The sequence below is a fragment of the Paenibacillus sp. fava2 genome (assembly GCF_058313675.1).
In genome coordinates this window covers 920,001-1,035,343 of record NZ_CM177755.1, presented here as the reverse complement: position 1 = coordinate 1,035,343, position 115,343 = coordinate 920,001, and the positions used below count along the sequence as shown (strand labels likewise).

Here is a 115,343-nt window from a genome sequence, read left to right as displayed (position 1 = left end):
CCGTTCATCCTCTGCCCATACCGGGGCATCCCACTGCTCGGGATTATAATCACCGCCGTACCAGATTTTCGGTAATTTATTGTTGATCACGTATCGCACTTCCTTTATAGTATAAGTATATACTTAGTTTAACCTTTAAACTTACCGCTATAAATATAAAATTCGCGCCATTAGATATAATAATATGGCATAACACAGAGGTGACTTCTATTGTTATCTTCACCCCCGCGCAGAATTGTATTCGCCCGTGAAGGCGGGGAGCATCTGCCCATTACACTGGACAGCATGGGCTATAATCCTGACCAGGAAAACGTTTCGCGGCCGGACGGCTATTACGTCTATCACTGGCTGCAGACGGCTTCCGGCGAAGGGATCATCCATTTCGAGGACAAGAAGCTTACGCTGTCCGAAGGCAGCGGCATACTGCTGCTGCCAGGTACCCCGCACAGGTATGAGGCGCTATCGTCACAGAACTGGTGCACCTACTATCTCACCTTCGGCGGCAGCTCATCCCGGCACATACTTGAATCTGCAGGCATGCACAGGAATTCCTTTTACCGCTGGGAGAATGAATCGCCGCTGGCCGGGATGCTGCAGGATATCCTGGACCGGCATGATGCCGCTGCAGACATGTTCAGCCTGGGCGTATCCACCGACGCCTACCGCTTCCTGCTGACGCTTAACAAGTACGGGCACCTGCATAACAATACCTCCATCTCGCGGAATGTCGATAAGCTACAGCCGCTCCTGAAGTGGATGGACAGCCATTACGGCGATCCGTCTATCGGCCTGTACGACCTTGCTTCACAGCTTGATGTGTCCGGCCGCCATCTGAACAGCCTGTTTCTTCAGACCTTCGGTCTATCTCCTTACGCTTATTTTGTACGCCTGCGGATCCGCAAGAGTAAGGAATTACTGGTCAGCAAACCGGCTATGACTGTCAAAACCATCTCCCAGCTGGTCGGCTTCCGCGATGTCAGCCACTTCGTAGCCACCTTCCGCAAGCAGTCCGGCACAACCCCGGATCAGTTCCGGCGGCTGCACTGACCGGCACTGTGGCAGATTGAAGACTGTTAATAGTAGCGTGTTCTGTGGAACCCGCGCGGCTGGTGGTATTGTGCCACAGCTGGCGTTTGGCGGATCCGGGAAATTCGGGAAATTCGGCAAATTCAAAGGCAAAAGTGCCTTTCATTTGCGCTGATCCGGGAGATTCGGCAAATTCAAAGGCAAAAGTGCCTCTCATTTGCGCTGATCCGGGGGATTCGGCGAATTCAAAGGCAAAAATGCCTTTCATTTGCGCTGATCCGGGGGATTCGGCAAATTCAAAGGCAAAAATGCCTTTCATTTGCGCTGATCCGGGGGATTCGGCGAATTCAAAGGCAAAAATGCCTTTCATTTGCGCTGATCCGGGGGATTCGGCGAATTCAAAGGCAAAAATGCCTTTCATTTGCGCTGATCCGGGGGATTCGGCGAATTCAAAGGCAAAAGTGCCTTTCATTTGCGCTGATCCGGGGGATTCGGCGAATTCAAAGGCAAAAGTGCCTTTCATTTGCGCTGATCCGGGGGATTCGGCGTATTCAAAGGCAAAAATGCCTTTCATTTGCGCTGATCCGGGGGATTCGGCGTATTCAAAGGCAAAAATGCCTTTCATTTGCGCTGATCCGGGAGATTCGCCAAATTCAAAGGCAAAAGTGCCTTTCATTTGCGCTGATCCGGGGGATTCGCCAAATTCAAAGGCAAAAGTGCCTTTCATTTGCGCTGATCCGGGAGATTCGGCAAATTCAAAGGCAAAAGTGCCTTTCATTTGCGCTGATCCGGGGGATTCGGCGTATTCAAAGGCAAAAATGCCTTTCATTTGCGCTGATCCGGGGGATTCGGCGAATTCAAAGGCAAAAATGCCTTTCATTTGCGCTGAAATAAACATCGAGCCTTGTACAAGAGTGATGAGCATTAAAATAGGCGTAACAAACACAACAAAACAGGGCACCGCCTTCCCGGATACTCCGGGGGCTGGTGCCCTGTTCCTTTATCTCCGGCTTTCACGGTTTCCGTGAAGCGGAAGCCTGCTTACTTTAGCAGCATCTGCCGGCAGGCCTCAGGTAGCATCTATCTCAGGCATCCACCCGCCTGCCCCCGGCAGCAGGGAGCCCGTTGCTGAAGACCGCCTCCGGCAGATGCACCTTCAGCACTTCGATGAACTCGCGGAAGGCGCTTGTCATATACAGGTCACGCCGCCGGATGAATACGGTCGGCACCTCTGCATAGCGTTCCGGGAACGGGTAGCAGGAAATCCCCTGCGTAATGTTCATCCGTCTGAAATAGGAGACCGGCAGCACTGCAAAGCCGATTCCCGCCCTGACGCAGGCCATTAGGCCCTCCATCGTCCCGAACTCCATCACCTTGCCGAGCCGGAAGCCCTCCTCCCTGAGCCAGGCATCCAGCCTCATCCGGTACAGGCACTCCGCATTCAGCATGAGCAGGGTCTGCCCGTGAATGGATTGCAAGCCCTCGTAGTCCATGCTGTCCGGAATGATCAGCCCCAGCTGCTCATTGATGACCAGCTCCTGCACAATCTCCGGATGCTCGACCGGTCCGTCCAGAAAAGCGCCCTGGACAGTATGCTGCAGAACAGCGTCGATCAGTTCAGAGGGCCGGCAGATCTGCAGCTGGACCTCAACGTCCGGATAACAGCTCCGGTAGGCGGAGAGTATAACAGGCAGCCGGACAGCAGCGGTTGTATCGGAGCCGACCATAATGGAGCCCTTGGGAACCGGCGAATCCAGAACCGCCTGCTGCGCTTCATCCAGCAGCTTGAAGATCCGGACTGTATATTCAAGCAGGGTCTGTCCGGCTGAAGTCAGCGTGATCCCCCGGCTGTGCCGGTAGAACAGCGGCGTCTTCAGCTCCTGCTCCAGCTGTTGAATCCGTGCCGTCACATTCGATTGAACATAGCTCAGACTTTGCGCCGCTTTGGAGATGCTTCCTTCCTCGGCCACTGCCTGAAATACCCTGAGAAGCCCTATATCCATAATCCGTACTCCCCCTCCAAAAGCAGCCATCACTTGCAGTGATGCCATCCATCATTTCCCTTCATTATACAAGAAAAGCCGCAGGGAATATGATGGAAATATAAAAGATGACTGCGTTATCAGACCCAAGCGATCCTACAAAACTTTTAAGGAGTGAACAAACATGGATACCAAACGTTGGAGCTTCAAGGTGCCCGGAGGCCAGGAAGGCAGCGAAAAAGCTATAGATATCAGCCGCATCACCACTGTGTATGAATTGCTCGCCATCATGCGCGGCGAAGAGGAAGCTCAGCAGGCCGGCCTTGAAAGAAGACCGGCAACCGCGCCAGTTCCCTTTTCACGCCGCCTCGGCAATAAAGGCAGAAGACGGCATCCCTCAGCTTAAGCCATAAGCGTCCCTTCCATAAATGAAGTAACGATTTATAAATGCAGCAGCCATCTATGCACTGAAATTGAGCACTAACGATCTGCGGATGCTTTTACAGAGCCCCCTCTGCCCGCTCCTGCAATTCTTACGTTCAGCAGCGACCTTACTTACCCGAAAAACATACCTTTATCCGTTTAACGGACCGAAGCGCTCTTATCCCCTTACTTCCAGCCGCATTTGGCAGAAAATCCGGAGAATAAGAGCGCTGATGTCCGTTAGACTGCGAAAATATATGATTTATCAAAATAAAGGCTGCTCAGTCTGTTGGCTTCCGGCTGGCCGCTACCCTTCCAGCTCCAGAATCTCCACGCCGTATGGAGCAAGCAGCAGCAGACCTGAGCGCGCCTCTCCGCTAAATGCGCAGCGGTAATCCTTGTCCAGCGGTACGGCCTGCTCTGTCCGGCTGAGATTCAGCAGGAACAGGAAGCTGCCGTTTTCCCCGCTGCGTACGGAAGCCTGAACGCCGTCCGGCAGGCCCGCGAAGCGCCGGAGCCCGTGCCTGCCGGCCAGACTGCCAAGCAGTCCCGACCAGTAGCGTTCCTCGGCTTGGGTGCCGAAGTAGTAAACCTCGCCTTTGCCGAAGCGGTTGACGGTGATTGCCGGAGTGCCGGCATAGAAATCATCATTGTACCAGGCAATAGGCTCTGCAGTTACCGGGGTCAGCAGATCGCACCACTGGCTGCAGGCAAAGGTATCACTGGCCTCGTCCCGGATTACATGGGCAGCGCCGCCGACCGGATCATATTCATGCACCCAAACTCCGGCAGCGCGGCTCAAGAGGCCCGGCAGCGGCTGCATGACGCACACATTGTCCATGTTCTTCACACCTGTCCGGTTCGTCAGGATCAGCGTACCGCCGGCAATTGCGTATTCCTCCAGCTGTGCCGCCAGCTCCTCGCCAAGCAGATACAGGCTTGGCGCAATGACCAGCTTATAGCCGTCCAGCGGCTCTCCCGCACGGATCACATCGCAGCCGATGCCCAGCTTCGTCAGAGCACGGTGAATCTGCTTGATGTTCTCATAGTAATCGAACCCCTCAGCCTGCGGCTGAATATCCAGTGCCGCCTTCTGCTCATGGGAATGCAGTATGGCCACCTCATGCCTTAGTACGGTTCCCTTGAGCTTACCGCCAAGCTGGTTCACCTCACTGCACAGCTGTGCAAACTCGGTGAATCTGCGTCCCGGCACATTGCTGTGGTCGATCAGCCCGTGCCAGTACTGCTCAGCGCCGGCAACCGCGCTTCTCCAGCGGAAATGGACAACCGTATCCGCCCCTCTGGCGATGCTCTGCCACGCATAAGCGCGGATAAATCCGGGATATGGCGTGCGCCACATCGGCATCCAGCACCCCGGCGGTCCGCTGAGCTGCTCCATAATCCAGAAATTGCTCCGCTTGATCCCGCGTGTCACATCCAGCGACAGCGCCCCGCTGTAAGGAGTCGTCGCCTGCTTATCCGGCGACGTATTAGGATAATAATCAAAGGACGCCACATCCAGATCCGCACCGACCGCATACATATCCAGCCGCTGCGGATAGCTGTGGAAGTTGTGCGTAACGAAATGTCCCGGACATTCAGCGCGCAGTACCTCCAGCTGGGTCTGCTGGAACTTCACCACCGAATCCCACTGGAAGCGCTGGAAATCCAGCAGCAGCGAGGGATTCTGGAACTTCGAGCCTCCATAAGGGACAGTAAGCTCGTCCCAGTCACTGTACTCCCCGCTCCATACTACCGTGCCCCACTCGGCATTTACCCGCTCCAGACTGCCGTACTTGTCCTGAACCCAGCTGCGGAATGCCGTATTACAAGCATCGCAGTGGCAGTCAATCATCCCGAACTCATTGTCTGTCTGCCAGCCGATTACAGCCGGATGTCCGCTGTAATGCCTGGCCAACTGTTCTACAATACGCGTACCGGATTGCTTCAGCGACAAGCTGTTATAGCAGCGGTGTCCGCGCACTCCCGGATGATAGATCTGCCCGTCAGCAAATATCGGCAATACATCAGGATACGCCGTTGTCAGCCAGCGCGGAGGCGTTGCTGTAGGCGTTCCGATAACCACCTGCATACCGTAGCGGTGCAGCAGGTCGATCGCCCGGTCGAGCCATGCAAACTCAAAGCGCCCTTCCACCGGCTCAAGCCGGCTCCAGGCAAACTCGGCTACCCTGATCACCCGGACGCCGCTTTCCTTCATTAACTTCATGTCCTCTTCCCACATGGACTCATCCCAATGCTCCGGATAATAATCGACGCCGATCTGAACGTTGCTGTAGTCACTCTTTTCCTTACTGTAATCACTATCCCCCTTGATGTAACCGCTCTCTTCTTTACCGTAACTGTTCATCCCCATTGATTCCCTCTCCTTTCCTGCATGGTTCCATTTTACCAAAAAGGCGTCCCCGCCTCACATCACTGATGCGAGAGGCGGGAACGCCCCGGCAAATCCACTTTCTTAATCCAACTTAAACGGTCCTTTATAGGACTCTATATCTCTATCTCAAAAATCTTACTTCTTCAGCTTGTCCCAAGCACCCTGCATAGCTGTTTCCCAGCCTGCTTCGTCAACCTTGCCGGCGATCAGCTGCTGGATTACGCTTGCGAATTCCTGGGTTACACCGTCAGGGAACTTGGAGGACTGCAGTCCGTAGACTTTGCCTTCCTGCACGTATTTGAATACGTCAGAACCAAGGTCGCCGATATCTTCAGGTGTTGCTTCAATAGTGGACAGGGCCGGGATGAACTTCCATTTTTTCGTGATATATTCTTTACCCATGTCGGAAGTTACGAGCCAGTTCAGGAACGTTTTAGCTTCTTCTTTGGATGCGGAATCCTTGTTCACAACCAGGTTGGCCGGAATCCCTACAGTCATCTTGTCGTTCTTCTCGGCATCATCGTTGATCGGCATTGGGAACATACCGATGTTCATGTCCGGAGTGATATTGTCAACCAGCGTCTGTGCCCAGTTGCCTTCCTGCATCATCGCCGTTTCACCGTTAGCGAACATAGCCAGGTGAGTGTTGGCATCGGTAGTCAGCGGGTTCTTTTGGCCGTATTTCACAGTCAGGTTCAGCAGGTTGCTCCAGTCCTTGAACACCTGGTTGCCGACGATCGAAGCCGTTCCGCCATTCAGGCCAGCGATGAATTCATCCACATTATCCTGCTGTGCAAAAGCTACGCTGATCCCCTGGTTACCCAGCAGCCACCACTCCTGATAAGCATTACCGAAAGGAATAACGTCGATAGCCTGCAGCTTTTTAGCCGCTTCTTCCAGCTCGGAGATGGTTTTAGGTGTTTCGGTGATGCCTGCTTTTTCGAACAGATCCTTATTGTAGACATAACCGATACCTTCAAGGTTCATTGGCATACCATAGGTTTTGCCGTCCTTGGTCATTGGCTCAGCTGCCAAAGGAATCAGATCCTTCACCCAAGGCTGGTCAGACAGGTCCTCGAGCTTGTCTCCCCACAGTTCCATTTCCGCATAACCGCCGTTTGAGAAAATATCAGGCGCATCGCCGGAAGCGAATTTAGTCTTCAGGGCTGCCGCATAGTCCGCACCGCCGCCGACAGTCTGGATGTCCAGCTTGATGTTCGGATATTCTTTTTCAAATTCAACCTTCAGCTCGTTCAGGCCTTCTACGATTTCCGTTTTGAACTGGAAGATTTTAACCGTTTTCACTTCTCCGGAAGCGGAGTTGCCAGCGCTTCCATTTTGTGCGTTATTTGAAGCGGTATTGTTATTGCCGCCGCAAGCCGCGAGCACAACAGACATCAGCATTACGCTGGACATCATTACTGCAGTACGTTTCTTATTCATTCTATTTTCCCCCTTGATAAGTTTGAATGCTTGATAAAATGTATGGAACGAAGGATTCGAAGAAGGGATTAACCCTTCACCGAACCCGCCGCGATTCCCTCAACAATGTAACGCTGCATGAACAGATAGAACACAACAATTGGGGCTACACCGAGTGTCAGCGCCGGAAGCGCCATATCCCACTGCTTCGTATACTGCCCGAAGAACGAGAAGGTTGCCAGCGGAATGGTCCGCAGCTCAGGTGCCTGAAGAATCAGGGACGGCAGCAGATAGTCATTCCAGATGCCCAGTGCATTCAGTACGATAATCGTCATCAGCATCGGCTTGAGCAGCGGAAGTACAATCCGGAAGAATACAGTAAGCGGATTACAGCCGTCAACGGTTGCCGCTTCTTCAATCTCCAGCGGTACGGATTTGATGAATCCGTGGAACAGGAAGATCGCCATCGGAATGCTGAGGCCGAGTTGGGCCATTACCAGACCGGGAATAGAATTGTTGACTCCCAGGAAGTTAACCACCTGCAGGATCGGAATCATGATGGTCTGGAACGGCACCACCATTGCCGCTACGAACAGCAGCAGGAGAATCCGGTTGAACTTTGAATCTGCGCGGACCATCCGGTATGCCGCCATTGCAGCGAACAGGGCGATCAGGATCACACAGATCACTGTGATGATAATCGAGTTCCGGAAGGCTTCCGAGAAACGGGCCAGCTTCCAGGCCTGCGAATAGTTGGACCAGACGAATTCGGACGGCCAGGCCGCCGCATTACTAAGAATTTCCCCGAACGATTTCACCGAGTTAGCCAGCAGGAAATAGAACGGTGACAGGAACAGCAGGCCAAGGAGAATCATAATGATTTCCAGGCCGTAATTCCACTTGCCTTTGCCTTCGGTTTTCATTACGCTTCAACCTCCTTGCTCTTCGTAATCCGCACCTGAATGACTGTGATGATGGCAACGATCAGGAAGAACAGCAGTGCTTTTGCCGTACCCAGTCCATATCGGTTGTTCAGGAAGGCTTCGTTATAGATGTTCATCGCTACGGATTCTGTAGATTTGAACGGTCCGCCCTTGGTCAGGGAGAGGTTGAGGTCGAACATTTTGAAGGACCAGGAAATGGCCAGGAACAGTCCGACTGTTACGGCAGGCATAATCAGCGGAACGATGATGCTGCGCAGAGTCTGGCTGCGGGAGGCACCGTCGATTTGCGCTGCTTCCAGGACTTCTTTGGATACATTATTAAGGGAAGCAATGTAGATAACCATCAGGTAACCGGAGGACTGCCAGACAAATACGATAACGATAGCCCAGAAGCCGGTTGTCGCATCGCCGAGCCACGGAAGATTGAAGAAGGACCAGCCGGTCAGATCGCCCATAGTGGCGAAACCTTTGATGAAGATGAACTGCCATATAAATCCAAGCAACAGGCCGCCGATTACGTTAGGCATAAAAAAGATGGTCCGGAGCATGTTGCGTGTCTTTAGCGCTTTGGTCAGGAAATAGGCCAGGAAAAAGCCCACTACGTTGGTCAGCACAACCCCCAGCAGCGTAAACCGCACGGTAAACCAGAAGGATGACCAGAAATCCGAATCATTTGTAAAAATCGTTTTAAAATTGTCAAAGCCTACCCAGGCGACATTCCCGGATACGCCGTTCCAGTCGGTGAAGGAGTAATACATCCCCATCACAAACGGGATAATCATGACGATCGTAAAGAACAATAATGCCGGGCCAACGAAGAAAAACTGTTGACCGAGTTGGGACAACTTATTGCCGCGCATATATTGGCCCCCCCTTTCTTTTACTCACTTACTTGTTTATGATCTATTCATATTATCTGTTTTTTGACGGACCTCTTACACCTACGCAAGTGATCTTTCAGGTGTAAAATATTGATCGGATGTGACAAGAATCGATGAAATGGAACAATATCCGCACCAAACTGATCGTTTTTTTACTCCTCCCGACCCTTGTCTGTATTATGGCGACCATGTATATCAGCTATTCTTATACGACCCAATCGCTGCGGACACGGGCTGTCGACGAGAACAAAAATCTGCTCTATCAGGGCTACAAAAATATCGACAGTCTGATTCAGGAGATCAACCGGCTGTCGCTGAGCGTCTATTCCGACTCCGATTTTTACAGGCTGCTTGAAGCCGGTTATGACGATCTCTCCTCCGATATCGCCATTTATAATTCGCTCAGTTACATTTCCACTTCCCTGCCCAATATTTCGCAGGTGTACCTGTACGGCGTCAAGGACGGCAAAGCCACACTGATTACCGACAACACTACGCCGAAGCGCTGGCTGGGGAACTCCCCCTATGAGGAGGCCAATCTTACCGGCAGCTCTCCGGTCAAGGTGCAGAGCACCCATATCAGCAATGTGTATGGCCTGACTCTGCCGCTGACCCAGTTTGTTCCGGAACCGGTCTTTACCTTTCACCGCAGAATCGAACGTATTCCTTCTTCGGAAGCACTCGGCTATCTGTCCGTTGACGTCAAGCTGGCGGCGCTTACCGAAATTGTAGAGCAGCTGTATGAGCAGGATCAGGAAAATATCTATCTGGTGGACAGCGATGGCAGCGTGGTCTACGGCCGGGATGAAGCCGCGCTCGGCAAGCCGCTGAATGCAGGCTGGTACAACCGGCAGATTGCCGCGAATGCAGAAACCCAGGGTTATTTTGAGGAAGGCGGGTCTGTCTTTATTTATCAAAAAATTGAAAGCACCGGCCTGAGCTGGACGCTGATCAAGCAAATTCCGGTCTCTTATCTGTTCCGTGAAGCCAAGGAGGCCGCCGGCATTAACATTCTGCTGCTGTTCCTGCTGATGAGCATGATCATCGCCCTGACTGTCCTGATCTCCTTCCGGATCACGGCCCCGATCAAGCAGCTGACCCGCTATATGAACCAGGTGCGGACCGGTAATCTGGAGGTGGACATCCGTCCGGCGGGCAATGATGAGATCGGTGTGCTGACCGAGCATTTCCGCAGCATGATGGACACGATTAACAATCTGATTTTGCGGGAATACCGGCTGGAGCTGTCCAACAAAACCAATGAGCTAAGGGCGCTTCAGTCGCAGATTAACCCGCATTTCCTGAACAATACGCTGCAGATTATCGGTACTCTGGCTCTTGAGATGAAGGTTCCGCAGATCTACTCCCTGCTCTCGGCCCTGGCCAAGATGATGCGGTACAGCATGCATAATGATGAAAAGATCGTCACGGTCAAGGATGAGCTGGAGCATGTCAAAGCCTATATCGAGCTGCAGCGCGAGCGTTTTGAAAATAAGTTTACTTTCCGCTACGATATGGAAGAGCCGCTGCTCGGTGCACTGATGCCGAAGATGATTCTTCAGCCGATTGTGGAAAATTACTTCAAGCACGGCTTTAATCTGTCCCGTACGGATGGATTCATTGAGATTACGGCCAGCGGGCTGAACAGCGGTCGGATGGAAATGACCATCCGGAACAACGGTACTTCCATCCCTGCCGCCAAGCTGGAGAAGCTGCGCCAGGAGCTTAGCCGGCCTGATCCGCTTGACGTCTCAGCACTCAAGAACAGTGAAGAAAGACGGGATGCGCCCGGCGCAGGCATTGGCCTCGGCAACGTGCTGGCCCGGCTGCGGCTGGTATGCGGGGAAGATGCTGCACTTACTGTGGACAACCTGCCTGAAGGCGGCGTAATGGTCAGACTGGAAATTGACATACTAACGGAGAGTGAACGCATATGAAGGCGCTGATTGTGGATGATGAGGCAAGAGTCAGGAAGGCGGTCCGGCTGCTGGTCGACTGGGACGCCCATCAGATCGGAGAGATTATGGAGGCCGGAAGCGGCAATGAAGCGATAGAACTGATCCGTGAGCATAAGCCAGGGCTCGTAATTATGGACATGATGATGGAATCCGGCAATGGCATTGAGCTGATGACGTGGGTCAACGAGTTCGCCGGGAGCACGAAGTTCATTGTTGTCAGCGGGCATAATGATTTTGATTTTGTGCGCGAGACAGTCCGGCACGGGGGAATTGACTATATTCTCAAGCCGATTGAGCCGGAGGCCATTAATAAGGCTGTCGCCAAGGCCGTTGCCGCCTGGCGCTGCGAGGCGGAGGAACGCAGCCAGCGGCAGCGGCAGAGCATCCGGCTGAACGAGATCAAGCCGATCTACGGCGAGCGGCTGCTGTCCGCACTCATTGATGATCCGGTAACCGCCGAGACTACGCTGCGCCGGCTGGTTGCCGAGGGCGTTATCCCCGGCAGTGCCGGAGCCGCGCGTCTGCTGCTCGTGCAGACGGATGCCGGCAATAACCCGCTGCTGCGGCGTTTCGGCGGAGACAGCGAGCTGCTCTATTATGCCATCGTTAACATCTGTAACGAATTTCTGCAGCCGCAAGGCATAGGCACAGCCTTCCGCTACTGGGGCGGACCTCCGGAAATCGCCATTCTGCTGTGGGATGTTCAGGAATCCGTTACCGAGCTGATCGGCAAAATCAATCAAGGCCTGTTCCATACCCTTCAGCTGCGGATGCACTTCGGCATCAGCTCGGCCGGCAGCCTTCCGGGCCGGCTTGCCGCGCAGCGTACAGAAGCTGCCGAAGCCCTGCTGCGCCGCAATCTGCTGCGGCATGAGGATTACAGCCACTTTAGTATCGCTTCGGCAGAATACAGGCAGGATACGGGCGCAGCCGGAGCAAGACCGATCTTTGCCGATGTCCAGGAGGACTGGAAAATGGCGGTTGTCAGCGGCAACACAGACGCCCTGTCCGCCGCAGCGCAGCACTGGACCGAGGAGCTAAGCCGCAGCGGTGTCATCACTCCAGAGATGCTCGGCTCCTGGAAAGCCGATGCCCTGCTGTTCCGTTCCCGGCTGGTCCGCGAAACGCTGGGCAGCCGGGCCGAGAGCGCCCTCGCGGAGCTGGAGCTGGCCGACCGCGATAACCCTGCTCCATATGCAGGCGGCTACTCGTTCTCGCTGTTTGCCTGGCGCGACTGGTCCTATGCGCTGATGGCCAGCCTGTCCCGGGTGCTGTCAGCCGTACAGGTCAAGGAACGCAACCCGCTGTCAGAGATCGTAAAATATATCGATCAGAACTACATGGCCGATCTCTCGCTGCAGGAGGTTGCCGGCAAATTCTATGTCAGCCGGGAGTATATCTCACGCAAGTTCAAGCAGGAATATGGCATTAATTTTACTGACTATATCGGAACCGTGCGGATCGAAAAAGCCAAGCTGCTGCTGCAGAACCCGAACCTGAAGCTGTCGCAGATTTCGGAAATGGTCGGCTTTCATGATGTGAAGTATTTCAGCAAGGTATTTAAGAAGCAGACCGGAGCTACGCCGAAGGATTACCGGATTCAGGTTACCCTCTGAAGTACAAGCAGACGGAAACCGGCTAATGCTCATTAATTTAAACTCCAATTATACTCAAGCAGGTCAAACGTCTATGCACCGGAGGCGGATGCTGCATAATATGGGTCTGTAAGATGATCTTGCGGAGGAGGTAATACGATGAGCGGTTGTGCAAATGTCGGCGGTATGTTCACTTCCACTACTACAATCCTGGTGCTTTACATTCTGCTGGTAATCATTCTTAAAACATTCTAGGAAGAAAATTTAAACACAGCAAGGAGCCTGGCGGCCGTGAAACGGCTGCCAGGCTCCCCGTCAGTTCTACTTGGATCAGAAGCCGCAGAATTAACCGCAGGATATCAGCTCTGTCAGTGAAATCATGTATACAGAAGCGTAATAACCAGCAGTTCATAGAGTACCAGGGTCAAAATGGCCTCGTCACTGGCGCCGAAGAAGGCACGCTGTCCTCCATGCTGCTGAACCCCCAAATAAAAGAAGCCCCGGTCACAGCCAAGTAATCTTCCCGCTACAATCTGTCCGTCCATCGTCTGAACCTGTACATACTGATTGACATGCTGTCTGCATACATTGTGCACATGATGTCTGACTGATTTCAAATTTTGGACGGCCTGATTATCCGCCTGGTACAGCACTTTTTGCTGCATCCCCGCTTGAATCCCCATAGTAAGCACACTACCTTCCTCAACTAAAGTACTCCATAGTATGCCTAATAAGCTTCAAGGGTTCTTTACTTGGCCTGGCCGTACCAGGCCAAAAAAGCTTCAGCCACTGCCTTGCCGGCATGACCGTTCGGATGCGGATCAAATTCGTTGCTCATGTACTCCAGACGGATCCGGTGCTCCTGTGGTACAGGCTCTGCCAATACAGCGGCTATATCGAATACCCGGTCCACGCCAGCGGGAGGAGTATTGCGGATCGCCGCATTTACCGTACGCCAGTAGGTCTCCCTCTCCTCTGCAAAGTTGAACGGGGGAACGGTACTGAGAATAATCTTGGCCGCCGGGTTCGCTTCCTTGATCTTGGTAATGATCCCGGCCAGGTCGCCGAGCAGCTCATCTGCGGTCCGTTTGCCGATATCCAGGTCGTTGACGCCAAGCACCATCAGTACCTCATCGCCCTGTTTCGCCTTGTTCAGCCACGGGCCGTCAGCGGCCACATCATAGGCTCTGCCCCAGCCTGAACCGATGTTCCACAGGCCGTACTCCGTGCCCAGCCCTTCGGCAATACGTGCCGCCCAATAGGTGTAGGCATCCTTTTCTGTACGCACCCCCTGGGTAATCGAATCGCCCAGGAAGACCAGCTTCTTCGCTACCCGCTTCTTATAGCCGATGTAGCTTGGTGCTACCAGCAGCTTATCCGATTCATCGAAGCCTTCAGTTGCTTCACTGCCCGCAAGAGTGCCCGGAGCATCGAACCCGCTGACCAGCATCCCCTCAACGTTATACGGGAAGGACTTGCCGCCAGCCAGCGTCCGTATCGTCCAGGTGAACGCCAGATAATGCCCTTCCGGCAGTTCAAGCTGCGCCTCATCGCTCCAGAAGCACTCGCCGGGAGCAACCTGCCGGGAGCCTGCTCCGCAGAAGGTAACCGGTACCTGTGTTCCCGGCGCTACCGTACCGTCCGGCACAAGCCCGCCGTCAGCGATATAAGCAGCCTCGATTACCCATTCCCCGCCCGGTTCGCCGCCTTTGGCTTCCTGGCCCAAATCCCATGTAGAATCAACGCTGTTGCTATGCCAGAGCTTCAGCGTCAGGCTGCCGTTCTCCCGCAACCGTATATAAGTCCGGTATGTATGAGTGAACGGATCTGCAGAAATCATAATTTGATTCGCTGCAGTAGATACTGCTGTTGCCGCTGAGTAATCAGTCTGGCTGAGCACTCCGTTGTTATCTTTACTGTTCATAATGATTTCTCCTGTTCTGTTACGCTGGCAATCCAGTACCCTCTATACCGGGCTCCAACCAACATTTAGTTGGATTTTCGCCACCTAATTTCACTATTTTTCATCTTTTATAATCACTAGGTAGAAAATAGTCACTTATTCTAGCCCTTACACTCCATTTAGAGCGAATACTGGACAATTAAGTGTCATTTTTTCACCTAGTATCCCTCAAACCACCGATTGGCTAAGAAATAGATGGCAAAATTCCACTTAGCTTAAAGCAAAACTCTGAAAAATCACAATAATCCATAGCATCCGCCTATTCTCAGAGGTTCCTTTAAATGCTCCAAAAAAACTCCCTAATAAACCGGGAACCATCTGTTCCCGGTTATTAGAGAGCTGGTCTTAACCTATTTCAATGTAATGGTGAAGGAGACAGACTTCGCTCCCGCAGCAACGTTCACAGTAGTTTCATCCGACTGCTCAGCACCTTCAACGGATGCGATGGCACCCAGGTCCTTCACAGCCAGCGAGAAGGCTTTGCCGCTGCCTTCGGCAGTCACGGTAACCTTGCTGCCCTGACGCTCAGCTTTTACAGTCAGCTCAGGCGCACCCTTGATGTCACGCACAACCGCGGTTGTTGCAGCGCCGTCTTCCAGCGAGTAGAGTCCAAACTTCACACCGTCTGCAAAATCATAGTCCGGACGGGTATCTTCACTGCCTGTAGCAAGCAGCGAGTTCTGGCGGACGTACAGCGGGAGGCTGAAGAAGTCGTGGTTTTCTTTGCGCCAGGTTCCGCCCTGTACAGTCTCTCCGCTCAGCAGGTGCGTCCAGCGGCCGGCCGGCAGATAGTATTTCACGTCGCCGTTCTCCTGGAAAATCGGAGCTACTAGCAGCTTGTCGCCCAGCATATACTGGCGGTCGAGCACTTCACAGGTAGGATCTTCCGGGAATTCCATCACCATGGCCCGCATCGAAGCCCAGCCCTGCTCATGCGCCTGTCCGGCAACATCATACAGGTAAGGCATCAGGCTGCATTTGAGCTTGGTGAAGAAACGGGTAACATCCACCGCTTCATCGTCGTAAGCCCAAGGCACACGGTACGAGGTGCTGCCGTGCAGACGGCTGTGGCTGGAGAGCAGGCCGAAGGCCAGCCAGCGCTTGAAGACATGCGCAGGAGCGGTATTCTCGAAACCGCCGATATCATGACTCCAGAAGCCAAAGCCGGACAGACCGAGGGACAGGCCGCCGCGCAGGCTTTCTGCCATCGACTCATAGTCCGCGTAGCAGTCGCCGCCCCAGTGAACCGGGAACTGCTGCCCGCCGGCTGTAGCCGAACGTGCGAATACGGCTGCTTCATTTTTGCCGAGCTTCTCTTCCAGTACGTCAAAGACAACCTTGTTGTACATTTGTGTATAGTAATTGTGCATTTTTTGCGGATCAGAGCCGTCAAAGTATACAACATCGGTAGGAATACGCTCGCCGAAGTCGGTTTTGAAGCTGTCCACACCCATGTCCACCAGGTCACGCAGGTAACCGGCATACCATTCGCAGGCTGCTGGGTTGGTGAAGTCCACAAGGCCCATTCCGGCTTGCCACAGGTCAGTCTGATATACGTCGCCGCTCGGTTTTTTGATCAGATAGCCGTTCTTCTTGCCTTCTTCAAACAGCGGGGAGCGCTGTCCGATATAGGAGTTGATCCATACGCAGATCTTCAGGCCCTTCTCCTTCAGGCGTTTCAGCATGCCGACAGGGTCCGGGAATACGCGCGGGTCCCACTGGAAATCAGTCCATTGGTATTCACGCATCCAGAAGCAGTCAAAGTGGAACACATGCAGCGGCAGGTCACGCTCAGCCATGCCTTCTACAAAGGAATTAACGGTAGCTTCATCGTAGTCCGTTGTGAACGAAGTCGTCAGCCACAGGCCGAAGGTCCATGCCGGCGGAAGCGCAGGCTTACCGGTCAGGGAAGTATATTTGCTGATAACCTCTTTAATTGAAGGTCCTTCAATTACGAAATACTCAAGGCTCTCTCCAGCTACGCTGAATTGGGCTTTTTTCACTTTTTCAGAAGCGATTTCATACGATACCAGCTCAGGCTGGTTCACGAATACACCGTAGCCCTTGCTTGTTACATAGAACGGAATGTTCTTGTACGCCTGCTCGGAGCTGGTGCCGCCGTCTTTGTTCCAGATATCAACGACTTGTCCGTTTTTGACAAAAGCAGTGAAGCGCTCGCCAAGTCCGTATACAAATTCGCCTACGCCGAGATCCAGCTCTTCACGGACAAACGTGTTGCCGTCCTGGTCGGTAATATAAGCCATCGATTTGTAACCGCTGCCTGTAATGCGCTCGTCGCCGCGGTAGAAGTCTACGGACCAGTGAGTGCCTTTGTTGATGACTACACGGAGTCCGCCGCTGATCAGCACGGTCTGTGCTTCATTTTCTTCCACCTGAACGTGGTCGCCGGTGCCTTTGGTTAATTCAAAAGCCGGTCCGCGTTCGATGACGCCGTCATTGTGAATAATTTTCACGCCTACAACGCCCGGAAGCGGCGAATGGAATTTAACAGTAAGGAGCGTGGAGTTCAGTGTTGCTGCACGTCCTGTAATTGGAGTTGTCTGGGTAATTGCGGTCAGACCTTCTGAAGTCTGCTCTACTACATAGTTCTGCACTGCGCCATTGATATTGATACCGTCGCGCACCAGCCAAAGGCCGTCTGTAAATTTCATAAGTGTACTTGCCACCCTTCAATTTGGTGTTTATAGTTGCATTATACCGATAAAAAAACAACAAAACTAATATAATATAGCTCATTTATAACACTATTTTAATGTTTTGCTGACAAGGAGGCATAATTATGGACCGTACGTCCCAGCGATTGCTCAAAGAAGACCGCGTACACGGCGATGTCATGTTTCCTCTGGCCGCCTACTGGATCGAGCTTCCGGCCGGAACCCACATCCTGGACACACACTGGCATGAGGAGGCAGAGTTTTTTATGCTGCAGGAAGGGGAAATTCTGTTCCAGGTGGATACCGATTATTTCCCGCTCCGCGCCGGTGAAGCCGTATTCATCGAGTCCGGGGATATTCACGCCGCTCACGTCCTGAAGGAAGGTCCCTGCCGGTTCTGCGCACTGGTATTTCATCCGGATCTGCTGGCCAGCGCCCAGTACGATACGATTCAGCAGACGGTTATTCTGCCGCTTCAGGAGAAGCGCCAGAGCTTCCCCCGGCATCTTACACCGGCTGTTCCCTGGCAGCAGGAGCTGCTGCTGCAGCTTGAGCGGCTGATGGACGCATATGCTAATAAAATGCCCGGATTCGAGGCCTTTATGAAAGGAACCTTGCTGATTATGCTGTCACAGATTGCCGCGCCGGACCGTTCCGTGAACCACAGCCTGTCGCCGGGTGCAGATACCGCCAAGGTCAACCGGCTCAAAAAGGTGATCCTTTACATTCAGGAGAACTATCAGGAGCCGATCCGCACCCGGGATCTATCAGAGCTGATTCCGATGAGCGAGGGCCAGTTCTGCCGGTTTTTTAAAGCCATGACCCGCAAAACGCCGGTGGACTATATCAACTCCTACCGCATCCGCCAGGCAGCCGCCCTGCTGCAGCAGACTGAACGCAAAATCTCCGACATTGCGCTGGAGGTCGGCTTTGACAATGTCAGCTATTTTATTAAAGTGTTCCGCAAAGCAATGAACTGCTCGCCTTCAGAGTTCCGTAAAGATGCGGTACAGGGTGCGGGAGCGGGACAGCTGTATCCGTGAAGAAGCTGCTTACCGCTCCCCGGATACGTTTAAGTTACCTGTAAGGGCGGGTCCGCCCGTCCGGAAATCTACTTACAGGAGGCAGATCCCATGAACCAGCATGTCACTATGCCGAGTGAAGTACAGGAATATTACAATGCCATCAATCAATATCAGCCGGAGGCTTTTATTGATTTGTTCGCTGAGGAAGCCTTAGTCAGGGATAACGGGAAGCAGATTCAGGGCAAAGAAGCTATAGAGGCCTGGGGCGAAGCAGAGCTGTTCTCGGCCAAGGTCCGCTTCACCATTAATGAAATCGAGGAGTCCGGGGACAGCATCGCCGTAACTGCGGAGATGGAGGGCGAATTTAACCGGAACCGGGTTCCCGCCCCGCAGCTGTTCAGACATGAATTCAAGCTTCGTAAAGGTAAAATCAGTTCGCTGGCTGTCACGCTAAAATAGAGTTAGTGCCACAGGAGCCGCATAGTGCGGCTCCTTTTTGTTATTCCCCGCGCCAGCGTTACATAACTGCCGGCCGTGCTCTCCGTTACGAGGGTTTGCATAAGCCGGGCTGCTCTTTTAAGCTTAATGGTATTATTCATTCATCAGGCAAACTAATAAGGAGGCACCTTGCATGAATTGGAGCAACCTATTCAGCAGCAGCTACCATAAGCAGCCGGGACTCTCAGCTGAGGAGCTGGAGTCTTTCGCAGCCGGCTGGCATCAGCCGCTGACAAAGAGCGAACGGCAGGAGATTATCAGCAGACAGCACAATCCCTTCCCGGCATCGCATCCGCTGCACGAACAATATACGCCGTTTGATCCCGGCTTGTGGTCCATACCGCAAATGCCGTTACCAGCAAGCTATCTGGACTTTTTACGTTATTCTGATGGGGGCGAGTTCGGCAACGGCGACCGGTATTTTCAATTCTTCAGCGCCGGAGAACTGCGTGCCATGATGCTGGCTTATGAATTTCCGGAGTATATGCCGGGAGCAGTGCCGTTTGCAATGGACGGGAGCGGCAACCATTATATCTGGGATCTGCGCAGCCCAGCGGACAGCGAGGGGGAGTATCCGATTCTGGTGTCCCACTCCGGCAGTCTCGGCTTTGACGACTCTATTGTTATAGCCGGGTCATTCCTGGAGCTGTGCAGCGGAACCACTGCGGCGGATGATGAGCTGAACGGGTAGACAGAGTATCTGGCGTGCCAGGCCCCGGACACTCAATAGGCCTGAAACTGCTCGGCGTTATGCCAATACAGTCTCAGGCCTGTTTTTTACGATAAACTTCCGGGCTTAATCTGCCGCCTGCCCCTTGCGGATCACAATAAAGCAGGTGCTGTCCGGCAGCGGCACCTCTGTTCCGTCTTCGCCCATCACGGCAACCCGCCCGCGCAGCGCCTCGGTATAGCCCTCCTGCAAATAGTGGCGGAACACCTCAATCTGTGCCCGGCCGCCTAAATGCTCCCGGATAAAAGCTTCATACTGCGACGGAGTGAAGTAACCGAACTGCTCCTGGACTTCATGAACGTAAGCCTCGGCTCCCCAGGTATACGTGTATAAGAATTCCATCGCATCGTTCACCGGCATAAGCACTTCCAGCTCTCCGGTAACCTGGTACTGAATCTCCCGCCCGGCAAAATCCTCCGCATACCGCTTCAGCCACTCCAGCCCGTTCTCCTCCAGGAAGCGGATTTTCCGCTGCTGTGTCTCCGGCTCCGTCATGATCCCGTCACGGATAATAATCACTCCGCCTTCAGCCAGCACCTCAAAAGCACTCGTTAACGCCGCCGCAACCGTCCGGTGATTAAACTTCCGGCCGTCCATCGGGACATAGGAATACAGTTCATGCAGAATCGACGAGAAAATAACCGTGTCTACCCTGCCCGCGTCCACATATTCCTTCAGGTTCAGCGCATCGCCCTGCAGCACCTCCCAGCGCCGCCCCTCCCGCGCCTTCCGCTGCTGCAAAGCCTCGATCACATTGCTGGAGATATCAATGCCGACCGGTGTAACCCCGGGCATCCGTTCTTCGATCAGATCAAGCAGCACACCGCCGCCGGGTCCGATGTCCAGTACAGTAGTGCCGGTAATGTAATCAAGAATAACGGACTTATAATCGGCCGTGTCATTCATCTGGCTCAGATAGCTGTCCTCATTATGGAACCGGTCGAAGGCATCGCGCCGCAGCTCAAACAGATCGAACAGCATCAGCACCGCCCGCTCATACAGCACCGACTTCTCGGCTTCCATGCAGAACTCAATCAGCTTCTCTGCGGCAGGCGAGAACTCGAAGTCAAAAAACACTGTATCCGGCAGATGCCCCTGCCGGCGCAGCCTGTGCACCAGATGCGGATTGCCCGGAGTAAGCTCGCCCTCCGCAATATCCTGCCAGCTCAGCCCGGACAGATATTTTTCGATAATCCGCTTCTTATATACATTGATCTTCTTCGTTCCCTTGTAATCGTAATAAATCGAATTCATCACCGCTTCAAAGCTGAGATGACCCAAGCAGCCGCCGTTGCCGTTTCCGCCACTGCCGCCGCGGGAGGCCAGCGCCAGCACCTTCAGAAACTGCTCCAGCGAGAAGGTCTGCAGCGCCGATTCCGCATACCAGAAGGTGGCAGGCTGCAGCTCTTCAAGTATTTCTGCGGGCAGCCCTTCCTGCTCCAGACGGCTCCATTCCGCCGCAAAATCCTCACCGCGGAGGATCGGGACGGACCGCATGCGCCGCAACCGCTCCTTCATCGGCAGTGGCTCAGCCGGCTCGCCGGATGTGGCGGCCGCGATCAGCTCCATGATCTCGGTGCGCACGTCCTGCCACAGCACCGGCGAAACGGCGCCGATGATGCAGTGGTTCAGCGCAAACAGCAGCCGTTCCAGCTCATCTGCGGTCAGCAGCCCTTCCTCGGCAATGGCAGCCAGCGGCTGGTTGACCTCCGGCGGAACCTCGCCGCGGATCTGCTGGCCGAGCAGCCCGTGTGTCTCGATCAGCCGGTGCACAATGACCAGCGTTTCCGCATGCGGTACACCCGCCGCCCTGAGAGCAGATGCCTGCGGCCTTCCGCTTACATCAAACGTCTCCCCTGCGGTGTGCTGCCAGTACAGCTGGGCAGAGCCTATGTTATGGGCAAAGCAGTTAATACCTTCCTCCTGCCACCTCCGGCGCTGACGCGGCGTTCCTCCTTTGGCTGTTTCTGACCAGATCAGCGTCTCCTCGGCCAGCTCCTTGATCCAGTAAGACAGCTGCAGGCTGTCAAGCAGCCTGAGGCTCCGTTCCACATAATCCAGCACGGGATTGCGCTGATCCAGCTCCTGCAGCGATTCCACCCGCTCCAGGTTAACGATCGGCATCTCGGCAGACACAATGATATGAAGCCATGCCGGCCCGGCCGATGGCTGCAGCCGGCCTTCGCGGTAAGCTTCAATGGCTTGCAATGATTTCAGCATGGAAGGCCTCCTATGTAATATATAAGTTAGTACTTACTATACCATAGCCCCGCTTCCGGCCGTTTGAATCAGGCACAGCCTAAGGATTTCCTCCGCAACTCGCATCGTACGCCCAGCTGCCGGGTCACGTGCCGCTCTTCCGGTTTCCTTTTTTACGCCAGTAGATTCCGGCCGCCGCCAGAACAACCAGACCTGTTACAAGTACAATTGTTATAGTCGACCTGCTGCTGCCGCTCCCCGGCTCAGGACCGTTTTCCTCTCCGGCAGGAGCCAGTGCAGGAACCGCTGACTCCTCCGGCTTGGCAGAAATCACAGGGTTCTCTGCCGGCTTTTCCGGCTCCTGGGCTACCGCCTCCGCATCCTCAGCCGAGATTCCAATAATCGAGAAGCCCTCCTTGGTTATAGTATAAGGAACGGTTTCCCCGCTGCGGAAATGCATCCGCAGTTGCATCTCTCCGTCCTTCACCCCGCTCCAGAAGGCATCCGTGAACTTGATTTCACCGGTCTTGTAATCCGGAAAGAAATGACGGATATATTCCTTGTACGGCGTCCACTCATCCGGGCCGGCATTGCCGCCTGTGGTATAGACCGCTTCCAGCGTAGCCAGACTATCCCCGTTAAACAAGACCGGCAAAGAATAGATTCCTTGCGGTCCCTGCGAGCTTCGCAGAACAGGAGTATCATAGCGGATCAGCTTGATAGGCCAGTCAGCTCCGCTGCTAAATTTTGCGGTCAATACCGCATTCACTCCATACTCCTCCGTAAGCAGCCTCTCCAGCAGTGCGGAGGTGAGTATTAACCGATCTCCCTCAAGCTTGTAGTCGGTACCCTCCGTAAGCACCTTGTCACCGGCCAGCAGCTCCCTGAAGGTGTTGCCGTTCATGTTCAGCTCCAGCGCGGTATCCTGCAGCGGTGAGCCTTTTCTGATGTAGAGCGAATCGCTATAGGCATTGGAGGAACGCCCCTTCCAGCCCTGCACCATCACCTGATGCAGCTCCTCATCCACCCATTTAAAGGAGCGTCTGTCGAAGTGCTGTCCGTTGTCCCACAGCAGCAGCGGCATTTTTTTCTCCCGGGCATAATAGCCGATATACTCAAAAAACTTCAGAATCTCGCCGTGCTGCACCGTCTCCAGTGATTTATCAAACCCCAGCAGGCCATATTCGCCGACGATAACCGGAATGCCTTTCGATGTAAAGATGTCGTATGCCCGGTCGAAGGCCTGAATTAAATCCTGCCTGGCGGTATCATCAAAGGTTGTAGTGCCGGCTGTATTTACACTGAACGGATAATAGCCGTAGTAATGGAATGTTGCAATCAGCCGCTTGTCCTGAAGCTTCGTTATAGTCTTGGACAGCTCCAGCAGCCTGGCCCCGGTCGGGGCGGCGGTCAGCGTAGAGAGTACCAGTGGACGTTTGCCGTTGTTGCCCCCGGAGCTGCGGACGATGCTGTGGAAGGAGACGTTCAGCTCATCCAGCATTGTAAAATATTCCGGATCATCCTTGCTCCAGTCGTCGGAATAACGCGGCTCATTGACGCTCTCGAACATCAGCGTATCCGGATAAGCTTTGAAATGCCCGGCAATCTGCGTCCAGGCGGCATTAAATCTGGCCATCACTTCATCATGCTCTGCCGCCATGTTCATAATCCAGTTGGAATCATGGTGGAGGTTGATCATCACATGCATTTTCGCCTCCAGCGACCAGTCGACTACTTCCTGAATCCGTGCCATAAAGGCCGGATCGATGGCATAGTCCGGGGCATCCCCCATCCGGTGCCTCCAGGTAATGGGAAGCCGGATCGTCTTGTAGCCCTCGGCGGCAAGCTGGTCAATAAAAGCCCTGGTCACAGGCGGGTTGCCCCAGGAGGTCTCATCTCCGCTGGCTTCAAAGGTATTGCCCATGTTCCAGCCGGGACCCAGAGCTTCCACATAGGCCTGCAGCGGATTCTCCGCTTCCTTGGCCTGAGCAGGCAGAGCAGGTAAGGCCAGAGCAGCCGCCAGCAGCAGGATGATCAGGCTGAACGGATGTTTATTTTTCATTGTACGCACCCTTTCCTACAAGTAGAAACCGCTACGCCGTCCTAAACAGGACGGTATCCGTTTCTGTATATTTTAAAAAATGCCGGGGGCGGCAATCCAGCCCTCCGGCATTCTTTTCATGAAGCAGTGTTATCCGATAATACCGCTCCGCTCCACACTCTCCACAAAATACCGCTGCACAACCATATACAGCAGAATCAGCGGAATAATGGCCAGCAGGATGCCGGTGTCGATAATCATGGCTACGTGGTTCGGATCGGCTTTGACCGCAGACCCGCCCCCGCCTGCCCCCAGCATACCCGGAATCAGGGCATTGGCCTGGGCCGCCAGCGAGCTGACCTTGGTAGGCATCAGCGCCAGCTCGCTCATAAAGAGCGAAGTAAAAAAGGTATCGTTATACTGCCACACGAAGCAGAACAGGATGACGGTGATCATCGGCGAGACCGCATTGGGCAGCATGATCCGCAGGAACGTTTTTACTCCGCCCGCGCCGTCGATCAGGGCAGCTTCTTCAATTTCCTTCGGCATCCCCTTGAAAAACTGGCGGAAGATATAGATAAAGAGACCGGCCTTCAGCCCGATCGCGGTTGCCGAGGTAATAATGGAAGGCCAATACGTATTAAGCAGGTTGAGCCCGGACTTGCCGGTAAGCAGATGAATGATGCCCATTATATCGAAGCTTCTGAAATGCAGGTACATCGGCACCATCAGCGTGCTGGTCGGCACGAGCAATGTCAGAATAACCAGGGCGAACAGGATATTGCTTCCTGGAAAGTTAAATCTGGCAAAGCCGTACCCTGCCAGGGCACAGGAGGCCGTGGTCAGCAGTGTTGTCACGACAACGAACAGCAGCGTATTGCCGAGCAGCGGGAAGTAATCCAGGATCTGCATCGCCATCCGTATATTGTCCATCGTGAAATGAACGGGAATCATGTAGATCGTCGGGTTATATATATCCGCCTTATCCTTGAAGGCAATGGAGAACTTCATCAGCAGCGGATAAATAATGATGAAGGATATCCCTATTACCAGCGCATAACGGAACACTGCGTACAGAATATCGACTGCCCTGCCTCTCACCTTCTGGATTCTGTAATGCCGGGCTTCTTTACGGACAGCTTGCGGGGACTGCATGCCGTATCCTCCTTTGCATAAATCAGTTGTAATGCACCCGTTTGGACAGCACATAGCCCACAATGACCAGGATAATGCTGATGATCAGTGTATAGATCCAGGACATCGCCGCGCTCAGCCCGAAGTTCTGGGTGGTGAACGCCGTGGTGAAGATCATTTTCGTTACTGCACTGCCTGAGAAGGAGTCGATGATCGTATAGATTACATTAGTCAGGATCAGCGGGCTCACGAGCGGGAAGGTGATTTTCCAGAAGGATTCATAGGCAGTCGCCCCTTCAATCTTCGCCACCTCATACATCGCTCCGGGAACAGACTGCAGGGCGGCAAGGAAAATCAGAATCTGCACACCGGAGCTGGTTATAATCTCATAGATCCGCAGAATCGCATCGACAATGTAGTCCACGAACGACAGCGGCAGACCGATATCGCTCAGAATCATTACCATGGACATGACGTTGTACTGGGAGCCTGATTGGCCCAGTTCATTCACCGCGGTTGCATCACCGACCAGATTGATCAGCCCCGAAGCTTCTGCTGCCGATATGGCATTGGAGGCCAGAATAACCGGCAGAAAAAAGATGGCCCGGGCGACGATTCTTCCCCTGAACTTCTGGTTCAGCAGCGTTGCCGAGAACAGGCTGAAGAACAGGATCATCGGCACATTCAGCACCATATCCCAGACCGATTCGGTCAGGACGCGGTTAAAGGTTGCATCGACAAACAAAGCATTGTTGAAATTAGCCCAGCCCACGCCGTCCAGCGTGAACCCCGAGGGATCAACGGTTAATTTGCTGAAGCTGAATTGGATGGACCGGAGCAGCGGAGCTGCGAACAGGAATATAAATCCGAGCAGCCACGGCGCTATAAAAGCAATGCCCAGCAAGGAGCGCTTATGCTGCAGGCTCAGCTTGTTTCCGTTCATGACGCTTCACCTTCAATCACATATTGTCCGGCACCGACAGCGGTTCCCTGCACGGAGACATCCTTGCCGGTGTAGTTGACATAGATAGATATACCGTTGCTGTACTGCACCTCCACAACACCCTCCTGATGGCGTATATGGTTTACGATCTGAGCATGCTGTACCGGGGCAAGCACCTCATTTACTTCCTTGTACATGGAAACCGCCTGCTCATACCAGTCCTGATAGGAGGTCGCATACATGCTGTCAAAATGCGTGAATTTCAGCTTCGAGGACGGCTCATAGGACCACGAAAAATAGGGTGCTGATCCCAGCTCAATGGAACGGAGCAGCTGAGTGTGCATATCCTGCTCATCGCTCAGGTTGACCGGCGCCCCCGTATAGCTGATGAAGCCGTGAACTACCATCTGATAGAAGGGCACCTCTTCATCCGTAAGCGCAAAGCCGCTTGAGGATTCAGGAACATTAATCAGATGGTCGGCATAAGGCCAGGCGTAGGCATTTCCGCCTGACACCATGGTTTGCCCGACATCCTGGCTGATTCTGTCCAGCTGCTCCTTCACGATGGCTTTAGCTGTCTCCCGCTGGATTACCCGGCTGGCCCGGAAATCGGAGCTCAGCACATTGCCGAGATCCCGCAGAGACACGCCTTCCATTCCAAAGCCGGCATACTTATCCATAAAAGCATTCACATAATAGGGCAGCTTGGCTGGTGATAACAAATAGTAGCTTCCAAGCATCATATCCATCCGGTTCAGCGCCCGGTTATACGGATATAGCTGTGCCTCCTCCCGTGTAACAAACCTTGCCGCATCGGAGGAAGGCGTGAACCCGCCGTCATTGTGATAAATCTGCTGGAAGGCTACATCCGGGAACAGCGTTCCGCCTGCCTGTGCCAGCTGGTCCCGTAGTAGGGTCAGCTCTGACCTGCTGCCAAGCACGCTTTCGGTTTTCAGCTTATCCGGCGTGGAGTGATTCACGCCTTTGCCGGACCAGCCGGTGTACCGCATCAGCAGCCGGCTGATCCCGTCCTGCTTCAATTGCCCCGCAATTAGCGCAGCCTGCCGGAAGGAGGTCATGGAAATCTCGGAGCGGTAAGGCACGCCGAGCAGCGATTTCTGCTTGTCGACAGCACCAAGCATATCCAGATAGAACGGAATGCTCTGCTCCTCCGCCAGAGGCGTGAGTGCCTTCTCCGCAACCAGCTTATCCCGGTACAGCTCAGCCATCCCGGAGTAGCTGGCCTTATCCCCGCTCAGGAAGCTGTAGCGGACCTGAATATCGCCCTTGTAGATTTCTTCGCTAAGCAGCTGTATTTCCTGGATGGTCGCACCCGTGTACAGCTCAAGCTCATCCTCACCGCGCAGGGAGTAGCTGCTGTGGATGAAATTGTAGGAGTTCTTTTTGCCGCTGATATCAGCGGCGATACTGGCGATGGCATCACCCTTCTCGATGACAGCGAACCACGCCCCATCCCCGGCCTTCATGCCGAAGACCGGCATCCGGGCATTCTGGCTGACCTGCCCGCGCCGGTAGCTGTTATCATTGGGGTCCGGCCCGTACACGCGCTGCACATACTGCTCTTCCTTTACCTTGCCGTTGTTCAGGCCGATCAGGCTGCCGGAGCCGTCAGGAATCAGCATATAGCCGTCCGTCAGCTGGTCCGCAGCGCCGAACATATTAAGCAGCTCCAGACTGCGGATCTGATATTGCCCGCTCTCCTTCACCTGATTCACAGGCACCGTTACGACCAGAGAACCATCCTCCAGCCGGTATTCCAGCGGGATAACGAAATTAGGCTTGGAAGATCCCGAGCCTCCGCCGATTCCGTTCTCCGCATTGTCCTGTGCCAGATCCTCGGCGGAATAGCCCGCCAGCACAAAGGCGGCGGTCATTTTCTTAAGCACCAGGGGCTTTGAGACCTGGGCATCGATCCGCTCCATAATCTCAGGGCTGCCGTCTTTCGGATAGTAGCGGGTCGCAACATATTTGGCGGTCGCTGCATCCAGCTTGGACAGCACCGCCTCCTCCAGCCTGGCCTGGCTGATATATTGGGGCAACGCATCAATGCCTGCCGACGTATCCCCGATGGTATAAGTAATCCGCAGCCCGTTCTTCAGACTCTCGGCCGTGAACTGCTTGCTGCTGATACTTTGGGCAAAATTAGTGTACGATTCAAGCGTCCCTACAGCGTCACGGAACAATACAGTCAGCTGCGAGGACAGCAGCTCCTTCTCAAAGCCCGAGGCCAGCGTATCCTCATTGCGGCCTGCCGGATTGCTGTACCAGATCTGCCCAGTCTCTTTATCCTTCACCGCGATCTCAGTCGTTTCAGCGTTATAGTACAGGGACAGCTCTGTATCGTCCGCTGCCAGCAGCATGCCGGGCACACCGCCGGAGGAATCAGGCAGTGCAGCCAGCTCGCTTCCTGCTTCAAGCTCAGCCGTCACCTCCATGTAGGCGGAGGCTTCAACGGCTTCCGCTCCGCGGGAGCTGAAGTACAGGACAGCCGCGGCGATGATACAGAGGACTGCGGCACAGGCCAGCACCGCAGCCGGTAATTTTCGGTTTTTCACAGATGCGGCCTCCTTCATGTGCGGAAAATCAATTCACGGTAAATATTGATAAAGAACTCGATAATCTGCTGGATCATGCTAAGGACAAGGGTTCCCAAGAATACAACGATGCCCATAACCACTACCGTCAGCAGCATCGTGACGACCGTTTTGAGCACGGTGTACTGGTGAACGGTCATAATGCCGACGAACAGCAGCGCGATGAACCAGATGGACGCCACCGACATCATCAAATAGTAGAAGGCCGTTTCTTCCTCCGCCATGAACCGGCTGGCCACGACCATCGGAGTATAAATAATGACAATGGGAACAAGCGCATAGCCTGTGGCCATCATGATTTCCTTGAATTTCCCCTCGCCGTCCATCAGCGTGGTAATGGCCCAGTTGGACAGGCACCACAGGAAAAACGGAAAAACAACGGTGAACAGCTGTGTAATGCTGTTTAAATGGCGCGGGTCATTGTAATTGACCAGAAAGCCTGCGAACTGATTCTTCAGGATCATGGAAATCACCACAAGCAGCAGAATCGCCAGTGTTACCCGCAGCTTTCCTTTGCCCTCATATTTCATATCCCAAAAGCTGTCAAACGGATGTACAATGAGGTGCAGCGGGAATTTAATGAAATCCTGCCTCATGGGCGTTCCCCTCCTTAAGGTTATGCGGAGCCTGGCTGGAAGCCCGTGATTGCCGTTTTCTTCTCCAGAAGCCGAAGATCCGGTAGGCAATCCATACGGCAGCCAGCAGCATTACCGATGTCAGGAAGGTTCCGAAGTGCTCCTGCATCACTTCTCTGCGATACCGTTTGAAGGCTACGGAATAACCGTCCCGGTCCATCCCGAGCTTGAAATACTTCATCGCTTCCTTGTTGTTCTTCTCCATCAGCAGCGACTTGCCTATGCCGATATACGCGATATCATAGTTGGCATTCAGCTTCAGCACTTCCTTCCAGACGGGAACCGCCTGTGAATCCTCGCCGTTGTAATGATAGCCGACCGCCTCATTGACGATGCTGCCGAACCGGGTCGGCTTGAAGACCACGATATTGCCCTTCCCCCGGTCCAGCACAAGCTGGCTGCCGCCGGCGTACTCGATGGCTGCCGGTATTTTGAACGTCCCGGTCTGGTTGCCCTTGCCGCCGTATACATACAGAAGGTCGCCTTCATCGTTATAAGTGAACACCTTGCCCTGATTGGCATCAAGCGCACTGTACTTGCCGTCCGGCAGCACCTTGATATCGGTGAACTTGGACGGTCCCACCGACATCCGGTAACGGATATCCCCCAGAACATCGAAGTAGCCGAACCGTTTAAGCACATCCTCACCGGAGGGATTAAGCCGCTTGACCGGCTCCTTCGAGCCCGGATCAATATTGGTCGCATACAGGAAGCCCTTGTCATCCACATCAATATTGGAGAATTCCGTAGGGACAAACAGCGCCATCTGCGCCTTCTGCGCTTTGGTGGAGAACATCCGCCAGATATATTCGGTGTAGTCACGCTTGACCTTATTCGTGCCGACGTAGCCGATAAACACGCCGTTCTCATCAAATTGCATAATCCCCTCAAAAATACCCTTGGCAATAACATAGACCCGTTCCGCCTGGTCCACCGTTACCTTTACCGGGATAAACTTGAAGTCCGCCGGCAGAATATCCGACTCCGGCTGCTCAATCATCCTCAGCAGCTCCCCGTCCGGGGACAGTACGACGATGCGCCCGTTGTCCGTGTCGGCCACGAACAGATTGCCCTCGTCATTCACGTAAAGACCCGACGGATTCTTGAAGGTTTCTTCCTTCCCGCCGTTGTCAAAGCCGGTGATGACCTTATCCACCTTCCAGCTGCTGTCCAGACAGATGATCCGGGCATTTCCGGTATCAACAATATAGATCAGCCCGCTGTCCGCAACGACCATGTCGGCGGGGTCGAGGAAATCACCCACCCCGAGATCCTTGCCTGTAAGGGTACGGTCAGGCACATATGCTGCCGGAGCAGGCACGGCTTCCTCCCAGTAATTATAGTTATAGCTCTCATATGGCACGGCCTCGGCATGCACTGGCGCGGGAGCCGCATAACTCAGCAGCAGGGATGCCATTGTCCCCGCAAGCAGCCACTTTTTTGCAATCAACTGCCTTCCCCCCTAGTCCTTCATTCCTGAAGTAGCCATCGTCTCAATAATCCGGCTCTGTGAAAAAACAAACAGCGTAATCGGCACGCTCATCAGGATCAGTGCCACCGCCGCTGCCGCACCCGAACGGGCTATGCCTCCGGCTACTACCTGGCCTGCCGCGAAATGGAGCGATTTCAGCTGTTCGCTGTAGATGAAGCCGTTGCCGTCGCTGCCCCACAGGATCTGAAACAGCAGAATAATCAAGGTCAGCCAGGCCGGCTTGACGTTAGGCATAACGATCGTCCAGAAGATGCGGTATTCGCTGGCACCGTCAATTTTGGCGGCCTCCAGCAGCACATCCGGAATCTGCTCCATGAACTGCTTCATCAGATACAGGCCCAGAGAATAGGCGAATGCCGGTATAATGACGGCCCAGTACGTGTCGATCAGCCCCAGCCAGGACATGATCATATAGTTGGGCATAGCCGTTACGGCCGGCGTGAACATCAGCGACAGGACGACGATGGTGAACAGCACTTTTTTGCCGGGAAAATGATGCTTGGCCAGCGGATATGCCGCCGCCGAGGCAAAGATGACGTGTCCGATAATGCCTGCGCCTGTAATAAACACCGTGTTGAAAATATACCGGGAGAACGGCACCCACGAATTGCCGAGCAGATTAAACAGATCAACAAAATTATTCAGCGTGGGATGGCGGACAAACAGGGTCGGCGGGAAAATAAATATCTCATCCAGCGGCTTAAACGCATTATTAATGGCATAAACGAGCGGTAGAATCATAAAGGCCCCGAAGAGTGTCAGCAGGGCGAATAAGGAAAACGTGCCCCAGGCTGAACGGTTCACCCGTTTTTTGGGCATCCGGACTGCACGCCCGAGCCGGCTCCTGGCATTAACCTGAAAGGGGATATTCATGATTATTCACCCACCTTTCTAAGGAGCTTTTGGACGATAAGGTTCGAGGCGACCATGATCAGGAACAGCACCGTAGCAATCGCTGACGCATATCCCATTTCAAACCGGGTGGTGCCAAAATCAATCAGATGCGTAACAATCGTCTCCGCCGCATAGTTCACACTCGGGAACCCGGCCAGGGCAATCGAGACATCGGCTACGGCAAAAGCGGTCGTAATCTGGATTACGGCGCCGAACATTAATTGCGGCCGCATCGACGGAAGCGTGATGTACCACAGCTCCTGCCAGCGGTTTTTGATTCCGTCCACAGCTCCGGCTTCATATAAAGTGCCGTCCACCGTCTGCAGGCCGGCGATGAACGCCAGGAAGCCGGTTCCCAGACTGAGCCACAGCTGCACCAGGATGATAATTGGCATGATATAGCCTTCCGTCTTCAGCCACAGGATCGGCTCCAGTATGAAGCCGAAGCGCAGTAGCAGGCCGTTCATAATCCCGTACCGGTCACCGGAGAAGATCATCAGCCAGATGAAGTAGACGTTCCCCGAAATGGAAGGCGCATAGAAAACAAGTGTCATTACAGCCCTAAGCTTGGGTGACAGCTCGTTGATGATCCACGCGAACACAAAACAGGCAATGTAGCTGATGGGCCCTGTAATCACCGCGAACAGCAGCGTATTTTTGAGGGCAATCAGAAAGACGTCGTCCTCCAGGAACAGTCGGGTATAGTTCTGCCAGCCGATAAACTTCGGAAACTCTAACATATTGAAATATGTGAAGCTGAGCACAATCGACACCAGGACAGGCAACACCGTAAATACGGCGAACAGGATCATGTACGGCGCCATTAAAATATAGGAATGCTTATTGGCTCTTATCTCATGCCATTTCAGGCTCCACCAATTCTGCACGGCTTGCTCCTCCCCCTTGCTGCTATAGACCAAACTCTTTGCGCTTGGTGCTGATCTCATCCTGGATATATTGAACGTAGTCCATGATGGATTCCCGTGCTTCCACATTGCCGACTACGGTCTTGTAGAAGGCATTAAATAAATGCCTGCCCGTAAAATATCCGCCCGGCACCTCAGGCACACCCTCAGCCCATTCGAACTGGGCTTTCAGATTATCGTAATCGGCAACCGGCCAGGGCAGACTGTCCAGCGCCTTGATGTTGGCGGTCGGATAACGTGCGGCGGCTCCCATCAGGCCCTCCATCTCGCGCCCGAACACGGTTTGTGTCTCCTCACTCGTCCACCATTTCATGAACTGCCAGGAAGCATCCTTGTCTTTGGCCTTCTCCATCATAATGACACCGCTCCCGCCGCTTGAAACTGTGCGGTCAATCGTGCCGTCCGGCTTCACGGTTCCCGGTATCGGTACGAAGCCCCACATGCCCCGGATCTCCGGAGCGAAGACGGACAACTGGTTGTAGACCGTGTAATCCGCTATGCCAAAAGGCATTTCTCCGGTGCGGAACCGGTTTGCGAAGTCATACTCCTTTTCGAGCTTGTAATCAGTATAGAATTCCGTCCACTGCTTGAACGTTTCAATGCCTGTCCGGGAATCCAGATCCGATTCCTCTCCGCCGTTACGGTAGAATTGTCCGCCGTTCTGGAACAGCAGCGCCGCATACATCGAATTAGGCGGAATATTCTGCCCTTGAACGGCAGACTGGATCACAACCGGCAGACCGAACTGCATGTGGTTCTTGCTGAGCACAGCCAGCAGTGTAGATACATCCTCCCAGGTCTGGGGCACCTCAAGATGAAGCTCCTCCAGAATATCCTTGCGGTAGAACAGCATGTTGAAGGTCTGCGTTTCAGGCAGGGCGTAGGCACCGCCGTCATACCGGAACGGCACCATCGCACTGTCGCGGAAACGGTCCTCCACTTCGCTGTAGTCTGCGAACTGCGTCAGATCCGCCGCCGCATTGCGCATGGCAAAGTTAACAGGAAGATCGGTACCGATCTGCATCGCCACATCCGGCCCTTGCCCGGCCAGCGTGGCAGGCAGCAGCGTGGACATGTTCACCAGCTTCAGATTCACGTTGATGCCGGTTTCTGAGGTAAAGGTCTCATCGATCATCGCCTTCATCGTATTCGCCTGATCGCGTCCGCTGCCGATCCAGACCGTAACTGATTTTTGGTCATCCTCATCGGATACATTCCCGATCTGGTTGTAATCAGTGAAGAAGGAGGCAAAGAACGTTGCTGCCTCATGCTTGATCTTTGAACCGATGCCCATCCCTTTCTTCGGAAGCTTCATATCCGGAGAAGCGACATACAGCGCATCAATTTCCAGCGGCTGCTCTCTGGCCTTCTGAACCCATGTGCCAAGGCCCCCGGTATTCGTCTTGTAGGCGGTAAGTCTTCTCGGGATGGTATCCGGGTCCTCCATCAGCTCGCTGAGCTGCTGCGCCATCGTCTTAAGCAGCGCTTCCTGGTCACTGGACTGTCCCGACAGCCGGGCTAACTGTTTGGCGACGCCTCTCAGCCGGTCATGCTCGGTCCCGAATACCTCCAGCATATCCGGCACCTTTTTATCCAGCTGGTAATCGCGGTATTCATCCGGCTTCGTGCCGGTAATCATCAAAATTTTGCGGTACATCGAATTGAGGTTGTACAGACTTTCCTCAACCTCGCGGATCAGCGGAGCGAACTCACCCAGACTGGCCTCAAGCCTCACCACATGCTTTCCTTTTTCGAGATTGTACAGATAGGGTTCATCTCCGCCCATCACATCAATCCGGTAGCCGCTTTTATAGCGGAAAGGGACCATGGCCATTTCCGCAAACGGCACCGTGCCATCAATGGTCAGCCTGCGTGTGGAGTAAATCCCCCTCACAAAGTTTTGCTGCGTTTTAAAGGCTATCTTGTATAGCCCGGTCTCAGGAACCTCGATTTCCCATTCGATCCACTGGCCGGGTATCCGCCAGTTAAATCCGCCAATGGTGTTGATTCTGATCTTGGAGGAGCTGTACGGGTAAACCGCAGAGCTCGAGCGCTCACTGAGCGGGTACAGCGTCGGGGATGATTTGGCTGCTGCCGCTTCTCCCTCTATGACGAGCAGCTGATTATCCGAAGGCTTCGCACCGGCGGCATCCAGCTGCTTTTTCAGCTCCTCATAGGACAGCGGCTCAGGCTGCTTGTACAGCTTCAGCTGCCTGATGATAACCGGCTCTCTGGAAGACTCCAGTGCCAGCGTATGCATACCTTTGGAAAAATAAAATAAAAAGGGCTCATTCTCATACCCGTCAGAGTCCTGAAACGGCTTCTCGCTCCAGCGCGGCTGCTCAAGCTGTCTGGGTCTCAGGTCATTTCCCTGATTATCCGCTTCCAGCTGATCCAGCTGATTCACCCAGATGCGGTCAAACTGCAGAAAAGCAGCTTCACGAAACGGGAGCTCTCCATCAATGTACAAGGCACGTTCAATGGCCGAGCTTTTGCCTGCAACCGGATAATACAGCATGGACAGATTGTAGAGACCGGCTTCAGCGACGCTGACCGTCCATTCCACCTTGCCCGACTCACCGGTGAACAGGGATTCTCCGGACATCCCTTCGTAATCAGACAGCCTGCTGATCCCGCTGCCCTCAGCCAGACTGTAATCCGCAGCCTCAATAATGATTTCCTGCTCCGGTCTGGCAGCATCCTTATGCCCGGCCAGGTAAGCTGCGTACTTATCCTGGTTAAAGGCTGCTGTTCCTTCTGCAGCGGCTGCATCATCCGGAGTCTCCCCGGCTTGCGCTGCTGTCTGCGCATTCTTTGTTGCCGGTACTGCCTGATCACTTGCATCTGCCTGTACGTTCAAGCCTGCCGGAAGCATAAGGAACAAGGCTAAAGCGGCAAGCGTTATATTCTTGGCCAGTTGAAAACGGCTAGTTTTACCGGTCACCAGAAGTCCTCCTTACAGCAGAAGCAGCAGTTCCCTTGTACGGGAAGACTGGCCTGCTGTGGTGAAATCTTACCTGTATGCAGCAGGGGGAGCCCGCAGGCTCCCCCGCCGCAAAAGCGGCCCAGGCCGCTCCTGTTACTTGCCCAGCTTGGCAATGGAAGCTTCAGCTTCCGGTTTATACTTCTCAGCAGTCGCAGTAACCGACTGGTTATCAACGATGATATCCTTCATGAAGCCGTAGGTCGGGAAATCAGGATAAGCGGTTTCCAGCAGAATCTGGCCTGTGTTGTTGATATGGTCATGCAGCATGGCTACATCCTCTTCATGGGCATAAATGCTTTCCAGCCATTCCTGGCTCGGGAAATCGCCGGTCTGGGTAATGTCATACGTTTCCTCGAACGCCTGGTAAGCGGCCGCCGGATCTTTTACACCTTTAGGAATAAAGAAGGCATTTTTTCCGTTATCCGCATACGTCATCTCCGGCGATCCCGACGGACCGTTAGGGAACGGTACGACACCGAAATCAAAGGTCAGATCGCCCAGGTTCCACACCGGAGCCGGGAACATCGCCACATCGCCGTCTTTGAAGGTGTTGAACTCGTCATAGCCGATTTTGTCAGTGCCCTTGACCTTCATGACATTCTCGACATTGTAGAGCCGGTTGATGAATTCAGCGGTTTCAATCACTTTAGGATCAGTCAGGCCTTGGGTGCCTGTAGCTTCGTCAACAATTTTGCCTCCGTTGGCTGCAGAGAAATTGCGGAGGATGTCGATAGCCCAGCCCGAGAACCCGTACGTATCGATTTTGCCGTCGTTATCGGTATCCTTGGTGGCCTGCTTGGCGATTTCAATGAACTTATCCCAGTTCCATTGGCCGCTCGCATATACCTCCTGCAGATCAGGCAGGCCCAGCTTCTTGAACAAGTCGCGGTTGTAGTGCAGGCCCGCGCCGCCTGTACCCGGTTCCGCGAAAGCGTAATATTCATTAGCGATCTGCGGGGCTTTGACCAGCAGTGTCGCTTCGTTGTTAATATTGGATTCCGCAGTGGTGAACTCGCTGACCTTCATCAGCTGCCCCTTGAGAATGGCCGGCCATGCCGAGTTGTACTCCATAATCACGATGTCGGCAAAGGGCTCTCCTGTAAGCGCAGTAGCTGTGAACTTCGGCATAAACTCTTCAAAAGGCACATTTACGAATTCAAATTTGCAGTTGTATTTTTTCTCCACTTCAGCAATTTTGGCCAGCCGCTCCTTCTCGGAAGCGGAGTTTCCCGCCGGCTTGAGATCCCACCAGGCAGCTACCTTAATGACGCGCCCGCCCATATCCACTGGTGCTGCCGTAGGCTCTGGCGTCGCTTCTGCAACCGCCTCTGTTGCCGCCGGCTCTGCAGTCGGATTATTTTTCGGACTGTTCGCCGCATTATTCCCGCCGCTGCAGGCTGTAAGCAGGAAGACCAGGCACAGCAATAAAACGGAATACCCCTTTACTCTTTTCATTCGTATAACCTCCCGTAATTTAAATAAAGCGCTTACAGACGTGTATAAAAAAATAACAACTTTGCAGAAAACCCGTTCTTTTCGGCATACCACCTTTTTATTTGTTATTATTTTTGTTTTTATTTTGCATAACAAATATTACCACCCGTTAGGCAAACGGTCAATCCTATTTTGACGGTTTTTTAGAATTAACACGCTTTCATTTTCTAATTTATGTATCAATACCTAATTTAATGAATGATTTAACTTCTTTTTATTAATTAAACAATAACATAAATAACATCAAACAAAACAAAAATCACCAAACAGCTCTCAATCGCATTCATCTGAATCTACTTATTTTTATTTTCCATCCCCAAAAAAAGATGTGTGAGTCCAGCCTTCTTCATGTAGAATTGTTATTACAGCTCCCTTTTGATAAGTTGACCAATCTGACTAGAGTAGGATGATTTTATGCGACGCAAAGTAACGATTCAATCTATAGCGGATTTCACAGGACTATCCAAATTTGCAGTTTCACGTGCCTTATCGAACAAACCCGGAGTCAGCTCCCAAACCCGGGATACGATACTCAAAGCCGCCGGCCAGCTTGGCTATTTCAAGGACTCTCTGCCGGCAAAAGCCCCGGGCGGACCGGTTGATCTGGATATGCGCAAATGGTCCGGGACCATTGTGATTCTGTTTCCTAACGTCCGCTACCAGAATCCGGAATCCTTATACTGGGGCCCCGTGTTTAACGGTATCTCCTCCCGGCTGGACCAGCGGGGCATTAACGTAGTGACCTTAACCGAACCCAAAGGAGACTCCCTGTTCTCCCTTCTGCATCCCGAAGCCATAATGGGCGTCATTACGGTCGGCTCGATTTCCACCCCTATTCTGCTGGAGATCAGAAGCCTTGGGATTCCGGTGATGATGGTGGATCACGCTGACCCCGGCTTCAGGAGTGATTCCATCTTTACCGATAACATGACTGTCATGAAGGAACTGATGAGCCTGGCCATCGGGAAAGGATATACAAATTTCCAGTTCATCGGCAACATCCGCGATGCTGAAAGCTTCTACGAACGCTTTCTTGTCTTCCGCGCGGCGCTAGAGGATAAAGGGCTCGGACTCAGCCAGATCCCTTCCCTGATCGGGCCTGAGATCGATCAGTTCAGGGAGACCTTTGCCGCCGCAGTCACCGAGCACGGCCTGCCTGACATTTTTATATGCGCCAATGACACCTATGCGCTGTTCGCGCTTGAAACCCTGGAATACATGGGCCTGCCTGTTCCCGCCAATCTGGCCTTCACCGGCTTCGATAACACCTATCCTTCACTGCCTCTGCTGGCTACTGTTGATGTCGATAAGGGACAGCTTGGCACGCGGGCGGTAGACCAGATGCTGTGGAGAATCCTCAATCCCGGCACCAGCTATGAAAAAATCCTGATCCAGGCTGATCTGATCATCAAAGGCTGACACTGAAGATCAGGATTCCGGTGCGCAGCACAACTAAAAAAACCTCTCTTCAGCAGAATGGATAGTCATACTCCATTTCGCTAAAAGAGAGGTTTTGTTACAGACAGACTTCTTATCAGGTCCCGAACCGCTGGCGGTACCCGCACTTGCGGCACAGCTCCTCTACCGCTTCCCTGCGGGAGAAGCCGTAGAACAGATTATTCGCCCGCTCGCCCTCGATAATCTCGGAGAACGGCTGCTCATGCAGATTGCCGAGGTTGATGACACCCTCGCCGTCCAGACAGCACGGGACCACCGTGCCGTCGACCAGCACCGCTGCCTGGCTGCGCAGCGCATGGCAAAAGCCTTTGCCGTCATCCTCCGGCTCATGCAGGGCCGGCCATCTGAACTCGTGGTCCTGATTCAGATAGACGCGCGGCGCGATCTTGACGCCGCTGCCGGGAACCACCTTCTCTTCAATCCGGTAATCCAGATTGAAGGCCTCCTCCAGCACCGCTAATGTCTCGCGGTTGCGCATCCGCGTCACATTCGTCTGGTTATCCTCCGTCAGATTCCACAGCCGGAAGGAGATAATGACACCTTGGGCCGAGGCTTCACGGACAAACGAAATAATCTCCCGCAGATAGCCCTCGCGGTTCTCGGAGCCCTCATGCCCGTCGAAGCTGTGCAGGGAGAAGTTCATCTGGCGCAGCGCCGGCTTGCCGATAATCTTCGGGCCAGCCTTATGGATCAGCGTTCCGTTAGTCGTAATATTAACCTTGAAGCCTTTGGCATGTGCAGCATCCAGCAGCTCGCCGATCTTCGGATGCAGCAGCGGCTCTCCCTTAACATGAAGATAGATATGATTGCTGTGCGGCTTGATCTCATCCAGGATTTTGTTGAAAGTGTCCAGCTTCATAAAGTTTTTCGTCCGCTCCGTCGGCGGGCAAAAGCTGCAGGCCAGGTTGCAGACGCTTGTAATCTCGATGTATACCTTTTTAAATGTCTTCAAGTGCTGCTCCCCATTTCACTATAAATCCGATGCATAACGCAGGCCGATCTGCTGTCTGGCTTCCTCCATAACTTCCGCTACCGCCAGCGAAGTTTCATGGCTGTTGATGCTGCTCTCGCGCTGGCCGTTTTTCAGCAGCTGGGTGAATTCATGCGCCTCATAATACATCGCCTCGAACACCTGAGGGACTGTAAGCTCCTCAACCGTCCCGTCACGGTAATGGATTTTAACCTGATAAGGCTGGTTGATTTTATCGATGACCATCGTTCCGTTCTCCCCCTGAATCTCAGCGGGCAGATAGGAGTCGGTAATTTTGGAGTGCATAACAATGGCATCCATATCAGGGTAGCTCATGACCATGCTGCCTTCCCCGTCCACCCCGGAGGACAGCATGTAGCCTGTCGCCTTAACCCCATCCGGCTTACCGAACAGCGTCACCATCGGATACAGACAGTAAATGCCCAGATCCATCAGCGAGCCGTTGGAATATTCCGGGTTGAACGCATTCAGTACAGTCCCCTGGAGATATGCATCGTATCTGGATGAGTATTGACAATAGCTCGCGAAATAACGCCGCACTGTACCAAGCTTATAGAGATTGTCTTTAATTACGGTGAAGTTAGGCATCATCGTCGACTTCATCGCTTCCATCAGCAGCACATTATTCGCACGGGCAGCTTCAATCATAAGCTTCAGCTCTTTGCTGTTGGAAGCGGCCGGCTTTTCACATAGAACATGCTTGCCGTAATTCATGCAGATGATCGCCTGCTCGGCGTGCATGGAGTTAGGACTGGCTATGTACACAGCGTCCACTTCCGGGCTGGACACCATATCTTCCAGATTCGTATAGATAGCGGCTCCCGCGTATTTGGCGGCAAAAGCCCGGCCTTTTTCCTCTGTACGGGAATATACCGCAGTTAGAATAAAATCCTCATTTTCCAGTCCAGCCTGAATGAAACGGTCTGTAATCCAGTTGGTGCCAACGACCCCGAAACGAATTGTCATGAGTGATCCCGTCCTTTTGTCTTATTAATCTATAACTGCTATTTTCTCATTCCATGTCAGGGATGTCCACTTTTTGAAGGGTAATTTCCGACAATTTCCGCTAGATTTCTTATGTGAAAAAATGCACCTGAAAAACTGCCGCATTCCGCCCGGTAAATGCCTTCCAAAAAGCGGCTGTCAGCAGAATACCCACCATTTCCCAATGCTGTTCAGCAGAGCCTGCGGTGATCCCGGACCGCAAAAAAAGCCCGCTCTCTATAAAGAGAACGGACCTTCCGTATACCTCAGTCTTTTAGCCGAAAAAATCCTGCAGCTCGCGCACAATCTCCGCCTTGTCATGCTCCACAACTGTCATATGCTGCGGCATATCGAACAATGCGGAAATCTGCGGCGGGAATTCCTGCTTAATGCCGGTGAGGGCAATGGCCTCGTCGAATTTGGCAGGATGTGCAGTAGCGAACGTAATAGTAGTTTCATCCGGTCCGCTGAACGCCTCATAGGCGGCAATTCCGCAAGCCGTGTGCGGATCAAGCAGGTAGCTGTACTCCTGCTTATATTTGCTGATGATGTCCAGACACTGCTGATTCTTCGCGCCAAGCGCTGCGAAATCCGCCTGGACCCGAGTGAACAGCTCGCCGTCCACTGTAATTTTACCGTCTGCCGCTAGACCTGCCATATACTCAGACAGCTTCGCTGCATCCTCATCCAGCAGATAATACAAATACCGCTCAAAATTACTCGCCACCTGAATATCCATCGAAGGGCTGTAGGTACTCGTAAATTCGCCTGGTTTGTATTCGCCGGTCAGTACGAAACGTTCGAGAATGTTGTTTTCGTTGGTGGCGATGATCAGCTTGTTGACCGGCAGGCCCATCTTCTTGGCCAGGAAGCCTGAGAAAATGTTGCCGAAGTTGCCCGAAGGCACGCTGATATTAATCTTCTTGTCACCGCTGTTCTCAATCTGCAGGTAAGCATAGAAGTAATAAACCGTCTGGGCCAGAATACGCACAAAGTTGATCGAGTTGATCGCCCGCAGGTGGTATTTTCCTTTGAAGTCCAGGTCGGCGAACAGCTCTTTGATCACCTTCTGGCAGTCGTCAAAGTTACCTTCCACAGACAAATTCAGCACGTTGCTGTCGTCCACGGTGGTCATCTGCAGCTCCTGCACCTTGCTTACTTTATTATGCGGATGCAGAATACAGATTTTGATGCCTTCTTTGCCGCGTACGCCCTGAATGGCCGCCGCACCGGTATCCCCCGAGGTCGCCCCGAGAATATGGATAATTTCACCGCGCACCTTGGCGATATAGGAATACAGCTCACCCATGAACTGCAGCGCCACATCCTTGAACGCAAACGTCGGCCCGTGGAACAGCTCCAGCACGTACAGGGAGTCATTCACTTTATGGAGAGGCGTCACTTCCGGCGCGCGGAAATTGCCGTAGCTGGTGTAGACCATTTCTTTGAGGTCATTATAAGGAATCTCATCATTGGTATAGTACGAAAAAATCTCCAGGAACAGCTCCTGGAAGCTGAGCTTGCGCCATTCCTCCAGCTTATCCGCAGAAATAACCGGAATCTGGATGGGCACCATCAGTCCGCCGTCATCCGCCAGTCCCATCAGAACTGTATCAATAAAGCCTCTAGCCTGAACTTTTCCTCTTGTGCTTATATACTCCATACCTGTCTCATCCTCCTGAACCCCTCTTTAATCACTCTATACAGAACTACCCTATATATTAACACGTTTAAGCGTTAAAGTCCGTTACTTCTGTGTCAACTTTTGCAAGTAGAAACGGCTTCGTCGTCCTTCAGGGAAGGCGACACCCGTTTCTGCGAGAAATTTCAGACCTGTATAAGTCCATTGAATTATACTTTCTGATATTTTGAAAAAAATACGGATGCCGCCTCTACTTCTTCTGCAGCTCTTTCCAGACGGTTTTGTTGCTGTATCTTTTCTCTGTGCTTACATCCTGCCCGAACCATTCCGGAGCCTTAAAGCTCTCCGCTTCCTCCAGTGAGTCGAACTCCACTTCAATTACTGTGAGCTGAAGCTGGGTGTAGACGTCGATCTCTACGGTGATGCCGTTCCATACGGCTGTGGTGCGTGTTTTGACCAGGGGAACAGCCTTAACGGCCTCAATCATCTGGTTATACAGGCCTTCCGAGATGTTATATTCAATCTCCTTGCGGCTGATGCCCTTGCCGTCCTTGAACGTATGCGTAAACGTAACCTCTCCTGAATCCAGATCAGTAATTTTGCGGACCCGCAGCTCCTGCCCGTCCTCAATCGCCAGATACGTCTGGTCAATGCTGTGCCGTGTGATTACTTTGAGCTCTCCGCCCTCAATCAGCTGCTCCGGATATTCCGGCAGCAGGAATTTGAGTTCAATTTCCATAGACATGCTGTCTCTCTCCTCCATGCGCTGTACGGTATACGCTCTGCGATGTTTTATATTATTTATCATCATAGGGGCAGGTCATACGTTAGTCAATCGGTCAGGGAGGGAAGTTGCCGGGCTGGCGCTCTCCATTCACCAATTCCCAATCCCTCTCCGCTGCTCTTCAGTTAACTTATATTTCTAAGTTACATCTAACTAGGTGGATTTTCGCCACTTAATCCGGCCTTTTTCCGCCGTTGGAGATCATTAGGTGGAAAAAGGCCATCTATATTTGACCGTAATCCCCTTCTGTCGCGGAAACTGTGGAATTAAGTAGCGTTTTTCCATTTAGCATCCTCATATTCGGTAGTTAGACCATAAATAAGTGTCGAACTTCCACGTAGTTTGCTCGGCGGCTCAGCATCAGCAATCCAGCACCAACACTCACCATTGCTAATCCATTATTCACAAAAATCACGCCAAGTTACTACTAAGCAGCACAGACCGGCCACGCGGGCATGGAGTCTCTGTTTCCGCTGCAATTACTGTATTGCAAAAAGGGGGCATCCCGATTGGGATGCCCCTCCTTTATCGCTTCGCCCTAATCAACGGCAGCGCCTTATCCTCACGTTTCACGCAGCGGAGCGGAAGCACCTCTTCCTCACTACTCACCCAGGGGAACGCCAGCAACTGCCACCTTAATCCTCACCCGGCGGAGCAGCAGCGCCTCTCACGCTTCACACAGCAGAACGCCAGCAGCTGCCCTCCTACGCTTCCCCCAGCGGGAACAGCAGCGGCACAACCTTGCCCGCGACGACATCGATCAGCCCGAAGTCCGTAATCTTCAGCGCCGGGCTGACCGGCAATGAATGCGTGCTGATCGACATGATCGGGTTGTAGTGGTTGTAGCCCAGCGACTCCATCGCTGTGCGCAGGCCCAGCACGCGCTCCGCCGTCTCGGCGAGCGGCGCCTCGGTCAGGATGCCGCCGACCGGCAGCGCCAGCAGGGCCAGCACTACGCCGTCACAGACGACGCAGAAGCCACCCTGCTCGGCAATGACCGTATTGGCGGCAAGCGCCATGTCCTCGGCGCTATGGCCGACGACGAGCAGGTTGTGGTTGTCGTGCGAATACGTTGTCGCAATCGCACCGCGCTTGATCGTGTCGCCGCCGATCAGGCCGTAGGCGCGGCCGCCGGTTTTGCCGTACCGCTCAAAGGTGGCGATCAGGCCGCAGCCGGTGTCCTGCCATTGCAGCAGGCCGTTCTTCACTTCGGCCTCCACATGCTTCTCCTCGGTAAACGTGGACACGTTGTTAACCGTCATCACGCGCGCGCCGTAGCGGCCGTCAGGCAGCTCCGACGGCACGGCCGCGAAGTCCGCGGCGCTAAGCGGCGCAAGCTGCACGCTCCGGTAAAAATGCGCCGGGAAGCGCGGCGCAGGCGCAGGCTGGGCCTGCGGCCGGCTGCGGTCCCAGACCTGCGCGCCCCGCTTGTAAACCGCCTCAATCGTGAAGCTGCTGAGGTCAGACAGCAGCAGGTAGTCGGCGGTTTTGTTCGGCGCAATCACGCCGCGGTCGTCCAGCTTCATCCGCTTGGCCGGCGTGTAGGTGGCCGCATAGACAGCGGCCTCAGGCGCCATGCCCATGGCGATGGCCTTGCGGACGAGATGATCCAGATGCCCGGTCGCCGCCAGCGAGTCGGTCATCACATCATCGGTCACGAAGCAAAAATGCTCGCTGACCGGATGCTGGATCAGATAGTCGATGACTTCCGGGGTCATCGACTTCTCCTGGATCTCGATGAACATCCCGGCGGCAATCCGCGCGGTCAGACCCTCGATGCTCTGATGGGTATGATCCGAATCAATCCCCGCAAAGATCAGCTGATGCAGATCGAGGTCAAGCAGCTTCGGCGTATGCCCTTCGATAACCAGACCGGGATACTTGCTGCGTACGTGCTGGAGAATCAGGTTGCTTTTGCAATCGGGATCACGGATCACATCGACGAAATTCATCACCTCGCCCAGGCAGATCATTTGCTCCGTCGCCATCAGCTCGTCAATATCGGCAATTTCAATCGAGCCGCCTGTTGTTTCCAGCGGAGTCGCCGGCACCGAGCTCGGAATCGCATAGAACATATCCACCAGACAGTCCTTGCTGGCCCGGATCATCTCATGCACACCTTCAACGCCGAACACATTGGCCATCTCATGCGGCTCGGGAACAATCGTCGTTACCCCATGCTGCAGAATACCGTAGGAGAACGTCTCCGGTGTAATCATCGTGCTCTCAATATGCAGGTGAATATCAATCAGCCCGGGCACCAGATACTGACCCTTGGCGTCAATTGTCTCTCTGGCTGCGAACGTATCCGCACCAAGCTGGCCGACATAGAGAAAACGCCCGTCTTTTACCGCAACATTCGCTGTCTCGAACCGTTTATAGTAACTGTTGTACACTTTAGCGTTCATTATAAGTTGATCTGTAATCATCATGTTTGCTCCTTATGAAGCGCTACTGCACCAGCACCAGCTTCTCTTTTGGAAAATAAACCGTAACCTGCTGTCCCTGCACAAATGGCTGCTCCATCTCCTGATTCACTGTAAACACACCCAGCTCTGTCTCCACCTGATATTGGTAGCTGCGGCCAAGATACGTGCTGATCTGCACCGTTCCAGGAAGTGTATTACTGGCTGTGCCCGGCTCCGGGCTGGCTGCAAACAGCTGTAAATCATCAGGACGGATCGCTCCGAGCAATCCTTTGTTGCCGAGGCCCTCCGGCCGTTTGGCCGCGAGGAATTTCAGCGCTCCTCTGCTAAGTTCAATATCTGAACCCATATCATTCCGTCCGTCAAAAGCGATAAAGTTCCCGAACCCGATAAACCGGGCCACGAACTCGCTCGCCGGGTATTTGAAGATGGCCGACGGCTTGTCGAGCTGCTCGATTTTGCCATTGTTCATGACCGCTACCTGATCGGAGATCGAGAAGCATTCCTCCTGGTCATGCGAGACATAAACGGTCGTGATCCCCAGCTCCTGCTGGATACGGCGGATTTCCACGCGCATATTCACCCGCAGGTTCGCGTCAAGGTTGCTCAGCGGTTCGTCGAACAGCAGCAGATCCGGCTCAATGACGAGCGCCCGGGCAATCGCCACCCGCTGGCGCTGTCCGCCGGACAGGGCTGCCGGAAGTCTTTTCTCAAAGCCGCCCAGACTGACAATCTCCAGCATCCGGGTTACCCGCTTCTTCACTTCCGCTTCCTTCAGCTTGCGCAGCCGCAAGCCGAACGCCACATTATCAAACACCGACAGATGCGGGAACAGCGCATAGCTCTGAAACACGAAGCCAAAATTACGTTTTTCGACCGGAACCTTGGTGTAATCCTTCCCGCCGAACATAAAAGCTCCCGCTTCCGCATTCAGAAACCCGGCGATCAGGCGCAGGGTGGTTGTTTTGCCGCAGCCGCTGGGGCCGAGCAGTGAAAGCAGCTGCCCTTTGGCCAGCGACAGATTGAAATCCTCCAGTATCAGACGGTTGTCATAAGCAACCGATACCTGCTCAAGACTTAAAAGTGACATTGCGTTATGCCTCCGTTATCCTTTAATTGGCTATCTTTTGGTGAAATATGCGAATCCCATCAGCCGCTCGATGACGAACATCAGCGCCGCCGTCAGCACCATCAGAATGACGGAGATCGCGGCAATTGTAGGATCGAAGTAATTTTGCACATAGGTCAGCATTTGAATCGGCAGGGTACTGATCCCCGGACCGGTCATGAAGACGGAAATATCCACGTTGTTGAACGATTCCAGAAAAGCGATCAGAATCGCCGCCAGAATCCCCGAACGGATATTAGGCAGTACGATTTTGAAGAACGTGTACAGCCTCGAAGCCCCCAGGCTCTGTGCTGCCTCTTCCACCGCGAAATCAAAATTCTCCAGACTTGAAGCTATAACCCGGATAATAAACGGCAGCATGATCACCGTATGTCCAATCAGCAGTCCGGCCACAATCGGCAGCCCGTAGACGACAATCAGGTAGCGCAGCAGCGTGAAGCCCAGCACAATCCCGGGAATCAGCACCGGCGACAGGAAAATCGCATTCAGCGTATCCCGCCCGCGGAACCGGTAACGGCTCAGCGCATAGGCCGCAGGCACACCCAGCAGGAGCGCCAGCAGATTGCCGAGCAGCGAGATGATAATGGAGGTTTTGAAGGTGTCCATAAAGGCGCTGACCTCAAAAATATTCCGGTACCATTTCAGCGAAAAGCCCTCAGGGGGGAATTTCAGGACCGTGCCCGGCTCAAAGGATGTAATCGAGATGATCACGAGCGGACCCAGCAAAAATATAAAGACCAGCAGCGTGTACAGCGACAGCGCGCGGTTACCTTCCTTCATGTTCTCACCCCTTCGGATTCAGGCGGTTGGCCCAGGCGTTCATCAGCCCCACCACCACAAATGTAATGACAATCATAATGACCGCGATGACCGAGGCTGCCTGCCAGTCGTTCAGCGTCATAGCGTTCTGGTATAGGAAGGTGGAGACCACCCGTTCCTTACCTCCGAGCAGCGCAGGCGTTGTATACGCCGTAAGGCTGCCGACAAAGACGAGAATGCCGCCGATAATCAGGCCCGGCACCGTCAGCGGGAAGGTGATTTTGCGGAATGCGGCAAACGGGGAAGCCCCCAGGCTGCGCGCCGCCCGCACCAGCTCGTGATCCAGATTCTCCATAACCCCGAGCAGGGTGATAATGATCAGCGGCAGGAACAGATGCACCAGACCGATCATCATCGCCACCGGCGTGTAGAGGATGTCCAGCGGCTTGTCGATCAGTCCGGTGTTGACCAGGAAGGAGTTGATCAGCCCTTTTTTGCCGAGGATAATCATCCAGCTAAAAGAACGTACAACAGGACTCGTCAGCAGCGGAAAAATCGACAGCGCCAGCAAAATACTCTTCTTGCGGGCACTTGCCCGTGAGATATAATAAGCCGCCGGATAGCCGAGCAGCATGCAGACCAGCGTTGTCACCACACTCACCCGGAGCGTAGTCAGCAGGATGCGGTTAAAGTACCCGTCCCGGAAAAAATGCAGATATCCTTCGAGCGTCAGCTTCCCGTCCTGCACAAAAGTGGAGGCAATGGTCAGCGTAATCGGGACCAGCATGAAGGCCGCCAGGAACAACAGGCCCGGCAGCAGCAGGTACAGTGCTTTTTTGTTCATTCTAATGACTCCCGTCCTTCTTCTGCTATTGGTTCAGGCTGTTATAGCTATTGCTGTTCAAGCTGTTAATGAAGCACTCCAGAAACGCGGGCGCATCCACCTCCAGGCAGACACCGGCATTCGCCGGCCGTCCCAGCCGGTTCTGGAAATCGCAGACGGTCTGGCCGTCGCAAAGGTCACTTCTAGTCTCTACATCTACATAATAATCGTGTACACTGACAAACGAATGGCTCAGTGCCACACCCACCGCCAGTGGATCATGCAGCGCACAGGCCTGCACACCGTTCCGTTCCCAATATCGCGCGCGGTAATCCGCCGTACTCTTCTCCACATAATCGCGGATGACCGGATTCTGCAGCCTTGCAATATCGTCTGCGCTTAGCAGCGCCTTGCGGGTCACATCCAGCCCGACCAGCGTCAGCCGGGGGAACCCGGCCGCCAGCACCAGCTTGGCCGCCTCCGGATCGACGTACATGTTGTATTCCGCCGTCGGCGTAACGTTCCCGAACCCCTGCACCACGCCGCCCATCACAATGACCTCAGCGGCGTACTGTATAAGCTCCGGGCATTTGTGCAGTGCACGTGCCAGGTTGGTCAGCGGCGCAGTCATAATCAGCGTGACCTCACCCGGCTGCGCCAGCACCTGGCGGATAATGAAATCCTCCGCCCGCTCTGCTTCTGCCTGCTTCGTTACCGCCATACCGGCCAGTGCGCCGCCAATCCCGTCAGAGCCGTGAACACGATGCTCGAACACGCTATCCCGGACCAGCGGCTGATCAGCCCCGCGGAAGACCGGAATCTGCCCGGACACGCCGAGCAGCTCCAGAATTTTGCAGGTGTTCAGAGTCGCCTGATCCAGCGAGACATTGCCGCTGACGGTGGTGATCCCGAGAATATCGAGTTCTCCGCTCGTGACAGCCAGCATAATCGCCAGCGCATCGTCCACTCCTGTATCTACATCCAGAATGACCTTTTTACGTGCTATCATGCTTAGCCGCCGATCTCACGGTTGAAACGGTCGGTCCACTCAGTGATGTGCTGGTTTACAAACGACATGTCCAGCTTGCGCAGCTGCCCGATAACATCTGCACCGTAAGTCACGCCTACCGCTTCTTCAGGTGTCAGCATGACGTTCATGTTAACCGGGGAATCCACTTTTGCTTTTGCAGATGCCGCCTGTACCTCTTCACTCAGCTGCCAGTTGATGAATTCTTCAGCCAGCTCTTTATTGTCACTGCCTTTAACTACGTTAACGGTGTTCATTACAGCATACGCGCCTTCAGATGGTGCCACGAATTTGGCATCCGGCACCGCCGCCTGCAGATCCTTGAAGTACATTTCCATGATCGGGCCGCCGGCGATTTCCTCCTGGCCGAACATGTTCACATATTCGGAGGTCTGGCTGTAGTATTTTACAACATTGCTGTCCAGCTCTTTCAGCTTCGTGAACGCTGTATCTTCGTTGAAGTCCGCATTGCCAGCCGCAAGGGATGCTGCATCAACGATCATCGGGCCTGCTGTAGCGGTAATCGCCGGCATCGCCAGGTTTTTATCAAACTTGGTCCACAGATCACTCCATGCGGTTACTTCACCTGAGGTCAGCGCCGGGTTGTAGGCAATGCCCAGACGGCCGATCGTGTACGCGGGACCGTATTCTGCACCAAGCGGTGCTTTTGCGATATCATAAATGTTCTGGAGATTCGGAATTTTACTGCTGTCGATTGTATCGAACAGCCCTTCGTTAATGGCCTGCTGCGCGTAATAGTCTGACAGGTAGACCACATCGACATCTGAGCTGCCTTGACGGATTTTGTTCAGGCGCTCGGCGTTGTTGCCGATTTCTACGACGATTTTGACATTATGCTCTTTCTCAAAAGGTGCATAGACCGCTTCCTTGAAGAAATCCTCCGAGAAGCCCCACGTGGAAATGACCAGTTCTGTCGGCTCTCCGGACGCTGTGTTTCCTGTTGCCGCATTGTCAGTACCTGTGTTGTTCGTTGCCGCATTGTTTGCGCCGCAAGCCGCCAGCATTGAAGTCAGGGCCAGGGCAAGGCCGGTAGTCATGATCTTTTTCATTAGTAAATAACCTCCCAGAAATGTTTGTATGGTCTATTTTTTCAATAAAAAAAGAAAAGCATTCTTGTAGGAACAAGAACACTTTTCTTTGTGTAAACAAAGTCAAGAGCTACCCGTTATAGAAGGACGGTCTTCGCTTAAGATAGATCAAAAGCAAAAATCCGCAGATATGATGATGAAGCTGTTATTCGCCGGCCAGTATCATATTCGTAAAAGCCCACTGGGTCGGTGCGTCGTAATCTCTGAGCAGAACCTCAATCGTTAAGCCCATCTCTTCTTCAAGCCGTTCTTTGAATCTCTTCTTGAACAGCAGCGACATCCGGAAGTCCACTTCCTGCTTAAGCTCCGGCGCTTCCCCTTCCAGGGCGGTCGACCGTGGAGATCTGCGGTGCTTGGCGTGAAAGGTAATGACCCGCTGATCGACAGATACGCGGAGCAAGGTCGTCCCGAAACCAAACAATTCCTTGGAGATCTCATTGTAAATCTGGCACATCTTTTTCTTCTGCTCGCTGTTTTCCAGTTCTGCCATGAAACCACCTTTGAAAACCAGAATATCGTACAATCACATCGAGATTAATTGCTATTATACATAGTTAAACTGTTTTCGGCAACAAAAAAACTAAAACTAACATGAAAGTAACGCTAAACACGAACATTCAACGTTATGTGAACGGGGAAAGACCAGGAAATGGTGGGATTATAACTTGTAAAACTGCCCTTTTACCGCTGAGTGTGAGGTCATGAGCGCCTGGCGGTCTGAATGTAAAGCCGTGAGCATATGGCGGCGGGCACTCAATGTGAGGCCGTGAGCATATAGCGGCGGGTGCTCAATGTGAGGCCGTGAGCATATAGCGGCGGGTGCTGGACTGCGTGCGCTGCAATCAAGGACGGACCGGAATCAGAGGCATTTCTGCCTTTGATTCCGGCGTTTCGCCCGGGGGCGCTGGAATCAGAGGTATTTTTGCCTTTGATTCCGACGTTTCGACCGCGCGGGCTTGAATCAAGGGCACTTTTGCCTTTGATTTCGCCGTTTCACCCGCGCGCGCTGGAATCAGAGGCATTTTTGCCTTTGATTCCGGCGTTTCGCCCGAGAGCGCTGGAATCAGAGGCATTTTTGCCTTTGATTCCGTCGTTTCGCCCGCGCGCGCTGGAATCAGAGGCATTTCTGCCTTTGATTCCGCCGTTTCGCCCGCGCGCGCTGGAATCAGAGGCCTTTCAGTCTCTCATTTTTTATTATTCCCAAGTGAATTTAAAAAAGCCAGGTTTCCCTGGCTTACTCAAAGCTATTCATTTAATTAATCATGTTGTTTATTTAATTATATTAATTCTGCGCCTTCAAATGGAAGCAGCCGCTCACATAGTCACGCTGGATGTCCGGCAGCGCCAGCCCGGCCTGCATCAGCCGGTCACCGCCGAAGACTTCACCGCTATCCAGCACCGTATAGTCGAGGTCCGGGTTCAAGCCGCGGACCTTCAGCGTCCGGCGTGCCGGATATGGCACAGCCATTACGCGGAAGTAATAGACCAGCGCCTCGCGCTGATCGTCCGAGACGAACATCCACGCCGTTTCATTCCCCTCGAACGGGCTCTGCAGGCGGTACAGGTTACCTTGTTGTACTAGACTGCGGATTTCCTTGTAATTCGCAACCTGCTGCTTCACCAGTTCCTTCTCCTCGTCGGTGAACTTAGTCAGATCGAGCTCATAGCCGAAGTTACCGGACATAGCCACATCCCCGCGGAACGACAGTGGTGTAACCCGGCCGACCTGATGGTTTGGCACTGCCGAGACATGCGCACCCATCGCGCTTATCGGATACACCAGGCTGGTGCCGTACTGAATCTTCAGACGCTCTGCCGCGTCGGTGTCATCGCTGGTCCAGGTCTGCGGCATGTAGTAGAGCATACCCGGATCGAACCGGCCCCCCCCGCTGGAGCAGCTTTCGAACAGAATATGCGGGAAATCACCCGTCAGGCGGTCGATCAGCTCATACAGCCCCAGTACATAACGGTGGGCAGTTTCAGCCTGACGCTCAACTGGCAGCTCAGCCGAGCCAATCTCCGTCAGGTTACGGTTCATATCCCATTTCACATAGGCGATCGGCACGCTGGAGAAAATTTTACTCAGCGCATTATACACATAATCCCGCACTTCAGCACGCGTCAGATCAAGCACCAGCTGCCAGCGCGCTTCCGTCCGTCGGCGTCCGGGTACATGCAGGCACCAGTCCGGATGTGCGCGGTACAGGTCGCTGTCCGGCGAGATCATCTCCGGCTCGACCCAGAGACCGAATTGCATCCCCAAGTCATTGACCCGCTTTGCCACATCTGCCAGTCCCCCTGGCAGCTTGCGCAGATCCTCGGTCCAGTCGCCGAGTGAGGAGTTGTCAGCATCACGTTTACCGAACCAGCCGTCATCAAGCACGAACAGCTCGATACCCAGCTTTGAACCTTCGGCAGCAATATCCACCAGCTTGTCGGCATTGAAGTTAAAGTAGGTCGCTTCCCAGTTATTCACAAGAATCGGACGCTCTTTATCACGGAAGGTTCCTCTTACCAGACGTGTGCGATAGAGGCGGTGATAAGTCCGCGACATGCCACCGAGGCCCTCAGCTGAATAGACCATTACCGCTTCCGGTGTCTTGAAGCTTTCTCCCGGGGCTAGCCGCCAGGAGAAATCAAACGGGTTCAGCCCGATACCCAGCCGGGTATGGCTGAATGCATCCACTTCGGCTTCAATAGCGAAGCCGCCGCTGTATACCAGGGAGAATCCATATACTTCTCCCTGGTGCTCGTCCGTTCCCGGCTTAGCCAGCGCGGCAAACGGATTGTGCTGATGGCTGCTCATGCCGCGGCGGGACTGCAGTGCCGTTGTGCCCTGCTCCAGCCGTCTGCGGGTGAGATTCCCTTCCCGCGACCAGCCGCCGGACAGATAGATCAGATCGAACTGGTCGTCTTCCGGAAAATCGACGGAAGCACTCAGCGCGCGCAGCAGATCCAGCGGAGCCTGCCCGTCATTGACCAGCTCCACCGAGCGGGCAATAACATCCGTGTCGCGGTATACGGTATAGCGCAGAATTACATTCAGCGATGCATAATCGTCACGCAGTATAATCTCCAGCGTATCCGCTTCTTCCGGCGACTCTACATACACGGATGGAAGTCCGGCAAGCTGCGGCTTGCCTGCCAGCACCCGGTATCCGGTGTACTGCAGCTCTGTGATCCGCGTGCCGTCTTCCAGCTTGACCTGGTAAGCCGGCACCCGGTAATCTCCAGTGCCATACTGCGGATATTCCTGCGGAAGCCGGTCAAGCGCAGTGCCCACACCCAGATGCGGCAGCCCGTCCAAATTGCCGTCATGACGCAGCCTTTTGCCCCAGTATACGTGCATCGGATAGTTATTATAAAGGCCGATGATATAGCTCATACCCTTGCTCTGCAGATGAAAGATTCCCTTGTCTTCCTGTACCCAAATCGCCATTTTCCGGCTCCTTCTCCCTAAAAGTTAGGTGTATTTTGTTCCACTCCGCCAATTTATCCGCATTGGGCGAATGTAGTGGGGAGATAGAGGGATTTTTCCCTTTATTCCGCCTCTGGCAGCCCCCTTCAGCCTCATTTAGAGGGATTTTTCCCTCTATTCCACCTCTGGCAGCCCCCTTCGGCCCCAATTAGAGGGATTTTTCCCTCTATTCCGCCTCCGGCAGCCCCCTTCGGCCTCATTTAGAGGGATTTTTCCCTCTATTCCGCCTCTAGCAGCCCCTTCAGCCTCAATCAGAGGGATTTTTCCCTCTATTCCGCCTCTGGCAGCCCCCTTCGGCCTCAATTAGAGGGATTTTTCCCTCTAACTCTCTGCTCTGCACAAGAAGGCTTCCAGCTTGCGCATCATCATGGCTATGCCGCCCGCCTTACTTCACATAGTCCGCCATTGAGCGGACTTCCAGTCCTTGCGGAACAGCCGGTATGAAGTCCGGCGCTCCCGCCTCCATGCCTGCCGTCACGCCGCCGCTCTGCAGGAACTGCACCGTCTTCTCCTCCCCCGGGAGCAGGTCGAAGAAATTGTCGGAGAAGATGCCCTCCTGCTCCGCCGTCAGGTACACCCCTCTGGCCAGCAAGTCGCTGCTGACAGTGAAGCTCACGCCGCCGCTGCCCGGCACCTCTGCCACTGTCAGAGCCGGCCGCTCCAGCTTCAGCTCCTTCGCCGCCGCGAAGTAGTGCTCCTTGCGCTCAAGCAGCGAACCGTCCGCCGCCTCCAGAGCAGCTACCAGCACCACTTGCTCCGCAGCATGGCCCGCCAGCAGCTCCGCCACCGGCACAGCGAACACAACCGCTGACGAATCAGCCTCCAGCTGCACAGGCTGCTTCCACTCCTTCAGCACCGCTCCGCTGAAGTCATGCAGCCGGACCACCAGCTCTGCGGCCAGCGCTTCCCGCAGGTCAGACACTGCATGAACCTGCAGCTTCTCACCGTCCATCGCCTCCACAGAGAGCAGAACATCCTTGAAGCTCCGGCGCGCAGTATACTGCAGCGCCTTCCAGCGGCCATAGTAGTCCATACCTGCCCAGGAAGCCACCGGCCAGCAGTCATTCATCTGCCAGTACAGGGTGCCCATGCAGTAAGGCTTGTTCCGGCGGTGGCTCTCAATAGCCATCCGCATGGCCTCTGCCTGAAGAATCTGGCTCATGTACAGAAACGAGCGGAAATCCTTCGGCTCCGGCAGATAGATGTCCATATATTCCTTGATGATCTGATTGCCCCGGCCGTTCTTCTGGTGGGCCAGCATTACTTCCGACTCCAGCTCCATGTCCTTCTCTTCCGCGTAGGTCAGCACCGATTTCAGCTCAGGGAAGGATTGGAAGCCGTATTCGCTCATGAATCGGCCAACCTTTACATTGTAGTTCTCGAACGGCTCAATACCGTGCCACACGCCCCAGTAATGAATATCCCCGTCGCCTGCAATCCGTACAGCGTGCTGGTCGATATCATTCGTAAGCTCACGGAGCGGAGAGGACGGCCAGTATTCCATACCCGGATGATGAGCTGCTACCGCCTCCGGCAGAATCCGGTGGAAAATCTCTTCATAAGCGGTCCACAGCGTCTCACGGATTTCCGCACTCAGCTTCTCCTTCCAGCCCCAGCCTTTATTTTCCTCGAATTGAGCCCAGGCAGAGTCAATCTCGTTATTCCCGCACCAGAGTGCAATACATGGATGATTGCGCAGCCGCTTCACATTGTAAGCTGCTTCTTTTTGCACATTCGCCAGGAACGCCTCGTCTCCCGGGTACATGCTGCAGGCAAACATAAAGTCCTGCCATACCAGCAGGCCGTATTCGTCGCACAGCCGGTAGAAATCCTCCTCCTCATAAAAGCCGCCGCCCCACACCCGCAGCATGTTCATATTCGACGCTGCCGCTGATGCAATCTCATGCCGGTAGCGTTCTTCCGTTACTTCCGTAATAAAGCTGTCATTCGGGATATGGTTTGCCCCCTTGGCGAATACCGGCACACCGTTCAGCTCGAACTTAAATGAGGCGCCCTTCGCATCCGGTTTACGGATCAGCTTGATCTCGCGCAGACCGGTCTTCACCTCAGTGCCAGCCACGGCCGCCCCGTTATCCAGCAGCTCTACCCGGAACGCTGTCAGCTCCGGCGCACCCAGCCCGTTACACCACCACAGGCGCGGCTGATTAATTACCAGTTCAAGCTCCACTGTGCCCTTACCCGGTTCCAATGCAACTTCCCGCGTCCACTCCTGCCCTTCAGCAGTAATCCGCAGCATTCCCGCCCATGTTTCCGGCGTATCCACTTCCACTATGGCTGTCGCGCGTGCCGATGCCTGTTTAACCTCATCCTGCCGGATGTACACATCAGCAATCACAGCAGCATCCCGTCCAGAAAGCACCGCTTCACGCCAGATACCGCTGGTCAGAAAGCGCGGGCCCCAGTCCCAACCGTAATGATAAGGCGCTTTGCGGGCAAATACGCTGATCCGCTGCTCCTGCAGCCCGCCCAGCTCAGACTGGTCATTCGGCGCCGGCAGGTCATACCCGAGGTGTTCCAGCTTCGGCAGGTCCTCTTTTACAACGGAGCGGAATTTCACCACGATCTCGTTTTCGCCTGTCCGCAGCAGCTCCTTTACATCCACCGTCCACGCCAGGAACATATTATCCGCAGAAAGCGCATGCACATTGTTCACATAGACATCGGCATACGTATCCAATCCGGCAAAATTCAGCTCGGTAACCGTCAGGCTCTGCCAATCCTCATCCAGCTGCAATATCGTTCTGTACTCCCAGTCCTTTTTGTCAATCCACTGCAGCTCGTGCTCGTTCTTTCCATAAAAGGGCTGCGGAATCAGCCCGTTGCGCAGCAGGTCCGTCTGCACCGTACCCGGCACAACTGCCGGGAACCATTTTTCCTCACCGCAGGCCCTGAATTCCCAATCTGTTAAAGCAAGCTGTTTGTGCGTCATGAGTCCTCCTAAAAGTTTTGTTAGCATATGCCCACTATACTCGCCTCGTACAAAACTCGCTTCGGAAGCATACGCTTAAGTTTTGTGAGCCTACACTCCATTGATTTCGCTTCGTACAAAACTTGCTTCGAAAGCATACACTCTAATCTCGTTAATCAATAAATAATGGCGTTTTCAGAACCTCGTACGATAACCATTGTATTTTGTTATTATATTGTTAGCAACATTCTAATTATAATCCCAGAAAGAAAACAAATAAAGACAATAAATAATAATTCAATACATTTCCTAGGCCAGAAAATCACGCTATAATATCCATGTAAACGCTAACAATAAAACGAAAAGGGGACAATGCAATGAGAAACAAGTTATTTTCGTTATCTTTTGTTATCATTATGATTCTTTCTCTATCCCTGACAGGCTGCGGTTCAAACAACAATAACAACAATGCCGCTACAGCCACAGACGAACCCGCAGCGACTGCTGCTCCTGCCGACACCGGCGGAAATGCAGCGGCAACCACTGAACCGGCAGCTCCAGGCGGAGCAGACATCAGCGGCAAAATCACCTTCCTGACCAACAGAACCGACATGATCGGCAAAGAGTATGACGAATATGTTAAGCGCTTTAATGAGAAGTATCCGAATATCAAGGTTGAATTTGAAGCCTCACAGACCGACTACAACCAGCAGGCAAAGGTCAGAATGGCCAGCGGCGAGCTTCCTGACGTCATGTTCATCCCGACCATCCCTAACTCGGACCTGCCGAAATATTTCGCACCGCTTGATGATCTCGGCCTGACCGACCAGATTACATTCAAAGACTTCAAATCCTATGAAGGCCAGCTGTACGGGATCACCACCGGTAACTCCACTACAGGGATTGTCTACAATAAAAAAGCGTTCGCCGATGCCGGCATCACTGAAATCCCTAAGACCTGGGACGAATTCCTCGCTGCCTGCGAAAAGCTGAAAGCAGCCGGCGTTGTGCCGCTCGCTTCCAACTTTAAAGACAAATGGCCGCTGAACGACTGGGTATACTCCGTTCCCCGGATTATCGACGGCGACCCTAATTTCCCGAACGAAAAGCTGACCTCCGATACTCCTTTTACCATGGACAACGGCTACGGCAAATCGCTGAGCCTGCTTAGAGAGCTGAATGAGAAGGGCTATCTGGAAAAAGACATCAACTCCACCAACTGGGAACAGTCGAAGAAGGACATCGCATCCGGCAAATTCGCCATGTATTACCTGGGCAACTGGGTCATCAACCAGGTTATCGGCGCAGGCACAACTTCCGACAATGTAGGCTTCTTCCCACTTCCTTATGACAACTCGGGCACAATCACTGCTCCGCTGAGCCCTGACTTCTTCTATGCAGTAGCCAAGAACAGCAAAAATGTAGACGCTGCCAAGGCCTTCGTCAAATGGATGATCGAAGACTCCGGGTATGAGGATTTTGCCGGCTTCATCTCTCCGCTTAAGGGCAAAGAATCCAATCTGACGCAGCTCAAGGAATTCCAGGCTACCGGCGTAGTCCTGCAGGAAGGCACTGTGGATGACGCCAAGGTTACTGAAATCACCAACAAGGCACAGCTCGACCTGCCGGCTATGGCTCAGGAATTCGTTCTGGCCAAAGATCCGCAAACCGTCTTCGACAAATGGAATAAAGCATGGGCCAAAGCCAAAAAAGACCTCGGCTATTGATCCTGTAGACACGCTGCAGCTTAGCTACGCATAAACTTCGGCGCAAAATGGATTATGCCTTCTCTGGGTAATCCATTTTGTCGTCATACCATGAAACGCTTTTACGGAAAGAAGGTTGAAGACATGTTCGGCACATTATCCTATAACAAACAAAAGATGATTATCATCATTTCCTTTCTGACCATTCCGCTGCTGCTTCTGGCAACGTTCACCTACTACCCTGCCCTTAAGCTGGTCTATTACAGCTTCACCAACTGGGACGGCTACAGCCCGGAGAAACCGTGGGTCGGCCTGGACAATTACCGCGAGGTGTTCGGCAACCCGGATATTTTCAAGGTGTTCACCCATAACTTTGCTTACTTTGTAATGGGGATTGTCCAGAATATCGTCGCCATCTACTTCGCTGTGGTACTAAGCAGCAAGCTGCGCGGCAAAAACGCCTTCCGCATTATGCTGTTCCTGCCTTATATTATGAACGGTGTCGCGGTGGCTTTTATGTTCGGCTATGTTTTTGATACGACCAACGGCTCCTTGAACCTGTTCCTGAACAGCATCGGACTGACCGGACTCGGCCAGACCAGCTGGCTCGGTACCGAAGGGCTGGTTAACTACTCGCTGGCTTCCACCGGCTTCTGGCGGTTTATGGGCTATAACATGGTTATCTACATCGCTTCTTTGCAGGCTATTCCTAAGGACATTTATGAAGCGGCCAAAATAGACGGTGCGGGCTCTTTTCAGACACTATGGAGAATTACCCTGCCTAACATGAAGCCGGTCATCCAGCTCAACCTGTTCCTGACCGTTACCGGCGCACTCGAAGTATTCGATCTGCCGTTCGTCCTGACCAAAGGCGGCCCGGCCGGCGCCAGTGAGACTTATGTGCAGAAGGTAGTTGATACGGCATTTGCTTTTAACAATTACGGGCTGGCCTCGGCCATGAGCATCATCCTGCTCTTCTTTGTGGTCATTGTGCTGCTCGTGCAGCAGCTGGTGCTTAGCCGGGGAGGAGACAAATAACATGACCCACAGCAAATTCCGCACGGTTGATTTTCTCAAATACGTTACGCTCCTGATCGGGGTGTTTGTCGTCCTTTTCCCGCCTTACGTGGTGATCGTCAATGCCTTCAAATCTACCGATGAATTCAACACCAGCAGCTCGATGGCTCTCCCAAAAAGCTTCCTGAACTTCGACAACTTTATCGCCGTGTTCCAGCGCGGGGGTCTGCTCAGCGGCTTCGGCAACGTGCTGGTCATCATCATAATTACATTGACCCTGAACATTCTGTTTGGCACAATGGTGGCATACGTGCTGGGCCGCTTCAATTTCAAACTGAAACCGCTTGTATTCGGAGCTTACCTGGTCGCCACCATCATTCCGAGCATCACCACCCAGGTCGCCACCTTCGGCATCATCAAAAGCCTGGGACTCTACAACACGCTAGGCGCTCCCATTGTGCTCTACATCGGTGCCGATGTTATCCAGATCATTCTGTATCTGCAGTTTATCCGCAACATACCGTTTGATCTCGACGAGAGTGCCATGGTGGAAGGGGCTTCCCTGTTCAAAATCTACCGTTCGATCATCTTCCCGCTCCTCACTCCGGCAACCGCTACGCTGGTGATTCTGAAGACGATCAGCATCTACAATGACATGTACATCCCTTACCTTTATATGCCCAAACAGAGCCTTGGCGTAGTGACCACGATCCTGATGCGGTTCCAGGGGGTCAACTCGGGCGAATGGAATCTGATCTGTGCGGCGATTCTGCTGATTTTGCTGCCGACGGTCATTCTGTACTTCTTCCTGCAGCGTTATATTTTTGAAGGAGTCACCAGCGGCGCGGTAAAATAGGGGTGTACGGAAAGGAACAACTTCAGTGGTTTCCTATATCCTGAGCATTCCCCGCAGACTCTGGCTGTTCCTGGCCAACCTGCCGATGGAGCGCAAGCTGATTGTCGTATTCGTCTTTGTGCTCTCCCTGCCAATCACCTATGTCAGCTACCTGTCCTCGCGCTCTACCTTCAATTCGGTGCTGCAGAGCTCCACGAAGAGTGCCGGGCAGATGGCGGGCAATGCTTCGGATACCATCGACAGATATATCGCCGACCTGAAAAGATACACCGCACTGCCGCTATACAATACCGATGTGCAATTTTATCTGGAGCAGCAGAACGCCGACTGGGAAAAGAATACCAGCATGTCGATGTTCCTGAGCTATTTGATCCATACCAAAGAAGAAATGACTGCCGTATACCTCGTGGATAAATACGGTTATGTGTTCTATGACCGGGCTCCCGGTATAAATGAGCTGTTCCCGGCAGAACGGATGGCGCAGTGGCGGAGCCTGACGGAAGAAGCCGGAGTAGGCCCCGTTGTGCAGGGCCGGCATACCATCCGGGTAAACTCCGGCGAGCACCGGGAGGTGTTCAGCGTGATGCGCACAGTCTCCTCAGTCAGCATGCTGAAGCCGATCGGAATGATTGTCTTCGATATCGACATCAAGCTGTTCAAGGGCATCGCCGATCCGGTAAACGCGGTCACCCAGGGCAACACGATCATTGTTGATGAGCATGGCGGGCTGGTCTATGGCGGTATATCTGCTGATTCAGCCGGTTCTGCCCATGCAGACAGTCCGGACCGGGAGCAGCAGGATATCGCTCTGCTGCTGGAGAAGACAGGCGGCCCGGAAGGACATTTTCAGATCCGGCTGGAGGAGCAGGATTATCTGGCCGTATACACCGTATCGCAAAAAACCGGCTGGACGACGATGGTCACAATCCCGCTTGAACGTATCCTGACTCCGGTGCAGAAAACCCGCAACACGCTGATTTTGACTACACTGGCGATTGTCGCCATTGCTCTGGTGGTAGCCACCTTTATTTCCCATGCACTGACCAAGCCGCTGAAATCGCTGGTCCGCCTGATGAAGCAGGTGCAGCATGGCAATCTGGATGTATGGCTGTCACCCAAATATAATGATGAGATCGGAATGATCGGCAGCCACTTCAACCGGATGATTATCCGGGTCAAGGATCTGATCCAGGAAGTGTCGCTGACGGAGAAACGCAAGCAGAAGGCCGATATGCGTGCCTTGCAGAACCAGATTAACCCGCATTTTATTTACAATACGCTGGAGTCCATCCGCATGCTGGCAGAGAGCAGCGAAGACCCGCGTGTAGCGGAGCTGACCTACTTGCTCGGACTGCAGATGCGCTACGGCATCGTCCGCAGCGAGGAAATGGTAACGGTCCGCCATGAGCTGGATCATGTACGCAACTATCTCAACCTGCTGCATATCCGTTTTCCGGATAAGTTCAGACTGCAGCTGGATGTTCCGGAGGCGTTTCTGCCGCTTCCTCTGCTTAAGCTGGTGTTTCAGCCGGTAGTCGAAAATGCGGTATTCCACGGGCTGGAGGCAAAAGAAGGTCCGGGTACCATCCTAATTACAGCCTGGAGCGAGGATGGTAAAACGGTATTTTGCGTTGAGGATGATGGTGTAGGCATGGACGGAGACACGCTGCGGCTCTTGAACAGCAACCTGCTGAACAGCACCGACAGCGAAAAGTTTGGCATCGGGCTGCGCAATGTCAATGAGCGGCTGCGCCTCCATTACGGCAGCGCTTGCGGGCTGCAGGTCTTCAGCGAGCCGTGCCGCGGCACCCGTGTTATCATCCGGATTGACGCTCTTGCGGATACACGCGATACGGAATGATAGGGCAGTATAGCCAGGAAAGGGGGAAGCCGCAATGCTGCGTATAGTAATCGTAGATGACGAGGTTTTGATCCGTGAAGGCCTGGCCCGGATGATCAGTAAAGAGAGCAGTACCTTCTGTGTAATTGGTACCTATGCGGACGGCAAGCAGCTGCTGGATGAGCTGCCCTCCCTGCAGGTAGATGCCGTCATTACCGACATCCGCATGCCGCAGATTGATGGCCTGGAGCTGATCAAACGGCTGAAAGCCAGCCACCCGCAGATCCGTACGCTGCTGATGAGCGGGTTCACGGAATTTAATTATGCCCGGGAGGCGATCCGCAGCTCGGCTGTCGATTACCTGCTGAAGCCGATTAACAAGGAGCAGCTCTTTGAGGTGCTCTATTCGCTTGAGCAGGAACGGAAGCAGCAGCAGGACAAAGAAAACCTTCAGCGCGCCGGCCTGCTCCTCTCCCTGCTGCAAATCGAAGAGCCTGCGGCTGCGCTGATAGGCGGCATTCTTCTGCCCCTTCCCTATTTCACAGTCACTGTAGTGAAAGGCGGCCGGCTGGAAGGAGCTATCGCCTATGCCGACCGCCTTCGGGCAGATCAGAGGATTATCTCTGATCTGCTCGAGGTTCATAAAGGGCTTCTGGCCTGGGTCCGCTATTCCCCGGAGCCGCTCACGCCTGCGGAGCGCCGGGAGCCGGCCGGCGAAATCGGAGCGGCCTGCCCGCAGCAGCGGCTGCACCTTGGAGTCAGCCGCTCTTATGACGATCCGGCCCGGCTGCGGACTGCCTATCTCGAAGCCAAGCTCGCCTGTGATGCAGGAATCTATAACCCGCAGCCGCTGCATTATGCTACTATTGAGGAGCTGAAGCCTGCCGGTCACATAGCCTCCGCAGATCCCTTTCTTCCGGTCCGGGGGCCGCTCATTCATGAGCTGCAGATTCTGAATATTTCCGGGGTCCGGGAATGGATTCACCGGCTGTTCTGCGCCTTCGAGGCTCAGCAGGCCTATCCGGAGCTTATCCTCCGCTGCCTGCAGCAGGTGGAGGAAACGGTACGCAATGAGCTGAAGGAATTTGAAGAGACTCACCGGCAGCAGAGCCCCCCGAGGCTGGAGGAGAGTGTCAGAGCGTGCATGAGTCTTGGCGAGATCGAGGAACTGTTCACCTCCACATTAAGTGCTGTGCTGGAGGATATCCGCACCCGCCGGCTGGAGCTGTCCGGGACGGCCGTTGAAACCGTAAAACGCTGGATCGCCGCCAACTATAAGCAGCACGCTGATCTGAACATGCTTGCCGGAATGGTATTTTTGACACCAAGCTATTTAAGCAAGCTGTTCAAGCAGGAGACGGGTCTGACGCTGACCGACTATGTGATCGAAATCCGTATCCGGACTGCCAAGCAGCTGCTGAAGAATGCTCCGGATCTGAAGGTGCACGAGATCGGCACAGAGGTTGGCTATCCCGATCCCGCCTATTTCAACAAGCTGTTCAAAAAAACCGTCGGCGTCACGCCGAATGAATACAAACGAATTTCCCACGTGTAAGGAGTCCTTAATTTGCACCCACAGCATGACAACAATGAAATTCAGGTGTATGAAACCACTGAGCTATATGGTGAAAAAGGGCGCTTCCGCGTCCTCCAGTTCTCCGGCGATGCCATCCAGGGCGCGCTTGACCTGGAGCAGCCGAAGCGGGTTGTGTTCGAATACCCGCGGGCGATGATTCACTTGATGGAATACAACAGGCCGTTGTTTCAGGATGTTTTCTTAATCGGGCACGGGATCGGCACGATTGCCGGGTATTTTGCGGAGAAGCGCTTCAAGGTAGCCGAGGTGAATGAGGAGGTTGTCCGCTACAGCAGATCCCATTTCGGCTACACCCAGGACAACGTCCTGATCGGCGACGGCCGGAGTCTGCTTGAAGCGGAGCGGGACGGCCAGTATGATTACATTCTGCTGGACGCCTTCACCGCTGCCGGCACGCCGCAGCATCTGATCTCTAGCGGTTTTTTCGCTCTTACCCGCTCCAAGCTCCATTCCGGCGGTTCCCTCCTCATGAACCTGATGGGCAAAAGCGAAAATGACCGGCTGATGGGCGCCATTCACACTACGCTCAGCGAACACTACCCTTATGTTGAAGCCTTCACCCTGCCGGCCGAAGGCGCTGCAGATGTCCGCAACATCCTTCTGATGGGCAGCGGCCGCCCGGTCCGCTACCAGGCCCGCCAGCTGGCCGGCTTCGTCCCGGTCACCCTCGGCCAGGGGCATGTGATCTGGGATTGAGGGGTGGCAGAGACTGATGCCGGGTCCGGCAGCTGGCCGGGACGCCAGCTTGCGGCGGAATCAAAGGCACTTTTGCCTTTGATTTGCCCATTCCGCCCACTTCAGGCGGAATCAGAGGCATTTTTGCCCTTGATTTGCCCCTTCCGCCCACTTTCGGCGGAATCAGAGGCACTTTTACCCTTGATTTGACCATTTCGCCCACTTTCGGCGGAATCAAAGGCACTTTTGCCTTTGATTTGACCATTCCGCCCACTTCAGGCGGAATCAAAGGCATTTTTGCCTTTGATTTGCCCATTTCGCCCGCCGTCAGCGGAATCAAAGGCATTTTTGCCTTTGATTTGCCCATTTCGCCCACTTTCGGCGGAATCAAAGGTACTTTTGCCCTTGATTTGCCCATTCCGCCAACTTTCGGCGGAATCAAAGGCACTTTTGCCCTTGATTTGCCCATTTCGCCCACTTTCGGCGGAATCAGAGGCACTTTTGCCCTTGATTTGACCCTTCCGCCCACTTTCGGCGGAATCAGAGGCATTTTTGCTCTTGATTTGACCCTTCCGCCCTCCATTGGCGGAATCAAAGGCACTTTTGCTCTTGATTTGACCCATCCGCCCACTTTCGGCGGAATCAAAGGCATTTTTGCTCTTGATTTGACCCTTCCGCCCTCCATTGGCGGAATCAAAGGCACTTTTGCCTTTGATTTGCCCATTTCGCCCACTTTCGGCGGAATCAAAGGCATTTTTGCTCTTGATTTGCCCATTCCGCCCGCCGTCAGCGGAATCAAAGGCATTTTTGCCTTTGATTTGACCATTCCGCCCTCCATAGGCGGAATCAAAGGCACTTTTGCCTTTGATTTGCCCATTTCGCCCACTTCAGGCGGAATCAGAGGCACTTTTGCCCTTGATTTGACCATTTCGCCCACTTCAGGCGGAATCAAAGGCACTTTTGCCCTTGATTTGACCATTTCGCCCACTTTCGGCGGAATCAAAGGCACTTTTGCCCTTGATTTGACCCTTCCGCCCACTTCAGGCGGAATCAGAGGCATTTTTGTCCTTTACTTCGCTCGTTCCATCCACTGCCTCCTGCCTTATCGCCTCCATTCCCACCTTCGCTCACGCCGACCAAAATAAAAATGACTCCCGGCCATCCGGGAGTCAGCTTCAAATCCAATCTCTTACCCTATCTCTATCTCTCACAATATCTCCAACTCTATTCCTAACTCTTACTCTATCTCTAACAATATCTCTAACAATATCTCTAACAATATCTCCAACTCTATCCCTGCTTCTATCTCTTAATCCTAACCTCTTAAAAGGTTTGGCCACCCCACCTGGTGCAGTGCAGAGCACCGCACGCCACGAGGCGCGCACGGTGGAAAACCGCGCACTAGGCCCGCAGCTGCGACAGAATCGACGGATCCTTGATCTTCGTGTCTTCCGCCAGCAGCACTACCTTGGACAAAATCTCCGCGGTCCGCGGGTCCTCGTCCAGGAACGGCAGAAACAGCCGGCCGCGGTGCTGGGAATGCACCGGAATAATATGCAGCGCCCCGCTAGCCTGCTTGTAGACCTGGCCGCTGCCCAGGTGCACGGCATATTCGCCCAGCTTGCCGTCGATCCGCGCGTAATTCCCCTCAAGACGCACGTTGCCGATCTTCAGCAGGCGCAGCGATTCATTGACAATTACCCGGCGCATCTCTACTGTGGTCAGGCTGGCCTCCGGATCTACTCCGCCTACGTGGGCAACGCTGACCACCAGATCGACATCGCGCATCACTTCGGAGAAGATCAGCGGCGGCACCTGGTCCAGCGGAACATTCTTATACGTCTTGCGGTCGAAGAACTCCACGCTTTCCAGCGCCGGCGCTTCCGTATCCGCCGGTGAGAACCAGTCCGCCATCGCATATAGGCGCACGATCAGATTGGCGGCATAATAAACCTTCTGCAGCCCTTCCTCGTAGCTGACCGTCCACTGGCGTTCGCGGAGCAGCGCGACGGTCTTGCGCGGCTGCACCTGATGGCCGGCATAACGCTGAGACACTGCCCTACTGGCCAGCTCATCCGCATTCGGCAGGTACAGCTCGCGGAACACCTGCTTGAACGGCTGTCTGATCTGCCGGTCGAACAGGTCCTTCTGGTACTCGCTCCATTGCCCGCTTGTGTACAGGTCCAGCGGATGCGCAATGTACAGCTCCGCCTCTGCAGCAATCACCGCTTCTTCGCCCGAAGGAGCGGCAAGCGTACCCGCATCCGCCTTGAAGTAGCCGAGCGCCGTTCCGCTGCGCAGGACCAGGGTCCGCAGCAGCGGCGCCAGCACCGGATTACGGCTGAGCGAGCGAATCTCCTGCAGCGTGAAGCTGCTGCCGGCTTCCATCGACCGCTCCAGCTCTACCCGGGCCCGCCGGTACTGGCTGGTCAGCTCGCTGCGCGTTTCCTTAAGCGCTTCTACATACTCATGCTTCTTGAAGCGGGTTGGCACAGACTTCAGCTGTTTGCCTTTGCTGATGACCTCCAGCTCGCTTTGCCCCTGATCGTCGATGACCAGCCGGACGGAGGTGTCTTCATCCAGCATATGCGGCTCGAAATAGGCGCCCAGCTCATCCAGCTTACGGGCTTCAATATCCCACATCAGCCGGGTAACATCGGCATATCCGGCTGTACGGGCAAGATTGCCGAGGGCAATCCGGGCGGCCAGCCCTTCGCTGGCCCGGCGCTGTGCGCCGAAGGTTTTGCTCTCGGCCAGGAAGCGCTGAATCAGCTCATACCGTTCACGGACATCCTGCTCCCGGTCCTTACCGAGCGGAATCAGGCTGTAGCTAAGCAGGTGATCCTTGTTACGCTTCTCGATTACCGACGTTTTCATATCCGTGAGGCTCAGCTTGCCCAGCGCTGCATCGGCGAACAGCTGGGACCGGCGGTGGTTGGAGCCGGCGGAGATATATTTGGCGCAATCATAGAGCAGCGCAAATCGCTTTTCCCCCAGTGTATTATAAGCCGACAGGAACCAGTTCCCGTCAAACGCCCCGTCATTGAAATCCTGCGGCGTTATAGGCGAGTAGTGGGCGACCACCGTTTCTTTTTCCGCCGAGAAGCTCTCATTAATGTGGGCATGGAAGTACCAGGCGGCGCTGCGCAGTCCTTCCCAGCCGAGATATTCAGCCACAAGCTCGAGCCACTGCGGGGCATACATCGCCGCTTCGAGCAGCCTTTTTTCCGAAATGCCGCTTCCTGTCAGCATCTTGCCCAGCACAGCAGTATCTTCGCCTTCACGCGGATGGCAGTTTTTAAGCAAATGGCTGAAGGTTTCCTTCTTGGTAATACTCCGCCCGTAGCCGTAAATATAACCGCGGACAAAGGTTTCCTTATCGAGACCATCCAGAATCCGGATAAAATAATCCATACCTTCAATATGCTGCAGCCCCATTACGAGCGGAGTTACCTCTGTCGGCAGGTCACCGCGGGCCAGCTCAATCTCCATCAGCCGGTCAATCAGCCGGCTGCGGAGCGCAGTAATTTTGGCACTGTCCTCGATCCAGGCCAAATGCCGGTGGGGAGACGTCAGATTCTGCATATGCTGCAGATTACTCTGGCCGGTAAGCAGCTCCTTGCAGAGCTCATTCTCGCCGATCCAATCCGCTTCAAAGGCCCGCAGATAATCATCTAGTGACAGCTTGCCGTTCCACCAGTTCTGCGCAGGCGGCGTTATTTTGTCAAACGTATACAGGGTGCGGAACATTTCCTTGTAATCCTCCTGATCCGCCACCCTGCCCCTGATCATCAGCAGCCAAGGCTCAGCAAGCACATTCAGCAGCGGGGCTTCGCTTGCCATTCTGTCCTCCGGTATCGCTGCCAGCAGCGCATTCAGCGCCCGGTTTACTATCCTGAAGCCCTCTTTCTTGGCACTGTCGGCATAAAAAGCGCGGATCAGTGTATCCACATGCTGGCCGTACTTCAGCTTATCCAGCAGCCGGTCCACTTCACGGATGCGCTGCAGCGGATAAACAGAGGCGGCAAATTCACCTCTCCAGCCCTCCAGCAGCTTGTGCTTCCTTAACTCGTTGTAATCCATGTCGCTGCTGTAAAATCCGTGATAATCATTCAGCGTCTTATTCAGATCCTCAAGCTGCAGATAGAAGTGGAGCTCAAGCAGGCGTTCAGCATCCCAGCCCTGCCCCTGTAAATAAGCAGACCAGACCTCATGCAGCGGATACTGCTCCAGCTGAGAGGTACTCTCCTTATCCTCCTGATCCCACAGGCTGTTCCATTTCAGCGGCTTCAGCACGGTCCCAAGCAGCAGGGTTTCTTTCCGGTCCGAATAATCCTCATGCTCATATTCCGTGTCCCTATGCTCATGAATCAGCTGATCCAGCCCCTGCAGGAACCCTTTAATGTCCTCCAGGCTGCTGTTAAACACCTCATCCCACTTAAAATCACCCGGCTGCGGCCCTTGAGTCAGCCATTCCTCCGTCCCGGCAGGGTCAAACAAGCCAAATCCGTTTGCTGCCGTATATTCATTCCGGCGCTCCAGCTTGGCCAGCAGCTCCCGTTCCTTCGCCGAGGGGCTGTCCATGGCCTCAATCAGCGGCTTCACCTGCCGTGCAATGGCATTCCGCCCCTCATCCTCGAACAGCACGGTAGCCATCTCCAGCCCGGCCAGCCGCTGCAGGCTGTTCTTCTCCTGCAGCAGCCGGGCAACGGATTCCTGCAGGGAGGCATCCGGCTGGCTGAGCAGCAGCAGCGTTACGCTCTGGCGCAGCGAGCCGGTCTTCAGCTTCAGCAGCCCTTCTGCCTGCAGCAGCTCCTGCGGAGTGAGCGTTAATTCGCTGGCTTCGTTCAGCGCCAGCTCCCGGTTCTTCATGCTTTTATCCGACAGGCTTGCGAACAGGAACTCCCGCTGGACTTCACTTAACGGATGATCCATGAAGCAGGACAGCAGTTCGCCGCGCAGATCGCTGCTTAACTGATCCTTCAGCTCAATCAGCCCGTCAATCCATTCCTTGTCCATATCATAGGCAATAAGATATAACATTTTATAGACAGGCAATCCCGTGGTGTAGTTGACCTGAACGAAATCCAGCACCCTGGACGGCCCTGCTGTTTCGCGGCGGGACGGGTTCAGGACTATCGCCTTAAGGAGGTCAAAATCCTTCCGGCGCTCCTCCTTGTCCTCCAGCTGCGGACTGCGGATCAGGCTGATTTTGGGCTCGTCTTTTTCCGGTCTCCACAGGCGGTTATAACCGTAGCAGTAATTCAGCAGAACCCAGTACTGCAGCTCGTTATCCTGCTCATGCAGATGTTCTCTCGCCAGCCGCAGCCGCAGCTCGGTCTCCTGGCTGTTCGCCAGCAGGTACTGGGCAATAATCTTCTGGTACACCTGACCTGTGGCCATTAGTAATTTAATCTTTTGGTACAGCTCAGCTTCCTCATGCACCGCCGTTGCCCACAGGCTGATATACACCCGGTTGGCGTTAGCATCTGTAAGCCACTGCTCCCGCAGCCGCGCGTCCTGCAGCGCCTGATAAGCATCTTCGATCAGCCCTTTGGCCACCCGCTGGTTCTGTGCTTCAAGCCCCATGCCCGTCCACACGCCAAGCGCCCGTACAACAGAGCTGTAGCGGATAAAATCATTCCCGATAATGATCTGCAGCATGTACAGATTGTTCGCCAGCGTCCCCTCATCCATCCGTTCCACCAGGGACTGGCGCAGGCCTTCCTGAAGACGGGCAGCAATCAGCAGCTCGCCCATCATGGCCACAGCCTCCTGGCGGTGGCTCATGAATACGCCTTTTATAATCTCATAGCTCAGCAGAGCCCCCTGATTATCCCCGTAGACGATTGTCCGGATCTGCTCCAGCATATCGCCGTCCGGGCGGTCCAGCTCATAAGCGATGATGTCGCTGAGCACAAGAGAAATCCGGTGCTTCCGGCTATAATCTGCCCCCAGAACCTCAACATTCTGCATGTACGAGCTGAGCGGCAGCCCTTCCCGGTCCATCAGAATCAGTGAGCCCATTTTACTGAGAACCGTGAATAGATGCAGCTCGGGATTTCCCGACCGGAATGGTCTGCGTGCATAACCTTTGCTGTACGGATATTCCGTACAGTGTTCTGCAATATACTGCATAACCTCCGCCGTATACGGGCTGAATAATTGCCGGACCGTGGCAACCAGCGGCTCGAACAAAGACTGCTGCGCGTTACCGGCAAGCTTTTTCAGCACATCTATACATTCCCGGCACTCCTCTTCTTCCCCGCCTATGTATTGTATTCTGCTTATACTGATAATGAGGGAAGCCAGCCCGGATACCCCGGCATCCAATTGCTGCGCCTTCGCCTGTTTCTCGGCATACCACTGCTTCTCCCGTTCTTCCGCATTCAACAATTCCATTCCGCCTCCTCTTTTACCATAGACTTCCTGCCAGCATCGTGAACCGGATGAATACGAGCTCATCCCCTTCATTCAGCACCAAAGGAGCCTGCAGCCGTTCACAGGCTTCCTCACGCAAAAACACCTTATACAGCCCGTCCTCAAACGCCAGCAGCGCAGCCTCCACCGCTGTCCCTGGCTCAGGCGGATTATCATTATAGACCGTCCCGAAGCCGATTTTACCGCTGACCCGCTGATTGTTAATGGCATCCCCCGTCAAAAAAGGAATCAGCTCGCCGCGCCCCTGCTTATCCGTAAGCTCCTTCACCTGCAGAGCCACAACGGCTGTAATCAGCTCCTCCAGATTGCCCGGGGTCTCTTCAAGGACCAATTCACGGCGTCCAAGCACCGGCTTGCGTTTTCCTACGCTTTTCACAGTGACATACAGCAGCATATGCATCCCTCCCCTGTTCGTAAGCAGACGCTCCGCTAACCAATAAACAGAGCATCTTCATTCATTACCCAAATTTAACCAGCGCTACCCGGACTCAGGGCTGTTCATGAACCGAAATAACGCTCCATCCGCTCAAAATTTTCCTGCAAAGACGTACTTCCGTCCACCTCCATAAGAGGCAGCTTTAGCCGGACGGCTTCGTGCTTCACTTTTTCCGCGAATAAAGCATCCCGCTTCATCCAATTACAGAACGCCTGTTCCGGTTTTTCCGTCCTTTGCAGAATACCCTGAATCCATGTCCGCTTGCTATAGTGCTCCAGTTGGAATTGTTCGGCCGGTATGGCCCATATGGCCCGGTCTGTGTCCCTCAGCAAAGGCGCAACCAGAGCAGGCAGCAGCTGATTCCCCTCAACTACAACGGCTTCTTTTCCCATACAGGCCAGATCATCCAGCACAAAAGGGAAGTCCTCCTGAAAGCATTCAATATACGTATCCAGCTGCTCCTGTACCTCCCTCGTCAAAAAAACCTCATTCATCGTAAGACCGCTGACTCTGCTCAGTGCCGGCTGCCGCTCTGCCGTAATCCGCTGCAGATGCTGATCAAAATGCTCATCACAGGCATACAGCTGTAAACCGTACTTTTTCGCATACATCCCCGCAAGCGTACTTTTGCCTGCACAAGCTGAGCCGCCGATCCAGTATATAGCTCCCGGTAACATCCCCTAAGCCCCCTTCCGTTCCATTTCTTCTGTTCTACATTTCTCTTACCCCGCTGCCCTCTCCTGCTGTACGGCGGGTGTTCCACGCGGGTTCTCCCTTTTACCTGCATTTTTTGCTAAAATAGAAAGGTCGGCGCATTCTTCTTCATTACAAGCGCCAGTCAACGAAAACGGAGGCATTACCTGTGGATTATATTATTCTGGACATCGAATTCAACGGCCGTAAATTTGCCAGCGAGCATCCTATGGAGGTCATTGAGATTGGAGCTGTCCGGTTAGACGCTTCACTGCAGTTTAAGGATGAATTTACCGCCTTAATCAAGCCTATATATTTCTCTACCCTCAATTCGTTCATTAAGAAAAAAACCGGCATCCCGCAAGAGGACATCGATGTTGCCGCCCGGTTCCCCAAAGTCATCACCGCTTTCCGGAGCTGGCTTGATCAGAGCCCTGACGGTGTGCTGCTGCTGACCTGGGGCGGCGAGGACATGAAGCGGATCATTCAGGACGTGCGTATGCACAAAATGGACGAGTCCTACTGGATGGAGGCCACTTATTTCGATCTGCTGAAAGGGCTGCTGCGCGCCCGCGGACTTACCAACGATATCAGTGTGGAAGGCGCGATGGCGCTGCTCGGCCTTGAGCCTTCCGGCTCTGCCCACCGGGCGCTTGACGATGCGCGGATGACAGCGGAGATTTTCCGTGCGGTATTCGAAGAGCTGGACTTCTCACGGTCCCAGCATTTTGTGGATACCTTCTCCAACGCCAGAGAACGCAAAACGGTCAAAATCGCGATCAAAGCGATGACCTCCCAAAAAATCGTACCTACCTGGGAGCTGGTAGCCGAGCATTACTTCAAGGGCGAGGGCGCTTTGGCTGATCCGCGGAAGGTCGCGGAGCTGCAGGCGTACTTTACAGCCCAGCTCGGCAAAAAATAATAAGGCTATCTGCGGCTGCGGCAATTTTCCATAAGGGCTTCCTGTGGGAGATTGCCGCTTTTTGTATGACTGTTTTGCTCTCCGGTTACGCTAAAATTAGCGTTTGACATTGCCGTTACGTCAAGGTGTACAGTTGGTTTTGTAAGCAGGAGCTTACAGACGTAATGCACGAACATCCGGTGAATGAACCAAGGAGGTGGCGTACATGGAATATACCGTGCAGAAGCTGGGGGCGCTGGCGGGCATCAGTCCGCGGACATTGCGTTATTACGATGAGTTTGGTCTTCTGAGGCCGGCGAGAATCAATTCCTCGGGATACCGCATTTACGGCCAGGCGGAGGTCAATCTGCTGCAGCAGATTCTTTTTTACCGCGAGCTTGGCCTTACACTGGAGGCAATCCGGGACATCGTGACCTCACCGTCCTTTGACGGCGCCCGGGCATTGCGGGAACACCATGAGCAGCTGCTTCAGCGCCGGAAACAGCTGGATGAGCTGATCGCAAACGTCGAGCAAACACTGGCCCAGTCCGAAGGGAGAATAACCATGAGCAATGAAGAGAAATTTGCAGGCTTTAAGCAGAAGCTGATTGAGGATAACGAGCAGAAATACGGACAGGAGATCCGCGAGAAGTACGGTGAGGAGGCTGTCGAGAAGTCGAACCACAAGCTGAGAAATATGACAGAGGAGCAGTATGCCGCCTGCCAGCAGCTGGAGGAGGACATATTTGCCGCACTCGAGCAGGCGATGGAGGAAGGCGATTCAGCAAGTCAGCTGGCGCAAAAGGCTGCCGATCTGCACCGCCAGTGGCTCGGCTTCTCCTGGGATACCTATACCAAGGAAGCACATGCCGGATTAGCGCAAATGTATGTGGATGATGAGCGCTTCACCGCTTATTATGACAAGCGCCGCCCCGGTATGGCCGCCTTTCTGCGGGATGCCGTGCATGTCTATACGGGAGCGAAGCAATAGGATTGCCGCTGAGCAGATTCAGCCAAGTTGTATAAACGCGCATGAAAGAGGCAGCCGGTTTCCGGCTGCCTCTCTTTTTGCTGATTTAATCATCATAACCATCGTTATCGTCATCATCGGAATCTACATCCGTGTACAGTACCTTGCCTGTATAGGCATCAACGCCGACTTCCGTCGATGTCCGTCCGTTTCTGATCTCCACCTCATAGACAGCCGTTCCGTCATCCCGGTCAAGGTCTACATCCGTTACCTTTCCCGCGACTTTGGCTGTTGCCGCCTCTGCCGCCTTGGCTGCAGTGATCAGCGCTGCACCTGATGCCGTGGATGTGTAGTGATCATCGTCGTCATCGTTGTCGGTTTCTTTTCGCACACTCAGAACTTTACCGCTATAAGCATCAACCCGGACATCTATCTCCTGGTTTTTCTGCTGAATATCGATGTCGTAATAAGTACCGCTTAGCTTCTTCTCCAGATCAATGCTCTCCACCTGACCCGGCGCCGCCTTCAGGGCAATCTCCTCCGCTTTGGCCACACCGATCAGCGTTTTGCTCTGAGTCTGCTGTACCGCTGGTGCCGCTTCTGCCGTCCCGCTCCGGATTTCATTGATGCCGTAAGCACCCCCGAGAATGATCGCCGCTGCTGCTACACTGCTGAGTAATTGTTTCTTCATCTTTTTCCGCCTCCTGGTTATAATCTGGCCTGCTCATGTATTTAATATAAGGCTTCAACATGAGAGGTCAGCAGCAGCAAGATTAGAAATCGATGAGAAAATACTTCATTTCTTACTCATTCATTATCATCATCCGGCTCTTCCCAGGTTACAGAACGGATATTTCCCGATATCGCATCAACCTGTACTACCGCCTCACGGTCATCAGGCGTTTTAATCTCCACCAGGTAAAAGGCCCCGGCTTCATTGATTCCGGTATCCACATCATCTGCCTCCCCCGGCACTTCTTGCAGGGCCAGCTTTACAGCCTCGGCTTCGGACACTACCCGCTGCAGCGGGGATGGTGAGGGCGCGGGAGGAGTGGCCGAAGCTGCTCCTCCCGGCGGTGTGGCTGAGACCACGGGAGCTCCTGAAGCATCGGGAGCTGGCTGGATTTCCGGTGTAGGCGTAGGTGCAGGTGTAGGAACCGCCTTAAGCTGCACTATGGAGATGATCTCGCCGGTAGCACCGTCCAGCTTAACCTCGTACAGTCCCTGAGCAGTCTGCAGCTCAGCCATATAGTTACCGGAATGCTGGCTCAGGTACGCTATACTTCCAGGATACTCCTGCAGCAGTGCCTGTTCTGCCTCTTCCCTGCTGAGCAGCGGGCCTGTTTCTTTCCGGAAAAACCATAGGCAGGCTATCGCCAGCAGGAGGACGGCAGCGGCAATCAGTATTGTTTTGTATTGAAGGTTCAGGTTTATTCGCGGTCTGCTCATGTTCTCCCCCTGCTCTCAGCGGCAATCCGGATGGTGACCGAGGTTCCCCGGCCGGGAGCACTGTCCATGGACAGCTCCGCACCGATTGCCCCGGCTATCTCGGCAGCGAGCGACAGGCCCAGGCCTGCCCCGCCGCCCTGCCGGCTTCTTGCCGTATCCACCCGGTAAAAGCGGTCAAATATTTTGGGCAGCTCGTCCGGAGAAATTCCGATTCCCCGGTCGGTAATGACGATAATGCTCTCACTGCTGGCAGCCTCAAGACTAATGCTGATGGCTTCATCACTGTATTTACGGGCATTATCCAGAAAAATAAACAGCAGCTGCCGCAGCTTGGCTTCATCGGTGTATCCCTGGACTGTCCCCTGCGAGCGGACAAGAACATCCCTTCCATACGCTTTGTAAAAAGCCTTGGCCGAAGCACCAGCCAGTTCCCCCAGATCCATAAGCTTCATGGAGAGTACCCACTGCTCCTGATGCTTCGCCAGCAGCAGCAGCTGCTCTGTCAGCTCCTTCATCCGGACTGCCTCGGAATGGATCGCCTCAACCGATTCATTGAACAGCTCAGGATGAGCAAGTCCTCTGCGCTTCAGCAGACTGGCATAGCTCTCAATGACAGTAAGCGGTGTGCGTAGCTCATGCGAGGCGTCGGACACAAACTTCTCCTGTTTGAGATAATTGCTCTCCAGGAGTGCAATCATCCCGTTGAAGGTATGTCCCATCTCCACCAGTTCATCCTTGGCACCATCCTGCAGCGTCAGCCGCCGGAATTTCCCGCTGTCCTTGATCTCCCGCATCGTGGCGGTCATCTGGACAATCGGCCGCATAATCAGCCCGGACAGCAGCCGGCTGGAGAGCAGCAGCGGAATCAGCGCAACAGCTGTTGCTCCGGCAAGCACAATCCGCAGCACCCCGAGCGTATTCATCGTGCTCTCCATACTTTTCGTCATCTGCACATTCATTACCATTCCGTCATTCCAGATGACCGGAACAGATACAAAGGCATAGGAGTGCCCTTCCAAGCTGAGCATACGGGTCTGCCTCTCCTGATGGTATACCGGCTTCAGCCGGCTAAGCTCCTGTTCCGAGGCCGAGGTTACAGGAGCCGGTCCGCTCCCGCCCCCGGACAGCAGCCGGAGCATTCCCTCAACCGGGACATAAGCACGGAGAAGCTCAGCCGGAGGCACCTCCCCGGCGGCCCTGCGCATATCGGCGGCGATTTTGGCTGTCTCTGCCCCGGCCTGATCCAGCTCATTCTCGGTCAGCAGCCGGCTGAACACCGCATAGATAAACAGATTAATAATGATCAGAAGGACGGCGAACAGCACGCTGGAGTACAGATAAATTTTACTGCGCAGCTTCATGGGGCATCCTTCAGTACATAGCCGATGCCCCGTACCGTATGGATAAGCTCGCTCTCATTATCCAGCGCAATCTTTTTACGGACATAGCGGATATAGACATCCACCACATTGGTGTCACCGTAATAATCATAGCCCCAGACGGCGGACATGATCTGCTCCCTGTTCAGTACCTGGCGCTTGTTCTTCAGCAGGTATACGAGCAGGTCGAACTCCCGCGGGGTCAGCTCAATGCTCCGGCCTGCGCGGATCACCTCACGGGTGGCCTCATTCAGCTCCAGATCCTCTGCCCGCAGCCAGGTGTCCGGCTTCCTGTCTGTTTCCGCTGTCCTGCGGCTCGCCGCCAGTCTGAGTGCAGCCCGTACACGCGCCAGCACCTCCTCGATCTGGAAGGGCTTTGTAATATAATCGTTCGCGCCCAGATCAAGCCCGGAGACCTTATCTTCAACCGAGCTTTTGGCGGTCAGCAGCAGAACTGGAGTATGGGCATCACTGGCCCGGATGCGCCGCAGCAGCTCAATTCCGCTGAAGCCGGGCAGCATCACATCCAGAAGCAGGAGCCCGGGCTGCTGCTCCTGGTACATTTCAAGCCCGCCGGGGCCGCTGCCGGCAATGGATACCTGATACCCCTCGCATTCCAGCTCAATCTGCAGCAGACGGGCGATTTTCTCCTCATCCTCAACAACCAGAATGGATTCCGTCATGGGCATTCCTGCCTCCTTTTCCGGCGTAAGCCGTAAGCTGTTGGTATATATCTGCTTCATACGAATGCCTCCATTGTAGGGCATATGAGGCTGCAGTTTCAAATTCACCTGCATCCTGTGCACACAATAAATGAGCGGCAGCGTATATTCGCTGCCGCTCATTGCAGATCCAATCCGATGTCTTCCTCCATCTCTTTGTAGTACTGAATTTTGCCGGAAATCTTCTCCAGATTCTCACCGAGCTTAAGCATCTGCTGCTCAACCCTGAGCTGGTGGGCTTCCAGCATAAGCCTGCGCTCATGCACAGTAGAAGGTCCTTGGCTGCGCAGACTGGAATAGCGCTTCATCTCGCGGATCGGAATATCCAGCTCCCGCAGGATCACCAGAAATTGTACCCATGATACATCTGCCTCTGAATAAACACGGTATCCCTGTTCACTCCGCGCCACGCCCTCCAGCATTCCTTCTTTCTCGTAATAACGCAAAGTATGTGCGGAGAGTCCCGTTAGGCGGGACATTTCCTGAATCGTAAGCAGCTTGTCCATGGCTGTATTTTACCACAACAAATAAACAGTTGCATTAGAGCGCGCTCTAAACTGTACGCTTGGATCAGGAACAATAATTCACTCAAGTGGAGGGTTAACTTATGACTGCAGGACGTTACGAACGCGGGTGGGAGAAGCTGATGGAGGTGGATGGCACCGGGGGAGCCAAAGTCATTGAATCGCTGAAAGACATCTCTCCCGATCTGGGGCAATTTGTTATCGAGTTTGCTTTTGGGGATATTTACACCCGCGACGGGCTGGATTTGCGGCAGCGCCAGCTTATCACTATCTCCTCACTCACCACTCTGGGCGGCTGCGAGCCGCAGCTTAACGTTCACATCAATGCCGCGCTTAATGTAGGACTCACCCCAAAGCAAATCGTGGAAGCCATCCTGCATTGCGCGCCCTATACCGGATTTCCGCGTGTGCTGAATGCAACCTTTGTGGCTAAAGACGTCTTTCATTCACGGGGAATCACAGTGCAGGATCAGCAAAAAGACAGCTCCAACTGACGGAGCTGTCTACGCTTCCTCGTTTGCCTCAATGCCCGCGGATCATAGACTGCGGTGCAGCAGCTCCAGCACACTGCGCAGCTCGGTTACCGCCACCTGGCCCGGAGCCGAGGGCTTGTGTGCTGCACCAAAGGTCAGCGCCGAGCCGAAGATTTCTCCGGCCAGGCGGCTTATTACCCCTTCCCCGGCCATGGACATTGTAATAATCGGACGGTCGGCATACTGCTCCTGCATCCTATGGGTTGCCGCCAGCAGCGTCAGCACATCCCCCGGGCTGCCCGGCATAACGGCAATCTTCGGCAGATCGCCACCCAGCTCCTGTGCCCTGCACAGCCGGGATACAATCTCCTCTTCGGACGGTGTTCCCTGAAAATCATGATTGGACAGGATTACGAATACGCCGCTGGCGTGCGCAGCCGCAATTAAATCACGAACGATATTCTCCTCGTTGAACAATTCCACATCAATAATATCGACCAGGCCGCTCTCGGCGGCAGCCTTATTGAGCTGAATATAATAGTCCGTGGAAATCTCCTTCTCCCCGCCCTCTCTGGCGCTGCGGAAGGTGAAGATCAGCGGAAGGTCAGGCAGTATGTCCTGAATCCGCTCCAGTGCTACTCTAACCGCCGCGATATCTTCCACTTCAGCAAAAAAATCGCTCCGCCACTCCACTACATCCGGTGCGAGAGCCTTCAGCGCACCGGCCTCTTTTTCCAGCTCAGCCAAGGTCCCGCTAACCAGCGGTACACAGATTTTAGGCATCCCCTCGCCTAGCGTTACCTCTTTAACCGTTACAGTGCCGCTCACCATGCTCAGCTCCTTATGTATCTGAAATATGCTTATTTAAATTTACGCTCTAGCCGATTCCTTAAGGAACTGTTCGACCTCCGCCAGCTGCGGCAGTGATGGAATTGCCCCCTGCTTGCCTACCGCCAGAGCCCCGACTGCATTGGCGAAACGCACGGCCTCAGGAAGCGTCTTCCCGGAGGTCAGCTGACAAGCCAGCGCTCCGTTAAAAGAATCCCCGGCAGCTACCGTGTCGACCGCTTGCACAGGAAACCCCGGGATGTGCTGGCTTCCGGCATGATTCACAATCAGTGCTCCTTTGGAGCCGAGCGTAACGATAACATTCGCTACACCTTTCTGCAGCAGAAGCTGTGCAGCCTGCTCGGCATCCGCGATGCTGTTCACGGCCATTCCCGCCAGGATGCCCGCCTCCGTTTCATTGGGAGTCAGGTAAGCCACATGCTGTAGCAATTCATCAGTAAGCACGCGGGCCGGGGCCGGGTTCAAAATCACCGGAATGCCATGACTACGAGCCATAGACGCAGCCTGCTCACACATGGAGAGGTCTGTCTCCAGCTGCATTACCACCATTTCCGCCTGGCGGATAACCGGTTCCAGTGCTGCGATATCCTCGCGCCCCATTTCGAGATTCGCCCCGGGCACCACGATAATCCGGTTCTCTCCTTCTCCGTCCACCACGATGGAAGCCACACCTGTAGCCTGTGTCTCACTCTGCCCGATATACCCGGTATGGACCCCCTCCTGCCGCATCACCTCAAGCATTTCACGGCCGAAGCCATCCTTGCCCACTCTGCCGATCATTGTCACTTCTGCGCCAAGACGGGCTGCGGCTGCTGCCTGATTCGCCCCTTTTCCCCCGGGAGATAAGGCAAATGCCTGTCCAAACAAGGTCTCTCCGGCCTCAGGAGCCCGGCTTGTGCGCACCACCATATCCATATTCAGGCTGCCGATTATTACGATTCCCAATTTTTTCACCATCCTTAATAGTTACTTTCTATCTTACTCGGATTTCCCCGATTTAATCAAACCAAGACTTGCTCCATTTGCTCCCTATACAACAAAAGACACGACAGGATCTGCCGTGCCTTAACGAATTAAAATGTATATTATATTTCCGTTGGCCTGTCTCTAACGTAAAAGACTACTCTTCGTAGATGACTACAGACTGGGATACCGGCTCCCATTTAACGGTAGCTTTCAAGGCTTCACTGACAAAGCGGGCTGGCACCACGGTAGTCCCTTTAACGATTGCAGGTGTTACCTGGAGAATGACCTCCTGACCGTTAACATACGCGGTCTTCTTATCGATAAACAGCTTCACGGTGGTGCCTTCCCGGGTCATGGTGACAGAACGCTCCTTCGCATTCCAGATCACCTCGGCCTGCAGGGCCTCCGCAATAGCTTTGAACGGTACTAATGTATTTCCTGCTTTGAGAACCGGGGCAACCTCTGTGGCGGATTCTTCGCCGTTAACATACAGCCTGATCCCTTTTTGACCGGTTTGTGCATAGAGCTCGCCAAGCTTTTTGTACGAGTTGAGATTCTTGACATTAGCCAGAATAGCTTCCTTCTGTACATACACAGCATCCGTTACACTTCCCTGCTGTTTCAGCATTTCCGCCAATGCCGTCAACGCAGCATCCTTATCCTGAATGGCTTCCAGCTCAGCTTTCATTTGCGGTGTTAGCTCCGTATTATATTTAGTCAACAAGAGTCCCGCAATAACAGCCCCTGCCGGCTTGTCCTTCACGTTTTCGATCGCATTCAGAAGCCCCTTATATCCATTGTGACCCTTGTTTCCATATGTATCATAAGTGACAGAAGTAACGCTTTCTTTCACCTTTTCATAGCCCTTCTCTTTGTCCTTCTCTTTGTCCTTTTCTTTCGCTTTGTCTGATGCAGGGGTCGCTGCAGGTGCAACGGCTTCTTTATTGCTGTTACCGTTATTATTGCCGTTGCCGTTACCCTTTCCGTTACCGTTTTCAGATTTTGCCAGTGCTGCTCCCGACATCATGCTGACTGCCAAAACACAGCTTGCCAGAATACTTAGGATTTTTTTCATGTGCTCAGTTCCCCCTATGTTGTGATATGCTTCATCCTTTATTTCGGCCGCCGTCCTCCGCCTGATAAGTAAAAATGAATATTTGGGAAGTTCAGCTCAGTCCCGAAACCGCTATACTCCCTGGGCACTAGCCAAAGATACCTACTCCGTGCAGAAGATCAGCTTGCTTTATTTATTGGTGTGCTTTTCGTGGCAAAATTGTTTTTCAAACTTCGCTATGCTTTTTTTCAGCAAATGTGCTAGAATAAGTGTGCAACCGCTTCCAGGTAAGTTTTTGCCATTTTGAGCAAACGTTTGCACCTTAGATGTAGCCTGCAGCAGCACCTGATTATAATCCAATTCGTATTTAGGAGGCTTATCAAGTGAACCAGAACAAATTACCGTCTGTCGCTTATTTCAGCATGGAGTATGGCCTGCATTCCGACTTCAAAATGTACGCCGGCGGCTTAGGCATTCTTGCTGGAGATTACATCAAAGGTGCAAAGGATATCGATGTCCCCATCATCCCGATCGGGCTGAAATGGAAGCAGGGCTATACCGACCAGAAGATTGATGCCAGCGGCAATCCCTATGACTCCTACCACAATTATGTCTATGATTTTCTTGAAGATACAGGCGTTAAGGTCACCGTAAAGGTCAGAAAAGTAGATGTGGTCTGCAAAGTCTGGAAAACAGACAAGTTCGGCAATAACCCGCTCTATCTGCTTGATACGGACATTCCGGAGAACGGTGACGCCTGGATTACCGGCCAGCTGTACGGCTGGTTCGGCGAAGAACGGATTGCCCAGGAGATTGTGCTCGGGATTGGCGGGGTAAAAGCGATGCGTGCGCTGGAGATTCCAATCGACGTCTATCATTTTAATGAGGGTCACGCGGCCCTGGCTGCCATCGAGCTGATCCGCGAGAAGATGTCCGGAGGCAGCACCTTTGAGGAAGCCTGGAAGGCTACGCGCGAAGAAGTGGTATTTACTACCCATACTCCGATAAAAGAGGGCAACGAAACCCATCCGCTGGACCGTCTCGAGTACATGGGCGCCTTTAACGGCCTGACCCGTGCACAGATGGAGCGGATCGGCGGCGAGCCGTTCAATATGACTGTGGCCGGCCTGCGCTTGTCCCGCATCTCTAACGGTGTGGCCCAGCTGCATGCGGAGACAGCCAACAAGATGTGGAAGGAAGTGGCCGGCAGATCTCAGATCATCGGCATCACTAATGCGATTCACACTCCTACCTGGGTGGACGAGCGGATTACGCGTGCTTATGAGGAAGACGGAGACCTGTGGGCAACCCATAAGGAGATTAAGAACGAGCTGATCGGCTTCATAGAAGAGCGTTCCGGCATCGCCCTGAATCCTGATAACCTGCTGATCGGCTTCTCCCGCCGGGCTGCTCCATACAAGCGCAGTGACCTGATCTTTTCCCAGCCCGATATCATTGAGCCTTACCTGAAGGACGGTAAAGTCCAGATCGTCTTCTCCGGCAAAGCCCATCCGCTGGATGACAACGGAAAAAAAATTGTCAGCAACCTCGTCGCCATGATGAAAAAATATCCGAAGAGCGTCGTGTTCCTGGAAAACTACGATATGACCATCGGCGCACAGCTGACCCGCGGCTCCGACATCTGGCTCAACAACCCGCGCCGTCCGCTGGAAGCGAGCGGCACCTCCGGCATGAAGGCTGCGATGAACGGCGTGCTGAACTGCTCCATTCTCGACGGCTGGTGGCCGGAAGCCTGCCTGGACGGGGAGAACGGCTGGCAGATCGGTGAAGGCTTCGAGACAACGGACTTTGCCGTGCTCGACAAGCATGACAGTGACGCGCTGTACGATACTCTGCTGAACCGTGTACTGCCAACCTTCTACGAAAACCGTGAGAAATGGGTAGAAATGATGCGCAAGAGTATCGAAACCACCCGTACCGAGTTCGCCACCAAACGGATGCTGGATGAGTATTACAGCAGAATGTACATCAAGGAGTAGCCTGTCCGGCTCTCCCTAAGCTATGGTGTAACCATATTAAGCTCCCGTCTGCTTCTCGCGGCCGGGGGCTTTTTTGGTGAAGCAGGGAAGATTAATTTTGCTGCTTCATTCCCTGAGATCTGCGCCAAGCTCAAGCTTGAGCGCTTCGATACTCAAACTTTTCGCTGAAGAATGATCATTAAACTCCATAAACCCCTTTTTTACATTAATGAAGGATTCCTCATAAAAAACGCCCGAGGAAATTTCAAACAAAAAAGGCAGCACGCTTCAAGTATATTGAAACGCACTGCCTTTTTTACAATCCACTTCATTAGTAATTCTTTAAAAATCCCCTACCTTTTAATTCCTGACCATAGCCCGCTTCGAACAGCAGCTTAAGTATAGGTGATATACTATTGGTTATCTTATTCTCAAGTTCTTCCAATTGCTTCTGGGATACTTGATTCTTAATAACAGAAGCATTTTCCTTTAGTGCGCTGAGCTGTTCTTTTCTCAGATACATTCTTTCGAGCCGTTTAAATTCAATTTCGTAGTGCATAGGAATAATATCCTCTTCACCTGTCCATACTTTCCCAAACAATGGCTGCCGTTTATCTCTCCGTCCGTCAATCTCAGGTGACATTTTATTGAAACGTTGAGCAATGTTTAACATTACCTCAAAAGCCCCCAATTCCTGCTATTGTATCATTTGACTCCACAGGTTAACTTCGGATTTCGTGGTCAACCCGACAGTACACAAGTCTTACGTCTTGTTACTCTCAACTACGCCGAAACCTACGTTCATTACAAAAGACGGTGAGTCTCCGCTAACAGAGACTCACTCACAGGTTTATCAGATAACCTTTGTCTAATGCACATTAATAGAAATCTCTATATCATTCCTGAGAGTCTTAGCAGCTTCTCAATAATGGTCACTGCCTCAGCTCTGGTTGTTAAATCAGCAGGAGCCAGCTTCGCACCGCTTCTTCCGGATACGAGTCCTGCATGGATCCCTGCAGCAAAGCCGTTTTTGGCATAATCGGCAATGCTTGCGGCATCAGTAAAGCTCTTCAGCAGCTGTTCCTTACCGGCTTCTGTCACCTCTGTCTGCAGGCCCGTAAGCTGCATTGCTCTGTATAGAATCACCATCATCTGCTGACGGGTAATCGGCTCCGTCGCTCCGAATCTGCCATCAGGATATCCGGACACCAAACCGTACTCAGCTGCGATTTTGACATTTGAAGCATACCAGGCTCCGGCGCTTACATCACGGAAGGTGTTGCCCCCCTCTGCGGCAATTCCGTCGAGGCCCAATGCCTTCACAATAATGGTCGAAAATTCGGCCCGGGTAATGCTGCGGTCCGGTTCAAAGCTTCCTTCACCTATACCGCTCACAATCCAGCGGCTGGTCAAGTCTGCGATGGCTGCCTGTGCCCAATGAGATTGAACATCTCGGAAAGAGAGATCTTGCCGTGCAGTGACTAGGGCAATTATGCCGCTTCCCGACAAACTCTTCATAACCGCCGTCAGACTATCGGTATTTTCGTTTATCCGGGTTGGCAGCGGGTAAATGCTTCCTTCAGCCGTAACGTTCACGCCGATTGCTTTCGATCCATTCGTTGTCTTCGGTAAAGTAATCGTGCGTTCCACATAAGCGTTAAATCGATCAACCTCTTTCTTCTGATCTCCAACCGTGTACACGGCACGGAATACAACTGGCTTTGTAAGGAAGGAATACGAACCGGCCTCAGCCGCTTGCTCGGCAAGTTTTGTCTCCTGCTCATCTGGTGAATTAATCTCAAGACTAACGGCTGCCTGTTCTGAAGGAACGTCCAGTAGCAGAGCAGGTATACGGAACCCTGCAGTTCCATTATTCAGTTGGATTACTGTCTGGTGCTCCGCCAGCAGCTTGACCAGTTTTCCACTCAGCTCTGCTTTGTTCACATCAGCCTTTTTGCTAAAGATAATCGCAATCTCAGCCGGACCTTCAGCTTCCTGAAGCAGCTTTGTAAGAGCAGCCTCATCCACAACAATGGTTGTTGTTACTCTGCCGTTTTCTGTGCTGTCTTTGGCTTGAGCGACCGCCCGTGCTGTTCCGTTTACCAGGATATCGAATGTGGCAGTGTCTGTGTGCACTGGACTAACTCCGCCTCCGGAGCTGCCGCCACCGCTGCTACCACCGCCACCGCCGCTATCTCCACTACTGCCGCCATTGTCGGTGTCTGGTATTTTCTTAAACTCCGCAATGAGCATTCCGCTGTCATTCTTACCCTCTGCTACCGTTATCGCCTTGACTATAGCAGAGTCACTAAGCGGAATAGGTTTTGTGTATACCGGGGACACCTCAGAAGGTGCCGTGCCATCAACGGTGTAATGAATCTGGCCGTCCGACTCGGCGCTTACCAGCACCACCTCGGTCTTGTCCTTGAAGTCGGGGGCCGTGGCGCTTGTCGGCGCGGCCGCCGTCTCACCATAAGCCAGCGGTGTTCTGTTAATAATGATATGACGGCTCTGGCCGCCCTTCGACGCAGTCAGATTAATCGGGCCTGGTTCACCCTCAACCGTCCAATGGATCGTAGTGTCAGGAGTAGTAGTATAGCCTCCTCTCACTTTAAACGCCGTATCCCCATCCTTCAGTAAAACTGCAACGGTGGACAGGTCACTGTCCAGCGAGCCGGAAAAAGATGCTAGCTGTGGGTAGAACCCCCGAACCGCCTTCCATACGGAAGAAGCTTCCAGCCCTTCAGGCAGCGAGCCTCCCGTCAGCTGTGAGGTGCCTAATCCTTCCGCTTGCCCCTTAACTCCGGTTACTTTGCTTCCCTCCGACGTGTAATAGGCTGCCGGGATCTGAAGCATCTGTGCATCAAAGATATTGTGGAGCAAAATAATAGCAGTGCCGGTCTGTCCGGTGACACCTCCGGCTAAAGTTCTGCCCTTGACCAACTGGCCGTTGATACTAGCCGCAATTTGTCCACCATTCACAGAATCGGAGATCGTCCCTGCCTCTGCATAGCCCGCGATGCCTCCCGCCCGGGCGATGTCGTTACCGGCAGCTTCTATGGTTCCTGTGTTATAGCTTTCGGTAATGATACCCGAGCTGGCCCCGGCGATGCCCCCCGAGCTTGCGTGCTTCGCTGTCGCGGCTACATCGGAATAAGAGAAGCTCTCTCTAATAGAGCCTTCAGCTCCGTTCTGACCGGCAATACCACCTGCAATACTGGTTTCTTCAGGATCGGAAGCAGTGACGACGGCTCTTGTATAGGATGACTCAACGCTTCCCTCGTTGAGCCCCGCAATGCCCCCCGCCACAGAAGGGGAAGTGATCTTTGTCAGGCCCTTTACAGCAGCTGCTTCGATCTGGCCGTTGTTGCTGCCGGCGGCCCCGCCGGCATACACTACGCCCGCAACCTTCAGGTTCTCTGCCATTACACTGGTAAGCAAGCCCTGATTGTCACCGGCTACGCCACCGGCCATCCCAGCCGATACGCTTCCGCCGCTTACGCTCACATTCTTAATGATTCCCTCCGAATGGTTCACGCCTGCAGCTGCACCTGCACTGTTCACTCCGGATATGGCAACATCCCTCAGCTTCAAACTCTTGATAGTGCCGTAATTTTCAGCGATTAGACCAGGGTGATCGAATGATTCAGAATGATAATTCAATCCGGAGAGGGTATGCTCTCTGCCATCCAGCACACCTTCAAAGCTCGCTATAGGCAGCCATGGCTTACCGGCCAGCGAAATATCCCCTGTCAGTGTGATGCTGCTGATTTCGGGCGGTGCTTCTGCAGCCGGATCAAACAGCGCATACACTGTATCGCCCTCATCATTCAGCAGTGCAAGTCCCGCAAGCTCCCTGGCAGTGCCCGCCGTGAATGCAGTCTGATTCTTCCCTGCCTGGGTAAGTACATGCAGGTCTGGCGAGAAACGCCAGTCTGACATATTCATCAATACCGGAGCATAGGGCTGTACTCCATCAGCAAAGCCCCATATCGGCTTATTGCCCGAGAAATTCCAGCCCTCCGGCTGGTTATATCCGGCAAGCGATAATTGCTTCAGTTGGCTGCCCTGCCCCTCGTTGCTTGTATCATGCCCGATAGGGGAAAGACTTCCTTCATAATAAGAATTCTCTATTAATCCGTTCCGGTAATGATAGCCGATAAAAGCTCCCATATAGGAGTTGGAGCCGCCCGCCATAGCTGAAACTACGGACACCCGCTCATACACCCGTGCCAGGCTGCCGTCGTTATATCCAGCGAAGCCGCCGGCGTAGGAACGGGTTGCCCCATTGCTCCCGGCAACAGTGACCTCTTCCTGGGCAGCATAGGCATCTTCAATTTCGCTTCTTTGATAAATAACGCCTGCGAAACCGCCGCCTCTGGCATCAAAGCCCGTGCTCGATACATCCCCCGAGGCATAGGCCTGCTTAATGCGATACTGATTGACCGTGCCGGCGAAGCCGCCGGTGTAAACCCCTGCCGCTCCGCTCACAGTAACCCCGCCTGAGGCGTATGCCAATGAAATTGTTCCGCTTACGCTCTCTCCCAAGAGACCGGCGAAGCCGCCGGCGTAGATAGTGGTATACGGATTAGCACTATCCATCCGAATATCCGGATTGGCCGAGGAGGCATAAATATCCGTACCATCAGCCAGCCCAATGAACCCGCCGATATGGGCATCTGCTTCCGTTCTCCCGATTGCAACGCTCTCTCCAATAACGATCGGCTTGTTATCTGCCGCTTTTGCATGGGCATAGGAAATACTGCCACCAGACGACTGTCCCGCCAGGCCCCCTACATTGTAGTTTGTGTTTCCCTCAGCCTGGATGAGGCTTTCGGTCTCAATTCCGGCCAGACGGCTGTCCTTGACATAGCCTACTGCCCCGCCAGCCGTGGCCGTCCTCGCTCCGCTCAGCTCAAGCGAAACTGAGGAGGAGGAATTATACAAGGAGACAGAATCCAGCTTCCCGGCAATACCTCCGGCATACAGCTGTGCTGTCTGACCCGTCGCGTCGATAGAGATTGTACCTGCAGGAAGCTCCGCTTCATATACCCCCGGGTACAGCGGCACCAGCAGTCCGAAATCCAGAGTAGTGTCTCTCTTCGAAGATTCTATCGTTCCGGCAACACCACCGGCTGCAAGTACACCAGACGAGGCGCTGACTTTAATCTGCGGAGAAGATTCCAGCTTGTACAGAATAGAGTCCCTCACCTGGCCGGCGATCCCCCCAGCTATAGCTCCATTGCCTGTTGCCAGTAGGGTTCCGCTGAATACAGCCTCCTTCAGTGCAGCATCGGCCAGCTTGCCGGCAATACCGCCCACAATACCGCCTTCATCCGCAGACGCTATCGTCACACCCAGGACCTCAGTATTCTCTATTTCAAATGTGTTGCCGCCAAGACCGGCTTTAGCACCAACGATACCACCGGCTGCCGCACTTGCAGCGATGATTGCTCCGGGAGCCTGGTCACCTTGCACTTTGGCATTACGAATCACCTGTCCTGTTCCAGAGCGTCCGAATACCCCTCCGGCAATGGAACCCGCAGCAAGGGCCTGCACACCTTCGCCAGCCAAGTTAACGCTGAGGCCATCGGCCGTTCCTGATTCTGCCGCACCAGCCAAACCGCCAGCTAGGCTGTTTTGGCCAGTTGCTACGATACCCCCTCCATCCTGCATGAGAAGAGACCCCTCAGTCAGGTCACCTTTCATTCTTCCTGCCAGACCGCCTACAGCCGCGTTGTCACCTGCGGCTTCAATTTTTCCTGCTGCCAATATGAGGCTGCCGTGGTCCAGGCCTGAAAGGTTATCGCCGATCAGCCCCCCAACATAAGCCCCGTCCTCATCGCTCGACACCTTGCTTCCTCCGCTGACTGACATCGATAAGCCGGAGACCTGGCCTTCATTGCCTCCGATAAGACCTCCCGTTGCCTTTCCGCCATTAATCTCGGCGCCGCCTGACAAGCTTCCTTCTGCCTGTTCGACTTTCCCCAGATTCAATCCCGTCAAAGCTCCGGCATAGCTGCTGCCGGCTAGCGACAGGGGCGCTACAGAAACCTGACGGACTACAGCTTCGCTGCCGATGACACCGAATAGCCCAGCATATTCCCCTTTTGTTACCTTGAAATCACTGATCAAGTACTGATTGCCGTTAAAGGTTCCTTCAAAGGCATGATTGACATCCGCCCCGATAGGCGTCCAACGTGAGGCCCTAATACTAATCGGTCCCGTCACTTCTATCGTTCTGCCGATGAAATTAAACGTTTCGACTCCTGCTGCCTTACCGTTTACAATCGCCGCCAGACCCGTTAGGTCATCCCCCGACTTGATGCTAAACCGCAGTGCATTAGGATTCTGTGTATACCAGTTCAAATTCATGCTGGCAGAATCATTGCCTTCATCACCAGCGTCAGCGCTCAGGCTCAGCTCCGGGTACTTGTAATTGGCACTAGCTAAGCTATACCGCCATGGTGAACTGCCGAACGTCCAGCCGGACAACGCCGGAAATGCTTTACGGTCGGCGAGCGCCGAGGAAAGAATCGGACTCAGACGCGCATAATTGTTCAGCTCATTGAAGGTCCCGCCGCCAAAATCCAAGACTCCGCTGTTAATCGACAAGCTTTCATCCTTAACATAATAGGTATCATCGATGAGCTTCTTGTCTGTGCTGGCGTAGTATCCCGCAAAGCCGCCGGAATACGCGCCTTTGTCTCCGGTAATCCGGCCAGCAGAGTAGCTGCTTGCTACCGTTCCCGTCGTTATCCGTCCGATCAGACCGCCGCTGTACGAGCCCTTTCCGCTGGCTGATACATCCTTGCCTGCGTAAGAATCGACGATGGAGCCCGAATGATCGCCAATCAGGCCGCCTACATAGGTATAGGCCCCATTTCCTGTTACTTTTGACATGGTAAAGCTCTTCTCTACACTTCCGCTGTTTCTGCCAATCAGACCGCCCAGAATGGCGTAGCTGCCCGCTGTACCGGCAAGATCAGTTTTCAGATCAGCTTCAATATAGGAGGAGATGACTCGGCCAGTATTCTCGCCGATCAAGCCTCCGATAACATTAGACATGCCGCCGGACGATAGGACCGTATTCGAGGACATGTAATAGATCGTTCCTGTGTTTCTTCCGATGAGCCCGCCAATCAGGCCGTTGCCTCCGTCAGACAGAACGGGAAGCTGGCCGCCCATGCTGTTCTTTGCAATGAAACTCCGGTTCTCGCCGACCAGACCGCCGGTTACCGAAGAAGCTCCGTGTACTGTGATGCTCCCGCTCAGCTTACTGTCCTGAATTGAGCTGCTAGAAGCTGCCACAGCGGCTGCAGTATCTTCATCTCCTCTGACATCATTCAAGCCTACCAGGCCACCAGTAATAGAGGAAGAGGCTGAAGCCGACAAAACCATCGACAGCGCACTCATCAGGTTATCCTTCAGCACTCTGGAAGCTCCCGAATCACTGTAACCGGCAACTCCACGGTTATAGCCGGCCACGCCGCCTGCGATCGTTCCGGCCCCTTTTAATGCAAGCTTGACCGTAGAACCGGACATCTGTGCGATCGTACTAGCGACGTTGTAGCCCACAATGCCGCCTGCATAAAGCCCGGTTGCCGTTTCCGTCCCGGTTAGTAGAACATTTTCGGCTGCTGGAGCCGCCGCGCCGCTGCCCGTGAGAACCGCATTTTCTGCCCGTCCGGCCAAGCCTCCGGCTTGGACTCCGTTACCGGACACATTGAGCAGGGCATAGTCTGGGAGAACCCCTTTAACAAATGATTGTTCGATTTCCGCGCCGGTAATCTGGCCGACCAGACCACCGATCCTGCTGCCTTCACCCGGTGCATTCAGCACCGGATTCTCCACAACCACCCGGCGGATCGGGGAAGCATTGCTTTCCCCAACAATTCCGCCTATTCGTGCACCGCTGGCCGATTTCACGGAACTGACCGTCAGACCGGATACATTACTGTCTGTTCCATTCCCGCTTACAGCAGCCCCGGCGCTTACTGCTCCGGCCACCCCGCCCACAGCGGTGTCTGCACCTTCTGCGGCCAGCCGCAATTGGCCATCGCCCGGAGCGACGATTGGGTTGCTTATGGCACCGGACGTGAATCCGGCCAAACCGCCTATCCGATTGTCGCTGCCAAGGGCCTTGATGCTTAAATCCATCGCTGTCAATCCTGTCAGGCGGCCGCTGTTGCTGCCCACAATCCCTCCAAGGTCTGAATGGTCGCCCTGAGCGTCGATTGTAATCCCGGATACCGCCTGCAGGGTATCCGAATCAAGCTCCATGCCGCCCTCCCCGATTACACCACCGATTGCATTGCTTGCGGCAGCTGAAGCAATCGTGATACTCCGCACCACGATGGGTATTCCGTGCACACTTGCCGTGGCTTGGGAAGAGATCTTGCCCGCCAGACCGCCCAGTCTGGAACGGATCGCTTGCGGGCCTGCCGACAGGCTGATTCTGTTAACAGATGCCTTCCCCAGCACCAAGGTGCCCCGGTCTTCGCCAACGAGGCCGCCCGCCGCTGAGTCGGCAGCTTCGGTGAAAATATGCAGACTGTCAGTCCCCTCAGAACTGGCGTTGCCTATTACCGCATCAGTGATTCTCCCGAGAGCCGAGCCTGCGATACCGCCCGCTGTCCCGCCAGTTCCCGAGATGCTAACCTCTGCATACTTAACTGCTGCAGACTGAATGATACCGTCCGCATACCCTGTCACGCCGCCGGCATTGCCGCTCGACTGGATCAGAGCCGGGGCCTTCGCTGTGCCGCCAACTTCCGCACCGGCGATCATGCCGCCTCCTGTCATATAGCCGGCCACGCCGCCGGTATGTACGCCGTTGCCTCCGGCTACCTTAATCCCACCGGTGAATACAGTATTTTCGATCACGCCGCCCAGCCCGTAGTACCCTATAATGCCGCCGGTGTACACCTGGCTGTCAGCGCCGGAATCGCTGGAAGTCACAGTAATGTTGCCGCCATAGGATTCGCCTGCTATTCCCGAGTCGCCATCCAATGCATTTCCGACAAAACCTCCGGTATACAGTCTGCTGGCTCCCGTAACCTCAATATCTCCTTCGCTGTAGATATTGCCCGCCGCCTTGTGATAATTGCGATTTCCGATTATACCGCCAGTGTGCACATCGGATGCCGTGCCGGTTACGGTAATCCCTCCGCTATTGCCATACGCTTCAGCGGTATTGCTGTGGAACAAAAGCCGTTGGCCTGCGAAGCCAACCAAGCCTCCGGTATACACACCATTGCCGGAAGCTTCGACCTGAATCGCCGCCCGATTCCTGGCGCCTTCCTGGAACGCAGTGATGCCATCCACCTTGCCGGCTATAGATCCGGTGTACACCTCCGACGAGCCGACGGCAGTCACAGGCGTGTTGTTAAGCACACTGGTCCCCCAGGTGAAATCGCCCGCCACACTGCCGGCAATGCTGCCGGTGTATGTCCGCTGGCCTGCCTTATTGACTATGGCAGGGGCTGTCTGCACAAAGGGGATGGATACATTCAGTCCCCCGGAATTTTCATACGCACCAACCAGACCTCCGGCGGATACGCCTGCAGTCGCGGTACCGGAATTCACATGAATCTCTCCGGAGTTCGAAGTCTGAGTGGAGAAGGTGACGAGGGCATCCGCTCCCACCCGGCCCATAATACCGCCGGCAGAACCGCTCCCGATATCCGTTAGCGTAATCCGTCCGCTGTTGCGCATGAAGGTCTCTTCTTCTGCCATGAATACCGGCGCAGATGCCAAGCCGACGATACCGCCCGCATCGGCTTTGTAGACAGTGCCCGTAATGCTTACGGGACCGGTGTTCTCGCTCTTCTTCAGTGTCAGACTGCCGTTGGTTGAAGCTGCAACGCCTCCGGCTATGCCCAAATAAGAACCGCTGAGCACGACACTGCCATGATTGGCCACACCAGACAGCATACCCGAGCCGCTGCCGACGATCCCGCCGGCATACACATTGCCGGTGACTGTTCCAGTGACCTGTATAGAAACATCGCTGGTCACATCAAGGATTGTGCTGTCTTCATCCATGTAACCGGCAACTCCGCCCACGGCTGCATCGCCGGAGACGGTAGTCTGAATGCTGCCCGACAGTGTAAACCGGCCGACCGTGGCTCCGCTCATGCGGCCGATCAGCCCTCCATACACACTGTCCGTCACTCTCAGACCCGTCAGATCCGGGCTATGCCCGGCCTGACCGATAAGAATTCCTCTGAATGGATGCTCGCCGGTACCAATCGGCATCCATTCGTAGTCAGCAAGTGACAGGGAACTGGAGACTGCAATTTGCAGTGTTTTGCCGCTGAAATCGGTAGTTCCGTCATTGACCAGTTTGGCGACTCCCGCCAGCTTGGCCGCTGAATCGATGATATACGTAGAATAATTCGTTTCATACCAGCTTATATCTGCATGTTCGCTCCAGCTTCCGCCGCTGGCTTCTGCCGGTTTTCCGGCAGGCAGCAGGGGAACCAGCAGCAGCGCGCAGCATAACAGCTTGATCCATTTTTTTGTAAAAAACATAGGTCACCTTCCCGCTCTCTGAATAGTATTGCTTCTTCCGCACTCCTTACGGATTGCCCACAGGCACAAGATTACTCAGCCTGATCGCAATAGCAGCGGCCTGGGCACGGGTAAGTACGCCATCAGGGAGAAGGAAGCCGTCCTGTCCTGAGATCAGATTCTGCTTGACGCATAGGACAACTGCGTCTCTTGCCCAAGCCGGAATAGATTCCCCGTCCTTGAACTTCGCCAGAATAGCATCAGCCTCAGCCTTTGTAATCTGCTCGTCCAGCCCCAGCAGCTTCGCCGCCCGGCCGGCAATTACCATGGCCGACAGCCGGGAAATCTCTGCATTAGGCTGGAACGTTCCATCCGCAAAACCTGTAACCAGCCCGTTCTTAACGGCAATGGATAAAGCGCGGCTATACCAGCTATCCGCCTTCACGTCAGCGAATGCAACCTGCTCCTGCTGATTCATCAGCCCAAGCACCCGAAGTAATACTGCAGGATACTCTGCGCGGGTAATTCTGCTGTTTGGCTCGAAACGCTCTTCAGAGCGGCCCTGCATGAACAGCTTAGCCGCAGCATCCTGGATTGTCGTCTTAGCCCAATGGGTATCGCTCACATCCGTAAACGCCGGCTTTTTGCTGATAAATCCAATGCTTCCATTCCCGGTCAAAGTCAGATCGACATACACCTTGTTGCTGACGATATCCAGGGACCAAGGCACCGTAGTCCAGCTGCCAGTGCTGTCACGAAGCACTACTGCAGTAATGTCTCTTGCTGCAATCGTCTCGGGCAAAGCTACCTTTGCCGCAATCGAACGGTTCTTATAAATGCTGGCCTCTTGTATATCAAAGGTGACACCCTCACCGTCGCCCAGCAGCTTGGAGTTCAGCGCCTTGGCGATTTGTGCCAGCTCCGCCTTCCGGCTGCTGCTGTTTTTGTCGATGAGAATCTTCAGATCATCACCGGTTGTTGCCGCCGCACCGGATGGGAAGCTCAGCTCCGCAAAAGGCAGAACCATACGGAGCAATTGCCCGTGTCCAGCTGCCTGCGCCAGCAGCTTGCGGTCAATCGCGAATTCATATCCGCTGACCGCTGTATCCTTGCCCTCAATCAACAGCGTCTTGGATGAGCCGTCGCTATCGCCTGAGATTCTGGCAAACAGACGGTTATCCTGTTTCTCCGCCTCAACTGCAGAGCCTCCTACGAGAACGCCGGAATCACTGCCGGTTTCGGCACCGCCGATGGCCGCACCTCCTCCGCCTGCGCTGCCACCGCCGCCTGTACCGCTGCCGCTATCAGACCACAGCACCGCTGGCATTAAAGTTGATACAGCAAGGGCCTGCTTACTGCCGTTCGGGAGCTTGGCAACAGCAATACGGTCACCGCCGACAGCCGGAATAACACCATCTTCAGGAAGGACCTTCCAGCTGCTTACATCATCTTTGTAGCGTGGAGCAGCCGAAGAAGCATCTGCCGCAGGATACACCTTATAGACCAGCTTGGAGGCGTTCATGTCTCCCGCCGCCAACACATTGACTTTCGTGGAGGATGCATTCCCGGAAACAGCCGAGGTATAGGCCTTAATCTCGATCATTACATTTATTGCTGTCATTCCTTGAAGCGATATGCTGTCCGACAGCTTATAGTCTGCGGATACAATCGCTGAGCCTTCGGCAAGTCCCTTCACCTTGCCGTCCTCGGATACCTCGGCAGCCTCTCCCGCATACAAGGAGTAGGTCAGCTTCGCCAGATCACCGTCAGCGACAGGAACTTCCTTGTACTGTGCCTTGCCGGCAGCATCCTTGCCGTCAGGTACTCTCAGGAAGGCTTCCAGCTGCCGCTCGTCTTTAACACCAAGATTTGTCACTTTCCGTAAAACCAGGCCGACCGGCACCTGATATCCGCCATTGGTCAGGACGACCGAGGCGCTGTTGCTGTTACCGGCGCGATCCACAGCCTCAAAGGCCAAATCCAGTGTGGGCTGGCTGCCAGTGATGGTCACTTCACCGTCAAAGCGTCCGTTTTGGCCTACCGTCACCAGCTGCCCGTTAACCTTCAGCACAGCATCATTGCTGGTCTGTCCGGATACCCTGATCTTTCCGCCGGCTGTGCGTGTTCCCGGAAGCGGAGTATCAATGTACAGAACCGGATCAATGGTGTCTACTGTCAAATACAGCATCGTAATCGTGAAATCGCCGGTCGTCTTGTTTCTCGTCCGGAGTTCCACCGCATAAGTGCCATCAGTAATAAAGGTCGAAAAGTCCAGCGTTCCGGCACTGCCGGCCGAATGGTCTGCAAGTGCTACTGTGCCAAGCGACTTACCGTCATAGATCGCCTCTACCTCCACATTCTGCTGGTTGGAAGCTACCTGAATAGTCTGCTTCTTAGCGCTGCTTAGCACCTCTGCATAAGCGGAGGTTGCCGTTCCCAGCCGGGTTGAACCAGAGCCCTGAATAGTCAGGGCAGGCTTGGCCGTAACCGGGAGCAGCGTGTTTGTCGTATCCACCCGCTTCGCGTAATGCAGATTTTCATTCTTGTCTGCATCCTTGTCCGGCTTCACTGCCGCAGATACGCCAACGACATATTTCTCTCCGACCTTCAGCCCTTTGTACTTAAGCGAATCATCGGCAATCGTCTTGCCCTCCAGGCTGGAATGATCCACCTGGCTGGACTTCGAGGTCGGCGTCCAGCCTCCAAGCCGGATACCCTCGAATTTGCCGCTCTGCTCATTCCAGTACGGCTGTAATTCCTTCTCAGTGAACAGAAGCGAGCTGAAATTTTCGTACTCCGCAAGCTGCCCTTCCTGCTGCTGAAGTACTTCTATGCTGTAACTATGCTCGTAACCGGTCTGCCCCGGCTTCTTCGCCGCTGGCTTGAAGGACAACTCAAAATATCCGTTGCCCGCAGGCTTGACTGCTACGTCAGTAACCTCAGCAGGAGCAAGCGGGTCTACCAGCTTGAACTTGTCCACACTCGTCTTCGTGCCGAAGGTGGTAGACGAATGCAGTTCCGCCCGCAGATAATAATCTCCCTGGGCCATCAGGCCTCTGATATCTTCCGTTGCTCCAAGCAGTGAAACCTGAGTAGCGTCGATCCGTGTGCTGCCCGAAGTGACGCTGCCGGAGACCCCGCCGCCTTGATCTACCTTCAGGTCCTTGGCAATCAGCACACCCGCATCTCCTGGCGCTGTAATCGCTCCGTCTGCAGAAACAGGAGGCAGCACTGCATCCTTCGTGAGATACAGGTTGATCGTATCATCCGGTTTGGCACCCGATACCTTCCAGGAGGCGGTGAAGGCGTTCGTGTCTCCGCTGCTCTGATCCAGCCTGACCTCATCCAGCCTGGACACCTCAGGGATGTTGAACAACCGCGTATCTACTGTCTGATCCGCATACAGCTTCCAGGTTCCGCTGCCGGCCCGGCTGGCAGGAATGGCAATGTAGGCTTTGCGGACCGTTTCGTTCTGCCCGGCAATTTCCTGTGTAAATGCATTTGCATTCGGATCATTTATTTTGAGCTCATCGTACACGATCTTGTAATCGCGGCTGTTATTATCCTTTAGTACAAGCTGCGGTACTGTTTTACCGTAATACTGAACTTCCACAATAGCGTTGCCGCTTACCGCCGACATCGGAATTTCATGAAGCTTGCCATCATCAGACACCTTGATGCCGCCGATGCCCACATCAAGGGATCCATTGTCGAGCAGGCTCACGCCATCGGCGACACTGTGATACTCAACTTCATGCTGCATATCTTCCTTCGTTACCCATGACGTAGCCACTGCTTCTGCCCCCTGGCCGAAGACAACCAGCTTAGGACCGGTTTCCGGGTCCTGAACCTGCAAGTAGAGCAGTCCGTCCGGAAGCTTCTCGCCAGAGGTACCGAATTCAATATCGCCGTCAAAATAATAAGTTACGCCCAGACTAATGAACAGGATAGCGAAGCTGCCCCACATTTTGTCATTGTTGACACCCAGAGACACACCGGCCAGCGGCATTCCGCCAACCAACGGCACATCGGATGGAATCTGCAGCTTCGCGCCTACGAAGCCTTCAAAATCGATCCGGTTCTTGATCAGATTCTCCCCCACGAACAGTGAGGCTTTGCCGATAATGACATCCCAGCCCAGAACGTCTACCGTTGCGGAGGCGCTGACGAACCATGGTGTCATCCATTGGGCAGCAATCTTGGCTTCAGTCAGCATGGCCAGCTTCTCTGATTCCGGGGAAGCGCTATAGTCCATTTTGCCGACCAGCTTGATTCCCGACTTCTTGAGCGTCATGTCGATGCTGCCATAGAACGTAGCCGGCTGCACGCCAAAGGTGATATCAGCACCTGCCTCAAGCGTCAGCGGCACATCGCCTTCTCCGGCAATGGTATCCGCCAGCTCACGGATAGCCCCGCGTATGCCGGTGAGATAGGTAGCGCCTGTAATCAGCACGCCGGGATCGCCCAGCTCCGCCTCAAAGCCAATAGTGTCAGGCAGAATCCGTTTGTCCGCCACCTGCTTGAAGGCAAGCTCAACACCAACACCAACACCACTAACGGTCGCATTGAACTTCAGACCGTACGTATTGGACACATCCTCGACTTCCTGTACATAATGGACAATCGTAATTTCTCCGGATGGCATATCACCATCTTCCTCATCGCCCTCTTCCGATTTGGAGATTAGTCCGATATCCTCGTTCAGATCAAATTTCAGACTCGTATCAATGCCCACAAAACCTCTATCGTTAAAAATAACATTCTTGATCTCCGAATCCAGAAGCTTCAGATTAATATCGCCGCTAAATGAAAGGCCTCCAGGGCGCAGGATATAATCATTGAACTTCATGGCGAAGCCGTTGACTGAGAAGCTCGGAGCCGCGAACAGGCTCTGCCGGTTGAAGTACACATCCGGAATCATCAGCTGCCGCAGCGGATTCAGCCGCTCACCGAGTGTACCGGCCGCCCAGGTCAGAGCACCGTTAAGCGAATCGTCTTCCGCTCCTCCGCCCTCATCTTCTTTCTTCTGGGCGTCTTCCTCCTCTGCTTCCCCTTCATCCTCTCCGCTATCCTCCTCCTCTTCGGACGGGGTCAGCGACTTGCTGAAGCCGTTGAAGAAATCAAGCGTCCATTCTCCTTTGAAGAAGACGAACCCGCTGCCCGCGACGCTCAGCGTACCATCGCCTTTAACACTCAATGTATCGAATAATGGCGTATCATCGGTATCAATGGCCTTTTTAATACTCAGCACATCAAGCTTGCCTTTCGCAAATACCATATCCTTGCCTTCATAAGCTACAGCATTGTTAATAATTGCCGGTTCGCTCTTCGTATCTACCACGTACTCGGCATCATCACCGCTGCCGATCTGGTTAATCATCCCGCGAATTTCCAGCAGCACCTCATCGCCAGGCGCCTCCTCGTCCTCAGCGCTGCCTGTACCGCTATCTTCTTCAGCCAGGCTCTCCTTGAATGTCTCCAGCTCCTCCTCACTCTCGAAGGCTTCCAAATGGTAAGCAGGAGCCTCTTCTGCCTGTGCCAGATACTCTCCTCCGAATTCAGGGTCCGTCACTTTAGCACTCAGGACCATGGCATTCATGGCTGTAGCAAAGATCGTCTTCATTCCGGCATATTCAGCCTGGCTAGGGAAAGTGTAGCCGGGATACGCTTCTTCGTAAGCTTCCTCCAGCTCACTCTTGTTACTGTTGTCATAAGGAGTCGTCATATCAAATGTTCTCTTGACGACTGCCAGAATGCTCGCCTTTTTAATCCGCGCCTCCTCATTGTCACTGACCACAAACCGCTGAGAAGTAGTCAGATCATAAAGGCCGCCAGTATCTGCAGAGTCTTTATAGTCAATCTCGACTTCATATTCGCCCAGGGGCATATCCGGTCCAAGGTCCTTCTGTTCCTTGCCTTCATCATCCATCAGGATGTTGCCGTCTTTATCCACCAAATCGCCGGTCCGGTAGGTGATCCGCATATCTCCTGCCAGCCCGTCATTCGCGGGCTGGACAATAACCGAGTCCTTCACCGGAACCTTGTATCGGTTGCCGGTGGCAACCTCTTTGAAATAAAGATCGAAGTTCGGGTCCGTTGTCTCGTTGCCGGTATTGTACGCCTCAATGTTGGATAAGTTGAGGGTAATATACTTCACATCGGAGGTATACGCCTCTTCCGGTGACATCGCATACACATAGGTTGGTGTAGCTGTGCCGACAGGCGGCAGCAACACAAAATTAGCCTTGCTCGACTTATACTGCGCCTTGACCGTTTCATCCTCGATGCTCTCTACCTTGGCTTCCGTCTCCGGACTGCTGACACTCAGCAGATATTCCGGCGTTGTCGGCCAGGCCTTGCCAGTGGCAATGACCTTGAAAGAGGCCGTAACCGTCTCTCCGGGCTTGAACTTCGGCTGAATGCCTTGCTCCGCCTCCGCCGGTGTTGCTTCCTTGCGGAAAATGGCGCTCTGGGAATTGCCGGTTCTGGTCATGATCTTCCCGCTCGCATCGCGCTTAATCTTGCCATTTGTATCCACATCAACGAATTTAAGTGCATTATCGAGCTGCAGACTGACATTAATGCTGGATTGCTCCATATTGAAAGCTTCCAGATTCTCCACTTCGGCTGTAATATCAAAGACGCCTTCGTCCTCGTAGCCGCTGTTGTCCTCCAGCGTCGCGAGCTGGTTTACCGGATCGATATAGCGGATAGAGAACGCCTTGTCCGGCTGCACAATTTCCCCTATCCCGTATACCGTTTCATAGCTGTGCACAGCTCCTGCCGGGATAGCATCAGGGTTCCAGTACAAGGCAACCGCTGAATCTGCCGTGCCGTAATCGTTCGTGTCCATAGTGAAATCCAAATTGGGATTGACTTCATAGTCCCACTTGGTATTAGCCATTTTGCTCCAGTGGCCCACTACCATTTCATCCACAATATTCATATCGTTCTCAGAGAAATTATTAAATCCATAAGCCACCGCATGAGTTGCTAGAGGGTCGGTACTGTCATATTTGTCTTTCATGACCCAATAAGCCGGCAGCGTATAGAGTGACTTCTCATCCTCACCAATACCGGGAGGAAGCTTATCCTCATCTACCAGTCTCCGCTCTACCTGCAGAGGAGTTTTGTAGACCTTACCCACTTGAAAGGCTGGCCCGTCATTGCTGCCCACCATCGTGTCCAGCAAAATGCGTGAGCCGACCTCTACTGTGGAGTCCGTGTGATTGACGACCAGATAGCTTACATTCACATTACCGGCGTTCATGATGTCGGAAGTGTTCATATACAGCTTGATGATTTGTTTGATCTGGATGTCCTTAATCGTCCATACCGTTTCGATCTGCTTGGTTCCGTCCGTGTTCTGTACAATCTGGGGAGTACTGATCTCGGAAAAGAAATCTGCAGCGAACTTGTACGGATTGCCAAAGATATAATCCGTTCCGTCTATCCGGAAGGTCGTAAAGGATGTCTCCGGGTCATCTCCCTTGAACATCAAATTAATATTCTGATCCTTCTTGCGGACCGGCTGGCCATCGACTGTGCGGATGGCGAAACGCCCTGTATCATTATTGACCGTTATCTTGACGAGGCCATTGCTCAGAACCGTTGTATCTGCCTTGCCGATCTCATTCGCTAACGCCGAGACAGGTGAACCAAAGGCGAGGAGTACTACCAGTAGAACTGTGATCGCCTGCTTTATTCCTCTCATCAATCTTGACTCCTTCATTCTTGGAATTTAGGAAGAAAGCCGGCAAACCGGTTAGACGTTGATCCGCCTCCCCGTCCGCCCGGCTTTCTCCTTCTTTATCGCCGCTTATGAATTGCTTATGATTCCATACCGCCGATAAAGAAGGTAACGATCTCCCGTTCTCTCTCCTGCGTTCTGACGATAATGGTATACCAGCCTGTCTTCGGGAAGACGACCTGGTATTGATTCGCCGTGAGCTCTTTAAACGGAATCTCCTCGGCGATATACTTCATCTGCCCCTCCCGATAGAGTCCGGAATGATAGAGAAGCGTGTAAGTCGCCTGCTCATTGACAAGCTCTTTCCCGTCCACACTCATCTTGTCATAGCCGAGCACACTGAAGGTGATCCGGTTAGTATCGAACAACACCGTTTCCGCCAGGCTGGAGGACAGTACTTGTCCGTTCCCCGTAATCAGCAGCCCACTGTCCTTCATAACGACAACCTGTTGAGTGATGCTTGCCTTATTGCCCACCTGATCCGTTACGGTATAAGTCACGGTCTGCTTACCGGACCGGGTCAGATCCAGCTTGCTGACTGTGACCTTCAGGTTTTCTTCGTCTGATACGTTATCCCTGGCGGTGTAGCCGCCAAGATCCCGCAGCGGATCAAAATCCTTCTGGCCCTGGATCACAGCGGTCACTGCGCGCTTCAGTGTGATCTCAGGTGCTGTATTGTCCAGCCCATCCACCTGAATCGAGGAGACAACGGTGCGGCCCAGCAGATCACTGAGCACCGTTCTGGTATTGCCGTTGGCGTGGTAAATCGCTGAATAGGAATAGCTGCCGTCTGCACCGCTGATCTTGTTGGCATAGCCTTTACCTTGAATTACCGGCACAGCTCCTACGAACATCTGGTTAGGCTTATCGATCTGGCCGCTCAGCGTCACTTTCACCGCACCTTTGGCATAGGTCTTGCCGTCAATGACAACCAGCTTGTTTGAAGCCAGCGGTTGCCCGTTATCGTCGACATATTCCTGTGTAATTAAGGGCTGTTCTATAGCAGGAGCAATGTGGGTGATGTTGTCCTCCAGCGCTGCGGTATTCCCTTGCGGATCCTGCACGATGATACGGAACGAATTGTTCTGCAGTAGAACCGTTGGATTCTTGCCCTGCACCACCTGGAAGGCTTCACTTGCCGGAGAGCTTTTCTGTGCCGTCAGCACAACGCCCGCAGCCAGCACCACATTTCCCTGATCATCCAACAGCGTCTTGAAGAACTTGGAGCTATTTAGTCCGTAGGCGTAGGTCTTAACCAGCGAAACCTCCGGAGGAGTTCTGTCAATGTTGGACACAGCTGCCGTAACAGAGCCTGTGTTCCCTGCTTCATCCTCAATCTCGAAAGTAAACGAACCATTATCTTTGAAAATGTAGCCGTCTCTTCCGCCATTGTTCACAATGCGTACCGGCTCGGAAGCGATAAGCTTGGCGGTAACATTCCCCCTGGTCGGACCAGTGATGTTGTACTCAACGACTCCCTCCGGCGGGGTTGAGTCAATATTACTCACTACAGCCAGTAGCTCAACAGTGCGTTCCGGATCTGTCAGGTCTACCAGATCAAAGGTGTAGAGGCCATTCTGTGAAATTGTGAAAAGATTACCCTTCACCCGCTCCGCAAGCGCCGGATTATCTGCCGCAGGCGTGACCTTTATGCCTGTAGACACGGAGAGGCTAAGCGAGATACCGCCACTCTTCGTGGGCTTAAACGTACTGTAAGAGGCCAGCGCATACAGCGGATCAGCCGCTGCATCATAATGGCCCGTATCAATGGCTACCGGAGTGCTCTCCACTCCCGAGGGAGAACGAAATTTAGCCTTCAGCTGCAGTTCCCCTGGAGCGGCCTGCGTCACGTTAACCTGTACAAAGTTCGTGTAAGGTCTCCACACACTCCATGTAGAGCCGTTGTCGCTGGAGATGGAATATTCAAATCCGTCCTTCGAAACACTCTTCAGCTCCAGCTGCACAGTAGCCTTGCTTACTCCCCCTGAAGCGCTCTGAAAGGCAATCAGGTCGGATTGCAGAACCTCTACTGGCGAGGTATCGGCCCGGAACAAGTTGAAGGTTCCAGTATGGATAACCTCTCCATTACCAAGTCCGTCCCGGGCGTATACGTACAGGATATAGCCTGCCGATGTGCCTGGAGCCAGCAGATCGCTGTCAATGGCGGCTTTGCCATCATCCGGAAGCGGCAGCCAGCCGGAGGAGGATTCAGCCGGCGGGGCAGCATTGTCTGGTATCCACTGGTACTGGACTACAGTGCCGGACGGGGTATATTGATCATCTGCCGTCACAAGCACCTTATAGGCAGAGCGGGGATAGCTTACACCATTCAAGCTGAACGTCACTGCCGGTGCAGCATTGTCAAACCGATACAGCGAACTGTATTCATAGAACCGGCTTGTCCCCTCTTCCTTGACCTTTACATGCAGGTACTGCTCTCCATTCAGGCTGTACACTGCTGTAACAACGCTGCTGTAGACGGATTCAGTAACCGTTTCCTCCTTATCGGCAGCCTCCAAGTCAGCTGACTGATAGAGGTTATCCGCCGGACGGACGGCAGAAGAGCTGAACGCGTACAACAACTCCTGCACCTTCGTTCCTCTGACGCTAACCTCAATATCGCGGCTCTGGATGTAGGCTTCCGGAGCTTCAGGAGCGAAGGCGATACTGACCTGACTCGTAGAGTCGACCACGGCCGGCTCACTCATCTGATATTGTGCCGTATTGCCGGCCCGGTCGGAGGTTCTCAGGTAAAGAATATACTCACCATCTTCAATTACATTGTTCAGTGTCGTTACCATCCGGTCAGCGGGCACAACCTGCCAATCCAGCTCGCTAGGCGAAACCCCAGTCTTGACCCACTGAAATTGCAGCGAATCCGGATCAATGCCACTGTGCTCATCCGACGCTTTCACCATGGCTTTAACTTCAGCCGTGTGGTTGATGCCGGAGATCGAAGCTCCAAGAACGGGTGCCATGTTATCTAGCAATATGGCGGTCTTACCATAAATCCAATTGGAATCGTCACGCTTGAAGTCTGCCTCTGTCCACAGTGACAGATCACTATAATCACCTACTGCTTCGAGGGCTTTGCCACTCGCATAGATTTCGGCATCCGCATCGGATGCATCCTTATGGTTAGCCTTATATTCATTGATCCAACCTGCGTAAGTACTGGCGTGGCTGGTCTTGTACGTCTTCATTTTCTCGTATTGCATCAGCTCACGGGCTGTATCCCAGGTCATATCGGCCGTCCAGGTATGCAAATACCAGGTGCCGCTGCCTTCCACTGTTCTTGCTTGGGCGGGAGGGGACAATAGATTGGTGCTGTTATTGGCTACCATCAGATTGAAATCCCCAAGTTCACCGGCATACAAGCCTTCCCGGGGCTGTTGCCCGGTCAGCGAATAACGCTTGACCGCCGCGAACGCGTCGGCCTCTTTCCCGGCCAGCGGATCAACCGGACTCTGGCTCCAGTAATAATAGACCAGGCCCAGGCCCGAGGAATCCGCTGAACCGCCGGTCATGTTCAGCGGCCGGTAGATGCCGCGGCTTGGCCGGGTTTGTCCAGCCTCGTCCGGATCGAGCGCCGGAGCAACTACTCCGGGATCACGGGCATCAACGGTAATTCTGCCTGATTTGCCCCATACACTATCCGTAGCTCCAGTGACGTCGTAGACATAGCTGAAATCCGGGTCCGTGTTGTCGATGGACAGCTTCGCCCAGTCAATCTTGGTGTTGGGTACCTGCTTGGATGGGTCTGTAGGTGCAGGGTTCGCCGACTTACTGGTATTTACCGGGTCCAGGAGCAGATTTCCGGCGTAATCCTGAATCACACCTTTGTCCGCAAAGGCAGGCGTGTCGCCAGCCCTGGATGAATGGGTCAAGGCTATAACTTTAAGCAGCGCCACATCCAGATCGTCCTCCGCCACGGTCGCCCGGAAGGTCCACAGGGATGAATTTTCCCCCTCCACATAATAGGCCTTCATACCATTGTTGAAGTACAGGAACAAACCATCAGCCGAGAGCCCCTTTCTCGCGATAGTCTCCTCCGTCAATTGCACCTTAAAATCCAGGGTATCACCTTTGTTCAGTGTACTTCCCGTGACAATGTCCGGCTGAATACCGTTGGCAACAAAACTATATTTGGGCGGTACTGCATCAACGATTAGCCGGAAGCCATCGTTCGCATTTCCTGGATCGCTTGTCGCATCGAACGGATTAATGGCCTTGCCGCGAAGGAAGGAATCCCCCTCGGAGACAGATGCCCGCTGCCCGAAATTACTGACAATCAGCGGATTTCCCGCAGCATCATGAAAGTCGGCATCGATAATCTTTTGCTTCAGTGATTTGTCGTTCAAGTTGATCCCTGACGGAAGCGTGGACAGCTCACCGCCGTTCATGATGGGCAAATTGCCTGTATGCTGGTAATTGACCGCCTCATAGGTATAGCTCAACTTGTCCGTATATTTAGCCCAGTTCGTTAAGGCAGGCAGCGTCAGGCCCTGGTTCTCCCCTGCTGCAGGCAACCCTGTTCCTGCCGGATTAGTGAACAGATTGTGGCGGTTCAGATCGGAGGCCTCTCCTGAATAAGCCTTAAGCGGCTCACTGAACGGGTAGGTCAAATCCATCTTGTCCCCCCATTTCAGGAGCAGCTCGTTCTCTTCAATACTGGTATTTTCGCGCTGCGTACCGTTGGTATCAAAGATGTAGTCCTTGACGGTCGGAGCGGTAATGTCTCGGAAAAACAAGTGGACACCTACCATGGTCGCTGACCCGTCGACCACAATGTTGATATTAATCACATCATTGACATCGAGCTTCTGCCAGCCAGAGTCAAAATTATCTTTACGGCTGGGATTGGAATTGCCATGCTGCTCCAGGTATTTGGAAAACCCCGATACACTGGTCGATATCTTGGCACTCACAAAGTCGTCATCAGATTCATACAGATTGCGCACGAAGAACCGGAACTCACCCTGCCCGCTCAGCGCCAATTGCTTCAGATTTTCGATTTGGGAAACAGAAATCGTTCCGTCGAAGTCATCATCGACTTTATCTGTGCCATAGAGATCGTCCGGATCATCCATCGTAAAAGATACACCTTTAAGAGGGGACTGCTTCGATCTCTGGAACCACATAAAAGCGTCGTACTCACTGGCGTCTGCCCCCTCATCATACTCACTGTCATTAGGCACGAAAGGATTAGACGCTATCGTGCTCTGATTATAGATTGTCGTTCCGTAAATGTTCACGTCCTCATAGCTTCCCGCTGCTTCTGCCCGCTCTGCGCCTGACCATGGCACCCCAACTGTCAGCATTGCTGCAGCCAGTGTGGCGGACAAATATTTCCTCGCCCATTTTCTCATGCATGCACCTCTTGTAAGAATTTTGAATACCACTCTTTTCTATGTAAAAACGTCACCGGAGTACATGCCGCAAGTGTGCACCATCCGGGACGCTGCGCCGCCTCTACTTTCCTGCCCGGCTGATTATCTGCTTCAGCGTCACTGCATCCACAGCCAGATGAATGCCGCTCATCGTGCGAAGAGACCCTGAGAGCAGTCCCGCCGCATAACCGTCCTGATCGACCAGCGGCCCTCCGGACATGCCGTTGACCAGCGTTGCCGACATCAGAATACGGTTCCTTCCGTTAATAGGAACGCCAGGCGCATTCACTATCCCTTCAGTTATCATCTTCGTCCCTTTCAGTGGATATCCGATGGCAAATACGCGCTCTCCCTGATTAACCAGTCCTGTTCGCAAAGGTAAATAAGGATAAGGATTGTTTTTGCCCGCGGCAGGCAGCTCCAGCACCGCCGTGTCCGCCGCTTCATCCGCAACTAGAATCCGGCAATCAGCTTCAGAACCGTCATTCCGCACACAGCCAAGGCGCGCCGCCCCTTCCACCACATGATAGGCAGTTACGGCTGTACCGTCTGGCTGAATCAGGAAGCCGCTGCCCACATCCTTCAAAGTGCCTTCCTCTCGATACGCGCGTACGTAGAATATCGCCTCCTCCGCATAGGCATAAACACTCTCCGCATCGTACTGAACCGGCGTCTCTGCCCTAGAGATCGCCGCGCGGTCCTGCATCAGCAGCACGGCACAAACCGCAAGAATAACCACTCCGACCTTTAGCCGCATTGGGCTGCCATCCTTTCCACACATGATTTTAGTCACACTCCTACGCTTAATTATAGAAACACATTCTCTCAAATTTCTCTCAAAGACACGGTATCCATGTCGAAAGTAGTCCAATATTGGAGAAAAACAAAGAACCGTCAGCCATTATCTGGCTGACGGTTCTTTGTTCGTGCTTGTCATTCCCTATTATATGAATCTGCAAGTTCCTTCATTTCCCGAGGTGGCGCAATTCCAAACTCTTTACAGTACTGGTACTCAAAATCGGCATAATGTCTGGTCATTCTCTCCCGCCTGCCGCTTGAAGCGTATACCCGCATCAACAAGAGATTAATATCTTCATCAAATGGATAAAGTGCCAGATATGCACTTAAACGCTGTTCCGCAATTTCCCAATCCTTGCGGGCTAGGCATAGCCTTCCTAAATTTTGAACCATAGAAAAAAAGCGTTTACTGTACTCTTCTTCTAGGCGGTGTTTCCACAAGTAATCCTTTCTGTCAAACAGATGGCCTTGATACATTGCGCACAAGCTCGTAAGGCGCGGTAAATCTTCCTGGGCATCGGTCAGAGCAGGGGTATAACCTTGAAACTCCAATAGGTCGTAAGTGGTCAGGAAAATCTCCAGTTGATAGCCCTGTCCCGTTTTTCCCACATCTACACCCAAATCATGCTCTTTCAAAAGCTTCTTCAGCCGGTAAACCGTATTATGCAAATTATGTACGGCACGCTCCTCGTCCATGTCCGGCCATAAGGCTTCTAGCAATTGCCACTTATCCGCCTCCTGATTGGGATAGCACAGCAGGTATGCAAAGAGTTCCTCTGTTTTACGGGTAGGCCACCGTACTAACATTCCCTTGGAATTACGGACCTCAAAACTGCCGAAACAGCGGATGGAGACTGTATTCTTTAGGTAATCAGCAGCCTGTACAGCGGAACGGTCAATTGCCTTCAGAAGACGATCCGTAATCCGCTGAACACTGGCAGGAGTTATTGGCTTGAGAATGTAGTCAAAAGCAAAAACATTGAAGGCTTCCAGAGCATACTCCTTATGGGCCGTGGTAAATACAATACGCGTCTGCTCACAACATTCATTTATTCTGTGCGCCAACTCCAAGCCGGAAAGTCTGGGCATCTCAACATCCAAAAACGCAATATCCGGCTTAAGGTCCGGAATAGCCTCCAGCGCCTCGAAGGGATTGCTGAACGCACCTACAACCTGACAATAGGGGTTCCTCCCTACCACAACTTTCATTAATTCAAGGATCGGCTTTTCATCCTCGACAACGACTACTCTGAACAAATATCCCTACCCCTTTAGCTTTCATCTTGTTCCATAGGCAGGTACATTGTAACCGTGGTACCCCGGCCCAGCTTTGAACTCACAGTTAAAGTAGCTCCCGATATCGCTTCCAGTCTGCGCCGGATATTGAAGATTCCGATACCACCTTGTCCCTCCTGAGGCTTACCCCCACTGGATATGAGGTACAGTAAATCATCTGAAATACCCGCACCATCATCTTCTACGGTAATCAGCAGGTAGTTCTCTCCTTCAGAAACGGAGAGCGTTACATTTCCTAGACCGTCTTTATCAAAAAGACCGTGACGAATGGCATTTTCTACGAATGGCTGGATACTTAGTGAGGGAATAAGCAGGCTCTTTAACCGTTCGTCTACATAACTTATATACTCAAAACGACCCTCGAAACGGGCTTTCTCAATTTCTACGTATGCATCTATCAGTTCCAACTCCCTGCCCAAAGGAACAAATATCTCCTTATGGTCCATATCCAGAATATAACGTAAATACTGGCTAAGGCTGGACAGCAGGTAAGCAGCTTTCTCCCCGTCTGTATAGCAGAAGGAAATAACACTGCTCAGGGCATTATACAGGAAATGAGGTTTGATCTGAGCCTGATAAAACGCCAGTTCATTTTGAATGGCCTGATGAATAGATGTCTTCATAAGCAGCAATGTCTGAATTCGGGCAATCAGGGTCTCCCCGTCAAATGGCTTCGTCAGATAATCGTTTGCCCCGGCTGCAAAACCCAGTGCAATATCCTGCGACCGATCCTTGGCAGTAGCAAATAATATGGGCAAATCAAGAATAGTATACTTCTCACGCAGCTTGCGGCATAACTCAATGCCTGACATTTCCGGCATCATTACATCGAGAATAACAAGGTCAATGCGTGGATATCGGCTGATTTTAGCTAATGCCTCTCTTCCTGACAATGCTGTAAGCACATTATAAGGATGTTTCCGTAAAATGGTAAGCAACGTGTGAAGATTTGAGGCTTCATCATCTACAATCAGAATCGTATAGTCATATTGCTCTTCTATTTCCAGAGAAGCAGGGCTCCGAGGAGAGCGCAGCTTTGAGTTTACATCTCCGCTTTTTAAGACTGACTCAGGCCCATTCACGAATGGCAATGTAAAAGCTATACATGTCCCCTGTCCAACTTCTGTCCATACAATACGGATTTGTCCAGCCATCCCCTCTACGAGCTTGCGGCAGATGAACAACCCAAGGCCCATGCCGGAATAACGTCCTTCGAGTGCAATCGAACCAAAGGGATCACTCCCGGAGAGCAGGTTCGATTTTCTGTCCTGAGATATACCCTCACCTGTATCAAGCACAAATAGTTCCACCAGGTTATCTCTGACTGTGCCATCCACAGAGATTTTCCCTTTTTCAGTATACTTGATCGCGTTATGCACTAGATTATACAAAATTTGTCTGAACCGATTCTCGTCTGCATGGACCCACAAGTATGGCGGTACACGGTTCTCAAGCGCTACATCCTTATCTGCCAACTCAAATTGCAACACATCCAGTACAATTTGTACTGCAGCCCGCGCATTAACTACCGTTAAGTACATTTGCAAATCTCCATGCTTAAGCCTTGTCACGTCAATTAAGTCCTGCATCAGCATGCTCAACTTCGTTGCCGTATCTTTCACCAGCCACAAATTCTCCATCTGCACGGCAGACATAGTCCCCTCATCATCCTCCAAAAGCGAGGACGTAATATTCATAATACCATGCAGTGGGGTCCTAAATTCATGAGAAGTATGCATGAGAAACTCATCTTTTACCTGATTGGCCACCATCAGTTCATGCGTTAAAGCTTTGGTTTTCTTAAAAGCTCTTGAAAAGCGGACTGCCATCAGCGTATTCATCAACATAACAAAACTCAACCCAGACAATTTGCTTAGAAGATCAGAGGCAAGCATATTTTCCGAAGACAAGTAATCGCCGATTAGATAGATCATCATCGACATTATCGCCGAAAAAAACAGCAGTAGCTCTTTCCTTTCATTGGTCTCCTTACCAGCCGTGAAATAAAGAATAGCCAGCCTTAGCATGACATAAAAGTCGATGAAAAACATATATAACAGAAACTCCGGTTTGATCTCGGTATATACCCGGTAGGGCAACACGATTATGGCCGCAGTATAAACTGCTAATGGTATAAGAAGCAGAATCTTAACCCGCCGGGACATGAGTCTGGCATTAAGAGAAGAGAAGAATAGAATGCCCAGTATAGGAAGCATAAAAATACTGAAATCAAGAAGCTTGTAGGAAACATAAAATGGTATATCCGGAAGCAGACGTTGGAAAAGCTTCTCGTCCTGCAGCATCTGGCCTACCGAAAAAAACAGCAGAAACATTCCACAGTACAAGTTGCTTCTGTCCAGACGTTCCGGAAAATACATTAACAATTGATGAGCTCCAAACATAATAAATATCAGAATGCAGGCCAGATCTGCTCCGATGGCAAGACTGCCTAACTTGAATACCTCTTTCTGTGCGCCAAACTGAATGGGACGGATGATCCCTCCATTGATAAACTCGTAGTTAGCTATCTGTATAACAATATCAATGCTCCCTGTACTGGAATGAAAAAAAACAGTATAGGGAGTATTTCCAGGACGGCTCAGTTCTCTTGAAATGGCAGGATGACCACTCTCCCCCATCAGATTTCCGTTGATAAACAATTTATGCGACATCCGGATATTGTTTACTTTAAGTCCGTAGACCGTATCTTCCTCCGGAACGAGGAGTTTGAGATGAAGGGTACCATAACCTTTACGATGCACATTGTCCTTTTTACCCTTCCCTTCCCATGCACCCGGTACGGTTTGATAACTATCCTGCTGCATCGTATCTTCATTCAACTCTGCTTGTGTCAGCAACTTATCTTCATAAAAGGCCCATTCTCCGTTCAAGTTCACTAATCCTTGACTTGGAAGACCTATTTCCCGCAAGTCCAGTATGCCCTGCTTCGCAGTGGGTTCCGTTGTACTTTCCATCGAGTCCATATATACAAAAAGCAGAGCGACAACAAGCAGCACCCCCGCTTTGATCAATAACTTACCCCAACTATTCATAAGTAACCCCTCATTCTCCATCGTGACGAATAAATATATCATACGACAATAGTCTCACAAGAAACTCACAAACGAAAATAAAAGATCGGGCGTCTTTACAACTCCGCAGATCTAAACAATTCTTTATAGACTAGCTCTATCGCCCCTTCATTCTATTTTCCGCATATTGTTAATTATAATAATTATAAAAAAGGATTGATTTCTTTAAATTTTTTGTTAATATAGAACTTATACTAATTCTAAATTCAAATCCTATACCGAGGTGATTGTATTCATGAGTCAGAGCAACAATAAACTAACTACAAGCTGGGGCGCCCCCGTCGGAGACAACCAGAATTCAATGACAGCAGGCTCACGCGGACCTACTTTGCTGCAGGACGTTCATCTGCTGGAGAAGCTGGCCCATTTTAACAGAGAGCGTGTTCCTGAACGGGTTGTTCATGCCAAGGGAGCGGGTGCTCATGGATATTTTGAGGTTACACAGGATTTGTCCCAATATACCAAGGCAGCTTTTTTATCTGAAGTAGGCAAGCGTACGCCCATGTTCATCCGCTTCTCGACTGTAGCCGGTGAGCTCGGCTCTGCAGACACCGTCCGTGATCCGCGCGGGTTTGCCGTTAAATTTTATACAGAGGAAGGCAATTATGATCTTGTCGGCAACAATACGCCGGTCTTCTTCATCCGTGATGCCATTAAGTTTCCGGACTTCATCCATACGCAGAAGCGCCATCCGCAGACTCACCTGAAAAATCCGAACGCGGTGTGGGATTTCTGGTCTCTATCTCCTGAATCACTGCATCAGGTTACTATCCTGATGTCTGACCGCGGCATTCCGGCAACGCTCCGTCATATGCACGGGTTCGGAAGCCATACGTTTAAGTGGGTTAATGCTGAAGGTAAGGCTGTGTGGGTGAAATATCATTTTAAAACAGAGCAGGGCGTCAAAAATCTGGATGTCAAACTGGCGGCACAGCTGGCGGGTGAGAATCCGGATTACCATACAGAGGATCTGTTCAATGCGATTGACAAAGGGGATTTCCCGGCATGGAGACTGTGTGTGCAGATTATGCCGGAGGAGGATGCAGATACGTACCGGTTCGATCCTTTTGACGTAACCAAGGTCTGGTCACAGAAGGATTACCCGCTGATCGAGGTTGGCCGGATGGTGCTGGACCGAAACCCGGAGAACTATTTTGCGGAAGTTGAGCAGGCTACCTTCTCTCCGGGTTCGTTCGTGCCCGGCATTGAAGCCTCCCCCGACAAAATGCTGCAGGGCCGCCTGTTCGCTTACGCCGATGCCCACCGCTACCGGGTAGGGGCTAACCATAATCAGCTGCCGATTAACCGTCCTGTAGCCGAGGTGAACAACAACCAGCGCGACGGTGCGATGAACTCGACCCGTAACGGCGGCGGTTCCGTCTACTATGAGCCCAACAGCTTTGGCGGAGCCAAGGAATCTCCGCAGGATAAGCCCGCCCCGTTCCAGGTTTCCGGCCACGCTGACAGTGTCGCTTACGATCATAATGATCACTACACTCAAGCCGGTGATCTCTACCGTCTGCTGAGTGAAGAGGAACGTGCCCGCCTGGTGGAGAACATTGTTGGCGCCATGACACCGGTAGAATTCGAGGAGATCAAAATCCGTCAAATCGGACACTTCTTCAAGGCCGATCCTGAATTCGGGCAGCGTATTGCGGCCGGACTCGGATTGCCTGCTCCAACGGATGCGGCCCAGGCTGAGTAATATTCTTTTTCTCAAATATGTAAGTTAGCTTATAAAGCACAACTCCCTGATTCTATCTGTTTCGGGCAGTTGTGCTTTTTTCTACTGATACATCTTGATCCATCGCTCCAGCTTCTGCTTCATCTCCAGTCGGGCCGACGCCGGCTCCAGAATCTCCGCCTCCGGACCATACTGCAGAATCCATTTCATGAATTCCTTGGCGTTATTGACGGTCACCTCAAACAGCAGACTACCGTCCTTCTGATCGCTCATCCGCGGATGCACGAACAATTCCTCCTCTCTGATATAACGTGCCACATCAGGGGAGAAGCGTACCTTAAACCTGATATTTTTGCTGCCCCGGTCGATGGACCATGTATTCTTGAGATAATGCTTGATATTAAAGCCGCTTTTGTCAAAAGTGGAACCCGTAGCCTCAACCTGCTGAAACCGGCTGATACGGAAGGTACGGATATCCTGCTTGAGATGACAGTACCCGATCAGATAAAAGCGCTGATCCCGCGGAATCAGATAATAAGGATCGATTTCACGTTCAGTTGTGGTATTACGCGCCTGTGAGTGATAGACCGTCCGGATGCTCTGCTGCTCCAGGATAGCCCCTATAATCGGCTGGAGAAAATTACGGCTTTCTTTACGGTACGCGGGCGTCCCCATCTGGATAATATCCGCAATATTTTCAAGCACTCCGTTTAGTTTGGATTTCTCCTTGAGATGTGTTCCCATCACCTTGTCATAGGCGGTATGAAAGCCCGGAGGGATTTTATCTTCATGCAGCACCGAAGGCAGGAGTGAAAAAGCCAAGGCTTCCTGTTCAGAGAAATCAAGCGGGTATTGGAAAAACGTCCCCAGAAACCTGTAGCCTGTGCCCCTGCCTTCATTCGCAACCGGTGCAAAATGGCTGATGACATCCAGATCCCTGTAGATCGTCCTGATGTTCACATCGCATCTAAACGCTAAATCTGCTGCTGTAATGCCGGGGTTAGATTGAATGGCGTTAATGATTTTGAAAATCCTTATTACTTTGTCTGTCATTGCTGTGCTCCTTGATTGCCTGTAATAGTGAGGATAATTCTGTAAGTATACTATAACAGGCTTAGGCTCTTGTCAGCTGTCATTTAACACACTTCTGGACGGCCAAAAAACACCCCTGCAGGTCACAGGCGTGTTGTTAATGAGCTATAAAAAAGCAAGAGCTGCGGCTTATCCACGGCTCTTGCTCTATTTCGTAAGCGGGTGATGGGAATCGAACCCACGCTATTAGCTTGGAAGGCTAAAGTTCTACCATTGAACTACACCCGCAAAATATAAAATCGGGATGACACGATTTGAACATGCGACCCCCTGGTCCCAAACCAGGTGCTCTACCAAGCTGAGCTACATCCCGTAATACAGTGGTTCATCTTGCTAAAAAATAAATGGCGCGCCCTAAGAGATTCGAACTCCTGACCTTTTGATTCGTAGTCAAACGCTCTATCCAGCTGAGCTAAGGGCGCACAATCTATATGGAGCGGACGACGGGAATCGAACCCGCGACCCTCGCCTTGGCAAGGCGATGCTCTACCGCTGAGCCACGTCCGCATAAACATGGTGCGCGTGAAGGGACTTGAACCCCCACGTCGTGAAACGCCAGATCCTAAGTCTGGTGCGTCTGCCATTCCGCCACACGCGCACACCTTGAAAGGAATGGTGAGCCATGAAGGACTCGAACCTTCGACACCCTGATTAAAAGTCAGGTGCTCTACCAACTGAGCTAATGGCTCTCAAACATTAAAGTAAATGGCTGGGGATATAGGATTTGAACCTATGCATGACGGAGTCAAAGTCCGTTGCCTTACCGCTTGGCTAATCCCCAACA

At 53.3% G+C, this 115,343-nt stretch carries 74 protein-coding genes and 7 tRNA genes (1 of these 81 only partly in view); 21 read left to right on the top strand and 60 right to left on the bottom strand.

All coding sequences use genetic code 11. The features are described from left to right. Window positions 1–90: the 5' end (the start) of a beta-galactosidase gene (locus AC4G46_RS04525; RefSeq protein ID WP_491126871.1), read on the bottom strand. It extends 1,941 nt beyond the left edge of the window; the window shows 90 of its 2,031 coding nt (coding positions 1–90); it begins with the start codon at window positions 88–90; its stop codon lies off the left edge, out of view. 120 nt (window positions 91–210) lie between these two features. Here AC4G46_RS04525 and AC4G46_RS04520 point away from each other — a divergent pair, with 120 nt between their 5' ends. Then, window positions 211–1,047, top strand: a complete 837-nt coding sequence (locus AC4G46_RS04520) for an AraC family transcriptional regulator (protein ID WP_491126870.1) — start codon at window positions 211–213, stop codon at window positions 1,045–1,047. Here the strand turns inward: AC4G46_RS04520 and AC4G46_RS04515 are convergent. Both AC4G46_RS04515 and AC4G46_RS04510 read right to left on the bottom strand, forming a co-directional pair. Further along, on the bottom strand, window positions 977–1,906 hold the full coding sequence (locus tag AC4G46_RS04515; protein WP_491126869.1) for a hypothetical protein: 930 nt from the start codon (window positions 1,904–1,906) through the stop codon (window positions 977–979). The two genes, AC4G46_RS04520 and AC4G46_RS04515, sit on opposite strands and share 71 nt — an antisense overlap. 205 nt (window positions 1,907–2,111) lie before the next feature. Further along, window positions 2,112–3,077: a LysR family transcriptional regulator gene (locus AC4G46_RS04510; RefSeq protein WP_491126868.1), complete on the bottom strand. Its 966-nt coding sequence runs from the start codon at window positions 3,075–3,077 to the stop codon at window positions 2,112–2,114. 115 nt (window positions 3,078–3,192) lie between these two features. On the opposite strand from AC4G46_RS04510, the gene AC4G46_RS04505 reads away from it, so the two are divergent. Continuing rightward, entirely contained in the window at window positions 3,193–3,414 is a 222-nt protein-coding gene (locus AC4G46_RS04505) for a hypothetical protein (protein ID WP_491126867.1), read from the top strand. Between the two features lie 324 nt (window positions 3,415–3,738). Here the strand turns inward: AC4G46_RS04505 and AC4G46_RS04500 are convergent, their stop codons facing one another. From AC4G46_RS04500 to AC4G46_RS04485, 4 genes are all read right to left on the bottom strand, one after another. Next, the gene (locus AC4G46_RS04500; protein WP_491126866.1) at window positions 3,739–5,805 is read right to left on the bottom strand and encodes a beta-galactosidase; all 2,067 of its coding nucleotides are present in this window, start codon (window positions 5,803–5,805) and stop codon (window positions 3,739–3,741) included. Window positions 5,806–5,961: 156 nt separating this feature from the next. After that, window positions 5,962–7,269, bottom strand: coding sequence for an ABC transporter substrate-binding protein (locus AC4G46_RS04495; RefSeq protein WP_491126865.1), 1,308 nt, complete (start codon window positions 7,267–7,269; stop codon window positions 5,962–5,964). A gap of 68 nt (window positions 7,270–7,337) precedes the next feature. Continuing rightward, entirely contained in the window at window positions 7,338–8,171 is an 834-nt protein-coding gene (locus tag AC4G46_RS04490) for a carbohydrate ABC transporter permease (protein WP_491126864.1), read from the bottom strand. Continuing rightward, entirely contained in the window at window positions 8,171–9,052 is an 882-nt protein-coding gene (locus AC4G46_RS04485) for a carbohydrate ABC transporter permease (RefSeq protein ID WP_491126863.1), read from the bottom strand. The genes AC4G46_RS04490 and AC4G46_RS04485 overlap by 1 nt, the downstream gene beginning before the upstream one ends. 200 nt (window positions 9,053–9,252) lie before the next feature. Between AC4G46_RS04485 and AC4G46_RS04480 the strand changes: the two genes are divergently transcribed. The 3 genes from AC4G46_RS04480 (at window position 9,253) to AC4G46_RS04470 (ending at window position 12,881) form a co-directional block, all read left to right on the top strand. Beyond that, the gene (locus AC4G46_RS04480) at window positions 9,253–11,010 is read left to right on the top strand and encodes a cache domain-containing sensor histidine kinase (RefSeq protein ID WP_491126862.1); all 1,758 of its coding nucleotides are present in this window, start codon (window positions 9,253–9,255) and stop codon (window positions 11,008–11,010) included. Continuing rightward, window positions 11,007–12,647 (top strand): response regulator transcription factor, encoded by a 1,641-nt coding sequence (locus AC4G46_RS04475; protein WP_491126861.1) that lies wholly within the window; start codon window positions 11,007–11,009, stop codon window positions 12,645–12,647. The genes AC4G46_RS04480 and AC4G46_RS04475 overlap by 4 nt, the downstream gene beginning before the upstream one ends. A gap of 138 nt (window positions 12,648–12,785) precedes the next feature. Then, the gene (locus AC4G46_RS04470; RefSeq protein WP_197071388.1) at window positions 12,786–12,881 is read left to right on the top strand and encodes a sporulation protein YjcZ; all 96 of its coding nucleotides are present in this window, start codon (window positions 12,786–12,788) and stop codon (window positions 12,879–12,881) included. A gap of 122 nt (window positions 12,882–13,003) precedes the next feature. Here AC4G46_RS04470 and AC4G46_RS04465 read toward each other — a convergent pair whose 3' ends face one another. The 3 genes from AC4G46_RS04465 to yicI all read right to left on the bottom strand — a co-directional run bounded on the left by AC4G46_RS04465 (window position 13,004) and on the right by yicI (window position 17,261). Next, window positions 13,004–13,309 (bottom strand): hypothetical protein, encoded by a 306-nt coding sequence (locus AC4G46_RS04465; RefSeq protein WP_491126860.1) that lies wholly within the window; start codon window positions 13,307–13,309, stop codon window positions 13,004–13,006. Window positions 13,310–13,374: 65 nt separating this feature from the next. Continuing rightward, the gene (locus AC4G46_RS04460; protein WP_491126859.1) at window positions 13,375–14,550 is read right to left on the bottom strand and encodes an SGNH/GDSL hydrolase family protein; all 1,176 of its coding nucleotides are present in this window, start codon (window positions 14,548–14,550) and stop codon (window positions 13,375–13,377) included. Between the two features lie 389 nt (window positions 14,551–14,939). After that, window positions 14,940–17,261 (bottom strand): alpha-xylosidase, encoded by a 2,322-nt coding sequence (yicI, locus tag AC4G46_RS04455; RefSeq protein WP_491126858.1) that lies wholly within the window; start codon window positions 17,259–17,261, stop codon window positions 14,940–14,942. Between the two features lie 128 nt (window positions 17,262–17,389). Here yicI and AC4G46_RS04450 point away from each other — a divergent pair, with 128 nt between their 5' ends. From AC4G46_RS04450 to AC4G46_RS04440, 3 genes are all read left to right on the top strand, one after another. After that, window positions 17,390–18,307 carry a helix-turn-helix transcriptional regulator gene (locus tag AC4G46_RS04450; protein WP_491126857.1) on the top strand — a complete coding sequence of 306 codons (918 nt, stop codon included), beginning with the start codon at window positions 17,390–17,392 and terminating at the stop codon, window positions 18,305–18,307. A 90-nt stretch (window positions 18,308–18,397) separates the two neighbouring features. Further along, window positions 18,398–18,748 carry a nuclear transport factor 2 family protein gene (locus AC4G46_RS04445; protein ID WP_491126856.1) on the top strand — a complete coding sequence of 117 codons (351 nt, stop codon included), beginning with the start codon at window positions 18,398–18,400 and terminating at the stop codon, window positions 18,746–18,748. A gap of 172 nt (window positions 18,749–18,920) precedes the next feature. Further along, entirely contained in the window at window positions 18,921–19,478 is a 558-nt protein-coding gene (locus tag AC4G46_RS04440; protein ID WP_491126855.1) for an SMI1/KNR4 family protein, read from the top strand. A 105-nt stretch (window positions 19,479–19,583) separates the two neighbouring features. Here the strand turns inward: AC4G46_RS04440 and AC4G46_RS04435 are convergent, their stop codons facing one another. The 11 genes from AC4G46_RS04435 to AC4G46_RS04385 all read right to left on the bottom strand — a co-directional run bounded on the left by AC4G46_RS04435 (window position 19,584) and on the right by AC4G46_RS04385 (window position 36,837). After that, window positions 19,584–21,737, bottom strand: coding sequence for a class I SAM-dependent methyltransferase (locus tag AC4G46_RS04435; protein WP_491126854.1), 2,154 nt, complete (start codon window positions 21,735–21,737; stop codon window positions 19,584–19,586). A 124-nt stretch (window positions 21,738–21,861) separates the two neighbouring features. After that, entirely contained in the window at window positions 21,862–23,778 is a 1,917-nt protein-coding gene (locus tag AC4G46_RS04430; protein ID WP_491126853.1) for a cellulase family glycosylhydrolase, read from the bottom strand. A 129-nt stretch (window positions 23,779–23,907) separates the two neighbouring features. After that, window positions 23,908–24,912 (bottom strand): carbohydrate ABC transporter permease, encoded by a 1,005-nt coding sequence (locus AC4G46_RS04425; protein ID WP_491126852.1) that lies wholly within the window; start codon window positions 24,910–24,912, stop codon window positions 23,908–23,910. A gap of 22 nt (window positions 24,913–24,934) precedes the next feature. Then, window positions 24,935–25,834, bottom strand: coding sequence for a carbohydrate ABC transporter permease (locus tag AC4G46_RS04420; protein ID WP_491126851.1), 900 nt, complete (start codon window positions 25,832–25,834; stop codon window positions 24,935–24,937). After that, window positions 25,831–28,410 (bottom strand): DUF5696 domain-containing protein, encoded by a 2,580-nt coding sequence (locus tag AC4G46_RS04415; RefSeq protein WP_491126850.1) that lies wholly within the window; start codon window positions 28,408–28,410, stop codon window positions 25,831–25,833. The genes AC4G46_RS04420 and AC4G46_RS04415 overlap by 4 nt, the downstream gene beginning before the upstream one ends. A 14-nt stretch (window positions 28,411–28,424) precedes the next feature. Further along, window positions 28,425–29,045, bottom strand: coding sequence for a YIP1 family protein (locus tag AC4G46_RS04410; RefSeq protein ID WP_491126849.1), 621 nt, complete (start codon window positions 29,043–29,045; stop codon window positions 28,425–28,427). Continuing rightward, window positions 29,026–30,534: an SMP-30/gluconolactonase/LRE family protein gene (locus tag AC4G46_RS04405; protein WP_491126848.1), complete on the bottom strand. Its 1,509-nt coding sequence runs from the start codon at window positions 30,532–30,534 to the stop codon at window positions 29,026–29,028. Before AC4G46_RS04405 ends, AC4G46_RS04410 begins: the two co-directional genes overlap by 20 nt. Window positions 30,535–30,546: 12 nt before the next feature. Beyond that, the gene (locus AC4G46_RS04400; protein ID WP_491128787.1) at window positions 30,547–31,395 is read right to left on the bottom strand and encodes a carbohydrate ABC transporter permease; all 849 of its coding nucleotides are present in this window, start codon (window positions 31,393–31,395) and stop codon (window positions 30,547–30,549) included. A 56-nt stretch (window positions 31,396–31,451) separates the two neighbouring features. Then, window positions 31,452–32,357 carry a carbohydrate ABC transporter permease gene (locus tag AC4G46_RS04395; RefSeq protein WP_231574819.1) on the bottom strand — a complete coding sequence of 302 codons (906 nt, stop codon included), beginning with the start codon at window positions 32,355–32,357 and terminating at the stop codon, window positions 31,452–31,454. 22 nt (window positions 32,358–32,379) lie between these two features. Next, complete coding sequence (locus AC4G46_RS04390; RefSeq protein WP_491128786.1) at window positions 32,380–35,271, bottom strand: extracellular solute-binding protein; 2,892 nt, start codon at window positions 35,269–35,271, stop codon at window positions 32,380–32,382. Window positions 35,272–35,475: 204 nt separating this feature from the next. Continuing rightward, window positions 35,476–36,837 (bottom strand): ABC transporter substrate-binding protein, encoded by a 1,362-nt coding sequence (locus tag AC4G46_RS04385; RefSeq protein WP_491126847.1) that lies wholly within the window; start codon window positions 36,835–36,837, stop codon window positions 35,476–35,478. 453 nt (window positions 36,838–37,290) lie between these two features. On the opposite strand from AC4G46_RS04385, the gene AC4G46_RS04380 reads away from it, so the two are divergent. Then, entirely contained in the window at window positions 37,291–38,295 is a 1,005-nt protein-coding gene (locus AC4G46_RS04380) for a LacI family DNA-binding transcriptional regulator (RefSeq protein ID WP_491126846.1), read from the top strand. Between the two features lie 115 nt (window positions 38,296–38,410). On the opposite strand, the gene AC4G46_RS04375 is transcribed toward AC4G46_RS04380, so the two are convergent. From AC4G46_RS04375 to AC4G46_RS04315, 13 genes are all read right to left on the bottom strand, one after another. Next, entirely contained in the window at window positions 38,411–39,286 is an 876-nt protein-coding gene (locus AC4G46_RS04375; protein WP_090716093.1) for a radical SAM/SPASM domain-containing protein, read from the bottom strand. Window positions 39,287–39,304: 18 nt separating this feature from the next. Next, window positions 39,305–40,291: a Gfo/Idh/MocA family protein gene (locus tag AC4G46_RS04370; RefSeq protein WP_491126845.1), complete on the bottom strand. Its 987-nt coding sequence runs from the start codon at window positions 40,289–40,291 to the stop codon at window positions 39,305–39,307. Window positions 40,292–40,583: 292 nt separating this feature from the next. Continuing rightward, on the bottom strand, window positions 40,584–41,972 hold the full coding sequence (gene thrC, locus AC4G46_RS04365) for a threonine synthase (RefSeq protein ID WP_491126844.1): 1,389 nt from the start codon (window positions 41,970–41,972) through the stop codon (window positions 40,584–40,586). Window positions 41,973–42,201: 229 nt separating this feature from the next. Continuing rightward, window positions 42,202–42,696, bottom strand: a complete 495-nt coding sequence (locus tag AC4G46_RS04360) for a CYTH domain-containing protein (protein ID WP_491126843.1) — start codon at window positions 42,694–42,696, stop codon at window positions 42,202–42,204. A 743-nt stretch (window positions 42,697–43,439) separates the two neighbouring features. Beyond that, a complete protein-coding gene (locus tag AC4G46_RS04355; RefSeq protein WP_491128785.1) occupies window positions 43,440–45,164 on the bottom strand; it encodes an adenine deaminase in 1,725 nt (574 codons plus the stop codon). Between the two features lie 22 nt (window positions 45,165–45,186). Continuing rightward, window positions 45,187–46,251, bottom strand: a complete 1,065-nt coding sequence (locus AC4G46_RS04350; protein ID WP_491126842.1) for an ABC transporter ATP-binding protein — start codon at window positions 46,249–46,251, stop codon at window positions 45,187–45,189. 30 nt (window positions 46,252–46,281) lie between these two features. Next, entirely contained in the window at window positions 46,282–47,070 is a 789-nt protein-coding gene (locus AC4G46_RS04345) for an ABC transporter permease (RefSeq protein WP_090718803.1), read from the bottom strand. 4 nt (window positions 47,071–47,074) lie between these two features. Continuing rightward, window positions 47,075–47,893, bottom strand: coding sequence for an ABC transporter permease (locus AC4G46_RS04340; protein WP_491126841.1), 819 nt, complete (start codon window positions 47,891–47,893; stop codon window positions 47,075–47,077). A 25-nt stretch (window positions 47,894–47,918) separates the two neighbouring features. After that, window positions 47,919–48,881, bottom strand: coding sequence for a nucleoside hydrolase (locus tag AC4G46_RS04335; protein WP_491126840.1), 963 nt, complete (start codon window positions 48,879–48,881; stop codon window positions 47,919–47,921). 2 nt (window positions 48,882–48,883) lie between these two features. Beyond that, window positions 48,884–49,969 (bottom strand): ABC transporter substrate-binding protein, encoded by a 1,086-nt coding sequence (locus tag AC4G46_RS04330; protein WP_491126839.1) that lies wholly within the window; start codon window positions 49,967–49,969, stop codon window positions 48,884–48,886. Window positions 49,970–50,153: 184 nt separating this feature from the next. Further along, the gene (locus tag AC4G46_RS04325; RefSeq protein WP_042172970.1) at window positions 50,154–50,498 is read right to left on the bottom strand and encodes a hypothetical protein; all 345 of its coding nucleotides are present in this window, start codon (window positions 50,496–50,498) and stop codon (window positions 50,154–50,156) included. A gap of 792 nt (window positions 50,499–51,290) precedes the next feature. Continuing rightward, window positions 51,291–53,447, bottom strand: a complete 2,157-nt coding sequence (locus tag AC4G46_RS04320; RefSeq protein WP_491126838.1) for an alpha-galactosidase — start codon at window positions 53,445–53,447, stop codon at window positions 51,291–51,293. A 424-nt stretch (window positions 53,448–53,871) separates the two neighbouring features. Beyond that, window positions 53,872–56,436, bottom strand: a complete 2,565-nt coding sequence (locus AC4G46_RS04315) for a beta-mannosidase (protein ID WP_491126837.1) — start codon at window positions 56,434–56,436, stop codon at window positions 53,872–53,874. Between the two features lie 356 nt (window positions 56,437–56,792). Here AC4G46_RS04315 and AC4G46_RS04310 point away from each other — a divergent pair, with 356 nt between their 5' ends. From AC4G46_RS04310 to AC4G46_RS04280, 7 genes are all read left to right on the top strand, one after another. Beyond that, window positions 56,793–58,142 carry an ABC transporter substrate-binding protein gene (locus AC4G46_RS04310; RefSeq protein WP_491126836.1) on the top strand — a complete coding sequence of 450 codons (1,350 nt, stop codon included), beginning with the start codon at window positions 56,793–56,795 and terminating at the stop codon, window positions 58,140–58,142. A 123-nt stretch (window positions 58,143–58,265) separates the two neighbouring features. Further along, on the top strand, window positions 58,266–59,159 hold the full coding sequence (locus AC4G46_RS04305) for a carbohydrate ABC transporter permease (protein WP_068721884.1): 894 nt from the start codon (window positions 58,266–58,268) through the stop codon (window positions 59,157–59,159). A 1-nt stretch (window position 59,160) separates the two neighbouring features. Continuing rightward, window positions 59,161–59,994 carry a carbohydrate ABC transporter permease gene (locus tag AC4G46_RS04300; RefSeq protein WP_491126835.1) on the top strand — a complete coding sequence of 278 codons (834 nt, stop codon included), beginning with the start codon at window positions 59,161–59,163 and terminating at the stop codon, window positions 59,992–59,994. 25 nt (window positions 59,995–60,019) lie between these two features. Then, the gene (locus tag AC4G46_RS04295; RefSeq protein ID WP_491126834.1) at window positions 60,020–61,855 is read left to right on the top strand and encodes a cache domain-containing sensor histidine kinase; all 1,836 of its coding nucleotides are present in this window, start codon (window positions 60,020–60,022) and stop codon (window positions 61,853–61,855) included. A gap of 34 nt (window positions 61,856–61,889) precedes the next feature. After that, complete coding sequence (locus tag AC4G46_RS04290; protein WP_491126833.1) at window positions 61,890–63,389, top strand: response regulator; 1,500 nt, start codon at window positions 61,890–61,892, stop codon at window positions 63,387–63,389. A gap of 12 nt (window positions 63,390–63,401) precedes the next feature. Further along, the gene (locus tag AC4G46_RS04285) at window positions 63,402–64,127 is read left to right on the top strand and encodes a spermidine synthase (protein WP_491126832.1); all 726 of its coding nucleotides are present in this window, start codon (window positions 63,402–63,404) and stop codon (window positions 64,125–64,127) included. An 83-nt stretch (window positions 64,128–64,210) separates the two neighbouring features. Then, on the top strand, window positions 64,211–65,251 hold the full coding sequence (locus AC4G46_RS04280; protein WP_491126831.1) for a hypothetical protein: 1,041 nt from the start codon (window positions 64,211–64,213) through the stop codon (window positions 65,249–65,251). Window positions 65,252–65,507: 256 nt separating this feature from the next. Here the strand turns inward: AC4G46_RS04280 and AC4G46_RS04275 are convergent, their stop codons facing one another. From AC4G46_RS04275 to AC4G46_RS04265, 3 genes are all read right to left on the bottom strand, one after another. Beyond that, window positions 65,508–70,499: a DUF4132 domain-containing protein gene (locus AC4G46_RS04275; RefSeq protein WP_491128784.1), complete on the bottom strand. Its 4,992-nt coding sequence runs from the start codon at window positions 70,497–70,499 to the stop codon at window positions 65,508–65,510. 22 nt (window positions 70,500–70,521) lie between these two features. After that, on the bottom strand, window positions 70,522–70,941 hold the full coding sequence (locus tag AC4G46_RS04270; RefSeq protein WP_491126830.1) for a hypothetical protein: 420 nt from the start codon (window positions 70,939–70,941) through the stop codon (window positions 70,522–70,524). A gap of 104 nt (window positions 70,942–71,045) precedes the next feature. Beyond that, the gene (locus tag AC4G46_RS04265) at window positions 71,046–71,660 is read right to left on the bottom strand and encodes a hypothetical protein (protein ID WP_491126829.1); all 615 of its coding nucleotides are present in this window, start codon (window positions 71,658–71,660) and stop codon (window positions 71,046–71,048) included. Window positions 71,661–71,845: 185 nt separating this feature from the next. On the opposite strand from AC4G46_RS04265, the gene AC4G46_RS04260 reads away from it, so the two are divergent. Both AC4G46_RS04260 and AC4G46_RS04255 read left to right on the top strand, forming a co-directional pair. Then, window positions 71,846–72,598 (top strand): 3'-5' exonuclease, encoded by a 753-nt coding sequence (locus AC4G46_RS04260; RefSeq protein WP_491126828.1) that lies wholly within the window; start codon window positions 71,846–71,848, stop codon window positions 72,596–72,598. 205 nt (window positions 72,599–72,803) lie between these two features. Further along, window positions 72,804–73,568, top strand: coding sequence for a MerR family transcriptional regulator (locus AC4G46_RS04255; protein WP_491126827.1), 765 nt, complete (start codon window positions 72,804–72,806; stop codon window positions 73,566–73,568). An 85-nt stretch (window positions 73,569–73,653) separates the two neighbouring features. Here AC4G46_RS04255 and AC4G46_RS04250 read toward each other — a convergent pair whose 3' ends face one another. From AC4G46_RS04250 to AC4G46_RS04230, 5 genes are all read right to left on the bottom strand, one after another. Next, complete coding sequence (locus AC4G46_RS04250; RefSeq protein WP_491126826.1) at window positions 73,654–74,238, bottom strand: PepSY domain-containing protein; 585 nt, start codon at window positions 74,236–74,238, stop codon at window positions 73,654–73,656. A 116-nt stretch (window positions 74,239–74,354) separates the two neighbouring features. Next, window positions 74,355–74,996, bottom strand: a complete 642-nt coding sequence (locus AC4G46_RS04245) for a PepSY domain-containing protein (protein WP_491126825.1) — start codon at window positions 74,994–74,996, stop codon at window positions 74,355–74,357. After that, a complete protein-coding gene (locus AC4G46_RS04240) occupies window positions 74,993–76,357 on the bottom strand; it encodes a sensor histidine kinase (protein ID WP_491126824.1) in 1,365 nt (454 codons plus the stop codon). The genes AC4G46_RS04245 and AC4G46_RS04240 overlap by 4 nt, the downstream gene beginning before the upstream one ends. After that, entirely contained in the window at window positions 76,354–77,058 is a 705-nt protein-coding gene (locus AC4G46_RS04235) for a response regulator transcription factor (protein ID WP_491128783.1), read from the bottom strand. Before AC4G46_RS04235 ends, AC4G46_RS04240 begins: the two co-directional genes overlap by 4 nt. 158 nt (window positions 77,059–77,216) lie before the next feature. Further along, entirely contained in the window at window positions 77,217–77,603 is a 387-nt protein-coding gene (locus AC4G46_RS04230) for a MerR family transcriptional regulator (protein WP_491126823.1), read from the bottom strand. 101 nt (window positions 77,604–77,704) lie between these two features. Between AC4G46_RS04230 and AC4G46_RS04225 the strand changes: the two genes are divergently transcribed. Then, window positions 77,705–78,115 carry a carboxymuconolactone decarboxylase family protein gene (locus AC4G46_RS04225; protein WP_491126822.1) on the top strand — a complete coding sequence of 137 codons (411 nt, stop codon included), beginning with the start codon at window positions 77,705–77,707 and terminating at the stop codon, window positions 78,113–78,115. A gap of 42 nt (window positions 78,116–78,157) precedes the next feature. Here the strand turns inward: AC4G46_RS04225 and aroD are convergent, their stop codons facing one another. The 3 genes from aroD to AC4G46_RS04210 form a co-directional block, all read right to left on the bottom strand. Next, entirely contained in the window at window positions 78,158–78,925 is a 768-nt protein-coding gene (gene aroD, locus AC4G46_RS04220) for a type I 3-dehydroquinate dehydratase (protein ID WP_491126821.1), read from the bottom strand. A 39-nt stretch (window positions 78,926–78,964) separates the two neighbouring features. Continuing rightward, window positions 78,965–79,897 carry a ribokinase gene (rbsK, locus tag AC4G46_RS04215; RefSeq protein ID WP_491126820.1) on the bottom strand — a complete coding sequence of 311 codons (933 nt, stop codon included), beginning with the start codon at window positions 79,895–79,897 and terminating at the stop codon, window positions 78,965–78,967. A 166-nt stretch (window positions 79,898–80,063) separates the two neighbouring features. Beyond that, complete coding sequence (locus tag AC4G46_RS04210) at window positions 80,064–80,984, bottom strand: copper amine oxidase N-terminal domain-containing protein (RefSeq protein ID WP_491126819.1); 921 nt, start codon at window positions 80,982–80,984, stop codon at window positions 80,064–80,066. 362 nt (window positions 80,985–81,346) lie between these two features. On the opposite strand from AC4G46_RS04210, the gene glgP reads away from it, so the two are divergent. Continuing rightward, window positions 81,347–82,963, top strand: coding sequence for an alpha-glucan family phosphorylase (gene glgP, locus AC4G46_RS04205; protein WP_491126818.1), 1,617 nt, complete (start codon window positions 81,347–81,349; stop codon window positions 82,961–82,963). A gap of 310 nt (window positions 82,964–83,273) precedes the next feature. On the opposite strand, the gene AC4G46_RS04200 is transcribed toward glgP, so the two are convergent. From AC4G46_RS04200 to AC4G46_RS04170, 7 genes are all read right to left on the bottom strand, one after another. Then, a complete protein-coding gene (locus AC4G46_RS04200) occupies window positions 83,274–83,615 on the bottom strand; it encodes a hypothetical protein (RefSeq protein ID WP_491126817.1) in 342 nt (113 codons plus the stop codon). Window positions 83,616–83,833: 218 nt separating this feature from the next. After that, on the bottom strand, window positions 83,834–93,478 hold the full coding sequence (locus tag AC4G46_RS04195) for an S-layer homology domain-containing protein (protein ID WP_491126816.1): 9,645 nt from the start codon (window positions 93,476–93,478) through the stop codon (window positions 83,834–83,836). 46 nt (window positions 93,479–93,524) lie between these two features. Beyond that, window positions 93,525–101,171 carry an S-layer homology domain-containing protein gene (locus tag AC4G46_RS04190; protein ID WP_491126815.1) on the bottom strand — a complete coding sequence of 2,549 codons (7,647 nt, stop codon included), beginning with the start codon at window positions 101,169–101,171 and terminating at the stop codon, window positions 93,525–93,527. 116 nt (window positions 101,172–101,287) lie between these two features. Next, the gene (locus tag AC4G46_RS04185; protein ID WP_491126814.1) at window positions 101,288–106,576 is read right to left on the bottom strand and encodes a hypothetical protein; all 5,289 of its coding nucleotides are present in this window, start codon (window positions 106,574–106,576) and stop codon (window positions 101,288–101,290) included. Window positions 106,577–106,679: 103 nt separating this feature from the next. Beyond that, window positions 106,680–107,354 (bottom strand): S1 family peptidase, encoded by a 675-nt coding sequence (locus AC4G46_RS04180; protein ID WP_491126813.1) that lies wholly within the window; start codon window positions 107,352–107,354, stop codon window positions 106,680–106,682. A gap of 176 nt (window positions 107,355–107,530) precedes the next feature. After that, window positions 107,531–108,652 (bottom strand): response regulator, encoded by a 1,122-nt coding sequence (locus tag AC4G46_RS04175; protein WP_491126812.1) that lies wholly within the window; start codon window positions 108,650–108,652, stop codon window positions 107,531–107,533. A 14-nt stretch (window positions 108,653–108,666) separates the two neighbouring features. Beyond that, window positions 108,667–111,765 (bottom strand): hybrid sensor histidine kinase/response regulator, encoded by a 3,099-nt coding sequence (locus AC4G46_RS04170; RefSeq protein ID WP_491126811.1) that lies wholly within the window; start codon window positions 111,763–111,765, stop codon window positions 108,667–108,669. 253 nt (window positions 111,766–112,018) lie between these two features. On the opposite strand from AC4G46_RS04170, the gene katA reads away from it, so the two are divergent. Then, window positions 112,019–113,488 carry a catalase KatA gene (katA, locus tag AC4G46_RS04165; protein WP_491126810.1) on the top strand — a complete coding sequence of 490 codons (1,470 nt, stop codon included), beginning with the start codon at window positions 112,019–112,021 and terminating at the stop codon, window positions 113,486–113,488. Between the two features lie 81 nt (window positions 113,489–113,569). Here katA and AC4G46_RS04160 read toward each other — a convergent pair whose 3' ends face one another. From AC4G46_RS04160 to AC4G46_RS04125, 8 genes are all read right to left on the bottom strand, one after another. Next, on the bottom strand, window positions 113,570–114,520 hold the full coding sequence (locus AC4G46_RS04160) for a helix-turn-helix transcriptional regulator (protein WP_491126809.1): 951 nt from the start codon (window positions 114,518–114,520) through the stop codon (window positions 113,570–113,572). Between the two features lie 196 nt (window positions 114,521–114,716). Then, window positions 114,717–114,787, bottom strand: a tRNA-Gly gene (locus tag AC4G46_RS04155). An 11-nt stretch (window positions 114,788–114,798) separates the two neighbouring features. After that, window positions 114,799–114,872: transfer RNA gene (locus AC4G46_RS04150), tRNA-Pro, on the bottom strand. A 32-nt stretch (window positions 114,873–114,904) separates the two neighbouring features. Beyond that, a tRNA-Arg gene (locus tag AC4G46_RS04145) sits at window positions 114,905–114,981 on the bottom strand. A gap of 10 nt (window positions 114,982–114,991) precedes the next feature. Continuing rightward, a tRNA-Gly gene (locus tag AC4G46_RS04140) sits at window positions 114,992–115,066 on the bottom strand. Between the two features lie 7 nt (window positions 115,067–115,073). Beyond that, a tRNA-Leu gene (locus tag AC4G46_RS04135) sits at window positions 115,074–115,157 on the bottom strand. Window positions 115,158–115,172: 15 nt separating this feature from the next. Beyond that, window positions 115,173–115,248: transfer RNA gene (locus AC4G46_RS04130), tRNA-Lys, on the bottom strand. Window positions 115,249–115,265: 17 nt separating this feature from the next. After that, window positions 115,266–115,340: transfer RNA gene (locus AC4G46_RS04125), tRNA-Gln, on the bottom strand. Between the last annotated feature and the right edge of the window lie 3 nt (window positions 115,341–115,343).

Coding starts and splice junctions, on each gene's coding strand:
- AC4G46_RS04515 (WP_491126869.1), bottom strand. CDS start 1,906: ATGAAAGGCATTTTTGCCTTTGAATTCGCCGAATCCCCCGGATCAGCG.
- AC4G46_RS04510 (WP_491126868.1), bottom strand. CDS start 3,077: ATGGCATCACTGCAAGTGATGGCTGCTTTTGGAGGGGGAGTACGGATT.
- AC4G46_RS04505 (WP_491126867.1), top strand. CDS start 3,193: ATGGATACCAAACGTTGGAGCTTCAAGGTGCCCGGAGGCCAGGAAGGC.
- AC4G46_RS04500 (WP_491126866.1), bottom strand. CDS start 5,805: ATGGGGATGAACAGTTACGGTAAAGAAGAGAGCGGTTACATCAAGGGG.
- AC4G46_RS04495 (WP_491126865.1), bottom strand. CDS start 7,269: ATGAATAAGAAACGTACTGCAGTAATGATGTCCAGCGTAATGCTGATG.
- AC4G46_RS04490 (WP_491126864.1), bottom strand. CDS start 8,171: ATGAAAACCGAAGGCAAAGGCAAGTGGAATTACGGCCTGGAAATCATT.
- AC4G46_RS04485 (WP_491126863.1), bottom strand. CDS start 9,052: ATGCGCGGCAATAAGTTGTCCCAACTCGGTCAACAGTTTTTCTTCGTT.
- AC4G46_RS04480 (WP_491126862.1), top strand. CDS start 9,253: ATGGCGACCATGTATATCAGCTATTCTTATACGACCCAATCGCTGCGG.
- AC4G46_RS04475 (WP_491126861.1), top strand. CDS start 11,007: ATGAAGGCGCTGATTGTGGATGATGAGGCAAGAGTCAGGAAGGCGGTC.
- AC4G46_RS04470 (WP_197071388.1), top strand. CDS start 12,786: ATGAGCGGTTGTGCAAATGTCGGCGGTATGTTCACTTCCACTACTACA.
- AC4G46_RS04465 (WP_491126860.1), bottom strand. CDS start 13,309: ATGGGGATTCAAGCGGGGATGCAGCAAAAAGTGCTGTACCAGGCGGAT.
- AC4G46_RS04460 (WP_491126859.1), bottom strand. CDS start 14,550: ATGAACAGTAAAGATAACAACGGAGTGCTCAGCCAGACTGATTACTCA.
- yicI (WP_491126858.1), bottom strand. CDS start 17,261: ATGAAATTTACAGACGGCCTTTGGCTGGTGCGCGACGGTATCAATATC.
- AC4G46_RS04450 (WP_491126857.1), top strand. CDS start 17,390: ATGGACCGTACGTCCCAGCGATTGCTCAAAGAAGACCGCGTACACGGC.
- AC4G46_RS04445 (WP_491126856.1), top strand. CDS start 18,398: ATGAACCAGCATGTCACTATGCCGAGTGAAGTACAGGAATATTACAAT.
- AC4G46_RS04440 (WP_491126855.1), top strand. CDS start 18,921: ATGAATTGGAGCAACCTATTCAGCAGCAGCTACCATAAGCAGCCGGGA.
- AC4G46_RS04435 (WP_491126854.1), bottom strand. CDS start 21,737: ATGCTGAAATCATTGCAAGCCATTGAAGCTTACCGCGAAGGCCGGCTG.
- AC4G46_RS04430 (WP_491126853.1), bottom strand. CDS start 23,778: ATGAAAAATAAACATCCGTTCAGCCTGATCATCCTGCTGCTGGCGGCT.
- AC4G46_RS04425 (WP_491126852.1), bottom strand. CDS start 24,912: ATGCAGTCCCCGCAAGCTGTCCGTAAAGAAGCCCGGCATTACAGAATC.
- AC4G46_RS04420 (WP_491126851.1), bottom strand. CDS start 25,834: ATGAACGGAAACAAGCTGAGCCTGCAGCATAAGCGCTCCTTGCTGGGC.
- AC4G46_RS04410 (WP_491126849.1), bottom strand. CDS start 29,045: ATGAGGCAGGATTTCATTAAATTCCCGCTGCACCTCATTGTACATCCG.
- AC4G46_RS04400 (WP_491128787.1), bottom strand. CDS start 31,395: ATGCCCAAAAAACGGGTGAACCGTTCAGCCTGGGGCACGTTTTCCTTA.
- AC4G46_RS04390 (WP_491128786.1), bottom strand. CDS start 35,271: ATGCTTCCGGCAGGCTTGAACGTACAGGCAGATGCAAGTGATCAGGCA.
- AC4G46_RS04385 (WP_491126847.1), bottom strand. CDS start 36,837: ATGAAAAGAGTAAAGGGGTATTCCGTTTTATTGCTGTGCCTGGTCTTC.
- AC4G46_RS04380 (WP_491126846.1), top strand. CDS start 37,291: ATGCGACGCAAAGTAACGATTCAATCTATAGCGGATTTCACAGGACTA.
- AC4G46_RS04370 (WP_491126845.1), bottom strand. CDS start 40,291: ATGACAATTCGTTTCGGGGTCGTTGGCACCAACTGGATTACAGACCGT.
- thrC (WP_491126844.1), bottom strand. CDS start 41,972: ATGGAGTATATAAGCACAAGAGGAAAAGTTCAGGCTAGAGGCTTTATT.
- AC4G46_RS04360 (WP_491126843.1), bottom strand. CDS start 42,696: ATGTCTATGGAAATTGAACTCAAATTCCTGCTGCCGGAATATCCGGAG.
- AC4G46_RS04355 (WP_491128785.1), bottom strand. CDS start 45,164: ATGATTACAGATCAACTTATAATGAACGCTAAAGTGTACAACAGTTAC.
- AC4G46_RS04350 (WP_491126842.1), bottom strand. CDS start 46,251: ATGTCACTTTTAAGTCTTGAGCAGGTATCGGTTGCTTATGACAACCGT.
- AC4G46_RS04345 (WP_090718803.1), bottom strand. CDS start 47,070: ATGAAGGAAGGTAACCGCGCGCTGTCGCTGTACACGCTGCTGGTCTTT.
- AC4G46_RS04340 (WP_491126841.1), bottom strand. CDS start 47,893: ATGAACAAAAAAGCACTGTACCTGCTGCTGCCGGGCCTGTTGTTCCTG.
- AC4G46_RS04335 (WP_491126840.1), bottom strand. CDS start 48,881: ATGATAGCACGTAAAAAGGTCATTCTGGATGTAGATACAGGAGTGGAC.
- AC4G46_RS04330 (WP_491126839.1), bottom strand. CDS start 49,969: ATGAAAAAGATCATGACTACCGGCCTTGCCCTGGCCCTGACTTCAATG.
- AC4G46_RS04325 (WP_042172970.1), bottom strand. CDS start 50,498: ATGGCAGAACTGGAAAACAGCGAGCAGAAGAAAAAGATGTGCCAGATT.
- AC4G46_RS04320 (WP_491126838.1), bottom strand. CDS start 53,447: ATGGCGATTTGGGTACAGGAAGACAAGGGAATCTTTCATCTGCAGAGC.
- AC4G46_RS04315 (WP_491126837.1), bottom strand. CDS start 56,436: ATGACGCACAAACAGCTTGCTTTAACAGATTGGGAATTCAGGGCCTGC.
- AC4G46_RS04310 (WP_491126836.1), top strand. CDS start 56,793: ATGAGAAACAAGTTATTTTCGTTATCTTTTGTTATCATTATGATTCTT.
- AC4G46_RS04305 (WP_068721884.1), top strand. CDS start 58,266: ATGTTCGGCACATTATCCTATAACAAACAAAAGATGATTATCATCATT.
- AC4G46_RS04300 (WP_491126835.1), top strand. CDS start 59,161: ATGACCCACAGCAAATTCCGCACGGTTGATTTTCTCAAATACGTTACG.
- AC4G46_RS04290 (WP_491126833.1), top strand. CDS start 61,890: ATGCTGCGTATAGTAATCGTAGATGACGAGGTTTTGATCCGTGAAGGC.
- AC4G46_RS04270 (WP_491126830.1), bottom strand. CDS start 70,941: ATGCTGCTGTATGTCACTGTGAAAAGCGTAGGAAAACGCAAGCCGGTG.
- AC4G46_RS04265 (WP_491126829.1), bottom strand. CDS start 71,660: ATGTTACCGGGAGCTATATACTGGATCGGCGGCTCAGCTTGTGCAGGC.
- AC4G46_RS04255 (WP_491126827.1), top strand. CDS start 72,804: ATGGAATATACCGTGCAGAAGCTGGGGGCGCTGGCGGGCATCAGTCCG.
- AC4G46_RS04250 (WP_491126826.1), bottom strand. CDS start 74,238: ATGAAGAAACAATTACTCAGCAGTGTAGCAGCAGCGGCGATCATTCTC.
- AC4G46_RS04245 (WP_491126825.1), bottom strand. CDS start 74,996: ATGAGCAGACCGCGAATAAACCTGAACCTTCAATACAAAACAATACTG.
- AC4G46_RS04240 (WP_491126824.1), bottom strand. CDS start 76,357: ATGAAGCTGCGCAGTAAAATTTATCTGTACTCCAGCGTGCTGTTCGCC.
- AC4G46_RS04235 (WP_491128783.1), bottom strand. CDS start 77,058: ATGACGGAATCCATTCTGGTTGTTGAGGATGAGGAGAAAATCGCCCGT.
- AC4G46_RS04230 (WP_491126823.1), bottom strand. CDS start 77,603: ATGGACAAGCTGCTTACGATTCAGGAAATGTCCCGCCTAACGGGACTC.
- AC4G46_RS04225 (WP_491126822.1), top strand. CDS start 77,705: ATGACTGCAGGACGTTACGAACGCGGGTGGGAGAAGCTGATGGAGGTG.
- aroD (WP_491126821.1), bottom strand. CDS start 78,925: ATGGTGAGCGGCACTGTAACGGTTAAAGAGGTAACGCTAGGCGAGGGG.
- AC4G46_RS04210 (WP_491126819.1), bottom strand. CDS start 80,984: ATGAAAAAAATCCTAAGTATTCTGGCAAGCTGTGTTTTGGCAGTCAGC.
- AC4G46_RS04200 (WP_491126817.1), bottom strand. CDS start 83,615: ATGTTAAACATTGCTCAACGTTTCAATAAAATGTCACCTGAGATTGAC.
- AC4G46_RS04195 (WP_491126816.1), bottom strand. CDS start 93,478: ATGTTTTTTACAAAAAAATGGATCAAGCTGTTATGCTGCGCGCTGCTG.
- AC4G46_RS04190 (WP_491126815.1), bottom strand. CDS start 101,171: ATGAGAGGAATAAAGCAGGCGATCACAGTTCTACTGGTAGTACTCCTC.
- AC4G46_RS04185 (WP_491126814.1), bottom strand. CDS start 106,576: ATGAGAAAATGGGCGAGGAAATATTTGTCCGCCACACTGGCTGCAGCA.
- AC4G46_RS04180 (WP_491126813.1), bottom strand. CDS start 107,354: ATGCGGCTAAAGGTCGGAGTGGTTATTCTTGCGGTTTGTGCCGTGCTG.
- AC4G46_RS04170 (WP_491126811.1), bottom strand. CDS start 111,765: ATGGAGAATGAGGGGTTACTTATGAATAGTTGGGGTAAGTTATTGATC.
- katA (WP_491126810.1), top strand. CDS start 112,019: ATGAGTCAGAGCAACAATAAACTAACTACAAGCTGGGGCGCCCCCGTC.
- AC4G46_RS04160 (WP_491126809.1), bottom strand. CDS start 114,520: ATGACAGACAAAGTAATAAGGATTTTCAAAATCATTAACGCCATTCAA.